The sequence below is a fragment of the Streptomyces coeruleofuscus genome (assembly GCF_039532725.1).
Lineage (GTDB): Bacteria > Actinomycetota > Actinomycetes > Streptomycetales > Streptomycetaceae > Streptomyces > Streptomyces coeruleofuscus.
The window spans coordinates 114,389-224,958 of the sequence record NZ_BAAASE010000013.1 but is presented as its reverse complement, the minus strand read 5'-3'; the positions used below and the strand labels follow the sequence as shown (position 1 = coordinate 224,958).

At 69.4% G+C, this 110,570-nt stretch carries 104 protein-coding genes, 4 tRNA genes, 2 pseudogenes and 1 riboswitch (1 of these 111 cut by a window edge); of the genes and pseudogenes, 45 read left to right on the top strand and 65 right to left on the bottom strand.

Going from position 1 to position 110,570, the window contains the following annotated elements; translation table 11 throughout:
• A partial coding sequence (locus ABFX81_RS37035) for a hypothetical protein (protein WP_346139286.1) occupies nt 1-184 on the bottom strand: 184 nt, incomplete at its 3' end.
• A gap of 193 nt (nt 185-377) precedes the next feature.
• Here ABFX81_RS37035 and ABFX81_RS37030 point away from each other — a divergent pair.
• On the top strand, nt 378-1,007 hold the full coding sequence (locus ABFX81_RS37030; RefSeq protein WP_346139285.1) for an NADH oxidase: 630 nt from the start codon (nt 378-380) through the stop codon (nt 1,005-1,007).
• Nucleotides 1,008-1,035: 28 nt separating this feature from the next.
• Here ABFX81_RS37030 and ABFX81_RS37025 read toward each other — a convergent pair whose 3' ends face one another.
• The 4 genes from ABFX81_RS37025 to ABFX81_RS37010 form a co-directional block, all read right to left on the bottom strand.
• Nucleotides 1,036-1,644, bottom strand: a complete 609-nt coding sequence (locus tag ABFX81_RS37025; RefSeq protein WP_086855323.1) for a response regulator — start codon at nt 1,642-1,644, stop codon at nt 1,036-1,038.
• Nucleotides 1,645-1,703: 59 nt separating this feature from the next.
• Nucleotides 1,704-2,825 carry a sensor histidine kinase gene (locus ABFX81_RS37020; RefSeq protein WP_346139284.1) on the bottom strand — a complete coding sequence of 374 codons (1,122 nt, stop codon included), beginning with the start codon at nt 2,823-2,825 and terminating at the stop codon, nt 1,704-1,706.
• A 269-nt stretch (nt 2,826-3,094) separates the two neighbouring features.
• Complete coding sequence (locus ABFX81_RS37015; protein ID WP_086855321.1) at nt 3,095-5,416, bottom strand: TOMM precursor leader peptide-binding protein; 2,322 nt, start codon at nt 5,414-5,416, stop codon at nt 3,095-3,097.
• On the bottom strand, nt 5,413-5,589 hold the full coding sequence (locus ABFX81_RS37010) for a hypothetical protein (protein ID WP_346139283.1): 177 nt from the start codon (nt 5,587-5,589) through the stop codon (nt 5,413-5,415). The genes ABFX81_RS37015 and ABFX81_RS37010 overlap by 4 nt, the downstream gene beginning before the upstream one ends.
• A 213-nt stretch (nt 5,590-5,802) precedes the next feature.
• Here ABFX81_RS37010 and ABFX81_RS37005 point away from each other — a divergent pair.
• Nucleotides 5,803-5,876: transfer RNA gene (locus ABFX81_RS37005), tRNA-Lys, on the top strand.
• A gap of 66 nt (nt 5,877-5,942) precedes the next feature.
• Here the strand turns inward: ABFX81_RS37005 and ABFX81_RS37000 are convergent.
• Entirely contained in the window at nt 5,943-7,208 is a 1,266-nt protein-coding gene (locus ABFX81_RS37000; protein ID WP_346139282.1) for a M6 family metalloprotease domain-containing protein, read from the bottom strand.
• 307 nt (nt 7,209-7,515) lie between these two features.
• Between ABFX81_RS37000 and ABFX81_RS36995 the strand changes: the two genes are divergently transcribed.
• On the top strand, nt 7,516-9,378 hold the full coding sequence (locus ABFX81_RS36995) for an EAL domain-containing protein (protein WP_086851272.1): 1,863 nt from the start codon (nt 7,516-7,518) through the stop codon (nt 9,376-9,378).
• Here the strand turns inward: ABFX81_RS36995 and ABFX81_RS36990 are convergent.
• From ABFX81_RS36990 to ABFX81_RS36975, 4 genes are all read right to left on the bottom strand, one after another.
• The gene (locus ABFX81_RS36990; protein ID WP_086851274.1) at nt 9,354-10,445 is read right to left on the bottom strand and encodes an MsnO8 family LLM class oxidoreductase; all 1,092 of its coding nucleotides are present in this window, start codon (nt 10,443-10,445) and stop codon (nt 9,354-9,356) included. The two genes, ABFX81_RS36995 and ABFX81_RS36990, sit on opposite strands and share 25 nt — an antisense overlap.
• 89 nt (nt 10,446-10,534) lie before the next feature.
• Nucleotides 10,535-10,804, bottom strand: coding sequence for a hypothetical protein (locus ABFX81_RS36985; protein ID WP_086851276.1), 270 nt, complete (start codon nt 10,802-10,804; stop codon nt 10,535-10,537).
• A gap of 221 nt (nt 10,805-11,025) precedes the next feature.
• Nucleotides 11,026-11,757 carry a maleate cis-trans isomerase family protein gene (locus ABFX81_RS36980; RefSeq protein WP_086851277.1) on the bottom strand — a complete coding sequence of 244 codons (732 nt, stop codon included), beginning with the start codon at nt 11,755-11,757 and terminating at the stop codon, nt 11,026-11,028.
• Nucleotides 11,754-12,569, bottom strand: a complete 816-nt coding sequence (locus tag ABFX81_RS36975) for a maleate cis-trans isomerase family protein (protein WP_086851279.1) — start codon at nt 12,567-12,569, stop codon at nt 11,754-11,756. Before ABFX81_RS36975 ends, ABFX81_RS36980 begins: the two co-directional genes overlap by 4 nt.
• Before the next feature lie 198 nt (nt 12,570-12,767).
• Between ABFX81_RS36975 and ABFX81_RS36970 the strand changes: the two genes are divergently transcribed.
• Complete coding sequence (locus tag ABFX81_RS36970) at nt 12,768-13,715, top strand: NAD(P)-dependent oxidoreductase (protein ID WP_086851281.1); 948 nt, start codon at nt 12,768-12,770, stop codon at nt 13,713-13,715.
• Between the two features lie 17 nt (nt 13,716-13,732).
• Entirely contained in the window at nt 13,733-15,142 is a 1,410-nt protein-coding gene (locus tag ABFX81_RS36965; RefSeq protein WP_086851283.1) for an amidase, read from the top strand.
• Here the strand turns inward: ABFX81_RS36965 and ABFX81_RS36960 are convergent.
• Nucleotides 15,123-15,617 carry a DUF3830 family protein gene (locus tag ABFX81_RS36960; protein ID WP_086851285.1) on the bottom strand — a complete coding sequence of 165 codons (495 nt, stop codon included), beginning with the start codon at nt 15,615-15,617 and terminating at the stop codon, nt 15,123-15,125. The two genes, ABFX81_RS36965 and ABFX81_RS36960, sit on opposite strands and share 20 nt — an antisense overlap.
• A gap of 107 nt (nt 15,618-15,724) precedes the next feature.
• On the opposite strand from ABFX81_RS36960, the gene ehuB reads away from it, so the two are divergent.
• The 6 genes from ehuB (at nt 15,725) to ABFX81_RS36930 (ending at nt 19,911) form a co-directional block, all read left to right on the top strand.
• Nucleotides 15,725-16,654 (top strand): ectoine/hydroxyectoine ABC transporter substrate-binding protein EhuB, encoded by a 930-nt coding sequence (ehuB, locus tag ABFX81_RS36955; protein ID WP_428837251.1) that lies wholly within the window; start codon nt 15,725-15,727, stop codon nt 16,652-16,654.
• Complete coding sequence (gene ehuC, locus ABFX81_RS36950) at nt 16,651-17,352, top strand: ectoine/hydroxyectoine ABC transporter permease subunit EhuC (RefSeq protein ID WP_086851287.1); 702 nt, start codon at nt 16,651-16,653, stop codon at nt 17,350-17,352. The genes ehuB and ehuC overlap by 4 nt, the downstream gene beginning before the upstream one ends.
• Complete coding sequence (gene ehuD, locus ABFX81_RS36945; RefSeq protein ID WP_086851289.1) at nt 17,349-17,999, top strand: ectoine/hydroxyectoine ABC transporter permease subunit EhuD; 651 nt, start codon at nt 17,349-17,351, stop codon at nt 17,997-17,999. Before ehuC ends, ehuD begins: the two co-directional genes overlap by 4 nt.
• Entirely contained in the window at nt 17,989-18,774 is a 786-nt protein-coding gene (ehuA, locus tag ABFX81_RS36940) for an ectoine/hydroxyectoine ABC transporter ATP-binding protein EhuA (protein WP_086851291.1), read from the top strand. Before ehuD ends, ehuA begins: the two co-directional genes overlap by 11 nt.
• A gap of 199 nt (nt 18,775-18,973) precedes the next feature.
• A complete protein-coding gene (locus ABFX81_RS36935; protein ID WP_086851294.1) occupies nt 18,974-19,735 on the top strand; it encodes an IclR family transcriptional regulator domain-containing protein in 762 nt (253 codons plus the stop codon).
• A gap of 102 nt (nt 19,736-19,837) precedes the next feature.
• A tRNA-Lys gene (locus tag ABFX81_RS36930) sits at nt 19,838-19,911 on the top strand.
• On the opposite strand, the gene ABFX81_RS36925 is transcribed toward ABFX81_RS36930, so the two are convergent.
• From ABFX81_RS36925 to ABFX81_RS36905, 5 genes are all read right to left on the bottom strand, one after another.
• Nucleotides 19,877-21,541, bottom strand: a complete 1,665-nt coding sequence (locus ABFX81_RS36925; protein ID WP_086851296.1) for an AMP-binding protein — start codon at nt 21,539-21,541, stop codon at nt 19,877-19,879. The two genes, ABFX81_RS36930 and ABFX81_RS36925, sit on opposite strands and share 35 nt — an antisense overlap.
• A gap of 50 nt (nt 21,542-21,591) precedes the next feature.
• Entirely contained in the window at nt 21,592-22,047 is a 456-nt protein-coding gene (locus ABFX81_RS36920; protein WP_086851297.1) for a DUF3592 domain-containing protein, read from the bottom strand.
• An 84-nt stretch (nt 22,048-22,131) separates the two neighbouring features.
• Nucleotides 22,132-22,737 (bottom strand): lytic polysaccharide monooxygenase, encoded by a 606-nt coding sequence (locus ABFX81_RS36915; RefSeq protein WP_086851299.1) that lies wholly within the window; start codon nt 22,735-22,737, stop codon nt 22,132-22,134.
• 101 nt (nt 22,738-22,838) lie between these two features.
• Nucleotides 22,839-23,972, bottom strand: coding sequence for an SPFH domain-containing protein (locus tag ABFX81_RS36910; RefSeq protein WP_086851302.1), 1,134 nt, complete (start codon nt 23,970-23,972; stop codon nt 22,839-22,841).
• 80 nt (nt 23,973-24,052) lie between these two features.
• The gene (locus ABFX81_RS36905) at nt 24,053-25,390 is read right to left on the bottom strand and encodes a peptidoglycan-binding protein (RefSeq protein ID WP_086851303.1); all 1,338 of its coding nucleotides are present in this window, start codon (nt 25,388-25,390) and stop codon (nt 24,053-24,055) included.
• Between the two features lie 199 nt (nt 25,391-25,589).
• Here ABFX81_RS36905 and ABFX81_RS36900 point away from each other — a divergent pair.
• The 5 genes from ABFX81_RS36900 to ABFX81_RS36880 all read left to right on the top strand — a co-directional run bounded on the left by ABFX81_RS36900 (nt 25,590) and on the right by ABFX81_RS36880 (nt 35,282).
• A tRNA-Lys gene (locus ABFX81_RS36900) sits at nt 25,590-25,663 on the top strand.
• A gap of 274 nt (nt 25,664-25,937) precedes the next feature.
• Nucleotides 25,938-26,651, top strand: a complete 714-nt coding sequence (locus ABFX81_RS36895) for a FadR/GntR family transcriptional regulator (protein ID WP_086851325.1) — start codon at nt 25,938-25,940, stop codon at nt 26,649-26,651.
• Between the two features lie 324 nt (nt 26,652-26,975).
• Complete coding sequence (locus ABFX81_RS36890) at nt 26,976-28,979, top strand: glycosyltransferase family 2 protein (RefSeq protein WP_086851305.1); 2,004 nt, start codon at nt 26,976-26,978, stop codon at nt 28,977-28,979.
• The gene (gene glxA / locus ABFX81_RS36885) at nt 28,976-30,916 is read left to right on the top strand and encodes a radical copper oxidase GlxA (RefSeq protein WP_086851307.1); all 1,941 of its coding nucleotides are present in this window, start codon (nt 28,976-28,978) and stop codon (nt 30,914-30,916) included. Before ABFX81_RS36890 ends, glxA begins: the two co-directional genes overlap by 4 nt.
• A gap of 160 nt (nt 30,917-31,076) precedes the next feature.
• Entirely contained in the window at nt 31,077-35,282 is a 4,206-nt protein-coding gene (locus ABFX81_RS36880; protein WP_086851308.1) for an nSTAND1 domain-containing NTPase, read from the top strand.
• Here ABFX81_RS36880 and ABFX81_RS36875 read toward each other — a convergent pair.
• From ABFX81_RS36875 to ABFX81_RS36850, 6 genes are all read right to left on the bottom strand, one after another.
• Nucleotides 35,279-36,313: a glycoside hydrolase family 6 protein gene (locus ABFX81_RS36875; protein ID WP_086851310.1), complete on the bottom strand. Its 1,035-nt coding sequence runs from the start codon at nt 36,311-36,313 to the stop codon at nt 35,279-35,281. The two genes, ABFX81_RS36880 and ABFX81_RS36875, sit on opposite strands and share 4 nt — an antisense overlap.
• 329 nt (nt 36,314-36,642) lie before the next feature.
• On the bottom strand, nt 36,643-37,320 hold the full coding sequence (locus tag ABFX81_RS36870) for a class F sortase (protein ID WP_086851312.1): 678 nt from the start codon (nt 37,318-37,320) through the stop codon (nt 36,643-36,645).
• A gap of 2 nt (nt 37,321-37,322) precedes the next feature.
• The gene (locus tag ABFX81_RS36865; protein WP_086851314.1) at nt 37,323-38,153 is read right to left on the bottom strand and encodes a hypothetical protein; all 831 of its coding nucleotides are present in this window, start codon (nt 38,151-38,153) and stop codon (nt 37,323-37,325) included.
• Between the two features lie 145 nt (nt 38,154-38,298).
• Nucleotides 38,299-39,078 (bottom strand): HAD-IIA family hydrolase, encoded by a 780-nt coding sequence (locus tag ABFX81_RS36860; protein ID WP_086851315.1) that lies wholly within the window; start codon nt 39,076-39,078, stop codon nt 38,299-38,301.
• A gap of 129 nt (nt 39,079-39,207) precedes the next feature.
• Nucleotides 39,208-39,981, bottom strand: a complete 774-nt coding sequence (locus tag ABFX81_RS36855) for an LPXTG cell wall anchor domain-containing protein (protein WP_086851316.1) — start codon at nt 39,979-39,981, stop codon at nt 39,208-39,210.
• Nucleotides 39,982-40,096: 115 nt separating this feature from the next.
• Nucleotides 40,097-40,315: a hypothetical protein gene (locus tag ABFX81_RS36850; RefSeq protein WP_086851319.1), complete on the bottom strand. Its 219-nt coding sequence runs from the start codon at nt 40,313-40,315 to the stop codon at nt 40,097-40,099.
• A 130-nt stretch (nt 40,316-40,445) separates the two neighbouring features.
• On the opposite strand from ABFX81_RS36850, the gene ABFX81_RS36845 reads away from it, so the two are divergent.
• Nucleotides 40,446-41,357 (top strand): TetR/AcrR family transcriptional regulator, encoded by a 912-nt coding sequence (locus tag ABFX81_RS36845; protein ID WP_346139280.1) that lies wholly within the window; start codon nt 40,446-40,448, stop codon nt 41,355-41,357.
• A 131-nt stretch (nt 41,358-41,488) separates the two neighbouring features.
• Here ABFX81_RS36845 and ABFX81_RS36840 read toward each other — a convergent pair whose 3' ends face one another.
• Nucleotides 41,489-42,727, bottom strand: coding sequence for an ROK family transcriptional regulator (locus ABFX81_RS36840; RefSeq protein ID WP_346139279.1), 1,239 nt, complete (start codon nt 42,725-42,727; stop codon nt 41,489-41,491).
• 113 nt (nt 42,728-42,840) lie between these two features.
• Between ABFX81_RS36840 and ABFX81_RS36835 the strand changes: the two genes are divergently transcribed.
• The 3 genes from ABFX81_RS36835 (at nt 42,841) to ABFX81_RS36825 (ending at nt 45,449) form a co-directional block, all read left to right on the top strand.
• Nucleotides 42,841-43,938, top strand: a complete 1,098-nt coding sequence (locus ABFX81_RS36835) for a Gfo/Idh/MocA family protein (RefSeq protein WP_346139278.1) — start codon at nt 42,841-42,843, stop codon at nt 43,936-43,938.
• A complete protein-coding gene (locus ABFX81_RS36830; protein ID WP_086854455.1) occupies nt 43,935-44,462 on the top strand; it encodes a heme-degrading domain-containing protein in 528 nt (175 codons plus the stop codon). The genes ABFX81_RS36835 and ABFX81_RS36830 overlap by 4 nt, the downstream gene beginning before the upstream one ends.
• A gap of 117 nt (nt 44,463-44,579) precedes the next feature.
• Nucleotides 44,580-45,449: a TIGR03620 family F420-dependent LLM class oxidoreductase gene (locus ABFX81_RS36825; protein WP_086854454.1), complete on the top strand. Its 870-nt coding sequence runs from the start codon at nt 44,580-44,582 to the stop codon at nt 45,447-45,449.
• A gap of 77 nt (nt 45,450-45,526) precedes the next feature.
• On the opposite strand, the gene ABFX81_RS36820 is transcribed toward ABFX81_RS36825, so the two are convergent.
• The 3 genes from ABFX81_RS36820 to ABFX81_RS36810 all read right to left on the bottom strand — a co-directional run bounded on the left by ABFX81_RS36820 (nt 45,527) and on the right by ABFX81_RS36810 (nt 47,644).
• Nucleotides 45,527-46,384, bottom strand: coding sequence for a fumarylacetoacetate hydrolase family protein (locus ABFX81_RS36820; RefSeq protein WP_086854457.1), 858 nt, complete (start codon nt 46,382-46,384; stop codon nt 45,527-45,529).
• A gap of 144 nt (nt 46,385-46,528) precedes the next feature.
• Nucleotides 46,529-47,236 carry a membrane protein insertase YidC gene (locus tag ABFX81_RS36815; protein ID WP_086854453.1) on the bottom strand — a complete coding sequence of 236 codons (708 nt, stop codon included), beginning with the start codon at nt 47,234-47,236 and terminating at the stop codon, nt 46,529-46,531.
• Nucleotides 47,237-47,332: 96 nt separating this feature from the next.
• On the bottom strand, nt 47,333-47,644 hold the full coding sequence (locus tag ABFX81_RS36810; protein ID WP_086854452.1) for a DUF6412 domain-containing protein: 312 nt from the start codon (nt 47,642-47,644) through the stop codon (nt 47,333-47,335).
• A 239-nt stretch (nt 47,645-47,883) separates the two neighbouring features.
• Here ABFX81_RS36810 and ABFX81_RS36805 point away from each other — a divergent pair, with 239 nt between their 5' ends.
• From ABFX81_RS36805 to ABFX81_RS36780, 6 genes are all read left to right on the top strand, one after another.
• The gene (locus ABFX81_RS36805; protein WP_346139277.1) at nt 47,884-49,359 is read left to right on the top strand and encodes a glycoside hydrolase; all 1,476 of its coding nucleotides are present in this window, start codon (nt 47,884-47,886) and stop codon (nt 49,357-49,359) included.
• 141 nt (nt 49,360-49,500) lie between these two features.
• A complete protein-coding gene (locus tag ABFX81_RS36800; RefSeq protein ID WP_346139276.1) occupies nt 49,501-50,517 on the top strand; it encodes an SEC-C domain-containing protein in 1,017 nt (338 codons plus the stop codon).
• Nucleotides 50,518-50,563: 46 nt separating this feature from the next.
• Entirely contained in the window at nt 50,564-50,986 is a 423-nt protein-coding gene (locus tag ABFX81_RS36795; protein WP_086855454.1) for a DNA mismatch endonuclease Vsr, read from the top strand.
• A 203-nt stretch (nt 50,987-51,189) separates the two neighbouring features.
• Complete coding sequence (locus tag ABFX81_RS36790; RefSeq protein WP_346139275.1) at nt 51,190-53,304, top strand: helix-turn-helix transcriptional regulator; 2,115 nt, start codon at nt 51,190-51,192, stop codon at nt 53,302-53,304.
• Nucleotides 53,301-54,278, top strand: coding sequence for a hypothetical protein (locus tag ABFX81_RS36785; RefSeq protein WP_086847304.1), 978 nt, complete (start codon nt 53,301-53,303; stop codon nt 54,276-54,278). Before ABFX81_RS36790 ends, ABFX81_RS36785 begins: the two co-directional genes overlap by 4 nt.
• Complete coding sequence (locus ABFX81_RS36780) at nt 54,278-55,246, top strand: DUF6339 family protein (protein WP_346139274.1); 969 nt, start codon at nt 54,278-54,280, stop codon at nt 55,244-55,246. The genes ABFX81_RS36785 and ABFX81_RS36780 overlap by 1 nt, the downstream gene beginning before the upstream one ends.
• Nucleotides 55,247-55,307: 61 nt before the next feature.
• On the opposite strand, the gene ABFX81_RS36775 is transcribed toward ABFX81_RS36780, so the two are convergent.
• The 6 genes from ABFX81_RS36775 to ABFX81_RS36750 form a co-directional block, all read right to left on the bottom strand.
• The gene (locus ABFX81_RS36775; protein ID WP_086847302.1) at nt 55,308-57,305 is read right to left on the bottom strand and encodes an ATP-binding protein; all 1,998 of its coding nucleotides are present in this window, start codon (nt 57,303-57,305) and stop codon (nt 55,308-55,310) included.
• 897 nt (nt 57,306-58,202) lie between these two features.
• Nucleotides 58,203-59,378 (bottom strand): DNA cytosine methyltransferase, encoded by a 1,176-nt coding sequence (locus ABFX81_RS36770; protein ID WP_086847316.1) that lies wholly within the window; start codon nt 59,376-59,378, stop codon nt 58,203-58,205.
• Between the two features lie 44 nt (nt 59,379-59,422).
• Complete coding sequence (locus tag ABFX81_RS36765) at nt 59,423-60,481, bottom strand: DNA cytosine methyltransferase (protein WP_086847314.1); 1,059 nt, start codon at nt 60,479-60,481, stop codon at nt 59,423-59,425.
• Between the two features lie 78 nt (nt 60,482-60,559).
• Nucleotides 60,560-63,538, bottom strand: coding sequence for a Z1 domain-containing protein (locus tag ABFX81_RS36760; protein WP_346139273.1), 2,979 nt, complete (start codon nt 63,536-63,538; stop codon nt 60,560-60,562).
• Between the two features lie 53 nt (nt 63,539-63,591).
• On the bottom strand, nt 63,592-64,608 hold the full coding sequence (locus ABFX81_RS36755) for a PD-(D/E)XK motif protein (RefSeq protein WP_086847298.1): 1,017 nt from the start codon (nt 64,606-64,608) through the stop codon (nt 63,592-63,594).
• On the bottom strand, nt 64,608-66,137 hold the full coding sequence (locus tag ABFX81_RS36750; protein ID WP_086847296.1) for an ATP-binding protein: 1,530 nt from the start codon (nt 66,135-66,137) through the stop codon (nt 64,608-64,610). The genes ABFX81_RS36755 and ABFX81_RS36750 overlap by 1 nt, the downstream gene beginning before the upstream one ends.
• Before the next feature lie 192 nt (nt 66,138-66,329).
• Here ABFX81_RS36750 and ABFX81_RS36745 point away from each other — a divergent pair, with 192 nt between their 5' ends.
• Nucleotides 66,330-66,992, top strand: coding sequence for an HAD-IA family hydrolase (locus ABFX81_RS36745; RefSeq protein WP_086847294.1), 663 nt, complete (start codon nt 66,330-66,332; stop codon nt 66,990-66,992).
• On the opposite strand, the gene ABFX81_RS36740 is transcribed toward ABFX81_RS36745, so the two are convergent.
• Nucleotides 66,973-68,247 carry an NsdA family TPR-like regulatory protein gene (locus ABFX81_RS36740; RefSeq protein WP_086847293.1) on the bottom strand — a complete coding sequence of 425 codons (1,275 nt, stop codon included), beginning with the start codon at nt 68,245-68,247 and terminating at the stop codon, nt 66,973-66,975. The two genes, ABFX81_RS36745 and ABFX81_RS36740, sit on opposite strands and share 20 nt — an antisense overlap.
• A gap of 733 nt (nt 68,248-68,980) precedes the next feature.
• On the opposite strand from ABFX81_RS36740, the gene ABFX81_RS36735 reads away from it, so the two are divergent.
• From ABFX81_RS36735 to tgmC, 3 genes are read left to right on the top strand one after another with little or no spacing between them, the layout of a single operon-like run.
• Nucleotides 68,981-69,214 carry a putative ATP-grasp-modified RiPP gene (locus tag ABFX81_RS36735; protein WP_086847310.1) on the top strand — a complete coding sequence of 78 codons (234 nt, stop codon included), beginning with the start codon at nt 68,981-68,983 and terminating at the stop codon, nt 69,212-69,214.
• 3 nt (nt 69,215-69,217) lie between these two features.
• Entirely contained in the window at nt 69,218-70,225 is a 1,008-nt protein-coding gene (tgmB, locus tag ABFX81_RS36730; protein WP_086847291.1) for an ATP-grasp ribosomal peptide maturase, read from the top strand.
• Nucleotides 70,203-71,399: an ATP-grasp peptide maturase system methyltransferase gene (gene tgmC / locus ABFX81_RS36725; RefSeq protein WP_086847290.1), complete on the top strand. Its 1,197-nt coding sequence runs from the start codon at nt 70,203-70,205 to the stop codon at nt 71,397-71,399. Before tgmB ends, tgmC begins: the two co-directional genes overlap by 23 nt.
• 233 nt (nt 71,400-71,632) lie before the next feature.
• Here the strand turns inward: tgmC and ABFX81_RS36720 are convergent, their stop codons facing one another.
• Nucleotides 71,633-72,508: a sigma-70 family RNA polymerase sigma factor gene (locus ABFX81_RS36720; protein WP_086847288.1), complete on the bottom strand. Its 876-nt coding sequence runs from the start codon at nt 72,506-72,508 to the stop codon at nt 71,633-71,635.
• An 86-nt stretch (nt 72,509-72,594) separates the two neighbouring features.
• Here ABFX81_RS36720 and ABFX81_RS36715 point away from each other — a divergent pair, with 86 nt between their 5' ends.
• Nucleotides 72,595-73,053 carry a carboxymuconolactone decarboxylase family protein gene (locus tag ABFX81_RS36715; RefSeq protein ID WP_086847286.1) on the top strand — a complete coding sequence of 153 codons (459 nt, stop codon included), beginning with the start codon at nt 72,595-72,597 and terminating at the stop codon, nt 73,051-73,053.
• 138 nt (nt 73,054-73,191) lie between these two features.
• On the opposite strand, the gene ABFX81_RS36710 is transcribed toward ABFX81_RS36715, so the two are convergent.
• The 6 genes from ABFX81_RS36710 to ABFX81_RS36685 all read right to left on the bottom strand — a co-directional run bounded on the left by ABFX81_RS36710 (nt 73,192) and on the right by ABFX81_RS36685 (nt 76,762).
• Nucleotides 73,192-73,668 (bottom strand): hypothetical protein, encoded by a 477-nt coding sequence (locus tag ABFX81_RS36710; protein WP_346139272.1) that lies wholly within the window; start codon nt 73,666-73,668, stop codon nt 73,192-73,194.
• A gap of 76 nt (nt 73,669-73,744) precedes the next feature.
• Nucleotides 73,745-74,155, bottom strand: coding sequence for a VOC family protein (locus ABFX81_RS36705; protein WP_086847282.1), 411 nt, complete (start codon nt 74,153-74,155; stop codon nt 73,745-73,747).
• 75 nt (nt 74,156-74,230) lie between these two features.
• Nucleotides 74,231-74,716: a MarR family transcriptional regulator gene (locus ABFX81_RS36700; RefSeq protein ID WP_086847280.1), complete on the bottom strand. Its 486-nt coding sequence runs from the start codon at nt 74,714-74,716 to the stop codon at nt 74,231-74,233.
• A gap of 67 nt (nt 74,717-74,783) precedes the next feature.
• Nucleotides 74,784-75,581, bottom strand: a complete 798-nt coding sequence (locus tag ABFX81_RS36695) for an alpha/beta fold hydrolase (protein ID WP_086847278.1) — start codon at nt 75,579-75,581, stop codon at nt 74,784-74,786.
• Between the two features lie 103 nt (nt 75,582-75,684).
• The gene (locus tag ABFX81_RS36690; RefSeq protein WP_346139271.1) at nt 75,685-76,182 is read right to left on the bottom strand and encodes a DUF2267 domain-containing protein; all 498 of its coding nucleotides are present in this window, start codon (nt 76,180-76,182) and stop codon (nt 75,685-75,687) included.
• A 157-nt stretch (nt 76,183-76,339) separates the two neighbouring features.
• Nucleotides 76,340-76,762 (bottom strand): Hsp20 family protein, encoded by a 423-nt coding sequence (locus tag ABFX81_RS36685; protein ID WP_086847276.1) that lies wholly within the window; start codon nt 76,760-76,762, stop codon nt 76,340-76,342.
• Nucleotides 76,763-76,984: 222 nt separating this feature from the next.
• Here ABFX81_RS36685 and ABFX81_RS36680 point away from each other — a divergent pair, with 222 nt between their 5' ends.
• Nucleotides 76,985-77,287, top strand: coding sequence for a hypothetical protein (locus ABFX81_RS36680; RefSeq protein ID WP_086847274.1), 303 nt, complete (start codon nt 76,985-76,987; stop codon nt 77,285-77,287).
• A 359-nt stretch (nt 77,288-77,646) separates the two neighbouring features.
• Nucleotides 77,647-79,107 carry an alginate lyase family protein gene (locus ABFX81_RS36675; protein ID WP_346139291.1) on the top strand — a complete coding sequence of 487 codons (1,461 nt, stop codon included), beginning with the start codon at nt 77,647-77,649 and terminating at the stop codon, nt 79,105-79,107.
• A gap of 274 nt (nt 79,108-79,381) precedes the next feature.
• On the opposite strand, the gene ABFX81_RS36670 is transcribed toward ABFX81_RS36675, so the two are convergent.
• Both ABFX81_RS36670 and ABFX81_RS36665 read right to left on the bottom strand, forming a co-directional pair.
• The gene (locus tag ABFX81_RS36670; protein ID WP_346139269.1) at nt 79,382-80,929 is read right to left on the bottom strand and encodes an MFS transporter; all 1,548 of its coding nucleotides are present in this window, start codon (nt 80,927-80,929) and stop codon (nt 79,382-79,384) included.
• Nucleotides 80,930-81,029: 100 nt separating this feature from the next.
• A complete protein-coding gene (locus ABFX81_RS36665; protein ID WP_428837250.1) occupies nt 81,030-82,370 on the bottom strand; it encodes a DUF445 domain-containing protein in 1,341 nt (446 codons plus the stop codon).
• 195 nt (nt 82,371-82,565) lie between these two features.
• On the opposite strand from ABFX81_RS36665, the gene ABFX81_RS36660 reads away from it, so the two are divergent.
• On the top strand, nt 82,566-83,900 hold the full coding sequence (locus ABFX81_RS36660; protein ID WP_086844142.1) for a GDSL-type esterase/lipase family protein: 1,335 nt from the start codon (nt 82,566-82,568) through the stop codon (nt 83,898-83,900).
• 44 nt (nt 83,901-83,944) lie between these two features.
• Here the strand turns inward: ABFX81_RS36660 and ABFX81_RS36655 are convergent.
• From ABFX81_RS36655 to ABFX81_RS36635, 5 genes and pseudogenes are all read right to left on the bottom strand, one after another.
• Nucleotides 83,945-84,637 (bottom strand): annotated as a pseudogene (locus tag ABFX81_RS36655) (DUF1707 SHOCT-like domain-containing protein); the annotation flags it as partial.
• A 33-nt stretch (nt 84,638-84,670) separates the two neighbouring features.
• Nucleotides 84,671-85,681, bottom strand: a complete 1,011-nt coding sequence (locus ABFX81_RS36650; protein ID WP_346139290.1) for an ABC transporter ATP-binding protein — start codon at nt 85,679-85,681, stop codon at nt 84,671-84,673.
• A gap of 10 nt (nt 85,682-85,691) precedes the next feature.
• Nucleotides 85,692-86,513 carry an ABC-2 family transporter protein gene (locus tag ABFX81_RS36645; protein ID WP_086844146.1) on the bottom strand — a complete coding sequence of 274 codons (822 nt, stop codon included), beginning with the start codon at nt 86,511-86,513 and terminating at the stop codon, nt 85,692-85,694.
• Nucleotides 86,506-87,306: an ABC-2 family transporter protein gene (locus tag ABFX81_RS36640; protein ID WP_086844192.1), complete on the bottom strand. Its 801-nt coding sequence runs from the start codon at nt 87,304-87,306 to the stop codon at nt 86,506-86,508. The genes ABFX81_RS36645 and ABFX81_RS36640 overlap by 8 nt, the downstream gene beginning before the upstream one ends.
• Before the next feature lie 143 nt (nt 87,307-87,449).
• A complete protein-coding gene (locus ABFX81_RS36635) occupies nt 87,450-87,881 on the bottom strand; it encodes a hypothetical protein (protein ID WP_086844148.1) in 432 nt (143 codons plus the stop codon).
• Between the two features lie 254 nt (nt 87,882-88,135).
• Here ABFX81_RS36635 and ABFX81_RS36630 point away from each other — a divergent pair, with 254 nt between their 5' ends.
• On the top strand, nt 88,136-90,544 hold the full coding sequence (locus ABFX81_RS36630) for a transglycosylase domain-containing protein (protein ID WP_086844150.1): 2,409 nt from the start codon (nt 88,136-88,138) through the stop codon (nt 90,542-90,544).
• 6 nt (nt 90,545-90,550) lie between these two features.
• On the opposite strand, the gene ABFX81_RS36625 is transcribed toward ABFX81_RS36630, so the two are convergent.
• From ABFX81_RS36625 to ABFX81_RS36615, 3 genes are all read right to left on the bottom strand, one after another.
• Complete coding sequence (locus tag ABFX81_RS36625) at nt 90,551-90,871, bottom strand: SMR family transporter (protein ID WP_086844152.1); 321 nt, start codon at nt 90,869-90,871, stop codon at nt 90,551-90,553.
• Nucleotides 90,872-90,903: 32 nt separating this feature from the next.
• Nucleotides 90,904-90,971: riboswitch (guanidine-III (ykkC-III) riboswitch) on the bottom strand.
• A gap of 56 nt (nt 90,972-91,027) precedes the next feature.
• A complete protein-coding gene (locus tag ABFX81_RS36620) occupies nt 91,028-91,384 on the bottom strand; it encodes a GroES family chaperonin (RefSeq protein WP_010040015.1) in 357 nt (118 codons plus the stop codon).
• 44 nt (nt 91,385-91,428) lie between these two features.
• On the bottom strand, nt 91,429-91,758 hold the full coding sequence (locus tag ABFX81_RS36615) for a DUF3618 domain-containing protein (protein WP_086844154.1): 330 nt from the start codon (nt 91,756-91,758) through the stop codon (nt 91,429-91,431).
• A 95-nt stretch (nt 91,759-91,853) separates the two neighbouring features.
• Between ABFX81_RS36615 and bcp the strand changes: the two genes are divergently transcribed.
• The 4 genes from bcp to ABFX81_RS36595 all read left to right on the top strand — a co-directional run bounded on the left by bcp (nt 91,854) and on the right by ABFX81_RS36595 (nt 93,721).
• Nucleotides 91,854-92,321 carry a thioredoxin-dependent thiol peroxidase gene (gene bcp / locus ABFX81_RS36610; protein ID WP_086844156.1) on the top strand — a complete coding sequence of 156 codons (468 nt, stop codon included), beginning with the start codon at nt 91,854-91,856 and terminating at the stop codon, nt 92,319-92,321.
• Nucleotides 92,322-92,467: 146 nt separating this feature from the next.
• Nucleotides 92,468-93,121 carry an HNH endonuclease gene (locus ABFX81_RS36605; protein ID WP_086844158.1) on the top strand — a complete coding sequence of 218 codons (654 nt, stop codon included), beginning with the start codon at nt 92,468-92,470 and terminating at the stop codon, nt 93,119-93,121.
• Nucleotides 93,118-93,618: an HNH endonuclease gene (locus tag ABFX81_RS36600; protein WP_346139268.1), complete on the top strand. Its 501-nt coding sequence runs from the start codon at nt 93,118-93,120 to the stop codon at nt 93,616-93,618. Before ABFX81_RS36605 ends, ABFX81_RS36600 begins: the two co-directional genes overlap by 4 nt.
• 19 nt (nt 93,619-93,637) lie before the next feature.
• Nucleotides 93,638-93,721 (top strand) — tRNA-Leu (locus ABFX81_RS36595).
• Nucleotides 93,722-93,770: 49 nt separating this feature from the next.
• Here ABFX81_RS36595 and rdgB read toward each other — a convergent pair.
• From rdgB to ABFX81_RS36575, 4 genes are all read right to left on the bottom strand, one after another.
• A complete protein-coding gene (gene rdgB / locus ABFX81_RS36590) occupies nt 93,771-94,373 on the bottom strand; it encodes an RdgB/HAM1 family non-canonical purine NTP pyrophosphatase (RefSeq protein ID WP_086844160.1) in 603 nt (200 codons plus the stop codon).
• Nucleotides 94,374-94,501: 128 nt separating this feature from the next.
• Complete coding sequence (locus ABFX81_RS36585) at nt 94,502-94,900, bottom strand: hypothetical protein (protein WP_086844162.1); 399 nt, start codon at nt 94,898-94,900, stop codon at nt 94,502-94,504.
• Nucleotides 94,901-95,042: 142 nt separating this feature from the next.
• Nucleotides 95,043-95,780 (bottom strand): ribonuclease PH, encoded by a 738-nt coding sequence (rph, locus tag ABFX81_RS36580; protein ID WP_020272543.1) that lies wholly within the window; start codon nt 95,778-95,780, stop codon nt 95,043-95,045.
• 113 nt (nt 95,781-95,893) lie between these two features.
• Nucleotides 95,894-96,127 carry a PTS sugar transporter subunit IIB gene (locus ABFX81_RS36575; RefSeq protein ID WP_020270294.1) on the bottom strand — a complete coding sequence of 78 codons (234 nt, stop codon included), beginning with the start codon at nt 96,125-96,127 and terminating at the stop codon, nt 95,894-95,896.
• A 164-nt stretch (nt 96,128-96,291) separates the two neighbouring features.
• Between ABFX81_RS36575 and ABFX81_RS42310 the strand changes: the two are divergent.
• Nucleotides 96,292-96,623, top strand: a pseudogene (locus tag ABFX81_RS42310) (PTS transporter subunit EIIC); the annotation flags it as partial.
• A 373-nt stretch (nt 96,624-96,996) separates the two neighbouring features.
• Nucleotides 96,997-98,259 (top strand): PTS transporter subunit EIIC, encoded by a 1,263-nt coding sequence (locus ABFX81_RS36565; protein WP_086844166.1) that lies wholly within the window; start codon nt 96,997-96,999, stop codon nt 98,257-98,259.
• Nucleotides 98,260-98,353: 94 nt separating this feature from the next.
• Here the strand turns inward: ABFX81_RS36565 and ABFX81_RS36560 are convergent, their stop codons facing one another.
• On the bottom strand, nt 98,354-99,106 hold the full coding sequence (locus tag ABFX81_RS36560) for an MBL fold metallo-hydrolase (protein WP_086844168.1): 753 nt from the start codon (nt 99,104-99,106) through the stop codon (nt 98,354-98,356).
• Between the two features lie 212 nt (nt 99,107-99,318).
• Between ABFX81_RS36560 and ABFX81_RS36555 the strand changes: the two genes are divergently transcribed.
• A complete protein-coding gene (locus tag ABFX81_RS36555; RefSeq protein ID WP_086844170.1) occupies nt 99,319-99,762 on the top strand; it encodes a type II toxin-antitoxin system PemK/MazF family toxin in 444 nt (147 codons plus the stop codon).
• Nucleotides 99,763-99,830: 68 nt separating this feature from the next.
• On the opposite strand, the gene ABFX81_RS36550 is transcribed toward ABFX81_RS36555, so the two are convergent.
• The 7 genes from ABFX81_RS36550 to clpS form a co-directional block, all read right to left on the bottom strand.
• The gene (locus tag ABFX81_RS36550) at nt 99,831-100,781 is read right to left on the bottom strand and encodes a cysteine synthase (protein ID WP_086844172.1); all 951 of its coding nucleotides are present in this window, start codon (nt 100,779-100,781) and stop codon (nt 99,831-99,833) included.
• 6 nt (nt 100,782-100,787) lie between these two features.
• Complete coding sequence (locus ABFX81_RS36545; protein WP_086844174.1) at nt 100,788-101,066, bottom strand: MoaD/ThiS family protein; 279 nt, start codon at nt 101,064-101,066, stop codon at nt 100,788-100,790.
• 114 nt (nt 101,067-101,180) lie between these two features.
• A complete protein-coding gene (locus tag ABFX81_RS36540) occupies nt 101,181-101,276 on the bottom strand; it encodes a putative leader peptide (RefSeq protein ID WP_020270288.1) in 96 nt (31 codons plus the stop codon).
• Between the two features lie 98 nt (nt 101,277-101,374).
• The gene (locus ABFX81_RS36535; RefSeq protein ID WP_086844176.1) at nt 101,375-101,797 is read right to left on the bottom strand and encodes a M67 family metallopeptidase; all 423 of its coding nucleotides are present in this window, start codon (nt 101,795-101,797) and stop codon (nt 101,375-101,377) included.
• A 153-nt stretch (nt 101,798-101,950) separates the two neighbouring features.
• Complete coding sequence (locus ABFX81_RS36530; RefSeq protein ID WP_086844178.1) at nt 101,951-103,375, bottom strand: amino acid permease; 1,425 nt, start codon at nt 103,373-103,375, stop codon at nt 101,951-101,953.
• Nucleotides 103,376-103,716: 341 nt separating this feature from the next.
• Nucleotides 103,717-104,325: a DUF2017 family protein gene (locus ABFX81_RS36525; RefSeq protein ID WP_086844180.1), complete on the bottom strand. Its 609-nt coding sequence runs from the start codon at nt 104,323-104,325 to the stop codon at nt 103,717-103,719.
• Nucleotides 104,326-104,356: 31 nt separating this feature from the next.
• Nucleotides 104,357-104,674, bottom strand: coding sequence for an ATP-dependent Clp protease adapter ClpS (gene clpS / locus ABFX81_RS36520; RefSeq protein WP_086844182.1), 318 nt, complete (start codon nt 104,672-104,674; stop codon nt 104,357-104,359).
• A 98-nt stretch (nt 104,675-104,772) separates the two neighbouring features.
• On the opposite strand from clpS, the gene ABFX81_RS36515 reads away from it, so the two are divergent.
• Complete coding sequence (locus ABFX81_RS36515; protein WP_086844184.1) at nt 104,773-106,119, top strand: nicotinate phosphoribosyltransferase; 1,347 nt, start codon at nt 104,773-104,775, stop codon at nt 106,117-106,119.
• A gap of 114 nt (nt 106,120-106,233) precedes the next feature.
• Nucleotides 106,234-106,824: an isochorismatase family protein gene (locus tag ABFX81_RS36510; RefSeq protein ID WP_086844186.1), complete on the top strand. Its 591-nt coding sequence runs from the start codon at nt 106,234-106,236 to the stop codon at nt 106,822-106,824.
• Between the two features lie 46 nt (nt 106,825-106,870).
• Here the strand turns inward: ABFX81_RS36510 and ABFX81_RS36505 are convergent, their stop codons facing one another.
• Complete coding sequence (locus tag ABFX81_RS36505; protein WP_086844188.1) at nt 106,871-107,215, bottom strand: hypothetical protein; 345 nt, start codon at nt 107,213-107,215, stop codon at nt 106,871-106,873.
• Nucleotides 107,216-107,349: 134 nt separating this feature from the next.
• Nucleotides 107,350-109,707 (bottom strand): immune inhibitor A domain-containing protein, encoded by a 2,358-nt coding sequence (locus ABFX81_RS36500; RefSeq protein ID WP_086844189.1) that lies wholly within the window; start codon nt 109,705-109,707, stop codon nt 107,350-107,352.
• Nucleotides 109,708-110,143: 436 nt separating this feature from the next.
• Between ABFX81_RS36500 and ABFX81_RS36495 the strand changes: the two genes are divergently transcribed.
• On the top strand, nt 110,144-110,428 hold the full coding sequence (locus tag ABFX81_RS36495) for a hypothetical protein (RefSeq protein WP_086844198.1): 285 nt from the start codon (nt 110,144-110,146) through the stop codon (nt 110,426-110,428).
• A gap of 45 nt (nt 110,429-110,473) precedes the next feature.
• On the opposite strand, the gene ABFX81_RS36490 is transcribed toward ABFX81_RS36495, so the two are convergent.
• Nucleotides 110,474-110,570, bottom strand: partial view of an RDD family protein gene (locus ABFX81_RS36490; protein ID WP_346139267.1) — the end only. 641 nt of this gene lie beyond the right edge of the window; the window shows 97 of its 738 coding nt (coding positions 642-738); the start codon falls outside the window, past its right edge; the stop codon is at nt 110,474-110,476.

Genomic DNA, 110,570 nt, shown 5'->3' with positions numbered 1-110,570 from the left:
TCTCGGCCGGGAAGTTCGGCAGCGTCGACAGGTCGTTGCCGAACGACGCGGTCTCCGAGGTGAAACGGTCACCGGTGAGCTGCATACCGTCACCCGAGTCCCCCGCGAACCTGATGATCACCCGGTCCACACGGCGCACGTCCTTGCGCCGGGCCTCGTTGCTCTCCGCTGTATGAACGGCCACCGGCCGCCCCCTTTCCTGGACAAACGCAGCGGGCTGGCTGTCGCTGAACGGTAGGAAGGGCCCCTTGTGACCGGCCAAAGCGACGCGGCGAAGGCGGTATGAGATCTTCATGTGTGAGCCATGAACTCATCGGTGTCGGCGGCTTTTTCGCTGCCGGATACTCGGGTGTCCATGCAGGGAAGGGATGCCCGCCATGCCGCAACCCATCGGTAGGCAGCCGCTCCACCTGTGGTCGCTGAGCGAGGACGTCATCGTGCGGGCCACCGGGGACGAAGTGGTGCTCACCGGCCGTTTTGGCTCGGAGCGGCTGTCCGACCCGGATCCGATCGTGCGTGAGGCGCTGCGGCGGATGGAACTCGGCCCGATGCTGCCCGCGAACGTCGGCACCGGTGACGGTGAGGGCAGCGTCTGCCTGGTCCTGCTGCCGACGCTCAGCCGGATCTCCCACATGACCGTACGCACGCTGGCCCTGGACGATCTCAAGGGGCCCCTGCTGTCGGTCTCCCCCGAGTCCCGTCAGGCGACGTTCTCGCCCGAGGAGTTGTCCGCGGCGGACGAGTTGCGGCTGCCGCGGGACGTCAAGGTGACGCTGGAGGACCAGGGCGTCGCCCTGGAGTCGGCGGCCTCGCTGCACCGGGTGGTGCTGCACCGGCCGGAGGCGGTGTGGGTCGTCGCGATGCTGGCCTGGCCGGTCACCCCGGACGCGGCCTCTCAGGCCCTGCCGCTGCACCCCGAGGTGACCGACGGCATCCTGCGCTACCTGGCGGCGGCGGGCATGGCGGAGCCGGTGGACGACGACAAGGACGACGACGCGCGGCTGTGACCGCCGGCCGGTGGCCGCGCCCGGGCTCTCACAGCAGCCAGCCCGACTCCCGTGCGATGCGTATCGCGTCGACCCGATTACGCGCGTTGAGCTTCGCGACGACGGCCGTCAGATAGTTGCGGACCGTGCCGGTGGTCAGGTGCAGCAGTCTGGCGATCTCGGGCGCCTCGGCTCCCTCGGCGGCGAGTTTGAGCACCTCGTTCTCGCGCTCGGTGAGCGGGTTCTCGGTCCCGCCCCAGGCGGCCACCGCGAGCTGCGGGTCGATGGCCCGCTGCCCGGCCGCGACCCGCCGTACCGCCTCCGCCAGTTGCTTGGGCGGCGCGTCCTTCAACAGGTACCCGGACACCTGGGCGGACAGCGCCCGGCGCAGGGTGCCGGGGCGGCCGAGGCTGGTGAGGATGAGCGTGCGGCACTCCGGCAGCCGTTCGCGCAGCCGGGCGGCCGCCGTCAGACCGTCGAGGCCCGGCAGGTCGATGTCGATGATGGCCACGTCAGGCCGGCACTTGAGCGCCGTGTCGACGATCTCGTCGCCCCGTTCCACCTCCGCCACCACGTCCAGATCGGATTCGAGGTTGAGCAGCGCGACGAGTGCGCCGCGAACCATGTTCATGTCCTCGGCCAGCAGTATCCGAATCACGGACCCCCCCGTAACAGCGAATGTGTCCGGATCCTACCAACGGGAGGGGTGACATTCGGCTATGCAGCCGATTCCTCGACCGTCAACTCCCCGTCAGCTACGGGGATTTGGGCGTTCCCGGGCTGTGCGGACACCTCGGCGACGAGGCGGAAGGTGCGGTCGTCGAGACGACCGGCCCGTATCGTGCCGCCGATGGCCCGCACTCTGGCCTCCAGGTTCGACAGGCCGCTTCCGCTGTCCGGAGAGGGGTCGCGGTACCCCGCCTGGACACCGTCGTTGACGACCGTCAGGCGAACCCTTTCTCCCGTGCGTACCGCCTCGATGGCGCAGTGTCCCGCGAGACTGTGCCGCAGCACGTTCGTCACGGCCTCCCTCAGGACGGCGGCGAGGACCGAATCGGAGCGCGGACTGACCTCGCCCAGGTCCACCCGGATGTCCACACCGATGTCGGCGGCGCCGAGCACGGACCGCGCCGAGTTGATCTCCCGCTCCAGGGACATGTCCTGAAAGCCACGGGCCACCCTGCGCACATCGGCCAGGGAGTCGCGCGCGACCGTCAGGACGTCCTCGATCTCCTCCATGGCCCGCTCGGGATGGCCGGGTATGAGGCGGTGGATGAGCTCGCTCTTGAGCGTGATCGTGGACAGGCTGAAGCCGAGCAGGTCGTGCAGGTCACGGGCGAAGCGCAGCCGCTCCTCGGTCACCGCCATGTGCGCCAGCTCGCCGCGTGCGGCGTGCACTTCCTTGACCAGCTCGCTCAGCCGCGACAGGCCGAAGGTGATCAGGCCGGTCAGCATGGTCGACTGGCACAGGTAGACGGTGTCGAGGACCGAGCGGTCCTCGATGAGGGACGGTACGAGCAGGCTGATCCCGGTGACGCCGTACAGGGACCAGCCGATGCGCGGCGGCAGCAGGAGCAGCAACGAACCGGCCAGGAAGCCCGCCATCGAGCCCCATTCGGCGCGGAAGACCAGCAGCGGCAGATAGGTGAGCAGCGCCTGGACGCCCAGCGTGAGACACCGGTTCCACAGGGGCGCCCGGTTGGCGCCGGGCGCGGAGTGTCTGAGTTGCAGTGCCGAGATCACGGCCTGGGCGCCGAGCGCGAACCACAGCTCGTTCTCCGAGAGGCCGGCGTCCAGGAGGTTGAGGGTGGTGACCAGCGTGAAGCTGAGGAGCGCCACCCACAGGATCATCCTGGCGACCCGAGGAGCGGGTACGTCCCGGCTGCGCGTCGACGGGGATGCCGCGCCGTCGTCCCCGTCTCCGCGATCGGCGATGTGTAACCGGTCCTGATGGTCCATCGTTCGCGGCCTCTTCTCGCAACTGTGTGCGCGGTTTTGGGGATGATAAGCGAAGGCCGTGACAATCATGCAAAGGACCACTGAGACCGCTCAAAGGCCGCTTGTTCGTGGCGCGTCGGGAAGAAGGCCTTACAGGGGGAAATGGGAGGTCAGACGAAGAGCGGCACCGGGTTGAGCTCCTCGTACGGCGTCGGGGCCGCGACCCGCCCCATCGCCACGGGCACGTCGTAGAGCCGCCCGGGGGCGAACCGCGCCCAGAAGTGACGCATCCCCGGCACCAGAACCTTCACGACCGGAACCTCCAAGTCCGGCCGGGTCTGGTCGAGCACCAGGAGTTCCATGCCCCGGTCGCGCAGCAACCGGGTGATGGCCGTGACGTCCTGGAGGAGGTCGGCGCGGGGCACGTAGGGCCAGGTCGCCGGGGTCCGTGCCGGGCACCGCGGATCCGGCGCCAGATAGGGCTGGTTGGCGAGCGTGGCGCTGCGCCACCAGCTCAGCGGCTCGGGGTCGGCGAGGGCGTACCCGGTGCCGTCCGGCCGCGCGTGGCACACGGCCGGCAGGAGCTGACCGAGCTCCGTCAGGGCCCGGCGCAGCGCCACCCGCGGGTCGAAGTGCGCGCCGAACCCGAAGATCACGTCCTCGGCGGGCTTGTCGGTACGCCGGGACAGCGCGGCCATCACCGGGATCCCCAGGTCCGAGGTGAGGTCGAGGACCCACAGCTCGCGGCCCAGCCGGCCGCACACCGCGCGGATCCGCTCGGCGTACGGCTCGGCGAACGCGTCGACGTCGACCGCCGCCTGACGGGTGCGGTTGTACCACCACAGGGCGACCGCGTCCCGCTCGACGACCTCCAGGAACCCCTGGACCAGGGCGTCCTCCCGGCTGCTGCCCGCCGCGCTGCCGTTGGAGTCGGCGTACAGGCCGTCCGGCGCCGTGCCGCCCGGCGCGAAGTAGAGCATCGAGGTGGGCAGCAGCCGGCGGGTGCCGGAGGTCAGGGACCACACGGGGGTCCACTCCGTCGGCCGGTCCTCGTCGAACGGCTCGGGGACGTACTGGAAGCTGGAGTGGCGGGCGTTCCAGCGCTCCCGGTCGCGGAACTGCCGCTCGTGGTAGAGCTGGCAGGCGTACGGGTGCACGGCCTCGTCCGCGAGCGCGCGGTAGGTGTCGCGCACGACGGGCTCGTCGCCGTGCCGGGTGCCGCTGTAGCGCTCCACCGCCTCGCACAGGGCGCTGACCCGCGCCTCCGTCTCGGTCAGCCCCTTCCCTCCACTGAGCGCCCGCAGTCCGGCGCGCAGTCCGGCGAGGGTGTGCGCGGCCACGGCGAGGTTGGGCCCGGACACGCAGGAGTCGAGGCCCTCCGGGGAGCGGGGGGCGGGCCGGATCTCCTTGATGATGCCGGTCACCGGGTCGACGAGGTGGCCGTGCCGGGCCAGCATCTGCTCGCAGGTGAGCGCCCGGTGCCCGCCGCCCGTCGCGGACGGCGCCTTGGGGCGCGACTCGGGGACGAAGGGCCGCGCGACCCGCTCGGCCACGATGCCGGGGTCGCCGCACACGGGGCACTGCGGCAGCCGGGCCACCCGGTGCGCCGAGGCCCGCATCCGGATCGTGTCGAAGGTGTGCACCTCGCCCTGCGAGCCGTTCCGGACCCCGGCCAGCCACTTGGCGGCCTCCAGGACGGCCATGCCGACGGCGATGGCCCGCCCCGCGGCGAGCGAGGCGACGGGCCTGGACAGGGGCCCCTCGATGCCGAGGGCGCGGCGCAGCGGGCCCTCGGTGCGCCGGTGCCCGGCGAGCCGGGTCACCAGGCAGTTCCAGCAGAACCCGCCGTCGGGCCGGAAGAACGGGCCGACCCAGGGCTCGGCCCCGCAGACCCGGGCGAGCAGCCAGGGCCTGCCCCGGTCCCGGTGTGCCGCGTCGACCTCGCGCAGTTCCGGCGACAGGTAGTCGTCGCACAGGACGAGCGAGAGGTCCGCGTCCGCGCCCTCGGGGGCGAGGTTGACCCCGTTGGCCCGGCAGGCGTCCCGCACCGTCCCGGGGTCGACTCCGCCCAGCACCTCCAGCCGCAGGGCCGCGCGCCCGAGCCGGGTCGCGGTCGCCGCGCCGTCGAGGCCCGCCAGGTCCCAGTAGGCCTCCGCGGCGCGGGCCGTGCCACCCGTCTCGACGGGTGGCACGGCCCGGGGGTGCAGACGCAGCAGGCCGGCGGTGGTGAGGTCGTTCAGGGAACTGAGGACGGACTCGGAGTCGAGTTCCCGGGCGGCTTCGCGCAGGACGTCGTCCAGCTCACGCGTTCCGTCGAGCAGCGGCACCAGGACCTCGGCGTGCTCGCCGCGCAGGGCGGTCACGCCGTGCCGCGACACCAGATAGGCGGCCTCCCCGGGGACGACGACCGGACGCAGGTGGAGTTTGAACCCGACTCTCGGTCTCTCGCCGTCCGCCGCCACAGCGGCCCGCTTCCCCCCGTGAGCGGTCATGCCGCGAGCTGTCCGGGGGCTGTGGAACCGGCCGCCTCCACCGCGGCGACCCAGCAGATGCCGGCCACGACGCCGCCCCGCGCCCAGCCGCCGTCCAGGTCCTCGATCACCAGGCGGGAGCGGTGCGCGGCCGGGGCGGTGGGCTCTTCGACGGACTCGAAACGGTGCTGCATTGAGACCCCCATGATGGTGCCTTTCGATGCCGATTCGGGTTCGTGCTCTGTCGCCCGTCATACTTCTGTGCGAAGAAAGATCCGAGACAGTGGAGATTTCATGGGCCCGGGGTGAACATCTCACACAGAGTCCCCACGTGATCACGCTGCCGGAGGTACGGCGGCCCGGTCCGGAGCACCCTTCGAGGTCCGCTAAACTGATCCGGTCAGCAGGCGCCGCTAGCTCAGTTGGTTAGAGCAGCTGACTCTTAATCAGCGGGTCCGGGGTTCGAGTCCCTGGCGGCGCACAGACGGCAAAGGCCCCTCGCGAGAGCGAGGGGCCTTCTGCGTGCTCGTGACGGGGCACGGTACCTTCAACGGCCCGCCGTGATCTTCACCGTCCAGGCCCCGGACCCCGTACGCCCCTCCACCTCCACCAGGACCCCCTCCCCCGGCACCGTGAAGCTCTCCCCGGGACCGATCGGCGCATCCGCGAGGGGCGGGTAGACGGAGTCCTCCCAGCAGGCCTCGGTTTCCGGATGGGCGTCGACCACCTCGATCGGACCGCCCCCGGACTGCGCCTCTCCCCGCACCCGGTACACGAGCACCCCCTGCCGGCAGGCGGCCACGTCGTTGCCCACCGGCCCGCGCGCCTCGAAGGCGAGCACACTGTCGCGGCCGGTACGCACCACCGCGAGCTTGGTGCCCCGTCCGAGACCGAAGGCCGGCGCCCCCGCCGCGCCCGCCGCCGGCACCCCGGGCCCGGCCGCCAGCGGCTCCAGGGTCAGCCGGGCGGGGCCGGCGTCCTGCACACACCGCACCTGCCGCTGCTCCAGCCAGCCCAGCTTCCACTTGTGCCAGCCGAACAGGTCGGGGGCCAGTCCGAACTGGCTGCCCATCAGGTCCCAGTCACCCACGTGCGTGTCCCAGTCGCCCTTGCCGTCCACGGGCCGGTGGTAGAGGTCGGGAAGGTCGAACACGTGACCGGTCTCATGGGCGAGAACGAGCCGGTCGGGCGGATGCTGTTCGAACACCGTGACGACCCGGCGCAGGTCGGTGCCGTCGGCCCGCATCGGACTCGTGAGGTTGACCACCTTGGTCGCGTCGGAGTCCACTCCGGGCGCGTCCGGGTCGGCGACGAAGTACACGACGTCGTAGCGGGAGAAGTCGACCCGCGGGTCGGCCGCGGAGAGCGCGTCCCGCAGGTACGCGGCCCGGTGCTCGGCGCTCCAGTCGCGCTGTATGGCGTACGCCGTGGACGGCTGCGGCATCTGGATCCAGTGCCCCAGGGAGTGCGGGCGCAGGGTGAAGCGCCCGTAGGAGGCGCGTTCGAAGAAACGGGTGGTGGCCGGGAAGTGGTCGGAGGTCAGCTCCTGCGGCGTGGTCAGCGGATGGGCGTCCGGGAAGGACAGGAAGACCATGACCGCGTCCAGGGCCCGGGCCGGGCGCGGATAGGCGGCGTTCCAGGTGTCCAGGCCCTCCGAGTGGTGGGCGTCGGTGCGGGTCAGGGCGCAGGGCGCGGCCGAGTCGGGCCCGGCGGCCGACGGGCCGGTGCCGAGGGAGGTCGCGGCGAGCGCCGACATGGTGGTGAACACGGCCGCGGTGCTGCGCAGTCGGGCGCGCGGGAACTGACGCGGCACGGATACCTCCGGGTACGGTTCGCGGGACACCGCACCCAGCCTGTGATGATTTGTCGTACTGCGTCCTGTTTGCCTGCACCAGTCGGGTGAAGAGGCCGAAAAAGCGCGGAAGCCGACACCCCGGAAACACTCACGGAACGTCACAACTGGTCGGGGGCCTGAAGAAGCCGTCCAGGCGTGAGCAGAAACGATCTGGCAGAAGCGCCGGTTGGTCGGGAACACTGGACACCGGCTGGAAGGCCCTGGGGCCAGCCTCTATGATCGGCACACTTTCCTGACCTTTCCTGCACGGACAGAGATCGAATACATGCGGGAGCGAGCGGTGAGCGGAACCTCCGAAGGGCCGGCGCCCGCGGCAGACCTCGACCGGCCGGTCGTCACAGAGAGTGAGATCGACACGCCTCCCCGTACCGAGCCCCCGGCGCGTCCGCCCTACCGCTCCGTCTTCACGGCCGCTCCGCTCGCCATGGCCGTCGTCGACCGCGAGGGGATGGTGGTCAGCGCCAACGACTCACTCGCCGCGCTGCTCGGCAGTGCCCCGGACGAGCTGGCCGGATCCGTCGCAGCCGACCTTGTCGACCTCACCTCCGACGCCCGCGCCTGGCACGCGTACCGCGAGGTGCTGCGCGGCCGGCAGTCCCGGCTGCGCTGCACGCGCCGTCTCAAGCACCCCGACGGGCACTCGCTGTGGGTGCAGGTGACGGTCGCCCCGCTGCCCGCCGAGGACCGGGCCGTCCTGATGTCCGTAGCCGACATCAGCTCCCGCCGCGAACTCCAGGCCCGGCTGCGGCACTTGCAGATGCACGACCCGGTGACCCGGCTACCCAACCGCACCCTGTTCTTCGAACGGCTGTCGGCGGCGCTGGAGGCGGAGTCGTACGAGCAGAGCGGCACCGGCCGGATCGGCCTGTGCTACCTGGACCTGGACGGCTTCAAGGCCATCAACGACACCCTCGGCCACCGCGTGGGCGACCGGCTGCTGGCCGCCGTCGCCGAGCGCCTGACGCGCTGCGCGGACGAGGCCGGCCACTCCAGGCCCAGTATCCCGCTGGTGGCCCGGCTCGGCGGTGACGAGTTCGCGGTGCTCGTCGAGGACTCCACCGGCACCGAGCAACTGGCCGAGCTGGCCGAGTCGGTGCTGGAGGCGGTCCAGGACCCGTTCGACATCTCCGGGCAGCGGCTGTCGGTCTCGGCGTCGATCGGCGTCGTCGAGCGGCACGCGGCCGGGACGACCCCCACCGCCCTGATGCAGGCGGCGGACACCACGCTCTACTGGGCGAAGGCCGACGGCAAGTCCCGCTGGACGCTGTTCGATCCGGAGCGCAACGCCCACCGCATGACCCGCCAGGCCCTCGCCTCCACGCTGCGGCCGGCCATCGACCGGGGCGAGTTCCGGCTGGAGTACCAGCCGCTGGTCGGCATGGAGGACGACCGGCTGCACGGGGTCGAGGCGCTCATCCGCTGGAATCATCCTCAGTTCGGCGTACTGACGCCGAATCGGTTCATCGGACTCGCCGAGGAGGACGGTTCGATCGTTCCGCTGGGCCGCTGGGTGCTGCGCACGGCCTGCGGACAGGCCCGCCGCTGGCAGCTGGACCACCCCGACGAGCCGCCGATCTTCGTGAGCGTGAACGTGGCGGTGCGTCAGGTCTGGGACTCCGACCTGGTGGCGGACGTGGCGGAGACCCTTGCCGAGACGGGTCTCGCGCCGCACCTGCTCCAGCTGGAGCTCACCGAGTCGGCGGTGATGGGCTCGGCCGGCCGGCCGCTCCAGGCCCTGAAGGCCCTCAGCGACATGGGCGTGCGCATCGCCATCGACGACTTCGGCACCGGCTACTCGAACCTGGCCTACCTCAGCCGCCTGCCGGTGTCCGTACTGAAGCTGGACGGCACCTTCGTCCGCGGCTTCCAGTACGACGACCGGGACAGCACGGCCACCCGCCCGAACCCGGCCGACGAGGTCGTGGTCGAGGCGATGATCCAGCTCGCCCACCGGCTCGGACTGACCGTCACGGCCGAATGCGTCGAGACCCCGGCCCAGGCGACCCGGCTGCGGCGCATCGGCTGCGACACGGGACAGGGCTGGCTCTACTCCCGTCCGGTGCCGCCGGATCGCATCTCCGAGCTGCTGGGCACGCCGGGTGTTCAGGCAGGGGTCGGCAACCCGTAGGCGTCGGCGATGAGTTCGTAGCTGCGGACGCGTACGTCGCCGCCGTGCGCGTTGGCCGTGATCATCAGCTCGTCCGCGCCGGTGCGCTTGGCGAGGTCGTCCAGGCCGGAGCGGACCTCGTCCGGGGTGCCGTGGATGACGTTGGCGTTCCAGGAGTCGACGAACTCACGCTCCATCGGGCTGAACTCGTAGGCCTCCGCCTCCTCGGGGCTGGGCACGAGGCCGGGGCGCCCGGTGCGCAGCCGGACCATGCTGAGCGCGGCGGCCAGGACCTGGCGGCGGGCCTCCCGCTCGTCGTCGGCGGCGAGCGCGGAGACGCCGATGAGGGCGTACGGCTCGTCGAGCACGGCGGACGGCTGGAAGGACTCCCGGTACAGGTCCAGGGCCGGGACGGTGTTCTGCGCCGAGAAGTGGTGCGCGAAGGCGAAGGGCAGTCCGAGGACACCGGCCAGGCGGGCGCTGAAGCCGGACGAGCCGAGCAGCCAGATGGGCGGGCGGTGCGGGGACTGGACGCCGCCGGGGGACGTGGCCTGGACCGGCCCCGGTACGGCGTGGATACGGCGGTAGGGATGCCCGTCGGGGAAGTCGTCGTCGAGGAACCGGGTCAGCTCGGCGAGCTGCTGGGGGAAGTCGTCGGCGCCCTCGTTGAGCCGCTCGGCGCGGCGCAGGGCGGCGGCCGTGGCACCGTCGGTTCCCGGCGCGCGGCCGAGGCCGAGGTCGATGCGGCCCGGGGCCATGGCCTCCAGCGTCCCGAACTGCTCGGCGATGACGAGCGGGGCGTGGTTGGGCAGCATCACACCGCCCGAGCCGAGGCGGATGCGGTCGGTGTGGGCGGCGAGGTGGGCCAGGATCACGGCCGGGGACGACGAGGCCACGCCCGGCATGGAGTGGTGCTCGGCGACCCAGTAACGGTGGAAGCCGCGGGCCTCCGCGAGGCGGGCCAGGTCGACGCTGGTGCGCAGCGCGTCGGAGGCGGTGCGGCCGGCCCCTACGGTGACCAGGTCCAGTACGGAGAGGGGGACGGGGGCGCTGCCCTGCGCTGCGCCGCGTATCTCGTCTGCCGCCACGGTGGGGTGCCTCCTGCTGTGGGCCGTGTGCTGTCGTTCCGGCTCTAACAGGGGACTGTCTCCGGTTATTCCCGGGAGGTGCCGCGGGGTCAGGCGGCCTGCTCCCAGTCGCCCTGCGCTCCGCCGTACGGGGGCCGCCGGGCGGCCTTCTCGCGGACGCGGAGCACGATCCACGCGAGGGCGGCTCCACAGGCGAGCCACCAGGGCAGGGACCACACGGCACCCCACCAGTCCGCCCGCGGATCGAGGACGGCGTCCACGGCGGCGGTGATCATCGCCGCCGCCAGGCTCCAGCACAGCAGGAGCCCGGACAGCCGGACAGCGCTTACAGGGGATCTGAACGGGCCCGTTTCGGCCATCGGGGAGTCCTTCACGGCACGACTGGCTGCGGACGTGGCCAGTGTGCACGGGGAGAACAACGGAAGGGGAACGCGCTTTCGGTCAACTCAAGAGCCCTGTGAGACGGCGGACTTGAGCATTCCTCACCTCCTGGCGGGCCGTTCACCCCCTATGCCCGGATCTGCCCCACCGAAGAGGTGGGACCGATTCCGGGCGTCGGTGGCGAGAACGGCACGCGCACTCACGCCTGGACGATCGGCTCCCTCGTGAACAGTGCCCCCAGTTCCGGCGCGTTCACACGGCGGTCCGCGAGGCGGAGGGCCTCCCAGACCGTGACCTGGTTGGCGGTGAGGACCGGCTTGCCGAGGTCCTTCTCCAGGGCCGGGATGTGGGCCGCCGTGTGCAGTGCCGTGTCGGGCAGGAGGAGGACATCGGCGTCGGGGTGGTCGGAGTGCCGGGCCATGGCCAGGAGTTCCGCCTCGCCCCACGTGCCGACCTCGGCGGCCGTGATGATGCCGGAGCTCTTCACCGAGACGACCTCGACGCCGTCCGCCCGCAGGAACTCGGCGAACAGCTGCGCCACGTCGTCCGGGTACGTCGCGCCGATCGCGACCCGGCGCGCCCCCAGCTCCCGTACCGCGTGCACGAACGCGAAGGACGTCGAGGAGGCCGGCATGCCGGCGGTCTGCGCCAGGGTGCGCACCTGCTCCTGCGCGCCGTCCCAGCCGTAGACGAAGCTGCCGCTGGTGCAGGCCCACACCACGGCGTCCGCGCCGGCGTGCCGCAGCTCCTGCACGCCCGCCGCGAGCCGGCCGGCGGAGCCCATCTCCAGCAGCGCGTCCACCCGGTGCGCGTCCTCACCGATGTCGGTGTGCACCAGGTCCACCCGGATGTCGCTGCCCAGCAACTGCTCGATGCGCGGATAGTCGTCCTCGGCCGAGTGGCCCGGGTAGAGAAATCCCAGTGCTGTCATGTCCAGCCTTCCTGCTGCTGCTCTTCTTCCGGCACGACGGGACCGGGGTCCACCCCCGGCGATCCGAGACCGGCACGCGCCTCCGGATTGATCAGCGCTTGATACGGTCCCACCGCACGGGTACCCAGTCGGCGCAGCGCCGCCCACATCGTCACTTGGTTGGCCGAGATCACCGGGATGCGCAGCTCGGCCTCCAGTTGGGGGATGACGTCGTAGGTGGGCAGGTTGGTACAGCTGATGAACAGGGCGTCGGCGTCGTCGCGTACGGCCTGCCGCGCCATGTCCACCACCTCCCGGTAGGGAACCTTCCAGATGTGGCGGGTCAGGCCCATGAAGGCACAGCCGGAGATCGTGACGCCCGCCTGGGCCACATAGGCCTCCAGCGACTGCGTCACCGACACCGTGTACGGCGTCACCAGCGCCACGCGCCGTACGTCCAGCTCCACCAGGGCTTCCAGCAGCCCGCCCGAGGTGGTGATCGCCGGGACGGCGCCCGCCCGGCTCATCGCCTCGCACATCGCGCGCTCGCCCATGACGCCGCCGACGAAGCTGCCCGACGTGCAGGCGTAGGCGATGACCTCGGGGGCGATCGCGTTGAGCGTGCCGACCGCCTCGCTCAGCGTCTGGTGTTCGCTGACCATGCGGGCGAGATCGAGGCTGACCTCGACGGGCACGAACGGTGTTCGTGTCATGTGCAGGGAGACCTCGTCCGGCACCCACCGCCACAGCTCGCGGTCGAGAGCGAAGTCGAAGGGGGCGACTACGCCGACCCCGCGCTGCGGGCTGGGCCCGCCGAGAAATGAGACGTCCATGGCAGGGCACCGGCCTCACACTGGGCAACGAGTCTGCAACGGATCGTGGGAACGCCCGTGTTGACGACGGTAGGTTCGGGTGCGAGCGTGGTCAATCCGCCCGGATCATTCCCTGGTCAACACCGTGTTAACTCGTCGTCACCGGCCGCCTCCCGAAGGCAGGCCGCCCCCGCCGCACGGCTGGAGAAACGGCTGCTCATGCCCACCCCCACCCTGCTCGTCCTGGACGCCGAGCCCCTTCCTCGCCTCGGGAGCCTCACCGGCCGCGCCCGTATCGAACACACCGACGCGGAGGGTCTCGCCGCACGCCTCCCGCGTGCGGACGTACTCCTGGTGTGGGATTTCACGTCGCGCGCCGTGCGGGACGCCTGGCCCGGCGAGGGTCCACGACCACGCTGGGTGCATACGGCGAGCGCCGGTGTGGACCATCTGATGTGCCCGGAACTCGCCGCCTCCGACACGGTGGTGACGAACGCGCGCGGCATCTTCGACCAGCCGATCGCCGAGTACGTCGCCGCGCTCGTGCTGGCGATGGCCAAGGACCTGCCGCGCACGCTAGAGCTGCAACGGGAGCGGACCTGGCGGCACCGCGAGTCGCACAAGGTCGCCGGAACCCGGGCCGTCGTCGTCGGCACCGGGCCGATCGGCCGGGCGATCGCCCGCACGCTGGGGGCGCTGGACATCACGACGGCGCTCGTGGGCCGCGCCGCGCGCACCGGCGTGCACGGCCCGGAGGATCTGGACCGGCTGCTGGCGCGCGCCGACTGGGTGATCGCGGCGGCACCGCTCACCGATCAGACGCACGGCATGTTCGACGCCCGCCGCTTCGGCGTGATGCAGCCGTCCGCCCGGTTCGTCAACGTCGGCCGCGGCCAGCTGGTCGTCGAGGACGCGCTCGCCGAGGCCCTGGCCAAGCGCTGGATCGCGGGCGCCGCCCTGGACGTCTTCGAGTCCGAGCCCCTGACCCCCGACAACCCGTTGTGGCAGGTCCCGGGCCTGATCGTGTCCCCGCACATGAGCGGCGACACCATCGGCTGGCGGGACGAGCTCGGCGCCCAGTTCGTTGAGCTGTACGAGTTGTGGGCCGCGGGAAAGCCGCTGGAGAACGTGGTCGACAAACAGCGCGGGTATGTACCCGGACACTGACGTTCCTTGGAGGGTGCATGACCGAGCTCACCGAGCTGACCGCCGTACGGCTCCTCGACGGCTACCGCAAGGGCGAGTGGAGCCCCGTGGAGGCGACCCGCGCGGCGCTGGAGCGGGCCGAGGCGATCCAGCCGGAGGTGAACGCCTTCGTCCGGCTGACCGCCGAGGACGCGCTGGCCCGGGCCCGGGAGTCGGAGGAGCGCTGGCGGCGCGGTGAGCCACGGGGGCTGCTGGACGGGGTGCCGGTCACGGTCAAGGACATCCTGCTGCTGCGCGGCGCGCCGACCCTGCGCGGTTCGAAGGCCGTGGATCCGGCGGGGCGCTGGGACGAGGACGCCCCGTCCGTGGCCCGGCTGCGGGAGCACGGGGCGGTCTTCATCGGCAAGACGACGACCCCCGAGTACGGCTGGAAGGGCGTGACGGACTCGCCGCTGAGCGGGGTGACGCGCAACCCGTACGACCCGTCGCGCACGGCCGGCGGGTCGAGCGGCGGCAGCGCGGCGGCCGTGGCGCTCGGCGCGGGACCGCTGTCACTGGGCACGGACGGCGGCGGCAGTGTCCGCATCCCGGCGTCGTTCTGCGGGATCTTCGCACTGAAGGCGACGTACGGGCGGGTGCCGCTCTACCCGGCGAGCGCGTTCGGCACGCTGGCGCACGTCGGGCCGATGACCCGGGACGCGGCGGACGCGGCGCTGATGATGGACGTCATCGGCCATCCGGACTCGCGTGACTGGTCGGCGCTCGCCCCACCGCCAGGTGCGTACACGGACGGCCTGACGGGCGGGGTGCACGGCCTGCGCGTGGCGTACTCGCCGTCGCTGGGCGGGCAGGTGGCGGTGCGTCCGGAGGTCGCGTCGGCGGTGCGGCACGCCGTGGAGCGGCTGGCGGAGCTCGGCGCCTACGTCACGGAGACCGACCCGGACCTCACCGAACCGGTGGAGGCCTTCCACACCCTGTGGTTCAGCGGGGCGGCCCGGGTGACCGAGCATCTGGGACCGAAGCAGCGGGAACTGCTGGACCCGGGCCTGCGCGAGATCTGCACACAGGGCGCCCGCTACTCGGCGCTGGACTATCTGGCCGCGGTGGACGTCCGGATGGACCTGGGGCGCCGGATGGGCCACTTCCACGACACGTACGACCTGCTCGTCACGCCGACCCTGCCGATCACGGCGTTCGAGGCGGGCGTCGAGGTACCGAAAGGATCCGGCCACCGGCGCTGGACGGGCTGGACGCCGTTCACGTACCCGTTCAACATGACGCAGCAGCCCGCGGCGAGCGTGCCGGTCGGCGCCGACGGGGACGGCCTGCCGATCGGTCTCCAGCTCGTGGCCGCCCGGCACCGGGACGATCTGGTGCTGCGGGCGGCCCACGCGCTGTACGAGTCCGGCGTGGCGTCCGCCGGCCGGCTCAGGCCCGCCGGAAGCTGAGCGTCTCCCCCGCCGCGCCCGACCTCCACAGGTCGTTGCACGCCTCGGCCATGGTGTCCAGGCCCTCGACGATCTGGCCCCAGACGATGCCGGGGACCCAGCCCACGTCGCCGTTCAGCAGCAGGTTGTTGCGCTCGTAGAACAGGGCCAGGTCGACGAGCGTGGTCCCGGCGCGGACCTCGCGGTCGTAGCCGTAGGCCTTGGTCCCCAACTCCGCGCCCGCGAAGGCGAAATAGCACAGGTCGCCCGGAATGGGAGTGACTGTCGGGTTTTCCAGGGGAGGTTCGGTTTCGGCGAATGGCGGGAAAAGGGCGTAGATCTCATTGCGTGCGTACTTCGCGTGGTAGACGTCACCGGCCAGCGGAAGGGCGTCCCAGACGGCCGCGCAGGTGATCGGCGCGCGGTCGTCCAGGAGCCTGGCCCGGCAGGTCACGTCGCGCTTGACCAGCGAGACTTCGATATATCGATCAGCCATGCCTCCATGGGAGTGCCCGCCGCCCCCGCGGTCAAGGGCGCACGGGGAGACGTGCGGGGCTTGAAAAGATCGGCATAACCCGGGTGCGGTCGGGTAGCCGCGCGCCCATGGCTCCACCACAGAGAAGCCCACTGAGAAGTCCGGAACCCATATCCCAGGCCGTATCCAGCCCCACACGCCGGTCGCTGCTCGCGGGGGTCGCGGCGCTCGGCGCGCTGGGCGCCGCCGGATGCAGTCGTGTGGCCACGGCGTCGAGTACCGAGGGGGGTGACCTGCTCGACCGGCTCCGGGCCGCGGGCGTCGTCCGCCTCGGCATCGCCGGTGAGATCCCGTTCGGATTCATCGACACGAACGGCGAGCTGACCGGTGAGGCACCGGAACTGGCCAAGGTGATCTTCAAGCGTCTCGGCGTCGACCGGGTGCAGCCCGTGCCGACCGAGTTCGGCTCGCTCATCCCGGGCCTGAACTCCCAGCAGTTCGACGTCGTCGCCGCCGGGATGTACGTCAACCCCGAGCGCTGCGAGCAGGTCATCTTCTCCGACCCCGACTACCAGATGCTCGACTCGTTCATCGTCCGCAAGGGCAACCCGAAGGGGCTGCGCAGCTACAAGGACGTCGTCGGGAAGAAGGCGAAGTTCGCCACCGGGACCGGATACGCCGAGATCCAGTACGCCGTCGAGGCGGGGTACAAGGAGAGCGACATCCTCATCGTCCCGGACCAGGTGGCGGGGCTGAACGCCGTCGAGGCGGGCCGCGTGGACGTGTTCGCGGGTACGGCGCTCACCGTACGCGAGGTGGTGAAGAAGTCCGCCAAGGCGGAGGCCACCGAGCCCTTCAAGCCGATCGTGGGCGGCAAGCCGCACGTCGACGGGGGCGCCTTCGCGTTCCGGCCGACCGAGACCAAGCTGCGCGACGCCTTCAACGTCGAGCTGCGCAAGCTCAAGAAGAGCGGCGAACTCTTCCGCATCCTCAAGCCGTTCGGTTTCACCGAGGCCGAGATGACGGATCTGACCGCGAAGGAGCTCTGCGGCGGATGACCTCGGGACTCTGGGAACTCGTACTGAAGGGCGTCTGGGTCACGATCCAGCTGCTCGTGTGCAGCGCGCTGCTGGCGGCTGCGGTGTCCTTCGTGGTCGGCGTCGCGCGCACCCACCGGCTGTGGATCGTCCGCTTCCTGGCGGGCTTCTACACCGAGGTGTTCCGCGGGACCTCGGCCCTGGTGATGATCTTCTGGGTGTTCTTCGTGCTGCCCCCGGCCTTCGGCTGGCAGCTGGTGCCGCTGTGGGCGGGCACGCTGGCGCTCGGCCTGACCTACGGGGCGTACGGCTCCGAGATCGTGCGCGGCGCGCTGACCGCGGTCGACCCGGCGCAGCGGGAGGGCGGGATCGCGCTCAGCTTCACGCCCTGGCAGCGGATGCGGCTGATCCTGCTGCCGCAGGCGGTGCCGGAGATGATCCCGCCGTTCTCCAACCTGCTCATCGAGCTGCTCAAGGGCACCGCCCTGGTGTCGGTCATGGGCATGGGCGACCTGGCGTTCAGCGGCAACCTGGTGCGTCTGGCGCTCCAGGAGAGCGCGGAGATCTACACGTACATCCTGCTCATCTACTTCGTGATCGCCTTCCTGCTCACCCGGGTCATGCGCGGGCTGGAGAAGAGGCTCAAGGCGGGTGTCGGGAAGAAGCCCGACAGCAAGACCCGGGCGCCTGAGCCGGTCGTGGTGGAGGCGGTCCGATGAACTGGGACTGGAGCGCGGTCTCCGACTTCATGCCGGACTTCTGGAAGGGTCTGCTGGTCACCCTTCAGATCCTGGTGATCGGTTCGCTGGTCTCGTTCGTGCTGGGCCTGGTGTGGGCGCTGCTGATGCGGTTGCCGACGCGCTGGGTGACCTGGCCGGTCGGCGTCGTCACGGAGTTCGTCCGCAACACCCCGCTGCTGGTGCAGCTGTTCTTCCTCTACTACGTGCTGCCCGAGTGGGGCCTGACCTTCTCGGCGCTCGCCACGGGCGTCTTCGCGATCGGGCTGCACTACTCGACGTACACGATGCAGGTCTACCGCGCCGGTATCGAGGCCGTGCCGGTCGGCCAGTGGGAGGCGGCGACGGCGCTGAACCTGCCGCTGCGCCGGACCTGGTCCGCGGTGATCCTGCCGCAGGCGGTGCGCCGGGTCGTCCCCGCGCTCGGCAACTACGTCATCGCGATGCTCAAGGACACGCCCATGCTGATGGCGATCTCCGTGCTGGAGATGCTCGGCCACGCGCGCCTGTTCTCGCAGGAGCACTTCCAGTTCACCGAGCCGCTGACGGTGATCGGCGTGGCCTTCATCGTCATTTCCTATCTGGCCTCCCTTCTCCTGCGAGCCCTGGAGCGACGCCTTGCCCACTGACACTCTCCCCAACCCCGAGAAGAACCCCGCCAGGAGCACCGGCGAGCTGATCAGGCTGGAGCAGGTCACCAAGCGGTTCGGGAGCAACACCGTCCTGGACCACCTGGACTTCTCCGTCGACGCCGGCAAGCACGTCACCCTGATCGGACCGTCCGGATCGGGCAAGACCACGATCCTGCGGCTGCTGATGACCCTGCTCAAGCCCGACGAGGGCACGATCACGGTCGACGGGCAGAAGCTGTTCCCGGCCTCCGACAAGGAGGTCCGGGAGGTCCGCAAGAAGATCGGGATGGTCTTCCAGCAGTTCAACCTGTTCCCGAACATGTCGGTGCTGCGGAACATCACCGAGGCACCGGTCACCGTCCTCGGCATGTCGAAGGACGAGGCCGTGGAGCGGGCCAAGGGCCTGCTGGAGATGGTGGGCCTGTCCGACAAGTGCGACGCGCACCCGGCGCAGCTGTCCGGCGGGCAGCAGCAGCGGGTGGCGATCGCCCGGGCGCTGGCGATGCGGCCGCAGGTGCTGCTCCTGGACGAGGTGACCTCCGCGCTCGACCCGGAGCTGGTCGCGGGCGTCCTGGACGTGCTGCGGGACATCGCCCGTTCCACGGACATCACGATGCTCTGCGTGACCCACGAGATGAACTTCGCCCGGGACATCTCCGACCAGGTACTGATGTTCGACTCCGGCCGGGTCATCGAGTCGGGCCCGCCGGAGAAGATCTTCAGCGAGCCGGAGAACGACCGCACGCGAGAGTTCCTCAGCGCAGTGCTCTGACTACACCGTGTGACCAGGCAGAACACCGGGCCCGGTGACTGGGGCATGCTTCTGGCATATGCCAGCGGGTCAATGCCCCAGTCCGGGGGCCCGGGAATCTTGTCAACCCCCGCTCTCCGCGGACCCTTTGCCGGTTATCGTGGAGGGGATTCGCTGTCCGGATTCACGGCCCAAACAGCAAGCGCAGGGGGAGACCACCGTGGCGCTGAAGCACGAGCCGCCGACCACCCCGTACCACTCGGCCCAGGAAGCCCTGCGCGTCCTGGAGACAGTGGCGCGGAGTTCCACCGGAGTCACCGACGCCGATCTCGCCCGGCACACCGGCATCGGACCGGAGCGGCTGACCGCGCTGCTGCGCATGCTGCGCCGTGAGGGCTACGTCGAGCAGATCGCCGACGGCGCGTACGTCACGGGCGAGACGCTGGCCCGCCTCGGCTCCGCCCAGCACCGCGAGCAGGCCCTGCGCGACAAGCTCCAGCACGCCCTCGACCGGCTGCGCGACTCGGTCGGCGCCGCCGTCTACATGAGCCGGTACGTCGACGGCGAGATCAGTGTCACCCAGTACGCCGACAGCCCGGCCACGCCCAAGGTCAACGAGTGGGTCGACTTCCGCTCCTCCGCCCACGCCACCGCGATCGGCAAGAGCCTGCTCACCCAGCTCGACCACGCCGGCCGCCGCGACCACCTCGCCCGGCACAAGATGGCCCGCCTCACCTCGCGCACCATCACCAGCGACCGGCTGCTGCTCTCCCGGCTGGAGTCCCAGCCACCCACGGTGCCCGTCCTGGACCTCCAGGAGTACGCGGTCGGCACGGTCTGCGCGGCCGTCCCCGTCACGGCCGGCTCCTCGGTCGGCTGCCTGGCCCTGTCCCTCCCGGTCGAGCAGGCCCACCGGCTGCGCCAGGCCGCGGACGCCCTCAACCGCAACGCGGCACCGGTCCTGCTGTCCATGGCGATCTAGCTCCTGCTCCGGGTGGTCCGAAGCACCCCGAAGGACCGGGTATTATTTTCCCCGTCGCCGCCGCGAGAACGCGCCATGCGGAACGCGGTCGGCGGGAGTCATGCGCCGCTAGCTCAGTTGGTTAGAGCAGCTGACTCTTAATCAGCGGGTCCGGGGTTCGAGTCCCTGGCGGCGCACCGGTGAAGGGCCTCTCGTGGGAGCGGGAGGCCCTTCGGCGTTTTCGAGATCCTCCCTGGTCAGCAGGCGGTACGCGCGCTCCCCGGGAGGTCGCCACCACACCGGGTCCGCGCACCTGAGGCCCTCCTTCCGTAACGCCGCCCGACGGATCTTGTTCGTGGCCGTCACCGGCATCCGCCCCACCACCCGCACGAACCGGGGCGCCATCTTCGTCCCCAGGTCGGGCTGGGCGAGCAGGAACCTCGCGAACGCCTCCGGATCGAAGGTCCCGGCGATCGTCGCCATCACCTGGTCCCCGGTCACCGGGTCCGGCACCGCGTACACCGCGACGGCGACGGCCCCCTCGTACCGGGCGAGGATGTTCTCCATCATCGCGGCCGCCAGGTTCTCCCCGTCGACGCGGAGGCGGTCGTCGGTGCGGCCGGCGAAGTAGAGGTGGCCGTCGGCGTCCCGGTAGAAGAGGTCGCCCGTCCAGTACCAGCCGTCCTTGCGCCGCTCCGCCTCCGCCGCCGGATTGCGCCAGTAACCCTCGAAGGGGCTTGGCCCCTGGTTGACCAGTTCGCCGATCGCCTCGTCCCCGTTGAGCAGCCGCCCCGCCGCGTCGAAGCGGGCCGGCGGGCACTCCTTGCGGCTCTCCGGGTCGAGGACGACGAGCCCGGGTGCGGCCCGGCCGACCGCGCCCGGCGGCGTCCCCGGCGACCACTGCACGGCCGCCCCGCCCTCGGACGAGCCGTATCCCTCCACCAGCCGCACCCCGAACCGCCGCTCGAAGGCCGCCGCGTCCACCGCGCCCGCCTCCGTGCCGAAGCCGAGGCGGAGGGGGTTGTCGCGGTCGTCGGGGCGGGGCTCGGTGGCCAGGACGTACTGGATCGCCCGGCCGACGTAGGTGAAGTACGTCGCCCCGTGGCGGCGTACGTCCGGCAGGAAACGGGACGCCGAGAAGCGCCGGCGCAGCGCGACGCCCGCCCCGGTGACGAGTGCGGGCGCCCAGCCGGCGATCACCGCGTTGCCGTGGAACATCGGCATGCAGAGGTAGTGCACGTCCTGGGGGCCCAGGGCGAACTGGCCGGCCAGGGAGCGCCCGGCGGCTGCCAGGCGGCCCTGGGAGCAGAGTGCGGCCTTGGGCGCGCCGGTCGAGCCGGAGGTGAAGTAGAGGAGGAAGCGGTCGTGCGGGGTGGCGCGGGAGGCGTCCGGGCGTGCGTCCTCGTAGGGGATCAGGAGGTCGGCGTACTCCTCCGTGTCCGTCACCAGCAGGCGCACCCCGGGCAGGTCCAGGCCCTTGAGCAGCGGCAGGTGGCGCCGCTCGGTGACCAGGATCCGGCACTCGGTGTGCAGGATGTCGCGGGCGAGTTCGGCGCCCCTGCGGGTGGGGTTCACGCCCGCGACCGCCGCCCCGGCCAGGGCCGCCGCGCCCAGCCACAGGGGGAACTCGGGGGTGTTGTCGAGGAGCACCCCGATGTGGGGCTCGGTGTCCGGCGGCAGCAGATCGGCGAGCAGGGCCGCCCGGGCCGCGGCTCCGGCCGCCACCTCGTGATGGGTCAGGACCCGTTCCTCGCACCACAGTCCTGGCCGGTGGTCGTCCCACCGGTCCCGTAAGAGCTCCGCGACCGTACGCCCTGTGGACTCCATGGGCCGCAAGGTAGCTGATGCTCTGTCAGATGTGGAGGGCTGTCATGGCGTCACACCACGGTGAACATGAGATGGGCGATGACCATGAACACCAGGCAGAAGACGATGACCACGCCCAGGAACACCGCCGCGCAGCCCGTGCCTGCCGCGAGCCTCCCCCGCGCCGGCGCGTGGGCCGTGGCGCGCTCGGGGCGGTCGGGCAGGTAGTGCACGGTGACCATGTCACCCTCCACGGTCGTCGCCGGGCCGTTCGCCTCGTCGAAGCGGATCACGCGAGCGTCGAACGTGGCGAACTCGTAGACGTGGTGCAAGGTGGTCCGCACACCGGTGTCACCGCCACCACTGGTCGTCGTGTACGCCCGCAGGCACCGCGCCTGGGACGTGTACCCGCTGCTCCAGGCCCTGCTCACATCCTGCGCGCGGCGGGCGATCCCAGTCAGGGCGAAGACCGCCAAGGCGATCATGAGTGCCGGTACGACGTAGAAGAATGCCTGGAATGCCGCCATGCTGCCCCCCGATTCCCGCACGGTCGTGATCGGCCGGCATGGGGAACCTACCCACGCCGGCCGTACCGCCGCCTCAGGAGAACCTCAGAACGTCACGTCCGAGCACGCGTAGAACGCATTGCCCGTGTCGGCGATCGTCCACACCGCCAGGATGACGTGGTGGCCGCTCAGCCCGGACGGCAGCCTGCCGCTGTGGGAGAGCGTGGACGGGGGCCGCTGGCCGTTGTACGGCACCGTGAAGAACGGCGTGAGGTTGAGGTCGGACCTGGCCAGGTTGTGGTTCCGGTTCCAGCCCGGCTTGGTGATGTAGTACTTGAAGTCGGTCGTGGCGTGCATGGCCGTGAACTGCCAGCGGAACGTGTAGGTCTGGCCACCCGTCACCCTGGTGGTGGGCCAGGCCCCGCCGGACGGCGTCCGGGGCGCGCTGAGCTGGCTGAACTGGCCGAGGCCGGCGTTGCATATCTGTCCGTCGGCCGGGCCGGAGGCCGGGAAGCCCTTCGGGCCCTCGACGCTCTGCGGTTCCCATTGGATCGGCCCGCAGTTGGTCACGGTGCCGTTCTGGCAGAGCTTCTGCCGGCTGACGGGGAGGTCGGTGTAGCCGTGGCCGCTGGCGCCGCCGGAGGAGAGTACGAGAGCTCCGGTCGTGGCCAGTCCCACCGCGGCTGCGGACAACTTGGTCCTTGTGCGCATGCTGCCGCTCCTGGAGAACGTGGGGGATGTTCAGTGAGCTGTGCAGGTAGGTCTAGACCAAGTCTGAGAGTAGGGACGTCAGTTGAACATGTCCATACCAATCACGGAGCTGTTTCTCCCCGGCCCGCGCAGAACGCCACCGTCAGGTCCTTCACCAGCGCCTTCCGCTCGTAGTCGTCGAGTTCGACCAGCCCCCGCATGGTCAGCCGGGTCACCGTGTCCTCCACCGAGTCCACGACCGAGGTGAGCACGCTCGCCCGGTTCCGGGCGTCCAGCGCGGCGATGCGGCGGCGGTGCATCGCGGCGGCGACCTCGGGGGCGTACTCCACCCGGACCGGCTGCACCGAGAACACCTCCAGGCCGACCGGTGCCGCGTCCGCCGCCACCAGCCGGGTCAGCGCCTCGGCCGCCGCGTCCGCGGAGCCCTTGGTCCCGCCGGGCATCTCCACCGGCACGCGGGCCAGGGCCGCCTCGACGCACTCGCGCAGATACGTCTCGTGGTCCTCGACCCCCAGCGTGGCCCGCGCGGTGTCCCGCACCCGCCACACCACCAGGACGACCACCCGCAGGGAGACCCCGTTCGCGTCGACGGCGGGGACCGGCTCGCTGCGCCAGTGCCGCAGCCGTACGTCCACCCGGCGGCGCAGCAGCAGCGGGTTGACCCACAGCAGACCCGAGCGCCGGACGGTCCCCCGGTAGCGGCCGAACAGATCCAGCACCCAGGCCCGGCCGGTCCGGCCCCGGGCCAGCCCGCCGAACCCGAACAGCCCGAGCGCCCCGGCCCCCGCGTACGCCGCCCACTGCGCGGGACCGAGCCCGGCCCCGGCGTGCGCGGGCAGCCGCAGCGCCTCCAGCACGAGCGGCGGCAGCAGCCCGGCCCACCACGAGGTGACCGCGCACCCGGCCGCCCCGCAGGCCCCGGCCAGTACACCCGCCGCCCCGGGCAGCACCCGCGCGGACCGCTCCACCAGGTCGGGGTCGGCCTGCGGCAGCGGGCGCGGCGCCAGGGTCGCCGGGCGTCCGAGGCGCGGCTGCTCCCCCGTGCCCCGTCTGCGGGCGACGACCGCCGGCTTCAGCGGTACCGGCGCCGGGTCGGGGTCGTCGCGGAACAGCAGGTGGACGGGGATCTCGGTGGTGGACTCGTTCTGGATGAGCCGGGCGGGCCTGACCGGTCCGTCGGCCAGACCGCCGGCCGGCCCGTCGGGCTCGGACGTGTGGGAAGTGGTCGTACTCATGGGTGCCTCCAGCCTCCGCGCCAGATGCGTCACAACGGGTGATCCCCGGTGCCGGGGTCGGGGCCCTCCGGGGAGGGCTTCTACGAGAAGAGCCGCCGCCAGGTCTCGGGTCCCGGGTAGCCGTCCGCCGCGCCGCCCCGCCAGCCCTGGGCACGCTGGAAGGCCTCGACGGCGCGCCGGTCCGCCTCGCCCCAGCGCGGCCCCGGCCCGACCCTGTAGAACCTGCCGAACCCCTTCCGCACCAGCTGCCTCCCCAGATGGGTGATGTACGTGTTGCTGGCGCCTGGCCGGAACATCGCCCGGCCCGGGTAACCGGGAACCCCGTGGGAGGAGGGCGGCGGCCCGACCGTCCCGGCCTTCACGTCCTCGCCCTTCCCCGTGGCCAGCAGCTCCCAGGTGCGCGGGCCGGGCAGGCCGTCCGCGTCGGCGCCCGTCCAGCCCTGGGCCAGCTGGAAGGCCCGGGTCGCCCGCCGGTCCGCGTCCGTCCAGCGCGGTCCCGGGCCCGAGGCGTAGGAGCCACCGGCCCCGCGCGCGACGAGCATGCGGCCGAGCAGCGTGACGTACTTGTTGTTCGCGCCGGGGCCGAAATACGCCGCCCCCGGGTAGGGCGCGGCGGCGGGTGCGCCCGGTTTCCCGTCGGCCGGTTCCTTGCCCGGCACGGTCCCCTGTTCCGTCCCCGGCTGCTCCGGCGTGACGCCCTTGTACCGGTAGGGGACGTACCGGTCGGAGTCGCTCCAGTAGGCGTACGGGGTGGACTGCCGGCGGGTGTGCGGGCGGGTCTGCTCATAGGCGATGTAGTAGGTGTGCGTGGAGTCGGTCCAGCCGCCGAAAATGACGACGTGCGATCCGCTCTCGGGGTCGGCCGCATTGTGGAACAGCAGAATGTCGCCCGGCTGGAGTTCCGCCTTGGAAATCCGCTCACCGAATTGGGCGAGACTGCCCGTCCATTCGTTCCCGGGCAGCTTCCAGGCCATGGAGACGTAGCCCGAGCAGTCCTGCCGGTAGCCGTCGGACCAGTAGTCGTTCATGTTGTACGGCACCTTCGCGGCGACCCACGTCCTGGCCCGGCTGATGATCTCCGTACGGGTGATGGCGGTGAGCTTGAGGGTGGCCGAGGGCTTGGCGGGGCGGCCGCCGGGGCCGTGCAGCGGGGCCTTGCGGCCCTGGGGGGTGTCTGGCTCATCACCTGCGGAAACTCCGGGTCGGTGGGGTGCGTGCGGGGCGGCCGCGGCCGGCACGGCGTGGCCCGCGCCGAGCGCCGCCGAGGCCACGGCGGCCAGGGCGAGGGCACGGTGTGCGGCCGGGTGGGCGGTGGTGCGGCCGACCCAGGAAGGCGGCAGGACGCGGCGCCAGTGGACGCATCCGGGGCAGTCGCAGTCGCTCGCGGGGTCGAATTCCTCGAATACCGGAGACTCCATGCGATTCCCCTCACACTTCCGGCGGAAAAGGCCGCGCCTGTACCCGTCCGGGCGCGCGCCGTCAGTTTCTCAACTGTCTTCCGCACGCGCATGCTGACGGTCCGAATGATGTACGCGGCGCCCTTGGCGGGGGCCGGCCGGGCCCGGGCGGGTGGTCAGGAGCACCTCCGGACGTCCTGTAGAGTTACGCCGTCAGCGCGCGCCGCTAGCTCAGTTGGTTAGAGCAGCTGACTCTTAATCAGCGGGTCCGGGGTTCGAGTCCCTGGCGGCGCACGATGCCGGTGGCGGCTTGGGTTCGCAGAAAGCGCGAACCCAAGCCGCCACCGTCTTTTCTGCGCGGCTTCGCCGCGCGCCGTGGGGGCTCCGCCACCCACACCCCCTTCTCCCGGGGTCACAGCAAGCGGGCACAGAAGCCCGGCTCGGCGCAGTCGCACCGACCGAAAGGCCCCTCGCGGAAGCGGGGGGCCTTTCGTATGCCTGCGCACAGCCCTGGTGCGGTCTGGCCGGAACCCGGCCCCTCGCGCGAATGGCCGGATACCCTCTCGCCATGGCAGCGCGTGACCTCCAAGAGCGGATCAAGAAGCTCATCATCGACCGCCGGCTGGCCTCCGGGGCCCCGCTGCCGACCGAGCCCGAGCTGATGGAGTACCTCGGCGCGAGCCGGAACTCGGTGCGGGAGGCGCTGAAGGCGCTCCAGGCGATGGGCATCGTGGAGATCCGGCACGGCTTCGGCACCTACGTCGGCCCGATGTCCCTGGCCCCGATGATCGAGGGACTCGCCTTCCGCACGGTCGCCGGGCACTACCGGGGCGAGGACTCCCTGCTCCAGCTGCTGGAGCTGCGGGAGGCGGTGGAGACCGGGCTGGTCTCCCGGCTCGCGGGGCGGATACCGGAAGCGGACCTCATTGAACTGGACGGGCTCGTCGACCGTATGGAAGAGCAGGCCGCGCGCGGAGCCGGTCTCGCCGAGACCGACCGTTCCTTCCACGCCACCCTCTACCGGGGGCTGGACAACGTGCTGCTGAGCGAGGTCCTGGAGGCGTTCTGGGACGCCTTCCACCGGGTCCGCACGGACCTGGGGGGTGTGCCGCAGGACCCGAAGGTGACCTGCCGGCAGCACCGGGAGATCCTCGACGCGGTCCGGTCCGGCGACTCGATGCGGGCGGAGGATGCCATAAGAGAGCACTTCGGGAACATCCGCGCCCGCCTGTCCACAACGGCTCCACAGGGCCCCCACACCCGCCACAATGAACGCGTATGACCGGTAAACACCGCGTTTCGCATCTTGCGATCATGATGAACACCGTAGAACCCTGGTTTTCTGGTTTTTCAAGATGCTGCTCATACGCGGCAGTTGGGGGGCAAAAGAACCGGTTGCGGGCCGGGCGGGGGTAGGGGCCCCGTTCCTGAAGCGATGCCGTGGGGGGCATCATGCAACCGGAAGGTCGCGTTGCCGTGTCTATAAGGTGTGGATGACGTGGTGGCAGCGACCCACCACTGATACGTCTGTGAAGGTCGAGGGGGACCTGCGGCAGGCGGTAGGAAGCTACGAAACACGCGGTGTCCGCGTGTGGGGGGATGACTCATGACGTCGAGGCCGACGGGCGCCCGGCAGCAGGACCACGACCCGTCCCAGACCACCCAGCTCAGGGTGCCGACGCATCGGATGAGCACCACGGGGACGTTCCGGCGGATCAAGAAGACGCTGCCGAGATACGACTACGAGCACTACAGCCGGCTCGCGGGTCCCCTCACCCAGCCCGATCCGACCAAGCCCTACAAGGTGCAGTACCGGTCGCTGATCTCGCAGGAACCGCACCGCATAAGAGTCGCGCTGATGCTGGCCGCGGCCCCGGTGCTGTCCGTGGTGCTGCTGGTGTGGCTGCTCCAGCCCGAGCACTGGACCGAGCGCGACTACCCGGCCTTCGACTGGCTGCCCGCGCTCGACGTGGTGATGCTGGTCGCGATCGGCCTGATCGAGTTCTTCCGCTGCATGAACGTGGTGTCGAACGCGCACGCCACGCTGGTCGCCCGCGACCCGATCCCGGTGGTGCCCGAGACCGGCACCAGAGTGGCCTTCCTCACCTCCTTCGTGCCCGGCAAGGAGCCGCTGGAGATGGTGACGAAGACGCTGGAGGCCGCGGTGAAGATCCGCCACCGGGGCCTCATGCACGTCTGGCTGCTCGACGAGGGCGACGACCCCGAGGTCAAGGCGGTCTGCGAGCGCCTCGGCGTGCACCACTTCTCCCGCAAGGGCGTCGCGAAGTGGAACCAGGCCAAGGGCCCGCACCGCGCCAAGACCAAGCACGGCAACTACAACGCCTGGCTGGAGGCGCACGGCGACGACTACGACTTCTTCGCCTCGGTCGACACCGACCACGTGCCGCTGCCCAACTACCTGGAGCGGATGCTCGGCTTCTTCCGCGACCCGGACGTCGGCTTCGTCATCGGCCCGCAGGTGTACGGCAACTACGACAATCCGATCACCAAGGCCGCCGAGTCGCAGCAGTTCCTCTTCCACGCGCTGATCCAGCGCGCGGGCAACCGCTACGGCTCCCCCATGTTCGTCGGCACCTCCAACGCCGTGCGCATCAAGGCGCTGAAGCAGATCGGCGGTCTGTACGACTCGATCACCGAGGACATGGCGACCGGCTTCGAGATGCACCGCCACAAGAACCCGGCGACGGGCAGGAAGTGGCGCTCGGTCTACACCCCGGACGTCCTCGCGGTCGGTGAGGGCCCCAGCGCCTGGACGGACTTCTTCACCCAGCAGATGCGCTGGTCGCGAGGGACGTACGAGACGATCCTCAAGCAGTACTGGAAGGGCTGGTACTCGCTGCCGCCGAGCAAGCTCTTCAACTACACGATGATGATCATCTTCTACCCGATGTCGGCCCTGAACTGGATCCTGGCGGCGCTGAGCTGCTGCCTGTTCCTGGGCCTGGGCGCCTCGGGGGTGAACATCGACCCGGCGGTCTGGCTGATGCTCTACGGCAACGCCTCCGCGCTCCAGATCGGCCTGTACGTCTGGAACCGCCGGCACAACGTCTCGCCGCACGAGCCGGAGGGCTCCGGCGGTGTGGCCGGCATGGTGATGTCCGCGCTGTCGGCGCCGCTGTACGCGAAGGCGCTGATCGACTCCGTGCTGCGGCGCAAGAGCAAGTTCGTGGTCACGCCCAAGGGCGACTCGGCGAGCCCGGACCGCTGGTTCGGCACGTTCCGCTACCACTGGTACTTCGTCGCGATCTTCGGTGGGTCGATCGCGGCCGGCTTCGTCTTCGGCCACTCGCACCCCGCGATGATCATCTGGGCGACGTTCGCGCTGCTGATCACCGCCTCGCCGGTCTTCGCCTGGCGCTGGCAGCTGCGGCAGGACGCGAAGAAGCCCGCCGCACCCGCCGTGGAGCAGCCGCAGGACCCTGCGGGGCCGAACCGGACGCAGCCGCTGCCCATCCCGCAGCAGCCCGCGGCCCACGCCCCGCAGCACAAGCCCAGTTGGGCCGCCACCCCTGGCGGAAACGGGGAGGTCGGGGGGACCGACCAGACCATGCAGATCGCCCTTGGTGGACTTGGGGGACGTAAAGAATGAACGACCGTGCAGGCCGCCGCCGGGCCCGTCGACTCGCGATCGGCACGGCGGTGGTACTCGCGCTGGCCGGGATGAACGGTCCGTGGCTCTACCGCTTCGGGACCGAGAAATACCACCAGTACAAAATCAACAAGCCGGAGTACAAGGCCGCGAACGGCAAGTGGGAGATCATCGAGTTTCCCGAGGAGTACCGGCAGAACACGATCCACGCGGCGCTGCTGCGCACCGGCAAGGTGCTGCTCGTCGCGGGGTCGGGCAACAACCAGGACAACTTCGACGCGAAGAAGTTCGACACCCGGATCTGGGACCCGGTCAAGGGCACCATCAAGAAGGTCCCCACGCCCAGCGACCTGTTCTGCACCGGCCACACGCAGCTCGCCAACGGCAACCTGCTGATCGCGGGCGGCACCAAGCGGTACGAGAAGCTCAAGGGTGACGTCACCAAGGCCGGCGGCCTGATGATCGTCCACAACGAGAACCCGGACAAGCCGATCACGCTGCCCGCTGGCACCAAGTTCACGGGCAAGGAGAACGGCAAGACCTTCGTCTCGAAGGACCCGGTGCTGGTGCCGCGCGCGAAGAAGGTCTTCGACAAGGCGACCGGCAGGTTCCTGCGCAACGACCCCGGTCTCGGCCGGATCTACGTCGAGGCACAGAAGCGGGGCAAGAAGTTCGAGACCGGCACGCAGGACAACTACCGCGTGCACGGCCTGAAGGGCGCCGACGCCAAGAACACCTACGGCATCGCGCAGAAGCTCGCCCTGGACAAGAAGGACTTCCAGGGCATCCGGGACGCCTTCGAGTTCGACCCGGTCGCCGAGAAGTACATCAAGGTCGACCCGATGAAGGAGGCCCGCTGGTACCCGACGCTCACCACCCTGAGCGACGGCAAGATCCTCAGCGTCTCCGGCCTCGACGACATCGGCCAGCTGGTCCCGGGCAAGAACGAGGTCTTCGACCCGAAGACCAAGAAGTGGACCTACACGGACACGGTCCGGCAGTTCCCGACCTACCCGGCGCTGTTCCTCATGCAGAACGGCAAGGTCTTCTACTCGGGCTCCAACGCGGGCTACGGGCCGGACAACGTGGGCCGCGAGCCGGGCGTGTGGGACGTGGACACCAACAAGTTCACGAAGATACCCGGCCTGAGCGACTCCAAGCTGATGGAGACGTCCGGCACGGTGCTGCTGCCGCCGGCGCAGGACGAGAAGTACATGGTGATCGGCGGCGGCGGCGTCGGCGAGTCCCAGCAGTCCAGCGAGAAGACGAGGATCGTCGACCTGAAGGACGACGACCCGCGCTTTGTGGACGGCCCGTCCCTGGACAAGGGCACCCGCTACCCGAACGCCTCGATCCTGCCCGACGACAGCGTGATGATCTCCGGCGGTTCCGAGGACTACCGGGGCCGCAGCGACTCCAACATCTTCGAGGCGCGCATCTACGACACGGAGAAGAACGACCTCAGGCGGGTCGCCGACCCGCTGGTGGGCCGCAACTACCACTCCGGGTCGATCCTGCTGCCCGACGGCCGCGTGATGTTCTTCGGCTCGGACTCGCTCTACGGCGACAAGGCCAACACCAAGCCGGGCAAGTTCGAGCAGCGCATCGAGATCTACACGCCGCCGTACCTCTACGGCAGCGGGGACCAGCCCTCGCTGTCCGGCGGGCCGCAGACCATCGAGCGCGGCGGGACGGGGACGTTCACCTCGTCGGACGCGGCGAAGGTCGAGAAGGTCCGGCTGATCCGCCCGAGCGCCGCCACGCACGTCACGGACGTCGACCAGCGCTCGATCGCGCTGGACTTCAAGGCGTCCGGCGACAAGCTGACGGTGACCATGCCGAAGAACCGGAACCTGGTCCAGGCGGGCTGGTACATGCTCTTCGTGACGGACGACCGGGGCACGCCGAGCAAGGCGCAGTGGGTCAAGGTGCCGTAGTCGTAGTGCTCGGCTGATCGGGGCGCTCTCCGGTGCGGAGGGCGCCCCTTCGCGTGCCCGGGCCTGACGAGAAACACGCTTGACCTGCACACGGCATCTGGTGTGCCCTCGGTACGACATCGGTAACGCGTGTGGTCAACGGTGGCGGGGGAAACGGGAGATGACCGAGTCGACCACGTCGGACCCGGTGGCCGAGGAGGTCCTGGCCGCTGCGACCGTCCAGGTCATGGGCGCGGACGGGCACATCGGCGGCCTGGGCGTGCTCATCGCGCCCACACTGGTGCTGACCTGCGCCCATGTCGTACTGGAGGCCTCGGGGCGGCCGGCCCGCCAGGACGAGCGCCCCGACGGCCCCGTCGGCGTCCGCCTGGTCCTCCGGGAGGGCGGGCCGGTGGACGCCGTCGTCCGCGACTGGGTGCCGGTACGCGCGAACGGCACCGGAGACGTGGCCGTACTGTCCCTGTCCCGCCCACTCCCGGAGGCCCGGCCCGTCCTGATGGTGGCGTCCCGGGACGTCTGGGACCACAAAGCCATCGTTTTCGGACTGCCGAGGGACGACACCGGCGGCGGCTGGCACACGGCCCGGCTGCGCGCCCGGACCGGCACCGGCCGGCTTCAGATGTCGCCGCTCGACGGGCAGTCGGACCCGGTCCAGCCCGGCTTCAGCGGCTCGGCCGTATGGGACGAGGACCTCGGTGCCGTGGTCGGCATCGTCGTCTCGATCTCCCCGGCGCACCGGGGGCAGGCCTTCTGCATCCCGACCCGCACGGTCCTCGACGAACTGCCGGATCTCGCCGAACTCCTCGCGCCCTCTTCCCCCTTCCCGGGCCTGCGCCCGTACACCGAGAAGGACAACGCGCACTTCTTCGGCCGGGACGAGGACGTCACCGCGGTCGTCGACCTGCTCTGCCCGCACGGGTCGCCGCCCGAGGGCTGCGTGACCCTGACCGGTCCGTCCGGCTCCGGCAAGTCCTCCCTCCTCATGGCGGGCGTCCTTCCCCGCCTGAAGGAGCAGGACGTGGAGGTCGTCACCCTGCGCGCGGAGGGCCGCCGACCGGACGCCGCGGCGATCCGGGAGACACTGCGGACCCACCGCTCGGCTCGCGGACTCGTGCTGGCAGTCGACCAGGCGGAGGCGCTGCTGCTGCGCCCGGAGGAGGAGCTGCGCGCCCTGGTGGACGCACTCCTCGACGCCTGCCGGCACCCCGGAGTCGCGGTCCTGGTCGCGCTGCGGACCGACTTCCAGGACGCGGCCCTGCGCCACCCGGAGCTGAGCCGGCTGGTCGGCGGGGCACCCGCGCAGCAACTGGGCCTGATGACCCGCGAGCAGCTCACCGAGGTGGTCCGGCTGCCGCTGCGGGCCTTCCCCGGCGTGGAGTACGACAGCGGACTGGCCGACCGGCTCATCGAGGACGCGGCGGGCCGGCCGGGTGCGCTGCCCCTGCTCGGGTTCGTCCTGACCACCCTGTGGGAACGGCAGGTCGGCGGCCGGCTCCGCCTCGACACCTACCGCGAGCTGGGCGGCCTCGGCGGGGTGCTGAGCAGCAGGGCGGACTCGGCGTGGCAGCGGGCGCTGCGGGGCGCGACGCCGGATTCGGCGACCGGGCTGCTCCGCGCGCTGATCCAGGTCCCGCCCGGCAGCGGCACGGCCCTGCGCGCCCGGCTCGCCCGCCGCGACGCGGGCGAGGAGCAGTGGGCCATCGCCCGCGCACTCGCCGAGGCCCGGGTCCTGGTCCTGGGCGCGGATCCCGAGCGGGGCGAGACGGTCGAGCTGGCCCACGAGGCCCTCATCGAACACTGGCAGCCGCTGGCCGAGCAGCTGGAGAACGACCGTACGTTCCTCACCTGGCGCGGCGAACTCCGCTACGACCGCGCCCGCTGGTGGCGGGCAGGACGGCCCGACGGACTGCTGCTGGAGGACCCGGCGCTGTCGGTGGCGGAGCGGTGGCTCGCCGAGCGGCGCGGCGAACTCACGGAGGACGACCGGGAGTTCATCGAGGCGGGTGCCGGGCTGAGGGACCGTAAGGCACACGAGGCCGCGAGGTCCGAGCGCAGGAAGCGGTATCTGCGCGTGCTGTGGGCGGTGGTCACGGTTCTGGCCGTGGTGGCGGCGGCGGTGGTGTCCGTGCTGTATCTGAACCTGCTGACGGAGCAGCGGCGGTTGGCTTCGGATCGGTTGGCGCAGCAGGCTGCGAGTATCGACGGCACGTCTCTGACCATTTCCTCGCTGTACGCGGTGGGGGCGTTTCGGGCGGAGGCCCGGCCTGACGCGCGCTCGGCGCTGCTCGCCCAGTACCTGCGGTCGCAGGACGTGGAGCGGGTGGTGATGGAGGGGCGCCATGACGTGCGGGATGTCGCGCTCACGGAGGACGGCGCGTACGCGTATGCCCTGTTGAGCAGCGGACAGTTCGTGAAGCTGGATCTGCGGGGCAAGGCCCGGCCCGAGCCCGTCCTGCACAACAGGGCGACGGACAACGCGCGTACGGCCGTCTCACCCGATGGGCGGATCGCGGCCCGGGCGAGCGACTGGGGCGTGATCTCCCTCCGTGTACCGGACCCCTCCGGCGGCACGCGGACCGTCGTCCTGCGCCAGAACGACGACCTGGAGAACAACCTGCGCGGCGTCCATGACCTGCGCTTCGACGGGGACGGCCGGCGGATCCTCGCCGCGATCCCCCGCGAGGGCGTGCTCGTGTGGACCACGGGCGACGGCCGCCGCACCGGCCGCACGCTCGTCCCGCCGAAGGGCTGGGACGCGGCGCAGGCCTGGTTCGGCGCGGACGGCACGGTGGTGGCGCGGATCGTGCCCGAGGACGCCGACGCGGACGACACACGGGGACGGTTGGTCTCCTGGGCCCTCGAGGACGGCTCCCTGCACCGTCCCTGGGGCGAGCAGGCCACGGCCTCCGCGACGGTCAGCGGCAACGGCAGCGTCCTGGTCACCTGCACGACCAAGGGTGTGCTCGAAGCGTGGCGGCTGGGTTCCTCACCTCAGCGCTTCCGGGACTGGAACAACAGCGGCTTCAACGGGCTGTGCCCGCTCAACACGCCTCGGCTGGACGCCTCGGGCCGCTACCTGGTCAACCCCACCGGGCGTATCGGGACCGACCTCGGGCGGATGCGGTTCCTCGTCGTCGACCTGGAAAAGGGCTGGCCGGCCACGTTCGACACCCCGGCCGCCGCTCCGGAGGACCAGAACATCACCGGCCGGGCGAACTCCCCGGCGGTCGCGCTCGCCGGTCCTCCCGGTGACCTGCGCGCGGCCGTCGCCGTGGGCGGCAGCATCGTCACCGTACGGGTCCGGCCGCCCACGTCGTTCGCCACCAACGCGCTGCTCAACCGCATCCGCACACCGGACGGACCGAGCGGCAGGATGGCGGTCGTCGACTCCAAGGGCACAGGACTCCAATTGTGGAACCTGGCCGACCACCGGCTCCTCGCGACCGCCCGGCCGTCCCGGCCGCTGGCCCGTATGTACGCGGCCTTCAGCCCGGACGGGCGACGGATGCTGACCATCGCCGAGGACCAGCGGACGGTCCTCGTCTGGCGGATCGACAGTGGTTCCCTCAGGGAGGAGCACGTCCTCGAGCTGCCCGCGCCTCCCGGCATCACGGCTTCCGGAGCGGACCCCCGAACGGGGCTCGTCCCGTCCTGGATCAACATGAGCTTCTCCGACGACGACCACGCCGTGATCTCCGGGCTGTCGTACGTCTCCCGCTGGAATCTCGACACCGGCAAGCCCGACGGCGAGGTCTACCGGCCTTCCGTCCAGGAGCGTGCGCAGCTCGCCAACGAGGCGGCCGGCACCTTCGCCACCGCCGTACCCGGCACACCGCAGGCGCTGGTGCGGACCGTGGGCGAAATCGGCAGCTGGGACTTCACCACCGGCGAGTTCACGAAGTGGATCAAGAAGGAGGAAGAGGACCGGTCGGTCCGGTCACTGGTCCTCTCCCCCGACGGGAAGCTGCTCGCCGTGCAGTACGCCGGCGGCCGGGTACGCCTGTGGGACGTACAGAAGAAGGCCTGGAAGCCGGACCTCACCTCCAACGGCGTCCACTACCTCGGCCGCTTCCTCGGCGACCGCCTCCTCCACACCACCACCGCCGCCGGTGAACAAGTCGTCTGGGACATCGAGGACCGCCAGGACACCTACCGCTACTACGTGGGCTACGGCTCGGTCCTCTCACCGAGCACCGACGGCAAGTCGCTCACGATCGTCGACGGCTCACGCACCTCCGTGGTCCCCCTCGATCCCGAGCGCTGGGCCGACCGGCTGTGCGCCCTCGCGCAACGGGAGCTGACCGAGGAGGAGAGGAAACGGGCGGTCGACCCCGACCGGGTCGACGACGTCTGCCCGGACTTCTAGGACCTGGCCTTCGCCAGCTTCAGCGCGTAGTCCGACCACCACTGACCCGCCTTGGGCCCGCCCTTGCACTCGCCGTCCGACTCCCCCGGCCGCTTGACCCACAGGTACGCGTCGACCAACGGGTCCGCCGTCTTCGTCGTCGGCGTCTCGCCCAGGGCGCGGCCCGGCGGGTTGCACCAGCGTTCGTCGGGGTTGCCCTGGGTGTAGGGGCCCTTGCCGTTGCGGCTGGTGTCGATGACGAAGTGCTTGCCTCCGACCTTGGCGGAGAGCTGCTTGCCGTAGGCGATGGAGTCTTCGGTGGAGTAGAAGTTGGAGACGTTGACGGAGAAGCCGTCGGCCTGTTCGATGCCGGCCCACTTCAGCGGCTCGAAGATCTGGTCGGGGTTCTGCCAGCCGGCGTTGCCCGCGTCCAGGTACACCTGCGTGTTCTTCAGGGACTTCAGCTTGGTGACGGCACCCTTGAGGAGGTCGTAGCGCTCCTCGTGGAACTGCTCCGGGGTGCAGCCGTCCACTAGGTGCAGCAGCGCGTCCGGTTCGAGGATGACGGTGGCGGAGCGGTCGTCGATGCCCGCCGCCACGCCGTCGAGCCACTTGCGGTAGGCGTTGCCGTCGGCGGCGCCGCCCTGCGAGTACTGGCCGCAGTCGCGGTGCGGGATGTTGTAGAGGACGAGCAGTGCCGTACGGCCTGCCTTGTCGGCGGCCTCGGTGAAGCCCTGGGTCTGCTCCCGCGGGTTGTCCGGGCCGATCCACTCGGCGACCGGCTGTTCGGCGATCTTGCGGATCTGCTCGGCGTCCTGCTTCTTGCCGGCTTTCTCCAGGGCGACGACCTGCTGTGCCGCCGTGCCGTCCGGATTGACCCAGAACGGGGCGGTCTCCTTGGGCTGCTGTGTGATCCCGGCACTCCCGTCGGCGCCCGCGTCCGATCCGTCCCCCCCGTCGGACGAACATCCTGTGACCAGCAGCGCCGCCCCCAGCACCACTGCGGACATCCGCCTCGCGGCAGACGCCCTTACCCCCCTGCTGCCGTACATCCACTCCCCCTTGGGTGCACCGTTCCAAGTCTCAATCCTGGCATACGTCCCGCGATCCCCACGAGGCGGAAGCCACCTGCACGGATCACGCAGAGCCACCGTATCGGGACTTGGCGTCATACAACCTCTAGGCCCGGGTGGCCCTTTGGTTCTAGAGTCTTCTCAGCAGGGCCCGGCCTCCGGCCAGAGTTTCACCCACCGTGGCTCCCGCGACCTCCCGCGCAGCTCGCCGGGTTACTCCCGCAGCCCGTGCGCGCGGTCGAGGACCAGCCCGGTCGGCGGCTTCAGGGGGAGCGGGTCGTCGACCGGGTTGGGGGCGCGCCCGGCCGTCAGAGGCCCGTTCCCGTCAGGTACGCCGACACCACCACGTTCGCCGTGTAGCTGCGGGTCGTACGGTCGAAGCTGCCGCCGCAGGTGACCAGCCGCAGCTCGGCCCGGCCCGATTCGCGGGGCCCGTAGGCCTGGTGGGCGTCGAAGTGGTCGCGGGTGAGGACCTGGACGGACTCGACGGTGAACTCCGCGACCTTGGCGTCGGCCCGGATCACCCGGATCGTCTGGCCCGGCCGCATGGCACTGACCTTGTAGAAGACGGCCGGCCGGGTGTCGGTGTCGACGTGACCCACCATCAGCGCGGTCCCCGGTGCCCCGGGGGCCACGCCGCCCGCGTACCAGCCGACCGCGCCCGGCTGGTCGTACGGCGGCGGATCGAGCGCGCCGCGCGCGTCCAGCCCCCGCGCCACCACGGGCGCCTGCACCCCGAGCCCGGGGATGTCGACGCGCTGCGGCAGCGCGTCGCTCAACGGGCGGTGCGCGGGCGGCAGTTTCACGTCGGGGGGCCGTCCGGCCGCCGCCATGTCGCCCGTGGTGGGCGCGGACATACCGTGCCGTACGTCGGTCACCTCGCGGCCCCACAGCCACAGCCCGAGCAGCAGCGCCACCCAGGCGACGCCGGCCAGCAGGCGGCCGGTGCCCGAGGAATGTCCCTTGATTCGCTCCTGGTCGGACATGGTCAGTCCGTTCCGCGGCTCCGGCGGACACCGCCCAGCGCGACGACCACCGCGGCCACTCCCGCGAGAATCAGGCCGGTCACCCCCTGCGCCGTACCGGGACCGGCCCCGCGGTCCTCGGCGGCGACGAGGTCCGCCGCGCCACCGCCGCCCGCCTGGACGGGGGCGACGGGTGAGGGGTACGCGCCCGGCCGCCGGGCGGCGGACCGCTGCTCGTCGCCCCCGGGCGCGGGCCGCTGCCCGCCGTCGCCGGACGCGGACGGCTGCCCACCGCCCTCGGGCATGGGCGGCTGGCCGACGGTCCCGGGTGCAGGTGGCTGCCCGACGGCCCCAGGTGCGGGCGGCTGACCGATCGCGCCGGGTGCGGGCGGCTGCCCGACGGTCCCGGACACGGACTCGGGCGGCCGGTCACCGGTCCAGGGCGCGGGCGGCTGTCCACCGGTCCCGGTCCCGGACACGGACGAATGCTCGCTCCCCGCCCCGGACGCGGATCGCCGCCGCTCACTCTCCCGGACGGTGAACGTGCCGGTCCGTTCGCTCTCCCCGCAGGTGACCTTCACGGAGTACGTCCCCGCGTCGAGCGTGGAGCGGACGCGGCTCTCGCCCACGAGTTCAACGTCGGTGACGGTGAGCCGCGCGTCCGCGACGAACGCCGCCGAGCGGGCGACGGCCGTCCTCTCCGCACAGTCGGTCACGCGGAGCGTGACGTCACTGCCGGGCGCGGGGGTCGCCGGGGTCACCGCGACGCCCCCTGCGTCCGCCGCGTACGCCGCCGGGGTGAGGGCGGCCGCGAACAGGACGCTCGTACAGACAGTGGCTCTCAGGGAACCCATCGTGAACCTCCAGACGTCTGGAGCCTCCCCCGCACGGTCGGCCCCCGCATCCTCAGGGGCGCGGGGGCTGCTCCGTACGGGTGGCGACGGGTTTGAGCTCCGGTCCTCCGCTGCCCCGGGCCCGGAGGTCCGCTGCCTCCCGGGCTCAGACCCGGTCGACGAGGTCCGCGATCGAGTCCACGACCTGCGACGGCCGGTACGGGAAGCCCTCGACCTGGTCGGGCCGGGTCAGGCCGGTGAGCACCAGGAACGTCTGCATCCCGGCCTCCATGCCCGCCAGCACGTCCGTGTCCATGCGGTCGCCGATCATCGCGCTGCTCTCGGAGTGCGCCCCGATGGCGTTCAGCCCGGTCCGCATCATCAGCGGGTTCGGCTTGCCCGCGAAGTACGGCTTCTTGCCGGTCGCCTGGGTGATGAGCGCGGCCACGGCGCCGGTCGCGGGCAGCGGGCCCTCGGTGGACGGGCCCGTCTCGTCGGGGTTGGTGCAGATGAAACGGGCGCCGTCCAGGATGAGCCGTACCGCCTTCGTCATGGCCTCGAAGGAGTACGTGCGGGTCTCGCCGAGGACGACGTAGTCCGGCTCGTGGTCGGTCAGGATGTAGCCGATGTCGTGCAGCGCGGTGGTCAGGCCGGCCTCGCCGATGACGTACGCCGAGCCGCCCGGCCGCTGGTCGTCCAGGAACTGGGCCGTGGCCAGGGCCGAGGTCCAGATGCTCTCGATCGGCACGTCCAGGCCCATGCGGCGCAGCCGGGCGTGCAGGTCGCGCGGGGTGTACATCGAGTTGTTGGTGAGGACCAGGAAGGGCTTCCCGGACTCGCGCAGCTTCTTGAGGAAGGCGTCGGCGCCGGGGATCGGTACACCCTCGTGGATGAGCACACCGTCCATGTCGGTGAGCCACGACTCGATGGGCTTGCGGTCTGCCATGTGCGGGATCTCCTGCCATACGCGGGCCGGCGTGCGCCTTGGGGCCAGGAGCCCAAGCCTAGACAGTGGCCGGATCTTGGGGAATGGCCTGCGTACGGCATCCCGACAGGCGGGACGGGTCCACGCGCCTCAGCGGCGCCGGCGCGCGAGGAGCAGTGCCCCGCCCCCGGCGAGCAGTACCGCCGCGGCGGCCGCGGCGACCTGTGCGCCGGATCCCGTACGGGCGAGTTCCTCGGCGAACGGGAAGCGGTCCTCGCGGGGCGGGACGGACTCGTCGGGCTCCGGCGGGGAGTCGGTGCCGCCGTCGGCCTCCGGCTCACCCCGGTCGACCGGGCCGTCGCCGTCGATCCCGAACCGGTAGTCGTTCGACTGCCCGACCCAGTCGCCGTCGTCGTCGTGCCGCTGCACCACGGCGGCCTTGGCGGTGACGTCGTTCGGCACGGCGTCCGAGGTGACCGCGAGCCGCACCTTCACGGTGACGGTCTTCCCCGGTCCGACGGTGAACCCGGCGAAGCGGTCCTCCTCGTCGGCGAACGCCCCGACGAGTTCGTCCTCCTCGGTCCTTTCGAACCGCACGGGGTGCGCCCGCGCCCCCTGGAAGAACTCCAGCCGGGACTGCGAGGGCTCCAGCGCCCGCTTGTCGTCGACGAGCACGACGACGGGGTGGATACCGGTGCACGGCCGGTCGGTCGTGTTGGTCAGGTCGAGGTACCAGGTCCCGAACCCGCCCCCGGCCGTGTAGGTGCCGGGCCCGCCGTGGATGCGGGTGGTGAGCGGGAAGGTGTGGTCGTCGGGCGCGGCACAGGCGGGCGCCGCGTCGTCCGCGTACGCCGGATGGGCCCCAGTGAGCAGGACGGCGGCTGCCGCCGTCAGGCAGAGGTGAGCGGGCGTGCAGGGTCGCATGGAGATGTGACATTGCCGGAAGGAGCCGCTCACGAGCCGACACCGCCGGAAACACCCCCGGACGGCGGCGCGAATTCGCCCGGCCGGCGGACATCCCGAGGGGCCGAGAGGATCCTCAGCGACGCCCGAGCGCCCTCGCACGCGAGTGGGCCCAGCCGGTCAGGAGGACACCGGCGACTGTGAGGACCGCGTAGGCCACCAGGGTGGAGAGGAAGCCGCCGGGGAGCCCGTCCAGCAACCCCCGGTCGCCGTTGTCGACGAGGAGCCGGACGAGTGCCTGGGCGCACACGACCATCATCACCATGCCGAGGACCCGGAGGACGTCGTACTTCATGGCCTTCCCTTCCGTGGGAGAGGTGTGACGTTGACGTTACGAACGTATCAATCGGCAGGCACGCGATCGGCCTTCCAGCAGCTCGATTTTCGCGTTACGTCACACTTTCTCGGCGCGCTATCGTGAAGGCGTGCGTGACGAAAAGAAGCGGACGTGCCCGGTGTGCGGCAAGCCCACGGCCCGTCCGGGCCGAGGCCGCCCGCCCGTGTACTGCTCCCGGAGCTGCCAGGCCCGGGCCTACCGCCGGCGCCGGCAGCCGCTGCCCGCCCAGGGCAACCCGCTCGCGACCCGGCCGACGGACGTCCGGGCACGGCAGCGGCGCCGGATCGCCGAGGCGGTGTGGCGTATCGCGGCCGAGCAGGGGCTGGACGCGGCGAGCATGCGCAGGATCGCGGCCGAGGCCAGGGTGTCGCTGCGGGTCGTGCAGTACCACTTCGACTCCAAGCACGCCCTGATGGTCGACGCGCTGCGGCTGCTGCACGAGGAGAACGAACGGCTGGCCCAGGGACGTATCCCGTACGACATGACGGAGCCGTGCGCGCTGCTGCGGGCGGTGCTGGACGAGTTCCTGCCGCTGGACGAGCAACGCGCCTTCGCGCTGCGCGTGTTCACGGCGTACTACGCGCGGAGCCTGACCGATCCCGTGCTCGCGGAGGTCTTCCTGGCCGCCGAGCAGCCGTTGGAGCGGCTCGTGGCGGACATCATCGGGGTGGGCGAGGCGGCGGGGAGCACCGCGCCGGGCATCGACCGGGTGTACGAGGCGGACCTGCTGGTGTCGGGAGCGGTCGGGCTGGGCCTGGACGTCCTGCACGGCCGCCGCTCACTCGCGGACGTGCGGACGGTACTGGAGTACCACCTGGGGCGGATCTTCCCGGACGCCATCCGCACACCCCGGCCGAATCCGGCCCCCGACCCGCGCCGGCCCGCCATCCCCACCACGAGTCCGGCCCCCAACCCGCGCCGGCCCCCCGTCCCCACCACGAATCCGGCTCCCGCCCCTCAGCCGTCCCCCCGCCCGAACACCGGCCCCAACACCAGCTGAGCCGCCCCCACCGCCACGACTCGCCCTCCACCCGGCGCGACCCGCACCGGCACGGCGCCCTCCCCCGTCCGCCTTGCCCGCGCCCCCAGCACCGCCCCGACCCCCGTCCCCACCACGACGGCTCCCGCCCCTCAGCCGTCCCCCCGCCCGAACACCGGCCCCAACACCAGCTGAGCCGCCCCCACCGCCACGACTCGCCCCCCACCCGGCGCGACCCGCACCGGCACGGCGCCCTCCCCCGTCCGCCGGGCCCGCGCCCCCAGCACCGCCCCGACCCCCCGCACGAACGCCTCCGGCGTCGCGGCCACCGTCCGGCCGCCCAGCAGGACAACGTCGATGTCGAGCAGCCCGACCAGGTTCGCCGCGCCCGCGCCCAGCACCCGCGCCGCCTCCTCGACATCGCCGCGCGCCACCGCACCGAGGCACAGCGCCTCCAGGCAGCCGCGGTCGCCGCAGGTGCACGGCGGGCCGTCCAGCTGGATCACCTGGTGGCCGAACTCCCCGGCCCCGGTCCGGGCTCCCCGGTGCACGCTCCCGCCGATCACCAGACCGGCCCCCAGCCCCGTACCGAGGTGCAGGTACGCGAAGGAGCCGCCCTCGCCCACGGCCGCCAGGCCCAGCGCCGCCGCGTTGGTGTCCTTGTCGACCACGACCGGCACACCGAGCCGCTCCGCCAGCGCCTCCCGCAGCGGAAAGCCGTCCCACTCGGGGAAACCGGTCACCCGGTGCAGCACACCCCGGACGTGGTCGAGCGGCCCGGGCAGCGCCACCCCCACCCCGAGCAGGGAACCGGCACGGGCGAGCAGCGGTCCGGCGGGCAGCGCCTCCGTCGCCGTGACGCGCACGGCCTCCGCCGCCTTCGCCCGCACGGCCTCCGCCACCGCATCCGCCCTCGTCGCGCGCACCGCATCCGTCACCGGCACCCGCACTGCATCCGCCCCCGTCGCGCGTACCGCATCCGCCACCCGCACGGCATCCGTCACCGCCGTCAGCACCGCCCCCGCACCCGCCCCCAGGTCCAGCGCGGCCCGCCGCTCCCCCACCACCGTCCCGCGCAGATCGACGAGCACGGCCCGGACCTCGTCCCGGTCCAGGTGGACGCCCACCGCATACGCCGCCTCGGGCACCAGCCGCAGCACCGTGCGCGGCTTGCCCCCGGTCGACGCGCGGCGCCCCGCCTCCGCCGCGAGACCGTCCTCCCGCAGCCGGGCGGTGATCTTGCTGACGGCCTGCGGGGTGAGGCCGGTCCGCTCGGCGAGTTCCAGCCGGCTGATGCCGTCGGACCCGGCCGTCCGCAGCAGGTCGAGCACCAGCGCGGCGTTGTGGCTGCGCAGGGCGAGCAGGTTCGCTCCGGCCCCTGCGCCAGTCATGCCGCCCACCCCGCCCACTCCACCCACTCCGCCCGTACGGTCGTCCGCCCTGTTCACGCCACCCATTGTCCCCGGCGCTTGCACTTTGGCAACAGCGTTGCCAAAGTGGTGGCATGACTGGCACACCCCTCGGCACCTCCGGCACCCCCGGCTCGCCGCTCCGCGTCGGCCTCGTCGGCTACGGCCTCGCCGGCTCCGTCTTCCACGCCCCGCTGATCGCCGCCACCGAGGGCCTCGTCCTCGACACGGTGGTCACCTCGAACCCCGAGCGGCAGCAGCAGGCCCGCGCCGAGTTCCCGGACGTGCGCCTCACCGCCGGCCCGGACGAGCTGTTCGACCGGGCCGGGGAGCTGGACCTGATCGTCGTGGCGTCCCCGAACAAGACGCACGTGCCGCTCGCGACCGCCGCGCTCGAGGCCGGCCTGCCGGTCGTGGTCGACAAGCCCGTCGCGGGCACGGCGGCCGAGGCCCGCGAGCTGGCCGCCCTCGCCGAGGAGCGCGGCCTGCTCCTCTCCGTCTTCCAGAACCGCCGCTGGGACAACGACTTCCTCACCCTGCACAAGCTGGTGACCGAGGGCGAGTTGGGCGACGTCTGGCGATTTGAATCACGCTTCGAGCGGTGGCGTCCGAAGCCGAAGGGCGGCTGGCGGGAGTCCGGCGACCCGGCAGAGATCGGAGGTCTGCTGTACGACCTCGGCAGCCATGTCGTCGACCAGGCGCTGGTCCTCTTCGGCCCGGCGGCCGCCGTGTACGCGGAGTCGGACATCCGCCGCCCGGGCGCCGAGACGGACGACGACACGTTCATCGCGATCACGCACACCAATGGCGTCCGCTCCCACCTCTACGCCTCCGCGACGACCGCCCAGCTCGGACCCCGCTTCCGCGTCCTGGGCTCCGCCGCGGGCTACGTCAAGTACGGCCTCGACCCCCAGGAGGCCGCCCTGCGCGACGGCCACCGCCCCGGCCCCGGCTGGGGCGTGGAGCCCGAGTCGCTGTGGGGCCGCGTGGGTTCCGGCGAGTCCCCGGTCACGGGAGGCGGCCGCCCCGAACCGACCCTCCCGGGCGACTACCCCGCCTACTATGCGGCCGTGGCGAAGGCCCTGCTGGAGGGCGCCCCGAACCCGGTGACCGCGCTGGAGGCGGCCGCCGCCCTGGACGTACTGGAGGCCGCCCGTCGTTCGGCCCGCGAGAAGGTGACGGTGACCCTGTGACCCACAAGAGCAACCCTTCGCACAGCCAGGAGCTGACCCCGAAGTTCCACCCGGAGCTCACCCCGAGCCTGGAGGAGCTGGAGCAGCAGGAACGCCGCCTGGTGTTCCGCCAGTTCACCCACGACGACGCCTGGGCGCTCGGCTCGCTCCTCGTCGGCATGGCCCGGGAGCGGCAGGCCCCGGTCGCGATCGACATCCACCGCGCCGGCCAGCAGCTCTTCCACGCGGCGCTCCCCGGCTCCGCACCCGACAACGACGCGTGGATCGAGCGCAAGCGCCGGGTGGTCGAGCGCTACGGCTCCGCCTCCTACCTGGTGGGCGCCCGCTTCCGCGCCAAGGGCACGACGTTCGAGGAGTCCTCGCGCCTCGACCCCGACACGTACGCGGCACACGGCGGTTCCTTCCCGATCACCGTCGAGGGCGTCGGCGTGATCGGCGCGGTGACGGTGTCCGGGCTGCCGCAGCTCCAGGACCACCGGTTCGTGGTGGAGGCGCTGGAGGAGTTCCTCGGCAAGGACCGCTAGCGACCGCCGGCGCGCCGAAATCACCCGCCCCGGCTCGGAATTACCGCCGGGCCCCTCCGGTTGGCACCTGCTGTACGCATGATCACGCACGGCGCCCGACCGGAGGGATCCCAACCGATGACCACCGCCCTGAAGGAAACCGTCGGCCGGTACGGCATCTGGAGCGTAGGCCTGCGCTCGGAGGACCCGGACCGGCGCGGCGAGCTCGCCGAGGCCGCCGCCGAACTGGAAGAGCTCGGCTACGGCGCCGTCTGGCTGGGCGGCAACAGCTCCGCCGCCAACGCCGCCCCGCTCATCGAGGCGACCTCGAAGCTCACCGTCGGCACCAGCATCCAGAGCATCTGGCAGCACGAGCCGGACGCCGCCGCCACGGCCTTCGGGGACCTGGAGTCGGCCCACCCCGGGCGTTTCCTGCTGGGCCTCGGAGTGAGCCACGCCAAGCGCGTGGAGCAGTACGCCCGCCCCTACTCGGCCCTCGTCGGCCACCTCGACGGACTGGACGCCGCGGGAGTGCCCGCGGACCGCCGCCTCCTGGCCGCCCTGGGCCCGAAGTCGCTCCGGCTGGCCCGCGACCGGGCGGCGGGCTCGATCCCGTACCTGGTCACCCCGGAGCACACCGCGCACGCCCGCGAGATCCTGGGCGAGGCCCCGCTGCTGGCCCCGGAGCTGGGCGTCATCCCGGAGACGGACCCGGCCCGCGCCCGCGCCCTGGCTCGCGAGTTCCTGGAGATCTACCTCCCGCTGCCGAACTACACCAACAACTTCCTCCGGCACGGCTTCACCGAGGACGACCTGTCGGACGGCGGCAGCGACCGCCTCGTCGACGCCCTGTTCGCCTGGGGCGACGACACGGCCATCCGCGCCAAGATCGACGCCTTCTTCGAGGCGGGAGCGGACCACCTCGCCCTCCAGGTCCTGGACGGCGAACCGCGCGACGCCCTCCCGAGGAAGGCGTGGCGCGACCTGGCGACCGTGCTGCTGGGCTGACCCCTCAGGGGCGCGGGGAACTGCGCGAACAACCACGACGAACCCGCAGTCGCGAACGCTCCGCAGCTCCCCGCCCCTCAGGCGTTTTTGAACTCCTGCCGCTGCCGCCCGAGCCCCTCGATCTCCAGCTCCACGACATCCCCGGCCCGCAGGAACGGCTTGGGCTCCGGCGCCCCCAGCGCCACTCCCGCCGGCGTCCCCGTGTTGATCACGTCCCCGGGGTACAGCGTCATGAACTGACTGAGGTACCGCACGACCTCCCCCACCGGGAAGATCTGCTCGGCCGTCGTGCCGTCCTGCTTCAACTCACCGTTGACCCACAGCCGCAGCGACAACCGCTGCGGATCCGGCACCTCGTCCGCCGTCACCAGCCACGGCCCCAGCGGGTTGAACGTCTCGCAGTTCTTCCCCTTGTCCCAGGTCCCGCCCCGCTCGATCTGGAACTCCCGCTCGGACACGTCGTGCGCCACCGCGTACCCGGCGACATGCGCGAGCCCTTCCTCCGCGGACCCCAGGTACCTGGCCGTGCGTCCGATGACGACGGCCAGCTCGACCTCCCAGTCGGTCCTGCGGGACGCGCGCGGCACGAGCACCGTGTCGTTCGGGCCGACCACCGTGTCCGGCGCCTTCATGAAGAGGACCGGCTCGGCGGGCGGCTCGGCACCCGTCTCGCGCGCATGGTCGTGGTAGTTCAGCCCGATACAGACGATCTTGCCGATCCGCCCCAGCGGCGGCCCGATCCGCAGCCCGGTGGCGTCCAGTGCGGGCAGCTCACCGGCATCGGCGGCGGCACGCACCCGACCGAGCGCCGCGTCGTCCGCGAGCAGCGCCCCGTCGATGTCCGGCACGACGCCCGACAGGTCCCTCAGGGTCCCGTCGGCGTCGAGCAGTGCGGGCCGCTCGGTCCCCGCCGTACCGACTCGCAGCAGCTTCATGATCATGTCTCCCTCGATCGCGGGCGCCCGCCCGAGGCCTGCGACCCGGATGCGGCGGGCCAGCCATCGGAGGACTGGTCGATCCTCCAAGCTGGGAGTGCGCTCCGCAATACCCAGTTCACGTACTGGACCCCGCCCGCCGCGTCACCGGTACAGCGCGGCCCGCTCGACGACACTCCACGTCGTACTGGTCACGACGTACAGCGCGGCGGCCAGCGGCACGACCGCCACGGTGACGAGCGTGAAGAAGGACATGAACGGCATCACCTTGGTCACCGCCCCGAGCCCCGCCACCTGCTCACCACCGGCCGGGAGCGCCGGGTTCGCGGCCATCATGCGCTTGCTGAGGCGGTAGCTGACCGCGGCGACGCCGGCGACGACCACGAACAGTCCCGCGTAGACGAGCCCGGCCCCATCTAGGAGACCACCCTGGAGCGCGTCCACCCACCGCTCCCCCAGCGGCGCGACGAACAGCTGGTGGTCGAGCAGCTCGTTGGCCCGCCCGCCGATCGTGTCGCTGGAGAACAGGTGGTAGAGCAGGAAGAACGCGGGCACCTGGAGCAGCCCGGGCAGGCAGCCGGCCAGCGGCGACACCTTCTCCTGGGCGTGCAGTTCCAGCACGGCCCGCTGGAGCTTCTCGGGGTTCTTCCCGTGCTTCCTCCGCAGCTCGGCGATCTTCGGCTGGAGCGCGGTCCGGGCCTTCTGGCCGCGCGCGGCGGCCCGGGACAGGGGGTGGACGAGGAGTCGTACGAGCGCGGTGAACAGCACGATCGCGGCGGCGGCCGCGGAAGCGCCGAACAGCGGCTGGAGCAGGTCGGCGAGTCGCTCGACCAGGTGGGCGAAGACGGACATGGGTGAGCCCTCCGGGGGTCTCGTCGTGCCGGGAGTGGGACTTGGCGGCATGACGACCCGCGCGGGGCCGGCTACGTGAACGTGCCTGGATGTGCCCTACGCGAAGGTCGCCCGGAGGGCGTGTCCGGGTGCCCGGGGCCGGGTGCGCCCCCGGGCGTCGGGATCGCGTTGGGGCAGGAAGGCCGTACGGAGGTCACGGTCGCGGATGGCCGTACGCACCCGGGTGCGCGGCACGGCGGGCGCGCAGCGCGAGGCGATCAGGGCGCAGACCGCGAGCGCGGCGGAAGCGGCGGCGGTCGCGGCGAGCGCGACGGTGGCGGAGAGGCTGCCGGTGTCCAGCAGCGCCACTTCCAGGACCAGGAGGAGCAGCACGAGAGCGGGACGCAGACCCGTCCAACCGCGGACCATCGGCTCCCCTCCTCCCGTACGTACGCGCGCTCGACTACCCGTTCTCTTCGCTCTGTTCGTTATACAGGATGGCTCCGACGGTCGCGTCCGAGACTTCGTACACGGGTTTTAGAAAGGTTCGTCGCAACTCTCGACAACCCACCCGCCACACCCGATGCTTCTCGTTGCCATGAACGGGCCAACCCGCGACGCCGGGCCGGGGGGACCGGCGCCTGCCCCGATTCCCCTACGGAGGAGCCGTGATACGACGCAGAACCCTGCTGACCGCAGCAGGCGGTACGTTCCTCGGCAGCGCCCTGGCGACAGGCACCGCGCACGCGGACGCCACCATCGCCGTCAACCCCTCGACGACGTACGGCACCTGGGAGGGCTGGGGCACCTCCCTCGCCTGGTGGGCCAACGTCTTCGGCGCCCGGGACGACTTCGCGGACCTCTTCTTCACCACCAAGTCGGTGACGTACAACGGCAGATCGCTCCCCGGCCTGGGCCTCAACATCGCCCGCTACAACCTCGGCGCGTGCAGCTGGAACAGCGTCGGCGGCGAGACGATGGCCGAATCGCCGAACATCCCGGCCTTCAAGCAGATCGAGGGCTTCTGGCAGGACTGGAACAACGAGGACCCCGCCTCCTCGGCCTGGAAGTGGTCGGCGGACGCCGACCAGCGCGCGATGCTGGTGAAGGCGACACAGCGCGGCGCGATCACGGAACTCTTCGCCAACTCCCCCATGTGGTGGATGTGCGGCAACCACAACCCCTCGGGCGCGGCGGGCGGCGGCAACAACCTCCAGACCTGGAACTACCGCCAGCACGCCTCCCACCTGGCGGCGACGGCCCTGTACGCGCGTGACAACTGGGGCGTGAACTTCGCGACGGTCGACCCCTTCAACGAGCCGGCCTCCACCTGGTGGACCGCGACCGGCACCCAGGAGGGCTGCCACATGGACCCCGCGGTCCAGGCGGCCGTACTCCCGTACATGCGCAGCGAGCTGGACAAACGAGGCCTCACGGGCATCCGCATCGCGGCCTCGGACGAGACGAACTACGACACGGCCCGCTCGACGTGGGCGTCCTTCAACTCGTCGACCAAGGCCCTGGTCTCCCAGGTCAACGTGCACGGCTACCAGGGCTCCGGCGGCCGCCGCGACCTCCTCTACACGGACGTGGTGACGACGTCCCGCAAGAAGCTGTGGAACTCCGAGACGGGCGACAGCGACGGCACGGGCCTGACCATGGCGTCGAACCTCTGCTACGACTTCCGCTGGCTGCACCCCACGGCATGGTGCTACTGGCAGGTCATGGACCCGTCGACGGGCTGGGCGCTGATCGCCTACGACGCGAACACCCTCCAGCCGACCACGGTCCAGACGAAGCACTACGTACTGGCCCAGTTCAGCCGCCACATCCGCCCCGGCATGACGATCATGGACACGGGCGTGAGCTACGCGGTGGCGGCGTACTCGGCGTCGACCCGCCGCCTCGTGATCGTCGCGGTGAACACCGCGGCGTCGGCCCAGACCCTCACCTTCGACCTCTCCCGCTTTTCGACGGTGACGGGCGGCACGAACGGCGCGGTGCCCCGCTGGAACACGGTGACGACGGGCGGCGGCGACCTCTACACCCCCCGCTCGGACATCCGCCTCAACGGCAAATCGGTCAGCGTCCCCTTCGCGGCGAAGTCGGTCCAAACGCTGCAAATAGACGGCGTGACCCTGTAAGCCGACGACACTCCGACGTCACGGCGGTGATTCGGGACGATTCGTAGAGCCGGGATGGCGAGCATGGGGAACCCGCGCAGGCCAGAGGTATGGCCCGCGCATCTCTCACGCTCGTCACCTCCCGGCAGTACGGTGTCCCCCATGCGCCCCGACACGCCTGCCGAAACCGTCGACCACACCGCCGAGGCGGCACGCCTGGAGCGGACCGCCGGCCTGTATCCCGAGGACTCCGAGGCCCTGCTGCTGCGCGCCGCGGCCCACCTGGAACTCGCCGGCGACCGCCCCACGGCGACGGCCCTCTACGACCGTCTGCTGTCCTCCACGGACGGCCTGGAGAACCCCCACCTGGTACGGGCGCTCAAGGCGTCGAACCTCTGGGAGTACGGCCACGAGGCCGAGGCCAGGGCGATCATCGAGGGCGTCCGGGTGGCGTCCCCGCGGGACCCGGCCCCCTGGGTGATCGTCGCCGAGGCCCTGGAGTCGCACGACGAGCTGGAAGCGGCGCACGACACGTTCACGGAGGCCGTACGCCTCCTCCTGACCGACGTCCCGCAACCCCCGCAGCCGACCCACCCCCTCCTCTTCGGCCGCCACAGGGTCCGCCGCATGCTGGGCAAGTCCCACGACGAGTGGGACGCGCTCGCGGACACGGTCCACTCCCTCCCGATCACCCTGGACGAACTCCACGACCCCAAGCGCGTCTGGTCCCTGGGCTCGGGAAACCCAGTGGAACTGGCAGCGGAGATCACCCGCCTCCGAGCCGAACTGGGCGCCTACCGCGAGGCCCTCTCCCGCCCCTTCCCGGTGGCGATCCTCCACTGGCCGGCGACGGAACTCTCGGAACTCCTCGAGGCGTATCCGACCCTGGCCGCGGAATACCCCTCCCACGAGACCCACCTCGCGACCATAGAGTCCGCCCTACGAGAACTCTCCTCCTCCGGCACCCCGAACCTCGGCATCGTCACCGGCACGGTCCCGTCCTACGAGGCCTTCGCAGCCTCGGAACTCTCCTCCCCGGGCGACGCGACCCTGCTCCCGCAGTACGCGACGACGCTGGCGGCCCGGGGGCGGGCGGTGGCTTGGCCGCCGCAGCAGGGGGCGGCTTGCTGGTGTGGATCGGGGCGGGCTTACGGCGAATGCCACGGCTCGGACGCATAGCCAGGCAGCAACGTACCGACTGAATGAAGGAAAGGCGCGGCCAGCGGTGGACACGACCCCTGAGACCCGTGCGCGGATGAGCCGGCAGAGAAGCCGGAACACCGAAGTCGAGATGGCGCTTCGCCGGGCTTTGCATGCGGCGGGGATGCGGTACAGAGTGCATCGCAAACCGCTGAAAGGAGTCCGGCGAGAAGCCGACATCCTGTTCGGGCGGGCCAAGGTCGCCGTCTTCGTGGACGGGTGCTTCTGGCACGGGTGCCCGGAGCACGCAACGTGGCCCAAGAGCAATGCAGAGTTCTGGCGGACGAAGATCGAGGGCAATCAACGACGGGACAGGGACACCGACGAGCGGCTGGCCTCGGCTGGATGGTTGGCGGTGCGGGTATGGGAGCACGAGGACCCGATGGAAGCCGCTATTCGTGTTCGGGATCTGGTGGTGGCGCGCCGGGCGCCAAGCGCCCGGCCGTAAGGGCCTGCCCTATGAGCTCCCATAGCCGCTCCAAAGTGAGGAATGGGAGCAGCGCGGCGCGTCAGCGGGTCTGATCGCGAGCCCGACCGTCGATGTCAGACCTTTTTTGACATCCCCTTCGCGCGTCAAAGGTGCCTGTTAGCCTGGGCGCACTTTGTGGAACCATCCCCGAGTGGCCCCAGTGTCAGGAGGCGCGACTCTCTATGCCCGAATTCCCTCCGCCCACCGAACGCGGCGAGGCTTTCGGCCCATGGCTGGCGCGTCAGCTGCGTCGAGCCGGCATGTCGCAAGCCGACTTGGCCACCCAGGTCGGCAAGACACGTGCCGCCGTTTCCGCGTGGATCAACGGTCGAGCGGAACCCCGTGAGGAGACCAAAGCCCGCATCGCGGAGATCCTCGGCACCAATCTCGCCGCCATCGTGACACGCACGGTCGATGTACCAACCGGCCGGCCGGTGCGCTGGCATCACCGACCCGCGCATGCCGACGGCGGCCGCGAGTACGGGAACGCCGCGGCGTTCGCCTTTGACGCCGACCTTTCGGTACTGGCGCGGGAGGCGACGCAGAATTCACTGGACGAGCGCTACGACGACCGTGCACCGGTGCGCGTGCACTACACGCTGCACGAGTTGGACGGGCCCCACCTCGACGCTTTCCTGGCCGCCCTGCGCTGGAACGAGCTCCTGCCCCATTACGAAGAGGCCTCCCAAGGCAACCAGAAGGTTTCCCGAAGTCTTCGCTCCGCCCTGGAAGACCTTTCACAGGAGCATCGGCTGCGAATTTTGCGCATCGACGACTACAACGCGGCGGGCCTGACCGGTCCGGAATACAGCGATGGACGATTCGCCGCGGTGGTCCGTCGCCAACTCGACAGCCACAAGGTCACCGGAGGACGAGCGGGCGGCTCCTACGGCCTGGGTAAGGCCACGTTGTGGGCGACAAGCCGCTTCGGCCTTGTGCTGATCAACTCGACGCTGTCGGAGCCGCATGAGGGACGCACCACCGGCCGCGTAATCGGACGCATGGATCTTCCCTGGCACGAGGTGGAGGGGGAGGCGTACGCAGGACCGGCCTGGCTCGGCGAACCGGACACCGACCCCGAACACGAGGGTGTCTCCAGGTCTTGGTGGGCCGACGATGAAACCGTGCACAGCCTGCACCTCGGTCGTTCGAGTGGCGAGCCCGGCACCTCGTTCCTGATCGTCGGCGCACACGACGCTTCGGGCGACACCGAGTCATTGCAGGATATGCACGACAAACTCGTACGCTCGCTCGCAGACGGCTTTTGGGCGGCGATGCTCGGCGGACGGTCCGCCGGCCCGCTACTGGAGGCCCGTGTCACGACGCTACGCAACGGCGAGGTCTATATTGCGGAACGCCACGTGGACCCGCACTTCCACCATCCGGCGCTCAGTCGAGCCCTTCAGGCCTACCTCGACGGGGACACAGTCGCCGAACTCACCTCTGCGGGGCAGGTAGTCCGTGCCGACGTCCCCCTGATCGTCACGCCTCTCAAGGGCCAAGGTCGCCAACGCGACAAGGGCCGCGAACACCGGGCCGCACTCCTGCTCACACCCGCCGACGAAAACGACGCACAGATCAATCGTGTGGTCTGCATGCGCGGCAACCGCATGACCATCACCGAGCAACGTCCGCGAGACCTGCCTCTGGGTATCCCGCCCTTCCAAGCCGTTCTGCTAGCCGGGTACGCGACCGGGCGGGACGGCGAGGACGTCGCGCTCGCCGAGGCTTTCCTGCGCGCCTCAGAACCACCCGAACACGATCGTTGGGACAGGACCGAGGAACTGACCACTGCCTACCAACGCGGAGCATTGGCGAGGTTGAAGGAGTTCCGGTCCTCCATCGACAAGACGATTCGCTTGCTCCTGGGCAAACGGGAGATCGCACGCAGTGAGGGCCCGGCTGTCCTGCGCGAACTACTCAAGCTCGACACGTCCACCGGTCCCGCCGGGCGCCGTGCCCAGTCGTTCCCCACCGTGCGGAATATCGAAGCCCGTATCGACGACCGAGGCGCCTGGCATGTCACCGTCCATCTGCGGTTGCCGGATGCCCCGGATCCATGGGTCCTGGCTCCCGTCGCCAAGTTCGATGTGCGTTCCGGAGGCCGGCCGTCCGTGGACTGGGAGTTGCTCGTCGGTTCCGAGTCGTGCCGTGCAGAGAACGGCACGGTCATTGTCGAACCCGGCGTTCGCACAGCGGTGTTCAGCGGCGTGACAGACCCGACGACGCATCCCGTCCGGGGGCGCTATGCCCGTTTGGCCGTGGATGTGCCCAAGGCCCGAGGAGGTGCGGCGTGAAGCCGGTTTTCCCGTACCCGACTCTCCTCGGCGACGTGGGATATGAGGTCTCCTCGGTCAGCATCGACGGCAAGCCGCTCCCGTACACCAACATATCGGCCGCGGAACGCGTTGTGGCCCTACACCAATCGGGCCGAGCCGACTGGGAGGAGGCCACCCTCGACCTGCGCGCCACCCTTCCGGAGGGCGAGTTGGGGAACGGTCCGTGGCAAGACGTGGTCTGCCTGGCGACTCTGACCGAGAAGGTGACCAACGCACGCACCACCGCACGTCTCCACCCGGCATCCGACGGCTCCCGGACCGGCTCGATCACCCTGTCGCGTGCTCTACACCTGCGGCGGGCGACGCTTTCCCTCCTGCTGATCGCCACAGTCGACGGCGTTGCGGGGCGGCTTGTGGGCTCCGCCGAGCATGACTGGTACGTCGATCTCCAGGAGGCCACGCCGGTTCGGCAACGTGAGATCGAGATCGTGGAAATCGACTTCCGCGACGGGCCTCACGAGGGATTGCGCCCCTACAAGGATTCATCGTGGATCGTCGAGACATCCGGTGATATGCCGATCGTCTATCTCAACACCACAGCGGTCGAGGGCCTTATGGAGGTGCTCGGCAGTCGCGGTGGCGGTCCGACGGAGAAGGTTCTTCGGGAGATGACTGCTTCGCAGGTCGCGCAGGACGCCTGGACGGCCATGTTCCACACCGCCGTCAGCGATCTCGACACCGACGAGGACGGGACCCCTGTGATGCCGACCGGTTGGCGCGAGTCGGTGTTGCGCCAAATGCTGCCCGACGTTCTACCAGGGCGGCAGCTCACGGATGCCCTGTACGAGATCAACGAACGCCGCACGAAGGGCTTCGGCTGGTCGGAGCTGCAGACCGGCATTCAGTACGCGGCGGGCCGCCGCGCGCAGATCTCCAAGAAACTGACCACTGCGGTGCGAACCGTCGACCGTACCGAGAGGAACACCGACTGATGCCGCGCGCTGTGCCCTTCGACGTCCCGCCGTTGCTTGGCCTGCTGACCGACGCGGCCGTGGCCAAGCACCTCAGTCGAGGCATGCAATCGGGCCAGGAAAACCCGCCCCAAGTGGCTCTTCGCAAGGCGAGCACTCCTCTCCCTGACGACGAGACTCGGTGGCGCACCGCTCCGGTCCGCGAACTCCTCGACGTGGCGATGACGCGATTCGACGACAACCGCACGGCCGCCGACGGCTGGCTCGCTCCACGTCTGCACGCCACACTCCGCATGACGCGCGCCGAGGCCGGCGATGGGAGGCTGTGGAATCATCTCGCGATGCTGGTCGCCCCTGACTACGTGGTCTGGCGACACAAGGGGGCCGAAATCGCGCAGAGTTCCCGCTTTTCCGGCCCTCACTACACCCAATGCTTCTCTCGCTTGTGGTGGGTCGCAGAGCTGTTCCGCGACGGCCCGGACTATCGGCCTGTCGAAATCGCCTGCAGTGTCCAGGACATCCTTAACACCACACTCCGCTTGGACGTTATCGATCACCGGCCCACGGCGCAGGCATTGCTGGCCGTCTTCAAAAGCTTGATCTCGTCCGGAGTCCCCCGTCCCGGCGACCACATCAACGCGGTCTCCTCGGCGGTCAACACCGCCGGCAGCACCCTCATCTACGACGTACTCGCCCCCGACAATCCGCCACTCGTCGAGGACCTACAGGATTGGATCGCCGACATGGCGGAAGCCCCGGCCGTGCACTGGGACCGTCTGCCCGAGGGTCCCAACGACGGCCGGGTGCCCCGCACCGCCATCGATGTCCTGGTTTCCTTTTTCGAGAAACTCCTGGTCGAGGCACCTGTTCGTCGTCGTGGCCGCGTGCCTACGCGCGAGGATGTGGGCGATTCCCCACAGCAGTCGGCCGTGCCGGCGCCCCGAGAGGGGGTGAGTTTGGCGAAGGATCTCCCTTCCTGGATGACGTAGCACACACAGCCCCCTCAAGAGACAGCATCGAGGCGTAGGGCGTAGTTCCAGGATCCCCGCTCTACGAATCAGACGGCTCGTCCTCACCTGTCTCGTTATCATTGCTGCCACCCGAGATAAGGGCCTGCATCCTCTCGTCCTCCGGGGCACGCGCATAGAGGATGTCGAAGTAGTCCTGCCACTGCTTCTTTGCCTTCTCCAGGAGACCGGCCCAGTCTGTGGCGTCCATGCCGTCTCGGCGTAGCCGGTCGAGCTTCCTCGCGAAGCCCGCTGGCCGTTCCAGTTTATCGGCCACCATGAGACCGGTGACCGACCTGAACTCGGAGCGTCGTACGTCGACAACGTCCCGTAGCGATTCGATATACCTCTCGAATCTGTACACATGGTCCCAATCAGCCGTCTTCCCTGGGCGCATAAATTCAAGCACAAGTAGCTGATCCCCAGACGACAGCACCAAATCTACTCGCGCATTCCAGGCTTCCTCCTTGTCGAGGGTCTCTTTCGAGATCTCCTCCATCAAATTCGACAGACCTCGCTCGACTCGGAACGTCTCCCACTCCGGAGAGATCATCCATGGATTCTGGGCGATGTAGTCACGAACAGCATTTTCAAGTCGCTTTTCGTTGATCCGCTCCTCAAGGCCGTTGATCAAGTTGAGTTGACTACGAACTCGCTCTGCGGCATGAAGGGCCGTCATGACCCGTGACTTCGCCAGGATTCCGACAAGCTCTTCGGCGTCAAGCTCGGCCGCGTTTGAAAGTTCGTTGATCAGTTCCCTGAGGCGGCCACCTTCCCATGCACTCAAGATTGCGTTGGCCAGATCATCGAACTGGGCGTCGGACAGGACGGAGACTCGCGCCACAGCCGTGAGCGCACGCTGTACGATCTTGGCTTCGTACGGCTCCAGCTTGTCCAAGCGGTTAGAGAAGGGCGCCATGCGTAGGTTCATGGCGCTGACTTTGGCTTCGGCCCGTCGATTTTGCCAGATTCGCAGTAGCGACTTGGTTCGTTCCTGTCCCCAGGCGAGCAGCGGGAGAGCCTGATCGGCTTCCCAGTTGATGCGTTGCCTTTCCGTGGAGATCAAATCCTTGTCCTGATCGTCTATGTAATCAGCCTGCACACGTCCAGAAAGATAGTTGATCGCATGCTGAGCACCGAAACCTCCACTCAAATTGAAGGTGAAAGGCCGTTGCGAAAGCTTGTGATGACTGAATATTGAGATGCCGGCCAAGTCCTCCTCTTGGATCGGATCGCTATAAAAAACAAAACGCCACCGAATCTCCGCCCCATTCGGGAGTGACTCGACTCCCCATCCATCTTCGATCTCCAATCCGGCGGGCCTCTGCTTGCCGTCATAATCCGACGGATAGTCGAACTCGATCCGCTCACTGTCCCCCTCTTCAGCGATAGGGGTTCCGTCGACAGTGACACTGAAGTCCTCTGCACGCTCCAGAAGCAGAAAGCGCCGCGCCATACTGACCCTGAATTGGTCGGAGTTGGGCGTCTTCTTCATAGTGAGCTGCTGCAGCCGTATTCGAGTACCGTGCTGAGGTTTCCTCTCCTCGTCCGGCCCCGAGTACTCCAACACTTCCACTTCCATGGGCGTGTTGTCGGCGTATTCAGCCCCCGATCCAGTCAGCTTCTCAACATCCAGCCTGAATACTGTCCGCTCACCAGTCTCCCTACTGACCGTCTCCACGTCGACAAGGTTCGCGATTCCGAAACCGGCAAACTTGCCGATACCTTTTCGGCCCATTACCGGCCGGCCACCGCTTGTCTTCTCCGCCTGTTGCTCGATACGGCGGTTGTAGCCGACCTTCAGGTAGCGATCCTGGCACTGAGCCAGAGTCATCCCGTCGCCATTATCACTGATCAGAATTTCGGAGCCGGCCCGAACGTTCATCGGTAGCGAGATTTCAACCTTTGTTGCATCCGCGTCCCAAGCGTTCGACACGAGTTCAGCGATGGCTGCGACAGGGGACTGATACATATCTATCCCGAGATGTTCAATCACTCTGCCGTGGAACTGAATGTGGAGCCGGGCCGTCTCAGGCGCCATGTGCGTGCCTCCCCTGTGTCGATGGGCTGGAAGTACAACGCTATAGCTAGTTGGGACGACCGGGTCGAACAAGTCCCGTGTGGGGAGCGGTTATTCGGTGAGGCGCCTGTCCAAAGCTGCCGTAGGGAAGACTGCGCGACCTGCCGCTGTGGTGAGGATCGGGGTGCCGCCTGCGGGTGGCGGGGACGCTGCAAGATGCTGCCAGGTAGCCCGGGCCTTTCGCCACAACTCGGGCAGCGCATGCGCGTTGACGGCGCCGCGGGACCGGCTCTGTCCGTGATCCCGAGGACGCCATTCTCCGCTGCGGTGCCGCCGGCGACTGTTCAGGGGAGGGGAGAACTCCAGCTGTAGTCGGTGCTCCAGAACGAGGCCGCAGACGCCATACCCGAGCTCGGTGGCAGCCGTCTGTTCGGTTTCCGGGATGGTCGCCAAGAGATCGGTCCAGCGCACCACGACAACCCTGTCCCAGACTTCGGGAGGGGCGGTGTTAGCCAAGTGGTGACTCTCGCCCACTGGAAGGTCCCTCAGGCGTCGGTCGGCTTCCAGCGTCTGACCTACGTAGCCAAGCCCCACTCCAGCGAGGAATACACCGTAAAGCGCAGGGCCGGTCGTCGCAGGTGAGCCGCCGAAGGGCATGGTCAACAACTCGCCCACTTGATGGGCGAACTGGAAGCGTCGCTCCTGCCATCGTGCCAGCCGCGGTGCATCCAACATCAGTGTGCGCAGCGACAGTCGCCAAGCGTGGTACGCGTCCTCGTACTGCTGATCAGCCACAGCGGGCAGTCTGCCGCATGGGCGTAGCGACTGGCCTCGTCAATTTCGAAGCAGGTCGGTCACACGTCCACCCCCCGGCGGTAGCCCTGCCCGGGAAACCGAAGCACTGCCTCTACACCGTGCTCAGGCAGCCCCTTCACGACTCCAACACAGCAGCCTTTCCCAGACATCGCTTCCGGGAGCGCCGAGACCCAGGGCTGCGCTGAGCACGTGCACCCCGAACCGCGGCGGCACGGCGTTACCGATCTGCTGAGCCTGCTCGTTACCACGCCACGGGTATCGGTACGGAAAGCTCTGCAGGACCCCGGCTTCCTCGTTGTTCAAGCGCCCCAGATCCGCCTCTTGGGCATCTGCACTGACGATCCGATTGCGCTTCCACTTGCCGGTGATCGTCGCTGCCGGCTCGTTCGATGCACGGCGTCCGCGGGCCTTCGGATCACCGCCACTGCCGTAGTTGGAAACGACGCAGAAAGGCATGAAACGACGGGGGGCTTCGTCCACCCGTTCGTACACGGCGTTGAAGGCCTCCTCCATGGAGATCCATGCCCCACGACCGCCGAAGAGGGTGTCGGCGGGTGCCGTGCCCTTGCGGTACTGCTGGTGTGTCGGCTCCGGGAGACGCGCGGGCGCATCGCCATAGCGAGCCACAAGCACGGCACGCCGGCGGGTCTGAGGGACTCCGTACTGCTCCGTATGGAAGACCTTCGCTTTGGTCTTGTAGCCGACGGCGCCGAGAACCTTCTCGTACTCATGCCAGACTTCGATGACGGCGGGGACCTGCTCCAGGACGACAACCTCGAACGGCTGAGGGTCTTCGCCACCATGGCGAGGACGCAGCATCGCCTCAAAGATCCAACGCAGCGGCTGCAGGACCAGCCCCGTGCGCTCGTCGTCAAGTTTGTCCAGCTCTCGCTGGATATCGTCCCAGGTTTCCCCCTTTTCGCCTGCCTTTTCCCGCTTGTACCAGGCGTGTATGCGGTGAATGAAGCCCGTAACGAGGTCGAACGCCTTGCGGCCGGAACCGCTGCCCGCGATGGAGAACGTCTGGCACGGCGGTCCGCCGGCCAGCACGTTGCAGTCCTCGAACTCCGGGTTGCCGGGACCGAAGAGGCGCACATCCCCATGGACGGTCGGCAGCCCCGCCGCGAGTCGTGTGGCCACGGCATCGTCGTCCCACTCGATACCAATTGAGGGGATGCCCAGCACTTCGGCCGCCACATCCAGGCCTCCGGGCCCCGCAAATAGGTCAATAATGCGGAAATCCCGACGATTTGGCTGGTCGGATGGCGTGCTGGTCATGGTGGGGAAGTCTATCGGCCTGCTGGGTAGGGGGAGTCGCATCGTCATCCCCCGGTCGCCCGCACGGTGCCGTCATCCCCTGTACGCAGGACTTTCGCGATCGACTCCCCCAACGCCTGTGCGAGAGGAGGCGGAGTGGCGTTGCCCACCTGCCGATACCGGGCGGTCTTCAAGCCTGCGATGTGCCAGTCCGGCGGGAAGCCCTGTAGCAGGGCCACCTGATCAACGGTAAGCGGTACGCGACCCCGCCGACCCGAGGCAGGGTTCCAGGAGAAGGCAGCGTCTGGAACCCGGTCGGCGACTGTCACGCCGTCGACGCCCATGCGTTCCCACTTCTGCTTGGCACCTGTCGGCCCCAAGTCCGCTCCACCACGATCCCAAGAACCACCGACGATGGTCGGGGCGACCACGTCGGCTTGGGCGGCCCACTTGGCGGCGTCCGTCCAGCCTCTGGCTCCCATCGAGTCCTGCAACGTCTCGCCTACGGTAGGCGCAGGCTCGGCCTCGGGCTTGGGCCACTCGAAGCGATCGATCAGGTCGCCTTTGAATGCCACCAACAGTCCGACCTCTCGGCTTTGTGGCACACCAAAGTCCTTGGCGTTCAGGACGTGCCAGCAGAACCGGTAACCGAGGTGCCCCAGCTCCTCACCGATAAGCTCGCGGATCGGTTGGTAGTCGCACTTTGTGATCAATTCCGACACGTTCTCAAGGAGAATCGCACGTGGCTGCACGCCATAGACAAGGTCGACCGCAGCCTTGAGTACGGACAGCTCCGCGTCATCCCCGCGCGTGCGTGCGACAGCCGCAGGAGACTTCACACGCGGCAGGCCGCCGGATAGCAGGTGAATGTCGTATACCTGCTGATCTTCGGCGGGATCGAAGTCGAGAAGATCTAACTCGCGCACATCCCAGTGTGGGCGATTGCTGCGGAGCGTCTCACACGCGATAGGGCAGCTCTCGATCAGCAGCACGGGGTCGAACCCGGCCTGTTCGAGGCCGAGCGCGAGACCTCCCGCACCCGCGCAAACCTCAAGCGAGGTAAGCCGGCCTGAAGGGTCGATGTTGCCGCGGTTGGCGGTGGCCGTCGTACTACCCCAGGTCATGTACTGCTGTCTCCCGTCGTCCCCCACATATCGGCCGTCCTCACGGCGACGGACCGATCTGCCCAATCAGCTTCCTTGTCACGGAGTGTCGATGATCGCTTGGCCTTCCTTGGCGGAATCGATGGTCGTGAAGCGGAGGAGGCGGCCGTCGGCGCGGCGCGCTGTGGCGGGAGCAACGAATGAAAAGGCCATGACGACCTTCTCCGTCGCCAGTCGGCCGTCGTCGGGGATGTCGGACCGATGCTTTCCTTCGACGACGGGGTAGACGATGACGGCGCCCCTTCGGGGAGCGACCAGGTTTTCGGTGGCAGGGTCGCCCGAATCAGCGAGGGCTCCGGCAATGCGCAGTGGAACTGCGCGGTGCTTGGGTTCGCTTATGGCACCGAAGAGCGGACCCCGTCGGCGTTCCCGGCCGAACCATGCGAAGGTGCGCCCAGTCGTGCCAAGCGTCAGCCGCTGGCCTCGCTTGGAGTGTTGCGGTGCGATCAGCAGCCAGTCGTCGACCTCTTGCGAGGCACCTGCGGTGATTGCATCGAGATACGCGAGGTTGGGTGCGAACTGGGAGGGAGCGCCCCAGCGCACCTCGTGAACGATGTCGAGAAGCTCCACCGGATCGAGCCGACCTACGAGCGCATCGAACCTGTGGGTGATAGCCGCACGGCCGCCTTCGGCGGGGAAGTGGTAGGCAAGCGAAGTGACCGTGGGAGGCAGTGTTTCGAGGACGGGCGTCCACAATTGAGTGTTGTGCCGAAGATCGACGGCTTTCGTCGGGTAGGCGGTGGGTTCCTGCCACTGCCCCGGTGAGTGGAGCTCGACGAGGCGCGCGTTGTACATCTTGTTGGGGCTGGTCGGCTTGAGCCAAGGCAAGTGCTGAGAAACCAAAGGCGGCACCTGAGCCGGTGTCATTTGCGGCTTTCCGTCGACCGTGGTGGCGTACTGCTTCAATTCGGCGCGGAAGTTCTCCTCATCCAGACAGATCGCCTCGAATGCTGCGTAGAGATCGATTTCCTTTGCTCCCATGGTCTCGGCCCGACCGAGGAATAGACGTACCAGGTCCCGGTAGCCTTCGCGGAAGCCAAACCACCGACCCATCTGCATCAGCGTGGACGCGTTGCCTGCCCGACGACGGAAGTATGAGACGGTGAGCCCCTCGACGGTGAAACCGCGAGCCAACTTCTGGCCTCCGATGAGGATCTTCCAGATGGAGCGCTTGTCGAAGTCGGCTTCGCCGGTCTCGATGTCCTTGTCACCGTTGACGACGATGATCGGGTTGTCATCCCCGCCGATACGGTTGACGGCCGGGCCCACGTAGCGGGCGAGGTCGCCATAAGACGGCGGGACGGCGTAGCCGTCGGCGCGGACGGCTGACACTGGAGCGATGTCACTATCGAAAAGGTCCCGGAGGCGCTCGTGGCCGCGTGGCCCCATATATCCGGCGTTCCACCACAACTGGGTGACCTTGCCCAGAAGTTCTCGGTGAACTTCCGTGCGGACGGATTCATGGATGAGCATGGTGTGGTGCTGGAAGTACCGATCGCCGAGGCCGCCTTGCTCCTCCCGGTACAGCTTCATGGCCGCCGTGAGTACGAACATGTCCATGGCCCGCTGAAGGCAGATGTCGTCTTCTCCTGCCTCGTCGTCCACCGTGATGTTGCGTACGTGGGCAAGTTCGTTGGAGTTGGCGACAGTTCGGTGCTCATCCGGGATCGGGGAGTCGAGGTCGTGGAAGTCGCGCGCTCCCATGTAGCCCTCCGGTCGGGGCAGGGAGACGATGAAGTCCTTGGGAAAGATGTCCTCGGCGTCACTCGGATCCACGAAGACGTTGGCGAATGGAGTAGCGGTGTAGCCGACGTACTGGGATCGCGGCAGCATTCGAAGAAGTTCGGAGATCTTCTGGTTGATTGCGGTGCGCTCGGCATCGGGCTTGGCAAGGTCCGAAGTGTTCACGGAGGCCTCGTCCGACTCGTCATCGATGATGAGGACGGGGATTTCGGCAAGCGGCGTCTTGATCTTCTTGAGATCCTTCACGAGCTTGCCGAGTACCGTCTTGTTCTTTTTGACTACCATGAGCCGCGCTGATGACCGGTGGAGGTTGTGCGGGTCGTACAGGGGCAGCGCCGGCTCTCGCTTCTCGAATTCGAGCGCCGTGATGCCCTGGAGCAGGCTTTTGTAATCGTCGTCCCTCGTGGTCAGGCGCACGATGTCGAACGCACCGAGGGCGGACGGCAGGGCGCCGAACGTCACGAACTTGCCCTGGCTCCACGCGGGGTCGTCAGCGTAGTCAGATTCGAACTCACTCGCCCCCCGCAGGATGTTCTCGCGGCCCACGAGTTCCATGTCCAGGCGTCGTTGGGTCTGGGCCCGGAGCATGTTGAGAGTGCCGCCGAGGACGATGATCAGTCGATAGCCCGCGTCGACCGCTTTGGCGATCACGCCGCTGAAGTTGGCGGTCTTGCCCGACTGTACATACCCGACGACCAGGCCCTTCGACTGGTACGCCGCTGATTGTGTTGGGTCGGCGAGGCGCTCGACCACGGCGTCAGTGGCTACGTCGAGCCCGGCGACGGCCTCCGGAGCCCACCCCTTCTGTTCCAGGTAGGAGCGGTACGACGGCCAATACCAGGGACGGCCTTGCTGCGACTGAGGCGTATACCAGGGAGTGAACTCGTCGGTGATGACAACCGGGGCTTCAACCCTGGAGACAGGAATGAGGTCGTCCAACAGCTTACGGGTTTCATCGGAAAGGCCGAGAAGTTCGTAGATGTCTGCCCGCCGTATCTCGGTGCGCTCCGGACTGTTCGACCACGTGGGGTGGGGCGCAAAGTCCCAATCGGTGAGCTTCTTGCGCCACAACTCGACCAGTTGATCCGTGGAGCGGGCCTTCTCCAACGCATCCCGCAGGACATCCTCGGTGGCCAGCTCCTCCGCTTCCGACGACAAATCCTCCGCTTGGTAGACAAGCGCTCTTACCAGCTTCTTCGGGCGGCTGGTGTGCATGTCCGAAAGAGCGGCGTTGTGCAGCTGCAAGAGGAGGTCGTCGGTCGAACGAATGGTCATGGTCTTCCTCAACGTGCCGAACAGTGGCCGGATGGTGGGCGGGAATGGACGGGTCAGGGAAGCGAGAGGCCCGAAAGGTCGACGATCGGAGGCTCCTCGGCCGGTGGCAGCCCCGTGACGTCGATGTCGTAGGCGACGTGGTCGATTCGTCCCAGAGTCTTGCCGGGCAGATTTGTGGCTGTGATCCGAGGCATGTCATCAGCTCGCAGCAGCAAGGGGTTGTCACGTGGAGTCCAACGCTCGTCATCCGGCTGGTCCGGGTCCCAGCCCGCGGATTCCAGGAGCCGGTCCAAACGTCGTCCGAGGGCAACATTCTCGGCGGCAGCGGCATCACGGGCGGCAGTGACCGAATCCTTCAAAGTGCGGCCTCCGGTTCCTCCTCGCGTCAGGCGCAGGGACGCGAACCACAACGTCCTACCGTGGGTCGGCGAGAGCTGCCCGAGGCCATGGATCGTGTGCTTGCGAAGTTCAGAGGCGGTCGTCTTGATCTCGAGGTCGGCTGCTCCCAGAGCGAAGTCGTGCTCTTCGCCTCTCGGTCCCACCCACATGTCGAGTGCCGCCCGCCATCCGACTGCTCGGGACATCCTGACCAGGACGGCGAGTTCGCCATGGAGACCCAGTCGCCTCTCCAGTGACAAGCCGCGCGGCCTTCCCAGCAGTGTGCTCCAGCCGTGCACCGTTTCGTCGAAGGCCTCGCTCAGATTCAGCCCGCCGGAGACGATGCGATCCGCGATGGCCAGCAAGAGGTCGTGAAAGTCGCGGAGCAGCTCCGGCTGGGGCGTGGTGAGGCGTGCCATGCGTCGACCGGCATGAGCCACCTGGTCAATGCGTACCGCCGGCAAGGGTGAACGGGGCGGACCGTGGCGGCCGAGCTCGACGTGGAGGGCGATGTCGCGCCCGCCGTCCACGATCTCGTACGAGACGAGTGGCTTGTCGGCGGCAGAAAGCCGATAGCTCGCGCCGAGACCGCGGCCGAGATAATGCTCCACCGTGGTCCATGGCAGCTCGATCGACGTGGATATCGGGACCTCGCCCGCAGCCTTCAGTGTCCTGTCCTGGCGTGGGCTCATCAGTCGGCCACTCGGTCGAGTTCCGCACGGGCAGCAGCAACGAGGACGGACTGCCACAACTCGATGTTGTCTTTCAGTCGGCTCCCCATCCGCTCGCGCTGGAAGGCATCCTGCATGAGGAGGTACATGAGGGACTTGACCATGGGCGCATCGTTGAGGGAGCCGCTGCGGCCACCGAGCAGGGCGGCACGGTAGCGTTGATTGAGCAGAAGCACATGGGATTCCTGGTCAATCTCGAAGAACTTTTCGTTGGACAGCTTCTGCCAGCGAAACTGCAGGGGCTCCTCCTGTGCGAGGACGGGCAGCTCCTCCTCGATCACCTGGCGAACCTGCGGATCGATACCGCGGCCAGGCGGAACAACGGCCTTGCGTTCCACACCGGCGCGCTTGCGGGCCTCCCGGTAAACCCGCTCGGCGTTTCCGAGGTACTCGGCGAATGTATTGCCCTGATCGTCTGCGGCGGTATCGAGCGCATCGACGAACTCCGGGGAGGCTTGCACTCCTTCCTTCTTGACCGTCAACCGGAAGACCTTGCCGTCGGGGTCGTCCGGCAGATCCACGGCCACGCGCGCCAGGGCTAGGTGCTGCTCGGGCTGGCGGAACTTGTTCCAGCCGCCGGCCTGGACGAGGCGATCGTTCCGGTAGAAGTAGAACCCTTCGCGCTCCACCACTGCGCCGAACGCCTTGTACTCGTCGAGCGAAGACCGCGGCGGCCAGATATGCGCTGCGAGTTCGACCGGTCCCACGGACGGGACGAGGGCGGTGAAGGTGCTCGGGTAGGCCGGGTCCCCGGAGACGGGATATCCGAATGGATCGAGCGACTCGACTCCGTAGTTCGAGTATTCGACCCCCGTGCGCACGTCCTGGATCGAAATAGTGATGTGGAAGTTGTCCCGTGCAAGGAAGCGGTGCAGATGAAGGCCCAGATGCAGACCCAGCTTGTTGACGGTCCGATGCAGGTAGCGATCTGTTTGGCCTCCACCACCATGATTGGGGAAGTCCTTCACCCCGTCCCAACGGACGATGGTGCCCTGGAAGGAGATAGGACGCCCCTGGTAGAAGTCGACGAAATCCTGAGCAAAGTACGGATCGATGATGTCGCACTCGAAGCCATGCTTCGCATGCTCCATGAGCCAACGACGACCTGCCGGCCTGGTTCGCTTGGTGCGGCTGACCACCGTGACCGAGTTGGCATGGCTGAGCGAGGCAGACTTCAGGCCTGTGCCGAACATGCCGAGTGACCTCTTGCTGTAACCACGGCGACCGCCGACAGTCATGGCCACGTCGAGTTCGTCCTCGTCCATGCCCTTACCGTCATCGACGATCACGAGGCTGACGAGCTCGTCCCCGTCACGCAGAAAGTGAATGACGACGTTCTCGGCTCCTGCATCGATGGAGTTGTCCACCAAGTCCGCGATGGCAGTCTCGAACCCATATCCCTGGCTGCTGAGCGCCTCCATGTAGCGTCCATCGGGAGGCAGGCGCTTGCTACCCGCCGTAGGGACCTCGAACTGCCACTCGCTGACCATGACCTGCCTTATCGGACCAGCACCCGTTTATACGTGCATCAGACGTCATCATGATGCGACGCCGACATAACCGTAGTCGACAGCTAGCGCCATGGTTTGGACTTGGACAACACTCTTCCCTGCCACACTTCGGATCAGCCTCGGCTTGGTGATCACGTACGAGGCTGGCAGCGCCGCGGTTACCCTGCCCCCATGATTCGTGCAGTGGTCTTCGACGTAGGTGAGTGCCTCGTGGACGAGACCCGGGAGTACGGCACTTGGGCCGACTGGCTGGGTGTGCCACGGCACACCTTCCACGCGATGTTCGGGGCCGTGATCGCCCAGGGCCGCGACTACCGGGAGACGTTCCAGGAGTTCCGGCCCGGGTTCGATCTCTATGAGGAGCGGGAGAAGCGGGCCGCTGCCGGGCAGCCGGAGAGCTTCGAGGAAGAGGATCTGTACGAGGACGTCCGGCCGGCTCTCCGGCAGCTCCGGGCCGACGGGCTGTGGCTCGGTATCGCCGGGAACCAAACCGTCCGCGCCGGGGGGATCTTGCGGGCGCTGTTCTCCGATGACGTCGACCTGATCGGCACGTCCGACGACTGGGGCGCCAGCAAGCCAGACCCCGAGTTCTTCAAGCGAGTCGCCGAAGCCGTGCCCTTCATGGTCGGCGAGATCCTGTATGTCGGTGACCGGTGCGACAACGACATCAGGCCCGCCGGGCAGGCGGGTATGCACACGGCGCTCGTGCATCGAGGACCGTGGGCCACCATTCAGTGGAACAGGACCGAGGCCCTGGAACTGCCGACCTTCCGTGTCGAAGGGCTGCTTGAACTGAGCGAACGAGTGCGCGAGTTCAACGCCTCAGCACGCTGAGTGTCGTAGACCAGTCGTACAGGCGGTCGTCGAGGTCGCGGACACAGCTCTCGTGCTGGTGGGGCGTGAGCGCACGACGGACTTCGCGTACGCGGTCCATGCCGGTGGCGTACCAGGTGAGTGCCAGCTGATCGAGCGCCTTGCCCGCGTAGTCGCAGGCCGCCTCGGGGTTGCCGGACGCCGCCTCGACGGCTGCCAGGTCGCCGTATACGACCGTGCGTTGCTTCTCCTCACCCAGGGTCATGGCTTCAAGTGCCTGGAGCAACGCGGCACGGGCCTGTGGGAGGTGGCCGGCGAGCAGTTGGGTGTTGCCCTTGAAGGCCGCGAGCCGCGCCGGGGAGAACCAGTCCATCCATTGCGGTGAGGGGTGCTCGTTACCGTGCTCGAGGGTGTCTTCGGCATGGCCGATCAGATGCAGGGCGGTGCGGGTGTTGCCGCACCTGGTCTCGCATTCGGCCTCCACGGCATCCAGCCACGCGAGGAACTCCGCGGAGGCAGGAGCGCGACGCGCGTAGGTGCGTGCCGCGATCATGCGTTCCCGGGCTCCTTCCTGGTCGCCCGCCCAACCCGGGATGAAGGCCATGTGCGCGATGATCGCCGAACCGAGCAACGGGTCGTCGGCTTCGCTCGCGGCTTGCAGGGCGAGGAGTAGCGTGTCGTGTGCCGTAGTCGACTCGGAGAGGTCGAAGAACTCTATCCGGCCCGCGAGGAGGTAGGTCTCCGCCAGTGCCGCGGCGATCGTGCGTCGGGTCGAGTCCGACGTCTCCGGCAACAGGGCGCAGCCGAGCGTCGCGTGCGCCAGGACGGCCGGGTGCAGTTTGGTCGGTGCGACCGACCAGTAGAGTCTCCGGTGGGAGCGTGTGACCGCCTCGAAGTCCGTTCCGGCGGTGGCCGGTTGCGATGCAGCCGTGACTCGACCTGGACCCATCGCCAGCCCCAAGGCGGCCGCGCCACCGGCGGCCAGCGTGCGCCGGACCGGGTCCGGTGTCGATCCCTCCGAACCCCACGGGGGCGTGAAGCCGAGAGACTCCATGTTCTGGCCGAGCAAGTGGACGAGTACACGCTGACAGTCCGGTTGCGGCCAGGGTGGGTTGTCCGACTCCCACCGGCGGACCTGGCGTACCCCGATGGACAGGCCGCGGATGCCCAGGTCCTTCGCGTGCTCGGTGAGGGCGTCGGCCAGGTCCTGTTGCGAGTTGAAGCCGGCGGCCACCCGAGCAGCCTTGAGTCGAACGTTGCCTGTGGGCCTTGGCACGGGGCCACCTCCTCCTGCTGACAACACACCAACCTTCCCACGAAGGTCCTCAGTGGGAAACCTTCTCCCTCTCAAGGGGCCATCCAGGCCCTTTGTAAGTCCTTTTGACGGCCCTTTGAAGTCCTCGAATCGGCGACTTGGGTCATGGACCCTGTTTGCCGTACCAACCGACGGACAGCAAGGGGAACACGCTGTGTACACACGGCAGGACACGGACATCTCGGAATGGCTGGCTCAGATGCATCCGGAGCCCGAGCGCGTACGGACGGAGTGGGCCGCACAGGGCGTCGCGCTGCTTCCGCTCGGCGAGCGGTTCGCGGCGGTGCGCATGGCGTCCGATGTCGTACATGCCGCTGTTCAGTCCGAGGATCAGGAACGAGTGGCGGCTGCGCTCGGCGAGTTACTGGGAGGGTCGATCATCTACGACCGTCGAGTGGCGGGTGGCACGTATTACGCACTCGTCGACTGGCATGCGGGTCTCGCGTGGGCCTACGACGGAATCGTGTCGTGCCTTGGTCGTGGCACCTACTTGGGAGTGCCGCGCATCGACCGGCAGCGGCCCCCGGGCACGTACTGGGTGGTCCCGCCGCGGTACGCCGGCGACTTGTGTCGACCATGCTCAGTCGTCGGCCTCGTCAAGACAGGCCATTCGCGGCTGACCATGGAGGCCGAGCGCTGTCCGCACGACATGGGTGAACTCAAGACGGCTGTCGCCGCTCAGCGCCCCTGGGCCATGCGACTGGTCACCGACCGGCTCCCCGTACGCCCGCCGTCGTACGCGACCGTCGTACTGGACGGAACCACCCAGACTGCGCGGTATACGGATGCCATGGGCCAGGTGATCGAGATGGGCAAGCACGGCACATCGAGGACGACCGGCACCGCGTCCATCTCCGGAGGAGGCGACGGCCAGAATCCGCAGCCCCAGACGCAGGACGACCACACCACCGACTACGAGTCGGACTGACCGATGACCTCTACTGTCCTGGTCGTCACCGCGTTGGAAGACGCCACAGCGGACCGTGTCATCGGGGCGCTGAACGAGCGCGAAGTGCCCGTCGTGCGCGTCGATCCCGCTGACATCGGGCCCGAGCTGGCCTTCGGATTCCGCATCGGCCCGGACACCCCAGTCTGGGGTGGGCGGCTGCGCACGTCGAGTCGCGAGGTGGAGGTGAGGGAGGTGACGGCGCTTTACTACCGCCGCCCCACCCCGTATACCACCCGTTTCCGGCATCTACCGCGGCAGCTACGGGACTTCACGGTCGCCGAGGCGAGGCACGGGCTCGGCGGTGTCCTGAACGGCCTGCAAGGGGTGCTGTACGTGAATCATCCGCACGCGGTGACCCGTGCGGACTTCAAGCCGGGCCAGTTGCAGAGATTCGCCGATCTCGGGCTGCGGGTTCCGCCCACTCTTGTCACCAATGAGGCGGAGACGGCCAGGAAGTTCGCCGCCGACCACGGGCGGGTCGTCTACAAGACGTTCCGTGGGCTGCCCCGCAGCGATGACGGCCACACCGGCGCGATCTGGACCCAACGCGTGGAGCCCGACACCTTCGACGACACACTGGCGATGACCGCGCACATGTTCCAGGCCGAGATTCCCAAAAACGGGGACGCACGGATCACCGTGATCGGCCGTCGGGTTTTCGCTCAGCGGATCACCGGGCCGGACGGAGCCCTCGACTGGCGTCGGGGTGACTGGGACCAGCTGGTACATGCCCCCATCGCCGTCCCTGCCGAGATCGAGGCCGCTTTGTACAAGTACCTGGACTCCTTCGGCCTGGTCTTCGGCTGCTTCGACTTCGCGCTCACCGGGGACGGGGACGATCCCGAAGACTGGTGGGCCATCGAGTGCAACCCGAACGGGCAGTGGGGCTGGCTCCCAGACGCCGCGGACATCGCCGAGGCGTTCGCCGACATTCTGAGCACCGGAGTACGGAAGGAGGCGGCAGATCATGGTGTTGCCCGCCGACCCTGAGACTGACGCGGTTCGCCTACGCGAAGCCATGGCGGACGCCCTCACCCAAGACGGTGGCCTGGCGGAACCGGACTGGCGAACGGCGGTGGAAGCAGTGCCGCGGCACCGGTTCCTGCCCGGTTTCTACCTGCCCGCCGACGAGCGTGACGGGGACGGACTGACGGTGTGGGAACCGGTCACGGCCGAGCTCAACTACGGGCGGTGGCTGGCGGCCGCGTACACCGACACCACGCTGATCACCCAATTCGACGGGGAGGAACCCGACTGGAAGGCCCCGGTCGTCCGGCGTGGTGGTGCGCCCACCTCGTCATCCACACTGCCGTCCCTGGTGGTGCGCATGTGGGCCGACGCCGAAGTGGCCGAGGGTCACACAGTGCTCGAGATCGGTACTGGGACCGGTTACTCGACCGCACTGGCCTGCGAGCGCCTCGACTCGGGGGATATCACCAGCATCGAGGTCGACGCCCGGCGGTTGGAGTCGGCAGCAGACGCGCTGTACGGCTGCGGTTACACCCCGACCCTCGCGGTGGCGGACGGGCTGTACGGGTACTGGCCCGAGGCTCGCTTCGACCGAATCGTGGCCGCCTGCTCCTTCCGTGCCGTACCGCCCGCCCTGCTAGCCCAGACCCGGCCAGGCGGAAAGATTCTGCTCACCCTGTCGGGGTGGCTTTACGGGTACGCCCGTGTCCTGCTGACCGTCGCAGACGACGGCACGGCGGAGGGGGCGCTGCTGCCGGGCACGGTCTCCTTCATGGCCGCCCGAACCCATGCCTCGCCGTCCTTCGGCAATCCTGCCCACTGGGCGGCCGGCCTGCCGGACGACCCCAGGACGGCCCGGCACGGTCCGGAGCGCCTCATGGCCGCGACGGAAGAGGCGTTCCATCTTCGGTTTCTCGCGCAATGCGCTGTTCCGGGCGCCCAGTTGGTCACCGTCGGAGAGGTCGTGCACTTGGTCGACGTCGTGAGTGGCTCCGCGGCCACTCTCACGTCTGGCGACGGTGTTTGGGATGTACGTGAGGGCGGCCCGGTGAGGTTGTGGGAACGCGTCGAGGGAGTTCTGGACGCCTTCGATGCCGCGGGCCGGCCGGGGCCTGAGACGTTCACGCTGCATGTGTGGGGAGGTGGGCAGTTCCTGCGGCACTCGGACATGCAGGTGGTGCTTGGTCTGAGCTGAGAGTCCTCGTCTCTTCCGGCCGCCGTCGTTGTCGTACGCCGGGACCCGTCAGTCCTCCACCCGGTCCGCCACCGGATCCAGTTCACCCCGCAGAACTCGTTGCCCCAGGGGCCGGCCATGACGACCCAGCCTCTGCCGTCCTGGAACTCGATCAGCGAGGTTTTCTCAGAGGCTGACGTCTCTGCGGGATCCGGCGTGGACCACTTCGAGCATGCGCGGCCTTCGCCAGGGAGTCACACCGGGTCCGGCAGGTCCATGAGCGTGAGTTTGGCCGGGTCGACCACGGCGGTCATCTCGGTGATGTGACCGTCGGCGACAGTGAAGGCCAGCAGGGCAAGCGGGGTGCCATCCTCGCTCCAGGAGATGACGCCAGGGCGGCCGTTGACGGTCGCCGCATGTCCTCGTGCCGCACTGCCGGCCAATCGCGCACGGGTGGCGACTTCGGTGGCCCCGAGCGTGACGAACGTGCCGTTCGGGGTGTGGACGGTGAACCTCACCTCGGGGTGGAGAACCCGCAGCAGCTGCTCGAACCGGCCGTCGCGGGCTGCGGCCAGGAAGGCTCGGACCACCTCGCGTTGCTGTCGTCCGGCGCTTGCCGGCTGCTGGGCGGCCTGTACCTTCCTGCGGGCGCGGCTGGCGAGCATTTTGGTCGCGTCGGCGGATTTCCCGAGAATGGTGCCGATCTCCGCGAAGGGCACGGCGAACACGTCGTGCAGCACGAACGCCAGTCGTTCGTCAGGGCGCAGCGAGTCGAGGACCGTGAGGAGCGCGAGGCCGACGGAGTCCCCGAGTGCCGCGAGGTCTTCCGGAGCGGGAGCGTCGTCGAGCGTCACGGTGAATTCGGGTAGCTGGTCGTCGAAGGAGACTTCTGGGCGCCTCCGGCCCGACCGCAGGACATCGAGGCTGATGCGGCCGACCACGGTGGTCAGCCAGCCGCCGAGGTTGTCGATGGTGTCGGTGTCCTGGCGGGAGAGACGCAACCACGCCTCTTGGACCACGTCTTCCGCATCGGCGTGTGATCCGAGCATGCGGTAGGCGACGGCGCGGAGCCGGTCACGGTGGGACTCGAAAGCATCGGCGATCGGGTCCGCGGGTTGGGCGCCGGCCATGTTGTTACCTCCGTGAAAGCTGCTCCGTCATAGGGATGACGCGCACAGGCGCCGCAACGTAACCCGATGAAGGAGAGCACTCCCACATGGAAAACCGGCTCAAGAACAGGAACACGAACAACCCCGAGGTGTGGACCGCGATCCAGCACCTCCAGAAGGCGATCGCCGCCGGGGGCGTCGACCCGAAGCTGCTCGCGCTGGTCCACCTGCGCACCAGCCAGATCAACAGCTGCTCGGCGTGCATCTACGCCAGTGTCGCGGGCGGAAAGAAGGCTGGTGACACCGACGAGCGGCTGCACAACGTCGCAGCGTGGCGCGAGGCGCCGTTCTACACCGATGCAGAGCGCGCGGCACTGGCGCTGACCGAGGCCGCCACCCGACTGCAGGACGGTGCGCCGGGCGTCACCGACGAGATCTGGGAAGAGGTCAACGCCCACTTCACCGAGGAGCAGATCGGCGCGATCAACCTGGAGATCGCGCTGACCAACTTCTTCAACCGGATCAACCGCACCATCAAGGAACCGGCCGGCAAGACCTGGGGCTGAGCCCGGCGCGGCTCTTACCCACTGAGGCTTCCCCAGCGAAACTGCGCGAGGTGTTGGACCGCGCAGACTGGAAATGACCTTCATTGAATAGGGGCCGTCGGTTAGTCGACGGCCCCTCACGAAATACCCAGCCGGCTACTACTCGTTGAACTCGCCAGTAGAGTCACAGGGAGAGCTCAACTGGTTCTCGAACGGACCAGTCGGGTACCGCCCCCAGCACATGACGAACGTATAGCTGCCACCGTTTCCGATGTTGTGGCCCTTACTGCCACATCCGGCGTCGCCGCCGTCGGACATCGTCATCACTCGCTGGTAGCCGTCAGTGGCGATATACGAGTTGTAGAAAACCGCACCGTACACACCCTTGCCATCCGCCAGGGTGTCGCAGAGCTTGAAGACGTCACCGTCGTCAGTGAAAGTCATGTAGCCGCGGATGGTTTCTACCCTCATGTTCGCGGCAAAGGCCGGACTCGCTGTCGCGAGGACCATCGCGGCGGCACCGGCAGCCCCCGCTACCGTGCGGGCGAACTTGGACTTGAGCATTATCCCCCCATGTACCGGACGTCCATTCGTGAGCCGAATAAAGACGTCGATCATCGTCGCGTAGCTTGCCATGAACTTGACAGCGCTGCAAAGTGGCGGCAGCCAGGCCGCAGGCCGCTTACCAGGCGTGGGGATATCGCTGGACCCGTCAGCCCTCCACCCGGTCGTCCACCCGGTCCTCCACCGGATCCAGTTCTCCCCGTTCGACACAGAACTCGTTGCCCTCGGGGTCGGCCATGACGACCCAGCCTCGGCCGTTCGGGAGGGTGCGGTCCGTCAGGATGCGGGCGCCGAGGGTCACGGCGCGTTCGACCTCCTCGGAGCGGGTGCGGCCCGTGGGCTGGAGGTCGAAGTGGATGCGGTTCTTGGTTGCCTTGCCCTCCTCGACGCTGACGAAGAGCAGGCCCGGGGCGCCGTCCGGCAACTCGATCAGTACCTCGGGGTCACCGGGCTTGTCCTCGTCGGAGATCGGATGACCGAGCAACTCGGACCAGAAGCGCGCCAGTTCGTAGGGCTCGCCCGTGCAGTCGAAGGTGATGTGACGGATGGCTGGGTTCAACGGTCGTCTCCCTGGAGCGGGTTGGGGCGCTGGTGCGCCACCGAAGGATGGGCGGGGAGACGGGGCCCTGTCGAACTATTTCCCGTCGTCGGGGAGGTTCCCGTTGCCGCCCAGGTTGGCGACGATCCTGCGCAGGACGTTGATCGTGACCACGAAGTCGGCGGGCTCGACGCCCTCGTGGGTCTGCTCGTGGACGCGGAGGTTGCGTTCACGGGCGCGGACGCGGCCGGCCTCACCCTCCTGGGTCAGGGTCATGCCGCCCGTCGCGTCCTCCGTGAGCCAGCCCCGGGCGATCAGGTCGTCGTAGACCTCGTCGAAGTCGGTGTTCAGGTCGTCGTAGGGGGTCAGGCGGTCGGTCAGGGTCGCGCGGGTCCATGAGCCGGGGGCGCCGGAGGCGTGGTTGAGGGTCCACCAGTGGGGCTGGGTGAGGTCCTCCACCGCCAGTTGGGCGCGGATGGCCCCCACCACCAGGCGGTAGGCCTGGCCCGTCCATGCTCCGATCGGCTGGGCGGCCAGCTCGTCGTGGGTGTACTCCTTGAGGTCCTTCGTGTGCGCGCTCACGCGTTCCCCTCCCGTGGTTGCCTGGACGCGATCAACGTAGGACCTCGAGTTTGGTTGAGGTCAAGGGTCAGGTGTTGAAGGCCCTGATCGCCTCGTAGAGGCGGTCCGGCTGGTCCAGGTGGACGTCGTGGGCCGCGTCGGGGATGCGGGCGTGCCGGGTGTGCGGGCGGTGGGTGAGCATCGTGGCCGGTTCGTCGGGGCGCATCGTGCCGTGTTCGCCCTGGATGAGGAGGGTGGGGCAGGTGATGCGGGACCACTCGGTCCAGTAGGCCGTGGTGGCCAGTTCGGCGACCGTATCGATGATCGTGGTGCGGTCCCACCGGGGATACCAGCCGTCTTCCCGCTTCTCCAGGCCCCTCGCCCAGGCCTCGTGGCCCAGGAAGGCCTCCGCCTCGTCGAGGGACTTGAAGGGGGTCGGCCAGCTGTCCAGCCAGGTCGCGATCTGTGCGGGGAGGTCCGGGGACGGGCCGGCCGGGCCCGCTTCGACCAGGATCAGGGACTTCACCAGGTGGGGGTGGGACGCGGCGAGGAGCAGGGCCGTGTGGCCGCCCAGGGACTGGCCCAGCAGGGTGACGGGGGCCAGGCCCAGTTCCTCGATCAGGGCTGCGGCGTCCCGGACATGGGCCGCGCGGGTCGTGGTCGCCGGGGTGCGGGTGCTGGCGCCGTGGCCTCGGGCGTCGTACGTCACCACGCGGTGGCCGTCGGCCGACAGCCGCGTGGCGAGCGTGTCCCACTCGCCCTGGTGGCCTGCCAGGCCGTGCAGGAGGAGGAAGGTGGCCGAGGGTTCCCCGGCGGGTTGGTGGTCCCTGTGGGCGAGGTGCGTGCCGTCGGGGGTGGTGAGGGTCGCCTTCCTCGTGCGGGTCAAGTGGTGGCTCCTGTCGGTGGCTTGGCGGTCTGCCGGGCGGCCACCTCCCGTCCGTCCGAGAGGTGGCCGTCGTACGCGGACCAGGAGCCTACGACGCCGATCCCTACGACGCCGGGCTCAGGTCCGCGCGGCCGAACAGGAGGGCGTAGCCGGCGGGGAGCTGGGCCAGGATGCGGGTCACCAGGTCGTCGCCGACCAGGGGCGGCAGCACGCTCAGGACCGAGCTGACGTCCCAGCGGGCCGTGGCGGGGGTCGCTCCCTCGATACGGGCCGCGACGGAGTCGACGAACTCCGCGGCGGTCAGCCGGCGCGTGGCCGGGATCTGGGAGGCGACCACCCTGGCGGCCTCCTCGGGCAGGGCACGGGCGAGGTCGACCCGTTCGTCGCCGATCACATGACCGCCGAGGGCGGACAGGACGATACGGGTGACCCGCTCCGCCTCCGACCTGGTGGGGTACTGGCCCGATTCCCGCACCGCTTCGATCAGTCGGGTCCAGGTGTTGTCGGCGCCTTGGGTGTCGTGGTTGCGCGGCGGGGCGGGGATCAGGGTCTTCGGGGCCGTGAGAGCAGTCGTCACACTGGGCACCGTCGTCACGCTCATGTGCGGGTCTTCCTCCGGATCGGGTCCTGCGTCGCGCCGCCGGACTCCGGATCCGGCGGCGCGGGGTGAGTGGGGGGCGGGGCTGTCCCGCGTGTGGGACGTCCTCGGGACAGCCCTGGTGGGTGCGTAGGTGCGTGGGTACGTGCCTGCCGTGCCGTCAGCCGCTGAGCTGCTTGGGCCTGTCGCCGCCCGTGATCTGGATGCGGCGCGGCTTGGCCTGCTCGGCCACCGGGATGCGCAGGGTCAGCACGCCGGCCTCGTACGAGGCGTCGATGCGCTCCGTGTCCAGCGTGTCGCCGAGGAAGAGCTGGCGGGTGAAGCCGCCGGTGGGTCGCTCGGCGACGAGCAGCTCCGCGCCCTCGGGGGCGGGGGACCTGCGCTCGGCTCGGACGTTCAGGACGTTGCGTTCGACGTCCAGCTCGATCGTCTCGGGGTCGATGCCGGGGAGGTCGAAGTGGACGAAGAAGTCGTCCCCGGAGCGGTAGGCATCCATCGCCATCGCCGACGGGCGGGTGGCGGGGCCGAAGACCTGCTGGGTGAGCCGGTCGAGTTCACGGAAGGGGTCCGTGCGCATGAGCATCACTGGTCACTCCTCTCTTCAGGCGCTGTCAGTGCGATGCCCTACGTTCTTCGCCTTCTTATATAACTCGGAGCCGGAAACTTGACAAGCCTCGACTCAGGTTCGCCTGCCGTCCGGTAAGGCGCCTCCGTACGCCCCGGCGCGTGCGCCCCCGGCCTCGGGAGCTAGCCTCAGTGATCGCGAGCGGGGCAGGAGCAGCAAGAGCAGGAGCAGGAGGCAGGTATGGCGAAGGTTCCGAGTGCGGTGATCGCGGCGAGCGGGCTCGTGGGCGGGTACGGCGTGGCCCGCTGGACCAGGCAGCGGCCGCTCGGCGGGGTCGTGCTCGCCGTCGCCGGAGTCGCGGCCGCGCGGCAGTGGCGGCAGCAGGCCGGCGGGGTGGCCGCGGGGGCGTTGTCGGCCGCGTATGTCGCCGCCTTCGCCGGGTCCCATCCGCTGGCCAAGAAGGTGGGTGCCTGGCCTGCCGTGTTCGGGGTGGCGGGGGCCGTGGGTCTGACGTCCTGGGTCGTCGCCGACCGGCGCGGTTGAGTCGGGCTGCGCTCCGGGCCTTCGGTGTCCGGGGCGTCCGCGCACAGCAGAGAACAACAGAGGACAGCACACAGCGAAGAACCCCGGCCCTGAAACTCAGGGCCGGGGTTCTTGTCTGGAGCGCCGGGCAGGCCTTGCACCTGCATCTCCCCACAGGAAGTGGGGCGTCTTTCCTTGGACCACCAACGCATCGTCCGTCTGACCGGAGTTCGGAGTTCCGGCGGCTGGACGCAGATCAACTATAGCGCAGTTTTTGTTATCGCCTTCGCCGTCCGGCCGTCTCCTCACCGTCCCCCGCAGGAACGCGACTTACGACGTCGAGGTACGCCAACGTGACACGAGAGATCAGCCGCCGGAGCATGTTGAGGGCCGCGGGCGCGGCAGCCGGAGCCGCCGGCATCGGCGTCGGCGCCGGTGTCGGTACGACCGCGCTCGCGAGTCCGGCCTTCGCCGCCGGCTCCGCCTTCGCTCACCCCGGGCTGCTGCACACCCGTACCGACCTGGACCGTATGGCGGCCAAGGTGAAGGCGGGCGCCAGACCCTATACGGCCGGGTTCGCCAAGCTCACCGCCAACCGGCACGCGCAGAGCGGCTGGCGGGCCAATCCGCAGGCCACGGTGTACCGGGGGACGGGTTCGCCACAGAACTACGCGGTCCTCTACAACGACATCCACGCCGCCTACCAGAACGCCCTGCGGTACCACGTCAGCGGCGAGACCGCGCATGCCGACACCGCGGTGGAGATCCTCAACGCCTGGTCGGGGAAGCTGACGTCGGTCCAGGGTTCCGCCGACCGGTTCCTGGCCGCGGGGCTGTACGGCTACCAGTTCGCCAACGCCGCCGAACTCGTACGGGACCACGGCGACTTCGCGCTCGGGCGGGCGCAGGAGCTGATGCGGAACGTCTTCCATCCGGTCAGCGACGGTTTCCTGCGCGATCACAACGGCGCCGTCATCACCAACTACTGGCCCAACTGGGACCTGACAGCCATCGCCTGTGTGCTCGCCACCGGCATCTTCTGTGACGACCGTGCCGTGGTCGACCGGGCCGTCGAGTACTTCAGGCACGGGGACGGCATGGGGTCCGTCAAGCACGCCATCCCCGTCGTCCACGACGACGGGCTCGCCGAGTGGGTCGAGGCCGGGCGGGACCAAGGCCACGCGCTGCTCGGCGTCGGGCTGATGGGCACGGTCTGCGAGATGGCGTGGAACCAGGGCATCGATCTCTACGGCTACGACGACAACCGCTTCCTCAAGGGGGCGCAGTACGTGGCGAAGTGGAGCCTGGGCGGGGATGTGCCGTACACGGCCAACACGCGGGAGAAGGGGGCGATCAACGGGTGGTCGGGGAGTGAGAGCGCGACGGAGGCCGCCGGCGTGGATCCGGCCATGACTCGTCCGATCTGGGCGATGATCGCGAACCACTACACCAAGCGGCGGGGGCTGTCGGCGTCGTACCTCACGCGTGCGGCGGCGAAGGCCGCGCCGGAAGGCGGGGGCGGCGACTACGGGCCCAACAGTGGGGGTTACGACCAGCTCGGCTTCGGGACTCTGGCCTTTACCCGGGATCGGGAGCGGGTGGAGGGGGCGGGTGCCGGGGCGGCGCCGAGTGCGGGTGCGTCCGGGGATGCCTCGGGCGGGGGCGCGCGTCCGCAGGGGGCCGTGAGTGCCTCGGCCTCGCCTGCCGCGGGGCGTGACCTGGCTGCCACCGGGGCCGGGGACATGGCCGGCTGGGCCGCCGCGGCGGGGGTTTCCGCTGTCGCGGGTGGGTTGCTGTTGCTGCGGCGGCGGGGCCGGGTGCGGCGGGGTGGGGCCGAGTAGCGTCCGGCACGTTGCGAGGGTGCCGGGCGTGCGGGCCGGGCACGGGCCGGGTCGCTCACAGGCGCTGGCGGGGTGCCGCTCTCTGTGGGACGGGTGCCGCCCCAAGCGGCACGACTGCCCGCAGCCAAGCGGCTGCGGCCGACCGCGGCTCGGGGCAACCGTGTCCGTCCGCAGCCTGCGGCAGCCACGGCGGCTCGCAGCCAGCGAGCCCTACACCGTCGCCGCCCACAGCTTGGGAGAGCCGCGGCCGCCCCCGGCCAGATGCGGTACGCCCCTACGTCGTCGCCGTCCTGGACCCCGTCGAGCCGGAGCCGGAACCGGAGGCATAGACGCCATCGCCCTTGCCTCGACCCGTCGAACCCGTCTGGTCCGACGCCGCCGTCAGAGGCGTGGCGATGTCCTCCAGCGAACGCCGTTCCGCGCGCACCGCGAGGATCGCCGCCGCCAGGCCGGCCAGGCACATCAGGGTCGCGCCGATCTGGAACGCGAGGACCGTGTCGCCGACCTTGCCCGTGCCGGTGAGGTCGGCGAAGAGGAGCGGGCCGCTGATGCCGCCGGCCGCCGTGCCGATGGCGTAGAAGAAGGCGATGGACATGGCGCGGGTCTCCATCGGGAAGACCTCGGAGACCGTCAGGTAGGCGCTGGACGCGCCCGCCGAGGCGAAGAAGAGGACCGCGCACCAGCATGCCGTCAGCGTGCTCGCGCTGAGGGAGCCCTGGTCGAAGAGCCAGGCCGTGCCGAAGAGGAGCAGGCCGGACAGCAGGTAGGTGCCGGAGATCATCACCCGGCGGCCGACCGTGTCGAAGAGCTTGCCCAGCAGCAGCGGGCCGCAGAAGTTGCCGAGTGCGATGACCGCGAAGTAGTAGCCGGTGCTGCCGCTCGGGACGTCGAAGAACGTCGTCAGGATCGCGCCGAAGCCGAAGGTGATGGCGTTGTAGAGGAATGCCTGGCCGATGAAGAGGGAGAAGCCGAGGACGGCGCGGCGGCGGTAGTCGGAGAAGACCGTGCGGCCGATCTCCAGGAACGTGACGCTGCGGCGCTGGTTGATGGTGATCTCGCCCTCCGGGCGCGGCAGCGGTTCGCCGTTCTCCTCCTCGACCTTCCGCTCGATCGAGGAGACGATGCGTTCCGCTTCGTCGTCGCGGCCGTGGATCAGGAGCCAGCGGGGGCTCTCCGGGACGTGCCGGCGGACCAGGAGGATGACCAGGGCCAGGACCGCGCCGAGGGCGAAGGTGAGGCGCCAGCCGACGTTCGCCGCGAAGATGTCCGTGTCCAGCGCGACGATCGACAGGAGGGACCCGAACACCGCGCCCAGCCAGAAGCTGCCGTTGATCATCAGGTCGACGCGGCCGCGGTACTCCTTGGGGATCAGTTCGTCGATCGCGGAGTTGATGGCCGCGTACTCGCCGCCGATGCCGAAGCCGGTGAGGAAGCGGAAGAGGAAGAACCACCAGGTGTCGAAGGCGATCGCGGTCAGGGCGGTGGCCCCGAGGTAGACCGCCAGGGTGATCATGAAGAGTTTTTTACGGCCCCACTTGTCGGTCAGCCGGCCCCAGAAGAGCGCGCCCGAGCAGGCTCCCGCCACGTAGAGGGCGGCCGCGAGGCCGGTGACCTCGCCGGAGGTGATGGGCAGGCCGCTGCCGGGCTCCGACAGACGGCTGGCGATGTTGCCTACGACGGTGACTTCGAGACCGTCGAGGATCCACACGGTGCCGAGTCCGATGACGATCGTCCAGTGCCAGCGCGACCACGGGAGGCGGTCGAGGCGAGCGGGGATGTCGGTGGTCACGGTTCGGCCGGTCCCGGCCTGTGCGGTGGTCATGGGCTCCCTCCTCATCGAGAAGAACCCGGTTCGAGTGCCCTGAGCGGAATCGCTTACGCCCTGACAACTGACGTCACCGGCGCGTCACATCCCCGGCCGCTCAGGCACCCAGCGCGTGCGACACCGTGTAGATCAGCAGGCCGGCGAGCGAGCCGACCACCGTGCCGTTGATCCGGATGAACTGGAGGTCGCGGCCGATGTTCGCCTCGATCTTCCTCGTGGTGTGCTCGGCGTCCCAGCTCGCCACCGTGTCCGTGATCAAGGAGGTGATCTCCTTGCGGTAGGTGGTGACGACGTACACGGCCGCGTCCTCCACCCACTGGTCGACCTTGTCCTGCACCTTGCGCTCGGCCGCCATCCGGGAGCCCAGCGACAGCAGGGAGGCCCGTACGCGCAGCCGCAGCTCGCTGCGCTCGTCCTCCGCCGCCGCGACGATCATGGATCGTACGGCCGTCCAGGCGCTGGCGATGAGGTCCTGCACCTCGCCGCGGCCCAGCACCTCGCCCTTGAGCCGCTCGATGCGGGCGCGGGTGTCGGTGTCGGACTGGAGGTCGGAGGCGAAGTCGGTGAGGAAGCGGTCGAGGGCGCCGCGCGCGGGGTGGGCGGGCATGTCGCGCATCTCGGTGGCGAAGCGCAGGAGTTCCTTGTAGACGCGCTCGCCGACCTTGCGGTCGACGAAGCGCGGCGTCCAGCCGGGGGCGCCGCCCTCCACGGCGTCCATCACCTCGTCGCGGTGCAGCACCAGCCAGTCGTGCGCGCGGGTGACGACCAGGTCGACGACCCGTTTGTGGCCGCCGTCGGCGACGACCTTCTCCAGCATCTTTCCGATGCCGGGTCCGATCTCCTGGGCGCCTGCGCGGCGGGTGATCGCCTCGCCGACCACGGCCTGGACGTCGGAGTCGCGCAGGACGGTCAGGGCGCCGCGCAGGGCGGTGGACAGCTCCGCCGTGACCCGGTCGGCGTGCTCGGGGACGGCGAGCCAGGCGCCGAGGCGGCTGCCGATGCCGACGGTGCGCAGCCGCTGCCGTACGACGTCCTCCGAGAGGAAGTTCTCACCGACGAACTCGCCGAGGGAGACGCCGAGCTGGTCCTTCTTGGTGGGGATGATCGCGGTGTGCGGGATGGGGATGCCGAGGGGGTGGCGGAAGAGGGCGGTGACGGCGAACCAGTCGGCGAGCGCGCCGACCATGCCCGCCTCGGCGGCCGCGGCGACGTAGGCCGCCCAGGGCCCGGCGCCGGAGTTCTGGGCCCACTTGGCGAGGACGTAGACCACGGCCACGAACAGCAGGAGCCCGGTGGCGGTGAGTTTCATGCGGCGAACGCCGCGCTGTTTCTCCTCGTCCGCCGGGCTGAAGGTCGTCATCGCACGGTTCGTGACGGCGCCCCGGGGGGCATGCTGACCCCGGACACCGTCCTTTTCTTCCACTTTCGTACGTTCCATCCGCTCCACCCGCTTGGTGATCCCGCACACATTGTCCCTTCCTGACCGACTCCTGGAACGGATCAGGAGTTCCCGGCGTCTGTCGGGAGGGGGAAATGCACGGGGGGTCCTGTGAGCTTCCCCCTGCCCATGACGCATCATGGGCACATCAGATCGGAGCCTGGGGCTCCCATCGCCCGAGGAGAACTACACAGCATGACCCGGGGTCGTGGTTACGCCCTTCTGGCCGGGCTGGTCGCAGCCATCGTGGCCCTTTCCACCGCCATATACGTCGGAGTGGCGTCCGACGACGGCACGCACAGCCGGACCGCCGTCACCGACAGCCGTCTTCCGAACAACTCCGCCGCCCCCGCCTCCACCGGCACCTGGGTCGGCACCTGGTCCACCTCCCCGGCCGCGGCCGAGCCCGGCACGGAGACGACCGGCATGGCGGACCGTTCGGTGCGCAACGTCGTCCACACCAGCGTCGGCGGTACGAGTGCCCGCGTGACGCTGTCCAATCTCTACGGCCAGTCGCCGCTGAGCATCACACAGGCCTCGATCGCGATCGCCGCCGGCAGCGGTACGCCCGCGGCGCTCTCGGACACGATGCGGCAGCTGACCTTCAACGGCGGGCCGACGGTCGTCATCCCGCCCGGCCGCCAGGTGATGAGCGACGCCGTGCGCATCGTCGTCCCGCCCGACGCGGACGTCCTGATCACCACGTACACGCCGACCAGCTCCGGCCCGGTGACGTACCACCCTCGCGCCCGGCAGATCTCCTACGTCGCCCAGGGCGACCACACGGCTGACGCGACGGGCGCGCCGTACACCGAGCAGAGCCTGTACTGGCGTTACCTGACCGCGCTGGACGTGCTGAGCAACGAGGCCGACGGGACGGTCGTCGTCCTCGGCGACTCGCTCACCGACGGGATCACCTCCACCGTCGGCGCCAACAACAGGTGGACCGACGTCCTGTCCGACAGGCTACGCGCGGAGATCGGCGCCGGGCGGGACCTGCCGCGCTACAGCGTCGTCAACCAGGGCATCAGCGGGAACCGGGTCCTCACGGACGGGCTGGGCAGGCCGGCGGACAACCCCAGCGGGCTGAACCGCTTCGCGCGGGATGTGCTGGAGCGGACGAACGCCAAGGTCGTCGTCATCGACCTCGGGGTCAACGACATCCTGCGCAATCCGCGGCTCGCCGATCCGAACGCGATTCTCGGCGGCTTGCGCACGATGGTCGGGCAGGCGCATGCGCGGGGGCTGAAGGTCGTGGGGGCGACGCTGATGCCGTTCGGCGGGCACCGGGGGTACTCGGACGCGCGGGAAGCCGTGCGGCAGCAGATCAACGCGGAGATCCGTGCGGGGCGGGTCTTCGACGCGGTGGTCGACTTCGACCAGGCGCTGCGTGATCCTTATGACCCGCGGCGGCTGCGGGCCGACTACGACTCCGGGGATCATCTGCATCCCAGCGACAAGGGATATGCGCGGATGGCCGAGGTGTTTGATCTCGAGAGCCTGAAGGGGTCGGCGCCGGCGAAGCTGTAGGGCTGAGGTGGGCTGCTGCGTACCCGGCCCGCAGGCGGCGGCTAGCCGTCCAGCTGGCGTCGGTCCGCCCGGCGGTCCAGCCTCTCCTGGCGGCGTTCCTCGCGGAGCCGCTGCTTCTCCGCCCGGGTCGGCTTTCGCTGGACGCCGACGCCGCCCCAGAAGGCGAAGCCGGTGATGACGACGCGCGGGGCGCCGGGGGCACCCGGGACGCCCTCCTCCTGGTGGTCGAAGCCGCCCATGACGCCGATGCCGCGGACGACGACCTCGACGCCGGGCGGGACGATGACGTCGATCCCGCCCATGATCGCGATCGCGTTGATCTCGACCTCGCGGTCGGCGAAGTTCGCCTCGCGCAGGTCGATCTCCCCGCCGCCCCAGAAGGCCAGGCAGGTGAACCGCCGGGGCATCGTCCAGTGCCCCTTGCGCTGGAAGCCGGACATCACGGCGACGGCCCACGTCGAGGTTCCCTCACCACCGACGATCCGCCGGGACAGGTCCGGGCCGGCGGCGGGGTCCTTGGTCAGTGACACGGAGGGCGCCGTGAGACCCGGGGCCGGCAGGTCCCGGGTGATCGGCGCCAGTTCCCCGTACGTCCGCGCCTGGTACGTCGCGTCCAGCCGCTCCTCGAACTCCGCCATGTCGAGACGGCCCTCCGCGAGGGCGTCCCGCAGGATCTCGGCGACCCGTTCACGGTCGGCGTCGGAGGCGCGGAGGTCCGGGACTGAGTCGTCGGTCATATACAGCAGCCTACGAGTTACCCGTCCCGGGCACTATGCGGTCGCGCGCTCTGCGTACATCTTCGCGATGACCGCCTCGATGTCCGGCTCCCGCACCGACAGGTCCACCAGCGGGTACTCCGCCGCGATCCGCGCGACGAGCGGCGCCGCCGACTCCGCCGCCGGGAACGCCAGCCACTGCCGCGGACCGTCCACCCTCACGACCCGGGCGGGTGCCGGGGCGTCGATCGGCGGCAGTTCCCGCTCCAGGTCCACCACCAGGATCCGCTCGCTCTCCCCCGCCTCGTGCAGCCCGGCGAGCGGGCCGTCGTACATCAGGCGCCCGTGGTCGATGACCATCACCCGCTTGCACAACTGCTCGATGTCCTGGAGGTCGTGCGTGGTGAGCAGCACCGTCGTGCCGCGCTCGGCGTTCAACTCCCGCAGGAACTCCCGCACCTTGGACTTCGACACGACGTCGAGGCCGATGGTCGGCTCGTCGAGGTACAGCACCTCCGGGTCGTGCAGCAGTGCCGCCGCGATGTCGCCGCGCATGCGCTGCCCGAGCGAGAGCTGCCGTACCGGCACGTCCAGCAGGTCGCCCAGGTCGAGGAGTTCGACCAGACGGTCGAGGTTCTCGCGGTAACGGGCGTCCGGGATCCGGTACATGCGGTGCATCAGCCGGTACGAGTCGACCAGCGGGAGGTCCCACCACAGCGTCGTACGCTGCCCGAAGACCACGCCGATGCGGTGCGCGAGCCGCATGCGGTCGCGGGAGGGATCGATGCCGGCGACCCGGAGCCGGCCGGCGCTCGGTGTGAGGATGCCGGTCAGCATCTTGATCGTGGTCGACTTGCCGGCGCCGTTCGGGCCGATGTAGCCGACCATCTCGCCGCGTTCCACGCGGAAGGAGATCGAGTCGACGGCCCTCACCTGCCGCCGCTCCCGTTTCATGAAGCCGGTCTTCTTGCGCACGTCGAAGACCTTCTCGACGCCGTCGAGTTCGATGAACCCGCTGTCCGCCCCGGCCGGCCCGTCGTCCACTCCGGTCAGCCCGCTGTCCACGCCGGTCACCTCAACTCCCTGTACTCCGGTAGGAACGAAGCCCCACCCGCCACGCCGTCCCCGCCAGCGCACAGCAGGCCACCGCCACCAGCGGCGACGCGAAGGCCGTCCACTGAGGCAGCTCGATCGGGTACGGCCGGCCCAGCACATAGGCGGCGGGGACCCAGTTGACGAAGGCCAGCGGCAGCATGAAGGTCACGCCGCGCACCAGGTCCTTCCCGAACACGGTCGGCGGATACTGGAGCAGCGTGGTCCCGCCGTACGTGAACGCGTTCTGCACCTCCGCGGCGTCCTGGGCGAAGATCTGGAAGGCCGCGCCCGCCACGAACACCGCCGAGAAGATCGCCGCGCCGCTGACCACCATCACCGGCACCAGCAGAGCCTTCGGCGCACTCCAGTCGACGTCGACCGAGACCAGCGCCCAGCCCAGTACCACCGCGCCCTGGGTGATCCGGCCCAGGCGGCGCAGCGCGAAGCGGTCCGCGCCGACCTGGGCGAGCACCGGCGCGGGACGCACGAGCAGGATGTCGAACGAGCCGTCGCGCATCCGGGCACCCAGGACGTCCATCGAGCCCAGCACCAGGTCGGCGATCCCGAACGCCGTCACCGACAGCCCGTACAGGAAGGCGATCTCGGGCAGTGACCAGCCGCCGAGCGAGTCGACCTGCGAGAACATCAGCAGGATCCCCACGAAGTCCAGGCCGGTCACCATCAGGTTGCCGAAGACCGTGACGACGAAGGAGGTGCGGTAGGTCATGCTCGACCGCACCCACATCCCGGCGATCAGCCGGTAGGCCCGCAGCCCCTCCAGCAGGACGCTCCGCTCACCCACCCTGCACCACCACCCGCCGCGTCGCGGCCGACTGCAACAGCCGTCCGGCCGCCAGCAGCGCCACCGCCCACGCCGCCTGGAAGACGAAGGCCCCGAGCGGGTCGGTCTCGCCCATCAGCACGTCCGCCGGCATCTGGATCTGCGCCGCCCACGGCAGCACCCGCACGATGTCGCCGAACACGCCCGGGAAGGCGCTCAGCGGCAGCACCATGCCCGAGAAGAAGATCCCCGTGATCATCAGCACCTGGTTGACGCCCATGCCGTCCATGAGCCAGAACACGCTCAGGGCCGCCAGGTAGCGGATCGCGAAGCTGACGACCGTCGCCAGCAGGAGCGTGACCGCGAAGGCCGCCCAGGGGACGACCGACGTCGGCAGCGCCATGGGGAAGAAGACCGCGCCGAACGCGAACGGGATGACGCCCCGCCCCAGCATCTGGAACAGCGCCCGCCCCACGTCGCCCGCCAGCCACCACAGCTGGAGATCGGCCGGACGGTACAGGTCGACGGCGATCTCGCCGGTGCGGATGCGCTCCATCAGGTCCTTCTCGGCTCCGCCGCCCTGGATGGCCAGCGTCGCGTAGAGGCACTGCCCCAGCCACACATAGGTCACGGCCTGCGCCTGGTCGTACCCTCCCAGGTGCGGCCGCTCCTCCCAGAGCGCCAGGTAGGTGTAGACGAGGATGAGGCCGAAGACCGTGTTGGTGAACACCCCGGCCACCGTGGCCGCCCGATACGTCGCGTACCGCCTGAAGCCCCCCGCCGCGACCGCCGCGTACAACCGCGCCGAGCCCACCACCACAGCCCTCCTCGCCGCACGGCACCGAAGCGCAGGAGCCTAGTGGAGCGGCGATCACGCGTGCCACGGGTTTTCCCGCCCCCCGGGAAACGCCGTGGGGCGCCCCGGGCCGTGCCCGGAGCGCCCCGCGGAGGGTTCGATCACGCGTCGGTCTGTGCCCAGCCGCTGCACTTCTCCCAGATGATCCCGGCGGCGGGGGTGTCCGGATTTCCCTTCCAGTCGCCGATGCACGCCTTGATGGTGATCGGCGTGCCCTCCTTGATGTCCAGGTTGAGCGTGCGAGTGGAGTCGACGCCGCCGCGGTTCCAGTAGTAGTACGTGTTGGACTCGCCGCCGATGGAGATGATCCCGATGGTCGAGTGGCCGTCCTTGGCGAGGTCGGTGATGGTGAAGATCTCGCCGTAGGTCTGGATGTGGGCCTTGCCACCCGAGTCCGCGTGGGGCGTGACGTTCCAGTCGGCGCCGGCCCAGACGGTACGATCCAGTCCGTCCGCGTGGGCCGAGGTGCCCGTGGCCAGGGCGAGCAGTGTGGCGGCGGTGCCGGCCAGGGCTGAGCGTGCGAGCAGTCGCATCGTCGGTCGTGTCCCCCTTCAGGCGAATCTCGCGCAGGCAAGATCGCCAATCGAACAGGCGTGCAGGATAACGCAGTTCTCCTGCACCCGCCCGGGTGTTCGCCGCGCGGGGCCCGCCTCGCCACACGGCTCACGACACGGCCCTCGGTCAGGGAACTGATCGCCGGATGGGACAGTCTTCATCACAGGGGCGCAAGAGCGAGCAGAGACGTACGGGATCGACGTACGACGCGAAACAGGAGTCCGTGCACGACATGAGTGACGAGCCTCAGCCGCAGCAGCCGACACCGGGCTGGGCACCGACAGAGCCGCAGGCGGACGGCGACCCGAACCCGCCGGAGGCCCGGCCGGCCGGGAAACCGAAGCGGACCGGCTGGCGCCGGATCATCCCGACCTGGCGCATGACGCTCGGCGCCTTCATCGTCGTCACCCTGCTGCTGATCGGCGGCTTCTTCCTCGGCTACTCACTGGTGAAGATCCCGCCGGCCAACGCGCTCGCCACGAAGCAGGCCAACGTGTACCTCTACGCGGACGGTTCCGCGATCGCCCGCGACGGCGAGATCAACCGGGAGAACGTCTCGCTCCCGCAGATCTCCAAGGACGCCCAGCACGCGATCCTGGCCGCGGAGGACCGCGACTTCTACACCGAGTCCGCCGTCGACCCCAAGGCCATGGTCCGCGCCGCCTGGAACACGGCCCTCGGCAAGGGCAAGCAGTCCGGCTCCACGATCACCCAGCAGTACGTGAAGAACTACTACCTGCGCCAGGAACAGACCGTCACGCGCAAGGCCAAGGAGTTCTTCATCGCGATCAAGCTGGACCGCGAGCAGAGCAAGGACCACATCCTCGAGGGCTACCTCAACACCAGCTACTTCGGCCGCAACGCCTACGGCATCCAGGCCGCCGCCCAGGCCTACTACGGCATGGACGCCAAGGACCTCGACCCGGCCCGCGGCGCCTACCTCGCCGCACTCGTCAACGCCCCCAGCCAGTACGACGTCGTCGCCCACCCCGAGAACCGCAAGGCCGCCGAGTCCCGCTGGAACTACGTCCTGGACGGCATGGTCAAGAAGGGCTGGCTCAGCGAGTCGAAGCGGGCCGGCATGAAGTTCCCGATGCCGAAGGAGTCCACCCTCTCCACCGGCATGTCCGGGCAGCGCGGCTACATCGTCCGGACCGTCAAGGACTACCTCACCCAGAACAAGATCATCGACGAGAACCAGCTCGACGCCGGCGGCTACCGCATCACCACGACGCTCCAGAAGCCCAGGCAGGACGCCTTCGTGAAGGCCGTCAACGACAAGCTGATGGACAAGCTGGACAAGAAGAACAACAAGGTCGACACCTACGTCCGCGCGGGCGGCGCCGCCGTCGACCCCAAGACCGGCAAGGTCGTGGCGATGTACAACGGCGTCGACTACGTCAAGCAGTACACCCCGAACGCCACCCGCAGGGACTTCCAGGTCGGCTCCACCTTCAAGCCGTTCGTGTTCACCTCGGCCGTCGAGAACGACTCGCAGACCCAGGACGGCCGCCCGATCACCCCGTACACGATCTACGACGGCACCAACAAGCGCCCGGTCCAGGGCTGGACCGGCGACCCGTACGCCCCGGAGAACGAGGACCAGGTCTCCTACGGCGACGTCACCGTCACCGAGGCCACCGACAAGTCCGTGAACTCGGTGTACGCGCAGATGGCCGCCGACGTCGGCCCCCAGAAGGTCAAGCAGACCGCCATCGACCTCGGCGTCCCCGAGGCCACCCCCGACCTCGCCGACGGCCCCGCCATCGCGCTCGGCACGGCCACCGCCAGCGTCCTCGACATGGCGGAGGCGTACGCCACGCTCGCCAACCACGGCCGGCACGGCACGTACACGATGGTCGAGAAGGTCACCAAGGAAGGCACTCCGATCGAGCTGCCCGAGCGGCGCACCCGGCAGGCCGTGAGCCGCGAGGCCGCCGACACCACCACCTCGGTCCTGCGCAGCGTCGTCCAGAACGGCACGGCCTCCGCCGCGCAGGCCGCGGGCCGCCCCGCCGCGGGCAAGACCGGCACCGCCGAGGAGGACACCGCGGCCTGGTTCGCGGGCTACACCCCCGACCTCGCCACCGTCGTCTCCGTCATGGGCCAGGACCCGGTCACCGCCGCCCACAAGTCGCTGTACGGCGCGATGGGCCAGGACCGCATCAACGGCGGCGGGGCACCGGCCGAGATCTGGGCCCAGTTCACCCGGGACGCCCTGAAGGGCAAGCCGGTCACCGACTTCGACCTCAGGCTCGCTCCGGGCGCCGACGTCCCGCAGGCCCCCGGCACCGAGGCCCCGGCCGACCCGACCACGGGCGGCACCACCGACGGCGGCAGCACGTCCACCGGCGGCCAGGACACCGGCACCGAGACGCCCGGCCAGAGCCCGAGCGCCCCCGAGGGCCAGACCCAGGGCCAGACCGACGGCGGCACCGGCGACGGCGGCACGGGCGGCGAGTCCCCGCCCGGCGGCGGCACCGCGGACGGCGGGACCGGCGACGGCGGCACCGCCACCGACGGCGGCACCACCGACGGCGGCACGACGGAGGGCGGCGGCGACGAGACCGACGGCGGCACGACGGGCGGGCCGACGGGCCCCGGCTGGGGCGTGGTCCCGCAGGGCTCGCGCCGCGAGTAGGTCGGGTCAGTGACCGGAGGTCGTCTTCAGCCCCACCACGGCGACCAGCAGCAGGCACACGAAGAAGATCCGGGCGGCGGTGGCCGGCTCCCCCAGCACGACCATGCCGAACACCGCCGCACCGGCCGCCCCGATGCCCACCCACACGCCGTAGGCGGTACCGATGGGCAGGGTCTTGGCCGCATGCGACAGCAACAGCATGCTGGCGACGATGCCGGCACCGGTGAGAACGCTGGGGAGCGGGCGCGTGAAACCGTCGGTGTACTTCATACCGACGGACCACCCGACTTCGAGCAGACCGGCGACGACGAGCAGAACCCAGGCCATGACGGCACCTCCGGGAATCGGGCTGACGGTGCGGTGCGTCGTCTTTGCCTTCATCCCGGTACGGCGCGTCTCGTCGGGGATCCCTCCAACGTAGCAAAGCGACGGCGAAGGGGCCGGTGACTCCCGTCACCGGCCCCTTCGCCGTCGCTGCCCGGACTACAGATAGAGGCCCGTCGAGTCCTCCGAGCCCTCGAACCGGTCCGCGGCCACGGCGTGCAGATCACGCTCGCGCATGAGCACGTACGCGATACCGCGCACCTCGACCTCGGCACGGTCCTCCGGGTCGAACAGAACCCGGTCGCCCGGCTCCACGGTCCGTACGTTCTGCCCCACCGCGACGACCTCGGCCCAGGCCAGCCGCCGGCCGACCGCCGCCGTGGCGGGGATCAGGATGCCGCCGCCGGAACGCCGCTCGCCCTCACTGGTGTCCTGCCGCACGAGTACGCGGTCGTGCAGCATCCGGATGGGCAGCTTGTCGGGATGGGTGCTGTGCTCGTTTCTCTTGGCGCTCACGCCCTGAAACCTACCTGTCTTCCCCGCGAACGTAAGCGGTCGGGTCAGCCCTTGCGCCGCCGCATGCTGACGGCGAGCAGCCCGACCACACCGACGACGACGAGCGCGACGGGCACGACCCGCTCCAGCCGCGGCGCCCCGTCCTCGTCCACGAACCGCGCCCGCACATCGGTGACGGCCCGGTTGACCTCCACATAGGCCCGCCCGAGGGTGTGATCGATGTTGGACGCCACCTTGGCCTTCGCGTCCCCGACGATCGTCTTCGGGTGCACCCGCACCCCGATCTCGTCGAGGGTCTCGGCCAGGGTCTCGCGGCGGCGCCTGATGTCCGCCTCGATCTGCGCCGGGGTCCTGGTGTCCGCCGTGTCCGCCACCGTGTCGCCTCCGAAGTCGGTGTGAAGCCTGTGCGGGACAGTCTGTCAGCTCCACGGCTCGTCCCACTGTCAGGACCCCCGGTTACGCTGGTCCGATGAGCGAGCGACTCCAGCCGGGGGACGTGGCCCCCGCCTTCACCCTGCCAGACGCCGACGGCACCGAGGTGTCCCTGTCGGACCACAAGGGCCGCAAGGTCATCGTGTACTTCTACCCGGCCGCCCTCACCCCCGGCTGCACCAAGCAGGCCTGCGACTTCACGGACAACCTGGAGCTGCTGGCCGGCGCGGGCTACGAGGTGATCGGCATCTCCCCCGACAAGCCCGAGAAGCTGGCCAAGTTCCGCGACAAGGAGTCCCTCAAGGTCACGCTGCTGGCCGACCCGGACAAGCAGGTCCTGGAGTCGTACGGCGCCTTCGGCGAGAAGAAGAACTACGGCAAGACCTACATGGGCGTCATCCGCTCCACGATCGTCGTGGACGAGGAGGGCAAGGTCGAGCACGCGCTGTACAACGTCCGGGCGACGGGGCACGTGGCGAAGATCATCAAGGATCTGGGGATCTGAGGCCTCTCTGCTTCCTGGAACGGCTCGTACCGGATAGGTCCGGTACGAGCCGTTCCGCATTTCGGGCGTGACGGTCCGATAAGCGGTTCGTTACTCCGTGCGAGATCACGAACAGGTGGTCGGGGACAGAGTGACGGAGGGGCTCGATGGGGGCGAGTGCGTACACCAGGGAGCGACTGGAGGAAGCGGCCCGGGGAGCGCGGACGTTGTCGGAGGCGTTGGTGCGGTTGGGGGTGGATCCGAAGAGTTCGACTCGGCGGTATGTGCACGAGCGGATGAAGAAGCTCGGGGTGGACGTGTCGCACTTCGAACGGGAGGGGGTGAAGTGGACGAGAGACGTCCTTGAGCGGGCGGTCGCGGTGTCGACGAACGTGTGCGAGGTGCTGGGGCATCTCGGGCTGGAGGTGGTGGGCGGGCATCACACGCACATCAGCCGCCGGATCAAGGCGTATGGGATCGACACGTCGCACTTCCAGATGCCGACGAGGCGTGGGAAGCCCTGGCGCCCGCGGACCCCGGAGGCCTACCTCGTCGAGCAGCCGGCCGATCGCGCCCGGCGTGTTCCGAGCGACCGCCTCAAGTGGGCGATGACGGTTTCCGGAGTAGCGGAGCGGTGCGCCCTCTGCGGCATGGAGGCGGTCTGGCGGGGCCATCCACTCCCCCTGGAGGTCGACCACATCAACGGCCGCTGGAGGGACAACCGGATCGAGAACCTTCGGTTCCTGTGCCCCAACTGCCATGCGACGACCGACAATTACCGAGGGCGTGGCAAACGACGCGCGCGCGGGCATGCCTCATGAGCAGCCGCCGGGCACGGCCCACCCCCGAGGAACTGCGTGTCGCGGTCGCCGAGTCCGTCTCGATCGCAGAGGTGCTTCGCCGCCTGGGCCGCCAGGGCAGTGGCACCCAGCGCGCGCATCTGCTCCGGTGGATCGCCGAGGACCAACTCACCACCGAGCACTTTCTGGGACAGGCACATCAGCGCGGGAAATCCCGTCCAGCTCTGGCCAGACGTCCTGAGGACATTCTGGTCAAGCACGACGGCGCGCGTCGGACCCGCACGGTTGTGCTGCGTCGGGCGCTCCATGAGATGGGCATACCCGAAGAGTGCGCGGACTGCGGGATCGGCCCCGAGTGGCTCGGCAAGCCCATGACGCTGGAGGTGGATCACATCAACGGTGACTGGAGCGACGACCGGCCGGAGAACCTGCGGTTGTTGTGTCCCAACTGCCATGCGGTGACCAGCACCTGGTGCCGAGGCGGCAGCAGGCGTTCCCCCCAGCCTCGCCCCGCATGACCGGTACCATGACCTGGACGCGGCCGTGGCGGAATTGGCCTACGCGCAACACTTAGGATGTTGTGGGAGAAATCCCTTGAGGGTTCGAGTCCCTCCGGCCGCACACCTTCGAATCGATGGCCCACCCGGCGCAAGCCAGGTGGGCCTCGTCATCAGCCCAACAGCTCCCGCACCACCGGCACCAACGCCCGAAACGCCTCCCCCCGATGGCTGATCGCGTTCTTCTCCTGCGGAGTCAGTTCCGCGCAGGTCCGCGACTCCCCCTCCGGCTGGAGGATCGGGTCGTAGCCGAAGCCCCCCGAACCTGTCGGCTCATGGCGCAGTACGCCCCGTAGCTGCCCCTCGACCACCCGCTCCGTGCCGTCCGGCAGGGCCAGCGCCGCCGCGCAGGCGAAGTGGGCGCCGCGGTGTTCGTCGGCGATGTCCGAGAGCTGGGCGAGGAGCAGGTCGAGGTTGGCCTTGTCGTCGCCGTGGCGGCCGGACCAGCGGGCGGAGAAGATGCCGGGGGCGCCGTTGAGGACGTCGACGCAGAGGCCGGAGTCGTCGGCGACCGCGGGCAGGCCCGTCGCCCGGGCCAGGGCGTGGGCCTTCAGCAGCGCGTTCTCCGCGAAGGTGACGCCCGTTTCCTTGACGTCGGGGATGTCCGGGTAGGCGTCGGCACCGACGAGCTCGTGGGGCAGCCCGGCTTCGGCGAGGATCGCGCGAAGTTCGGTGATCTTTCCGGCGTTGCGAGTGGCGAGGATCAAGCGCGTCATGGCCCCAGTATTGCCGGAGCCGCGCCCAGTCAGGGGCGCGGGGAACTGCGCGACCGGCCACGACGGACCCGCGGTCACACCACCACCGAAACCCGGCAGACGAGTGGCCCGGCCCAGCCGGCGCAGCGTTACGGCGTGCAGACCTTCGTCAGTTCGCCCGCCGCGTCCGTGACCGGGCTGATGTCGGGCGTCTCGTCGCCGTTCTTGATCGCCGTACGGACGTTGCCGACGGCCTGGTTGAGGTCGTCGACTGCCTTGCTGACGTCGGCGTTGTCGGACTTGTCGCCGATCTTGTCGAGGTTCTTGTCGATGGAGTCGAGGGACTCGTCGAGCTGCGTCGGGTCGTTCGCGGCGTTGTCCACGGCCTGCTGGAGTTCCGTGACGCTGTCGGCGATGGCGTCGGCGGTCTGGACGCAGTCCAGCGCCTTGTCGACGGCGGCGCAGCCGGTGGTGAGTCCGGCGGTCAGCGCGACGGCCGCCAGGGTGGCGGCGACGGCTGCGGTGCGGCGTCGGCGGCTCGCGGCCATGGAGCGGTCCCTCTCGTCGGTCGGGCCGGGCGGCCCGTGTGGCTGGCCGAGCGCACAGGGATGAGCCGTGCGCCCGTACTCCTTCAGACGCGAGTGTGCTCGGCGCGGTTGCCCGTGCCGAGCACCTGTCTTGGCGCGCCCTTTACTTTTCGAGGACGGTATCAAGCGCCGTGCGCTGGTGGGCGGCGAGTTCCGTGCAGCCGGCGACGGCGAGGTCGAGGAGGGCGTTGAGTTCGTCGCGGGCGAAGGGTTCGGCCTCGGCGGTGCCCTGGACCTCGACGAAGCGGCCGTCGCCGGTGCAGACGACGTTCATGTCGGTGTCGGCCTTGACGTCCTCCTCGTAGCAGAGGTCGAGGAGGGGGACGCCGCCGACGATGCCGACGGAGACGGCGCTGACGGTGCCGGTGAGGGGTTGGCGGCCGGCCTTGATGAGCTTCTTGCGCTGGGCCCAGGCGACGGCGTCGGCCAGCGCCACGTAGGCGCCGGTGATGGCGGCCGTGCGCGTGCCGCCGTCGGCTTGGAGGACGTCGCAGTCGAGGACGATGGTGTTCTCGCCGAGGGCCTTGTAGTCGATGACGGCGCGGAGCGAGCGGCCGATGAGGCGGCTGATCTCGTGGGTGCGGCCGCCGATGCGGCCCTTGACGGACTCGCGGTCGCCGCGGGTGTTGGTGGAGCGGGGCAGCATGGAGTACTCGGCGGTGACCCAGCCTTCACCGCTGCCCTTGCGCCAGCGCGGGACGCCTTCGGTGACGGAGGCGGTGCAGAAGACCTTGGTGTCGCCGAAGGAGACGAGGACGGAGCCTTCGGCGTGCTTGCTCCAGCCGCGTTCGATGGTGATCGGGCGGAGTTGCTGGGGGGTGCGGCCGTCGATTCGAGACATGCCGCTGAGCCTATCCGTACATACGGAAGGGGCCCCTCCCGCGGTGGGTAGGGGCCCTCACGACTGGCTTCGGGGGTCCGTCAGGGGGTGAAGCCCGGGACGATCCCCGCGCTTCACATCAGGTCTTCGATCTCCGCGGCGATGGGGTCGGCGTCGGTGCCGATGACGACCTGGATGGCGGTGCCCATCTTGACGACGCCGTGGGCGCCGGCGGCCTTCAGGGCGGCCTCGTCGACCTTGGCGGGGTCCACGACCTCGGTCCGCAGGCGGGTGATGCAGCCTTCGACCTCTTCGATGTTGTCGATGCCGCCGAGCCCGGCAACGATCTTCTCAGCCTTGGTGGCCATGTTCGTTCTCCCTGATCCGAACCGCTTTGTCGCAGTAACCCACAGTTGGCCCAACTTTGCGAGCGGTCATGTCGTGTGTGCCGAAGGATGGCGTCACGTCAGTGTGCGACCGTCCGTTCGACTGGTCTACACCACGAGCCTGCCTCTCGACAAAGGGACCGGGAATGAGTGCCGACAGCCCCGTCGTCGCCGAGGCTGCCGCGAGTCCTGCCCGCGCTCGCTGGAACCGGCTGTTCCAGGGGCTTCGGAAGATGGGGCGCAAGCTTCAGTTGCCGATCGCGGTGCTGCCTGCGGCGGGCATTCTCAACCGGCTGGGGCAGCCTGATGTGTTCGGGGACGACGGGCTGGCTGGACGAACGTGTCGAAGGTGATGGTGGAGGCGGGCGGGGCGCTGCCGGACGGTTCGCTGGGGCTGCCGCTGCTGTTCTGTGTGGGCGTTGCGATCGGGATGGCGAGGAAGTCGGACGGTTCGACGGCGCTGGCGGCGGTGCCGGGTTCAGCTTCTCGGCGGGGCTGATCGACTACGTCATCAACTGGGATCTGGCGACCCGGCCGTGGCTGATCGTCCCGGTCGGTCTGTGCTTCGCGGTCCTCTACTACGTGATCTTCCGGTTCGCGATCACGAAGTTCGACCTGAGGACTCCGGGGCGCGAGCCCGAGGAGGAAGTCGAGGACAGCGCCAAGGCGTGATCGTCGGGGCGGGCGGAATTGGCGGGTTCCGCTCGTTCGGCCTACCGTGCTACAACTGGTCTACACCACTCAGTGGTGGAGGTCGCGCGGTGCCCTTTGAACCGCGTTCCCCTTTTGAGACGCCGCCGTCCCCCGTCGAACTCTTCCCTGGGCGGCGCCGTGCCCCATGGAGGAAGTTCATGTCCACAACCACAGCCGCGCCCGCGAGCCCCAAGAAGGGGTCCGCGGTGATGGCGGTCCTGCAGCGCATCGGCCGCAGCCTCATGCTGCCCGTCGCCGTGCTGCCGGCCGCCGCGCTCCTGGTCCGCCTCGGCAACGCCGACATGCTCGGGCGGGAGTCGTTCCCGGAGTTCATCACCAAGATCGCGAGCTTCATGAGCGCGGGCGGCAACGCGATCCTCGACAACATGGCGCTGCTGTTCGCCGTGGGCATCGCGATCGGCTTCGCGAAGAAGTCGGACGGCTCGACCGCTCTCGCCGCCGTCGTCGGTTACCTGGTCTTCAAGAACGTGCTGGCCACGTTCACCGACCCGAACCTGCCCCAGGTGGCGACGGCCGTCGACGGCAAGGTCGTCATGACGGACGCGCCGGTGGACGCCAAGGTGCTCGGCGGTGTGGTGATGGGCCTCGTCGTCGCCCTGCTCTACCAGCGCTTCTACCGCACCAAGCTGCCCGACTGGGCGGGCTTCTTCGGCGGTCGCCGCCTGGTCCCGATCCTCGCCGCCTTCGCGGGCCTGGTCATCGGCATCGTCTTCGGTTACATATGGCCGGTCCTCGGTACGGCCCTGCACAACCTCGGCGAGTGGCTGGTGGGCTCCGGAGCCGTCGGCGCGGGCATCTTCGGTGTCGCCAACCGCGCGCTGATCCCGATCGGCATGCACCACCTGCTGAACTCCTTCCCCTGGCTCCAGGCCGGCACCTACGAGGGCAAGAGCGGTGACATCGCCCGGTTCCTGGCGGGCGACCCGAGCGCCGGGCAGTTCATGACCGGCTTCTTCCCGATCATGATGTTCGCCCTGCCGGCCGCCTGCCTGGCGATCGTGCACTGCGCCCGGCCCGAACGCCGCAAGGTCGTCGGCGGCATGATGTTCTCCCTGGCCCTGACCTCGTTCGTCACGGGCGTCACCGAGCCGATCGAGTTCACCTTCATGTTCATCGCCCCGGTGCTGTACGCGATCCACGCGGTGCTCACCGGTGTCTCGATGGCGCTGACCTGGGCCCTGGGGATGAAGGACGGCTTCGGCTTCTCGGCCGGCGCGGTGGACTTCTTCCTGAACCTGGGCATCGCGACCAACCCCTGGGGCCTGGCCCTGGTGGGCCTGTGCTTCGCGGCGGTCTACTACGTGGTCTTCCGCTTCGCGATCACCAAGTTCAACCTGCCGACGCCGGGCCGCGAGTCCGACGAGGAACTCGCGGAACTCCAGAAGGCGGAGGCGAAGTAGGACCTGCCCCGCGCGACAGGTCCCGCACACGCCGAAGGCCCCGGAACCGCTTCGGTTCCGGGGCCTCGTCGTGCTCGGGTGCGGGACAGCCCCGTCAGACCTCGTACGTCTGCCGCGGCGCCGCGAGGTCCACGGGACCGTCGTAGACCGCGCGGGCGTCGGCCAGGTTGACCTGGGGGTCCGTCCACGGCGGGATGTGCGTGAGGACCAGGCGCCGGGCGCCCGCCCGGGCCGCCGTCTCGCCCGCCTCGCGGCCGTTGAGGTGCAGGTCGGGGATGTTCTCCTTGCCGTGCGTGAACGCCGCCTCGCACAGGAACAGGTCGGCGTCCCGGGCGAGTTCGTCCAGGGCGGGGCTCAGGCCCGTGTCGCCGGAGTACGTCAGGACCTTGCCGTCGTGTTCGACGCGGATGCCGTACGCCTCCACGGGGTGGGCCACGCGCTCGGTGTGCACCGTGAACGGGCCGATCTCGAAGGTGGACGGCTTGACCGTGTGGAAGTCGAAGACCTCGCTCATGGAGGAGGCTGAGGGAGTGTCCGCGTAGGCGGTGGTCAGCCGGTGTTCCGTGCCTTCCGGTCCGAAGACGGGGAGCGGATCGCAGCGGCCGCCGTCGTGGCGGTAGTAGCGCGCGACGAAGTACGCGCACATGTCGATGCAGTGGTCGGCGTGCAGGTGGCTGAGGAAGATCGCGTCGAGGTCGTAGAGACCGCAGTGGCGCTGCAACTCGCCCAGGGCACCGTTGCCCATGTCGAGAAGCAGCCGGAAGCCGTCGGCCTCGACGAGGTAGCTCGAGCAGGCCGATTCCGCGGACGGGAACGACCCCGAGCAGCCGACGACGGTGAGCTTCATGAAGCAGAAACCTCCGCTGGCGGGATAAGTCTGAGAGGGGCGTCGGGGGTCGTGCGGTGCGTCGAGCGTAAGGCGCAAAACCTCCGGTCGCTCCTCCGCCAAGGGCCGTTGTGGGCGAACTCACCTGTGGTGTCACCGGTTCGGCTGGCAGGGCGCGGCGTGATCCTTGTGAGGGGGGCGCGTGGGAGGGACGGCGCCGGTACCGTCTCAGTATGGACACGTCCTGGTGGCTGGCGCTCGCCGCGGTGGTACTGCTCGCGCTCGTCGCCACGCTCGTCGACGGCTGGGGTCGGCGGTCGTCGGCGCGGCGGGGCCGGACGGCGGCTGCCACCGCCACGGTGGCGGGGCTGCCGCGGCCGGCGGAGATCTGGTGGGCGGACGTCCCCTACGAGGACGAGGCGCTCACGAAGGACCGCCCCTGCCTGGTGCTGGCGGTGCGCGGGGAACGGGCGACCGTCGCGAAGATCACCACCCGCTTCCGGCACGAGCGCACCGGCGTGATCCCCCTCCCCCCGGGCTCGGTCGGCGACACCCAGGGCCGCGCGAGCTTCCTGGAGACGGACGAACTGAGGGAGGTCCCGGTGTGGGGCTTCCGCCGCCGGGTCGGAGTGGTGGACCCGGCGCTGTGGGACCAGGTCCGGTACCTGGCCGGCTGAGAGCCGGGCTCAACACAGAAGGGCCGGAGTTCTCGCTCCAGCCCTTCTCTGGGTGATCCGCCGTCGGGTTACGCCCAGAGTTGCCCCTGGAGCGTCTCGATGGCCTCCTCCGTCGTGGTCGCCGTGTAGACGCCCGTCGACAGGTACTTCCAGCCGCCGTCGGCGACGACGAAGACGATGTCGGCCGGCTCGCCGGCCTTGACGGCCTTCTTGCCCACGCCGAGCGCGGCGTGCAGCGCGGCGCCCGTGGAGACGCCGGCGAAGATGCCCTCCTGCTGGAGCAGCTCGCGGGTGCGGGTCACCGCGTCCGCCGAGCCGACCGAGAAGCGGCTGGTGAGGACCGACGCGTCGTACAGCTCGGGGACGAAGCCCTCGTCGAGGTTGCGCAGGCCGTAGACCAGGTCGTCGTAGCGCGGTTCGGCCGCGACGATCTGGACGTCCGGCTTGTTCTCGCGCAGGAAACGGCCCACACCCATGAGCGTGCCGGTGGTGCCGAGGCCCGCCACGAAGTGAGTGACGGAGGGCAGGTCCGCGAGGATCTCGGGGCCCGTCGTCGCGTAGTGGGCGCCCGCGTTGTCCGGGTTGCCGTACTGGTAGAGCATCACCCAGTCCGGGTGCTCGGCCGAGAGCTCCTTGGCCACGCGCACGGCGGTGTTGGAACCGCCGGCGGCCGGGGAGGAGATGATCTCGGCGCCCCACATGGCCAGCAGGTCGCGCCGTTCCTGCGAGGTGTTCTCCGGCATCACGCAGACGATGCGGTAACCCTTGAGCTTCGCCGCCATGGCCAGGGAGATGCCGGTGTTGCCCGACGTGGGCTCGAGGATCGTGCAGCCCGGGGTCAGGCGGCCGTCCTTCTCCGCCTGCTCGATCATGTGCAGGGCCGGGCGGTCCTTGACCGACCCGGTCGGGTTGCGGTCCTCCAGCTTCGCCCAGATCCGGACGTCGGCGGACGGCGACAGCCGCGGCAGGCGCACCAGGGGGGTGTTGCCGACCGCGGCCAGGGGTGAGTCGTATCGCATCGGTGATCAGACCATGCCGCCGGCCACGGCCGGCAGGATCGTGACGTTGTCGCCGTCCGTCAGCTTGGTGTTGATGCCGTCGAGGAAGCGCACGTCCTCGTCGTTCAGGTAGACGTTGACGAAGCGGCGCAGCTGGTCGCCGTCCACGATGCGGGCCTGGATACCGGCGTGCCGCGTCTCGAGGTCGGTGAAGAGCTCGGCGAGGGTGTCTCCCTTGCCCTCCACTGCCTTCTGACCGTCGGTGTAGGTGCGGAGGATGGTCGGGATGCGGACCTCGATGGCCATGGCTCAGGGCTCCTGTCGGGAGTAGTCAGTCGGGCGCGCGGCAGCGCAGAAACGGCGGGGTGGTGCGTGTGTGCAGCGCCGCGGCTCACGGCCGTACGGCGGCAGGGGTCGGCGTCAACAGATGGCGCTGGCGAGCCTGCACAGGTCGACGTGCAGCCGCGCCACGAGCAGCATGCCCGGCGTCTTGTCGCTCACGTCGTGGAAAACCATGCGCTCATCGTATCGATTCCCGGTCCGGGTTCTGGAATGTGATCCCACATCGCGGACGTTTTGAGGCCGGGGAGTGAGACCGCACTGTTCAGGCCCGCTCAGTACGCCTCGACGATCTCGACCTCTTCCTCCGTGACCTCGCCCTCCACGATCCGGAACGAGCGGAACTGGAACTCGCCGGCCCCGTCGGTGTCGGCCGTGGAGACGAGGACGTAGTGCGCGCCCGGCTCGTTCGCGTACGAGATGTCGGTGCGGGAGGGGTAGGCCTCGGTCGCCGTGTGGGAGTGGTAGATCACCACCGGCTCCTCGTCACGGTCGTCCATCTCGCGGTAGAGCTTGAGCAGGTCGCCGGAGTCGAACTCGTAGAACGTGGGCGACATGGCCGCGTTGAGCATCGGGATGAAGCGCTCGGGGCGGTCCGAGCCCGCCGGTCCCGCCACGACGCCGCACGCCTCGTCGGGGTGGTCCTTGCGCGCGTGGGCGACGATCTGGTCGACGAGGGCCTGGGTGATGGTCAGCATGTTCGTCAGGATAAGCAGAAGGGCCGTTCCGTACCGATGGATGGTACGGAACGGCCCACATGCCGGACGCCCTGAGCGGCAGCCGCGGGGGGTGCCACGAGTACTCCCTGCGGCTGGGCGTCCTGGCTGGTTCGTAGCCGGTCTGTCCGGAACTCAGCCGACCTTCTCGAACTCCGCGTCGCGGCGCTCGGCGATCTGCGGGTTGCGGCTCTTGAGCACCGCCCAGCCGACGCCCAGGGCGACGGCCCAGCCGGCCGCGACGTACAGGCAGACCCGCGCGTCCTTGTCGTACGCGATCATGCAGGTCACGCCGATGAGGAAGAGGAGCGCGACCCAGCTGAACAGCGCCCCGCCGGGGGCGGGGAAGGACGAGGCGCGCAGCCGGCCCGCGTCGACCGCGGCGCGGTAGCGGATGTGGCTGACGAGGATCATCATCCAGGTCCAGATGCCGGCCGCGGTGGCGACGGAGGTGACGTAGAGGAACGCCTTCTCCGGGACGACGTAGTTCAGGACGACGCCGATGCCCATGAGCGCCACGGAGACCGTGATGCCGACGGCGGGCGTCTTGCGGGCGTTGAGCTTGCCGAAGGCCTGCGGTGCCTCGCTGTTGGAGGCCAGGTCGCGCAGCATCCGGCCGGTCGAGTACATGCCCGAGTTGCAGGACGACAGGGCCGCGGTGAGCACCACGAAGTTGACGATGCCCGCGGCGAGCGGGATGCCGATCTTGCCGAAGGCGTGGACGAACGGGCTCTCGCCCGCGGAGAACTCGGTCCACTTGACCACGGAGAGGATCACCAGCAGGGCGCCGACGTAGAAGACGATGATGCGCCAGGGCAGGGTGTTGATGGCCTTGGGCAGGGTCTTCTCGGGGTTCTCGGACTCGCCCGCGGTGACGCCGACGAGCTCGACGGCGAGGTAGGCGAACATGACGCCCTGGAGCGTCATCAGGCTGGAGCCGATGCCGTTCGGGAAGAAGCCGTCGTGCGACCAGAGGTTGGAGACGGTGGCGGTGTCACCGGCGTCGGAGAAGCCGAGGGTGAGCACGCCGAGACCGATGACGATCATGCCGATGATGGCCGTGACCTTGATCATCGAGAACCAGAACTCGACCTCGCCGAAGATCTTGACGGAGATCAGGTTGACGCCGAAGAGCACCACGAGGAACACCAGGGCGCTGACCCACTGCGGGATCTCCGGGAACCAGAAGTGGATGTAGATCGCGGCGGCCGTGAGTTCGGCCATGCCGGTGACCACCCACATGAGCCAGTACGTCCAGCCCGTGACGAACCCGAAGAACGGGCCGAGGAATTCGCGGGCGTACTCGGCGAAGGAGCCGGAGACGGGCCGGTAGAGGAGCAGTTCGCCCAGCGCCCGCATGATGAAGAAGATGACGACGCCCGCGAGGGCGTACATGAGGATGATGCTGGGGCCGGCCTTGGCGATGTTCGCTCCGGCACCCATGAACAGGCCGACGCCGATGGCGCCGCCGATCGCGATCATCTGGACCTGGCGACTGCCGAGTCCGCGCTCGTACCCCTCTTCAGGGACGTTTTCCGTGTCGACCTGCGCAGAGGTCATGTGTGGTGCGCCTTTCTCCATGCCGACCCGGACCTTCGTCGGCCTCGGATCGGGTCTCGATCCCCCCGGATGAATGGAGCGGTGCCTGGCCGGCGGTTACCGGCTCGGTGGCGCACCCGGCCGAACATTCGGGTGGTGTTGGCCGGGCGGTCGTGAAGATTTATCACGGCCGCAATACTGATCACAGAGGCGCGATGTGGCGCACCACACAGGGAAACCGGACAAAGCGCACCCGAAAGAGGCCATAGGAGGCGGGTGCGGTGACGGGATCGTTATCCGGATTTGAGTGTCCTCTGAGCGAACACGAAGCGGTCATCCGGCGGTCACAGAACCTGCACGGATCAGGGCATAAGGGTTCCGACCAGCGTCTCCTGGAGTCCACCCAGCCACAGGTAGGCCATCACCATCGGCTTGCGCGGGTCCTCGTCCGGGAGGCGGTAGAGGAGGTCGGTGTCCTCCTCGTCGGTGATGTCCAGCCGCGAGCCGATCGCCAGCCGCAGGTCGTTCAGGGCCGACAGCCACCGCTGGGACTCGTCCACCGACAGCTTCAGCACCGCGCCGCCCTCGCCGGCCGAGGCCGAGGAGAGCGCGTCCAGGGAGCGGATCACCGCGAGGGCGTTGTCCCGCTTGCCGGCCCGCAGGTCGTTCTCGGTGTAGCGGCGGAACTCGGCGGAGTACGCCCGCCGCTCCTCGGCGTCCCGGGGCGAGGCGGGCTGCTCGGGATCGCTGTAGGCGTCCGGGAAGAGGCGCTTGAGCACCGGGTCGGCGGGCGGCTCGCTCGGGCCGTCCGCGAACAGCTCGGCGAGCGGGTCGTCGGAGGCGTCCTCGGCGGGGCCGGGGCCGATGAGCTCCAGGAGCTGGACGGCCAGCGACCGGATGATGGAGATCTCGACGTCGTCGAGGGCGACGGCCGCGCCGCCGCCGGGAAGCGGTTCGAAGGTTCCGGGCATGAACGCCTTTTCGCTGCTGGGCGGGGGCTGGCTACTTGCGGTCCTGCTGGAGGGTGGCCCACAGGCCGTAGCCGTGCATGGCCTGCACGTCGCGTTCCATCTCCTCGCGGCTGCCGCTGGAGACGACCGCCCGGCCCTTGTGGTGGACGTCGAGCATGAGCTTGGTGGCCTTGTCCTTGGAGTAGCCGAAGTACGTCTGGAAGACGTACGTCACATAGCTCATGAGGTTGACCGGGTCGTTGTGGACGATGGTGACCCAGGGGAGGTCCGGCTCCGGTACGGCGAAAACCTCCTCCGCCGACTCGGTCCGTTCGATCTCCAGGGGCGCGGGTGACGTCACACAGCCCATGCTGCCACCCGAGGGGGGTACTCGCACAAATGGGCCTGGAAGCCGGGGGTCTTGATACAAATCGTCAAACTGACGAAATGGGAGTACGATCTCACGCCATGGACACAGCGGACCTTGGGCTGCCGGTGGATGTTCCCTCGACGGCGCTCTTCACGGACCAGTACGAGCTGACGATGCTGCGGGCCGCCCTGGAGGCGGGCACGGCAGAGCGGCGGAGCGTCTTCGAGGTCTTCACCCGGCGCCTGCCGAACGGGCGCCGCTACGGCGTCGTGGGAGGCACCGGGCGGGTGCTGGACGCGGTGGAGAACTTCCGCTTCGACGCGGGCGTCCTCGACTTCCTGCGGGAGCGCGAGATCGCCGACGGGGAGACCCTGGAGTGGCTCGCCGGCTACCGCTTCAGCGGGGACATCTGGGGCTACCCCGAGGGTGAGGTGTACTTCCCGGGCTCGCCGATCATGCGGGTCGAGGGCACCTTCGCCGAGTGTGTGCTGCTGGAGACCGTGATCCTGTCGATCCTCAACCACGACTCGGCGATCGCCGCGGCCGCCTCGCGCATGTCGTCGGCCGCCGGGGACCGGCCGCTGATCGAGATGGGCGCCCGGCGCACGCACGAGCTGGCGGCGGTGGCGGCGTCCCGGGCCGCGTACGTGGGCGGATTCGCGACCACCTCGGACCTGGCCGCCGGGTTCCGCTACGGCATCCCCACCGTCGGCACCTCCGCCCACGCCTTCACCCTGCTGCACGACAGCGAGCGGGACGCCTTCCAGGCCCAGGTGAACACGCTGGGGCGGGGCACGACGCTACTGGTGGACACCTACGACGTCGCCGAGGCGGTCCGTACGGCCGTCGAGGTCGCCGGGACCGGGCTCGGGGCGGTGCGGATCGACTCCGGCGACCTGCTGCTGGTGGCGCACCGGGTGCGGCAGCAGTTGGACGAGCTGGGCGCGACCGACACGAAGATCATCGTGACCTCGGACCTGGACGAGTACGCGATCGCGTCGCTGGCGGTGGCGCCCGTGGACGCGTACGGCGTCGGCACACAGCTGGTGACCGGGTCCGGGCACCCGACGTCCTCCATGGTCTACAAGCTGGTCGCGCGGGCCGAGTCCGCGGAGCCGAACGCGCCGCTGGTGCCGGTGGCGAAGAAGTCGACCGGCGGCAAGACGTCCGTGGGCGGACGCAAGTGGGCCGCGCGGCGGCTGGACGCGTACGGGGTCGCCGAGGCCGAGGTGATCGGCACCGGGCCGGTGCCGGCGGATCTGGCCGACCGGCAGCTGCTCGTGGAGCTGGTCAAGGGCGGCGAGGTCGTCGCCCGGGAGCCGCTGGACGCGGCGCGGGACCGGCACGCGGCGGCGCGAGCGGGGCTCCCGATGTCGGCCACGCAGCTCTCGCGCGGGGAGCCCGTCATTCCGACGGAGTACGCGCACGGAGCCTCGGGTAGCTAATTGCGGTGTGCCGCGATGCGCCGAGCCTGCCCCCTCCCGTCTCCTCCTCCATGTCAATAGGCTCGGAAGTTCACCGGCCGGGCTTGCCGACCTCATAGCCGAAGGACACCGACCATGCGCCGCGCCTTGATCGTCGTAGACGTGCAGAACGACTTCTGCGAGGGGGGCAGCCTCGCGGTGGCCGGCGGTGCCGATGTGGCTGCCGCCGTCACCGAGCTGATCGGCCAGGCGGCCGGGTCCGGCTACCAGCACGTCGTCGCCACCCGCGACCACCACATCGCCCCCGGCGGTCACTTCTCGACCAACCCCGACTACGTCCGCTCCTGGCCCGCGCACTGCGTCGCCGGCACGGAGGGCGTCGGCTTCCACCCGAACTTCGCCCCCGCCGTCGCGTCCGGCTCCATCGACGCCGTCTTCGACAAGGGCGCGTACGCGGCGGCGTACAGCGGCTTCGAGGGCACGGACGAGAACGGCGCGAAACTCGCCGACTGGCTCCGCTCCCGGGAGGTCACCGAGGTCGACGTGGTCGGCATCGCCACGGACCACTGCGTGCGCGCCACGGCGCTGGACGCCGCGAAGGAGGGCTTCCGCACCCACGTCCTGCTCGACCTCACGGCAGGCGTGGCCCAGGAGACCACCGAGCGGGCCCTGGAGGAGATGCGCGAGGCGGGCGTGGAGCTCTCGGGCAAGCCGGTCGTCCAGTGACCCGGTGGCCCGGTAGCCCGTCCCGGTAGCCCGCAGCGCCTGAGGATCAGGTCTGGGCCGTCGGGCGGCGCAGGAGGGCTCTGATCGGGCGCCACAGTTCCAGGGCGAGGTCAGGGCCTGCCACGACACCGTTGTCAGGGGCCGTGCGCCATATCAGGCCGTCGGGGTGGTGCAGGACGGCTGTGATCTCGTCGGGGGACGGCGGGGCGGCGTTGCCCCGCAGGTAGACCGAGCGCATGCCGAGGTTGCGGAGCCTGGTCAGGGCTCGGGCGCGGTTCGCCGCGTGGACGAGTACGCGGACGGCGCCGGGGCCGTCGGCGGCGGGGCTGGGCAGGTTCAGTGCCACCACCACGGTGCCGTTCGGCAGCTTGCAGAAGCCTCCTGCGGCCATGCGGTCATACCCCCGTGTCGGTCGGTGTGTCGGTCGGTGTCAATAAGAGAACCACAGGACGCACCTAAACACGGATCGGCGGTGACCCGCCAGGGGGTCACCGCCGATCATGCTCTGACCTGGGAAAACTCGTTTTACTTCGCTGCGGGGCCTACTTCGAGCTCGATCGTCGAGCCGTCCTTGGCCTCCTTGATGATCTTGATCTTGGTGTTGGTGTCAGTGATCTTGACGCCGCCGGTCTTGTTCGTCTCGTCGTAGTAGGTGTTCACCCGGTCGTTGAAGACCGACACCCCCTTCGACGACGGGATGCGCGTCGCGACGTCCGCGTTGTGCAGCTCGATGCCGTCCGTGCGGTACAGGCTGAACGGCGAGTCGTAGGACTGGATGCGGTTGCGCATCAGCGTGCCGTCGGTCCACTTCATCGCCTTCGGGTGCGAGTCGACCGGCAGCAGCAGACCCGTGCCCGGGTGGACGCTGGTGTTGTTGTCCTGCTGGGAGGTGTCCCACTTCCAGATCAACAGACCGTTCTGGTACGGGTAGTGCTCCACCCAGTCCGGACGGGTCTTGGTGAAGCCGAAGTTGTACGGGCCGACCTCGAGGGTCTTGTCGTACGACACGTACTGGCGGTTCTCCGCGATGTAGTACTGCGCGTAGTCCTTGGTGAAGGACGCGCCCATGCGCGAGAAGCCGCCCGCCTTCCAGGCCGCGTCCGCGGACTCGGCGTCGTCGGAGAAGACCGGGGCACCGTCGGCGGTCACCGTGATGCGGTCGGCCGCGAAGCCCTTCTGGGCCACGCCGCCGTCGGTCTGGTAGCGGAAGCGCAGGTCGATCTTCTTGCCCGCGTAGGCGTCCAGCGGGAACGCCAGCTTCTTGTACGCGCCGGACGTGCCGGTCAGGACCGGCTTGTCGCTGCCGTCGCGCGGGAGCGGCTGGCCGTCCACCGTGCCGTCGAGCGGGGTCCAGTTGGCGCCGCCGTCGGTCGACACCTCGGTGTAGAGGTAGTCGTAGTTGGCCTCGATGTCGTACCAGCCGTCGAGGGTCAGGGACGCCGACTTCTTGCCGGTGAGGTCGACCGAACGGGCCAGCGTGTTCTTGAGGTTGTCGCCGCTGCCGCTCCACCACTGGTTCGCGCCCTGCGCGGGGGCCACGATCTCGGTGGTGACCTTCTTCTTGGGCAGCGCGACCACGAGGGCCTGCTTGTGCTTCGTGTTGTACTCGGCGAGACCCAGCTTGTGCCACGAGTTCGTCGCGGCCTTCGCGGTGTCGTACTTGAGCCAGCCCAGCTGGAGCTTGTCCCAGGCGGTCATGTCGCCGGGCAGGTCACCGATCTCGTTCTTGCCGGTGCCCAGCCAGGAGCCGGAGGACATCAGGGTCCAGAAGCCGGTGGAGTTGTCGCCGCCGCCGGTGGTGTCGTAGTGGTCCGGCAGGCCGAGGTCGTGGCCGTACTCGTGGGCGTAGACGCCGAGTCCGCCGTTCTCCGGCTGCACGGTGTAGTCGCCGACCCAGATGCCGGTGTCGCCGATCTTCGCGCCGCCGAGCTTGTTGTCCGCGGGGCCGGTGGCGCCGGCGTCGGTGCCGAAGGCGTACCAGCGGTGGGCCCAGATCGCGTCCTCGCCCTGCGCGCCGCCGCCCGCGGACTCGTCCTCACCGGCGTGCACGACCTGGAAGTGGTCGATGTAGCCGTCCGACTCGTTGAAGTCGCCGTCGCCGTCGAAGTCGTAGCGGTCCCACTGGTCGTACTGCTTGACGTCCGCCTTGATCTCGGCGTCGGTCTTCCCAGCCGCCTTCTGCTGGGAGACCCACGCGTTCAGACCGTCGCTGACGACGTTCCACACGCTCGGGCAGTTGGTGTCGCCGCACGCGTTGTTGCCGTAACGGGCCTCGTTGTAGGGGACCTTGACCCAGTCGGAGACCTCGCCCTCGACCGAGTAGCGGCCGGAGGACTGCTTCTCGTAGTACTTCTTCACCGACTCGGTCTTCTTGCCGGTGCCGAAGTAGAGGTCCTGGAAGTACTCCCGGTCGTAGTCCGCCCGCCAGGCCGTGGAGTTGTCCTTCTTGCGGTCCGGCTTGGCTATCTGGTTGTGCAGCGGGCCGGGCGTGCCGCCGAACTCGCTGGTCTTGTCGCCGAACTCGACCAGGATGGTGAAGATCTTGTCGGTCTTCTCGCGGCCGAGCTCGACGTACTTGCTGTCGCCCTTCTTGCTCTTGAGCTGGACGACCTTCGAGCCGTCACGGTTCTTGACCGTGTTCTTGCCGGATATGACCTGCTTCAGGGCCTCTTGGCGCTGGGCCTCCTGGGTCTTGCTCAGCGGGCCGTCGAGGTCGTGCTCGCCGTGGTGGCGATCCGCCGGGTCGTGCCGGTCCACGGTGGTGGACCTGGGAGCCGAGGTGTCGTCGGCCTGGGCCACACCGTATGCGGAGACGGTGGCCGTGGCCGCCGCGAGCGCGACGCCGATGGCCGCCGCTCTGAACGTCCAGGGTCTACTGGTCACTTGAGTTCCTCCCCCGCGTTCGTGCGCGCGGAGGAAGGGGTCTGGTGTCGAAGGGGTCCGCGCGCGCGTGGTCAACGCGTGTAGTCAAGTGACGACATTTGACTAGAGGTTGAGAAGAAAAGACAGATCTTGACTTGAGCAGGTCAAGTGCATTATGCGGAGTCGATGTTCGTTTAACGGACAATCAAGCTGGTTCCGGGCCGGCGAAGTCCGCCGCCCCGCAGGCACGTGCCACCGTCCGGTGGGCGCGCGCATATGTCCACTACGTGGACGCCATGACTCCGTGCGCCCCCTGTGCTCCGGCCCTGTTGATTAGGTCACGCTTACCGTTCGTTCCACTCGGGCACCCTGCCGATTAGAGTCGATTGGCGGAACGCCCGGAAGCTGGCGGAATGCCAGGCCGACACCCCCGTGGACCCCCACTTTCGAGGACATGATGGCCATGCCCCGTCCGACTGCCGCACAGCTCGCCTACGGTTCCTGCACCGTGATCTTCTCGACCCTCGCCATGCTGCTGCTGTCACAGACGAGTTCGGCCGTGGGGATCGCGATCGTCGCCGTCGCGGCGCTCGCCCTCGGGCTGCTGGTCGCCATGACGGTGCCGCTGTCCGGGAAGCGCCCGGCGGCGGTGGAACAGCCCGCGCACGAGGAACCCGTGCGGGCGTCGGTTCCCGCGCCGGCCCCGACTCCGGAACCGGTACGCGAGCGGGCGGTCTCCTGACCGCCCGCTGCCCCTTTTCTCACCTCCAGTTGAGGCGTCCGTGCCTCAATCGGTGCTGACCACGACCGTCTGGGCGGCCTTGTCGTGCAGGCCCTGCTTGTAGGGCCGGTCGAAGAAGCTCCAGCCGCCCGAGATCGCCGTC

Coding starts and splice junctions, on each gene's coding strand:
- ABFX81_RS37030 (WP_346139285.1), top strand. CDS start 378: ATGCCGCAACCCATCGGTAGGCAGCCGCTCCACCTGTGGTCGCTGAGC.
- ehuC (WP_086851287.1), top strand. CDS start 16,651: ATGACCTCGGGACTCTGGGAACTCGTACTGAAGGGCGTCTGGGTCACG.
- ABFX81_RS36560 (WP_086844168.1), bottom strand. CDS start 99,106: ATGAAGCTCACCGTCGTCGGCTGCTCGGGGTCGTTCCCGTCCGCGGAA.
- ABFX81_RS36660 (WP_086844142.1), top strand. CDS start 82,566: ATGACCCGGGGTCGTGGTTACGCCCTTCTGGCCGGGCTGGTCGCAGCC.
- ABFX81_RS36690 (WP_346139271.1), bottom strand. CDS start 76,182: ATGAGCGTGACGACGGTGCCCAGTGTGACGACTGCTCTCACGGCCCCG.
- ABFX81_RS36665 (WP_428837250.1), bottom strand. CDS start 82,370: ATGGAACGTACGAAAGTGGAAGAAAAGGACGGTGTCCGGGGTCAGCAT.
- ABFX81_RS36530 (WP_086844178.1), bottom strand. CDS start 103,375: ATGACCTCTGCGCAGGTCGACACGGAAAACGTCCCTGAAGAGGGGTAC.
- glxA (WP_086851307.1), top strand. CDS start 28,976: ATGAACGACCGTGCAGGCCGCCGCCGGGCCCGTCGACTCGCGATCGGC.
- ABFX81_RS36575 (WP_020270294.1), bottom strand. CDS start 96,127: ATGGCCACCAAGGCTGAGAAGATCGTTGCCGGGCTCGGCGGCATCGAC.
- ABFX81_RS36720 (WP_086847288.1), bottom strand. CDS start 72,508: ATGGCCGGCGCCCAACCCGCGGACCCGATCGCCGATGCTTTCGAGTCC.
- ABFX81_RS36515 (WP_086844184.1), top strand. CDS start 104,773: ATGGACACAGCGGACCTTGGGCTGCCGGTGGATGTTCCCTCGACGGCG.
- ABFX81_RS36750 (WP_086847296.1), bottom strand. CDS start 66,137: ATGGTCAGCGAGTGGCAGTTCGAGGTCCCTACGGCGGGTAGCAAGCGC.
- ABFX81_RS36605 (WP_086844158.1), top strand. CDS start 92,468: ATGGGGGCGAGTGCGTACACCAGGGAGCGACTGGAGGAAGCGGCCCGG.
- ABFX81_RS36810 (WP_086854452.1), bottom strand. CDS start 47,644: ATGGTCCGCGGTTGGACGGGTCTGCGTCCCGCTCTCGTGCTGCTCCTC.
- ABFX81_RS36815 (WP_086854453.1), bottom strand. CDS start 47,236: ATGTCCGTCTTCGCCCACCTGGTCGAGCGACTCGCCGACCTGCTCCAG.
- ABFX81_RS36960 (WP_086851285.1), bottom strand. CDS start 15,617: ATGGCTGATCGATATATCGAAGTCTCGCTGGTCAAGCGCGACGTGACC.
- ABFX81_RS36800 (WP_346139276.1), top strand. CDS start 49,501: ATGCGCCCCGACACGCCTGCCGAAACCGTCGACCACACCGCCGAGGCG.
- ABFX81_RS36760 (WP_346139273.1), bottom strand. CDS start 63,538: ATGACCATTCGTTCGACCGACGACCTCCTCTTGCAGCTGCACAACGCC.
- ABFX81_RS36535 (WP_086844176.1), bottom strand. CDS start 101,797: ATGCTGACCATCACCCAGGCCCTCGTCGACCAGATCGTCGCCCACGCG.
- ABFX81_RS36910 (WP_086851302.1), bottom strand. CDS start 23,972: ATGAGTACGACCACTTCCCACACGTCCGAGCCCGACGGGCCGGCCGGC.
- rph (WP_020272543.1), bottom strand. CDS start 95,780: ATGTCTCGAATCGACGGCCGCACCCCCCAGCAACTCCGCCCGATCACC.
- ABFX81_RS37010 (WP_346139283.1), bottom strand. CDS start 5,589: ATGCAGCACCGTTTCGAGTCCGTCGAAGAGCCCACCGCCCCGGCCGCG.
- ABFX81_RS36920 (WP_086851297.1), bottom strand. CDS start 22,047: ATGGCGGCATTCCAGGCATTCTTCTACGTCGTACCGGCACTCATGATC.
- ABFX81_RS36670 (WP_346139269.1), bottom strand. CDS start 80,929: ATGACCACCGCACAGGCCGGGACCGGCCGAACCGTGACCACCGACATC.
- bcp (WP_086844156.1), top strand. CDS start 91,854: ATGAGCGAGCGACTCCAGCCGGGGGACGTGGCCCCCGCCTTCACCCTG.
- ABFX81_RS36755 (WP_086847298.1), bottom strand. CDS start 64,608: ATGAGCCCACGCCAGGACAGGACACTGAAGGCTGCGGGCGAGGTCCCG.
- ABFX81_RS36985 (WP_086851276.1), bottom strand. CDS start 10,804: ATGGCCGAAACGGGCCCGTTCAGATCCCCTGTAAGCGCTGTCCGGCTG.
- ABFX81_RS36995 (WP_086851272.1), top strand. CDS start 7,516: ATGCGGGAGCGAGCGGTGAGCGGAACCTCCGAAGGGCCGGCGCCCGCG.
- ABFX81_RS36870 (WP_086851312.1), bottom strand. CDS start 37,320: ATGTCCGACCAGGAGCGAATCAAGGGACATTCCTCGGGCACCGGCCGC.
- rdgB (WP_086844160.1), bottom strand. CDS start 94,373: ATGACGCGCTTGATCCTCGCCACTCGCAACGCCGGAAAGATCACCGAA.
- ABFX81_RS36625 (WP_086844152.1), bottom strand. CDS start 90,871: ATGGCCTGGGTTCTGCTCGTCGTCGCCGGTCTGCTCGAAGTCGGGTGG.
- ABFX81_RS36875 (WP_086851310.1), bottom strand. CDS start 36,313: ATGTACGGCAGCAGGGGGGTAAGGGCGTCTGCCGCGAGGCGGATGTCC.
- ABFX81_RS36585 (WP_086844162.1), bottom strand. CDS start 94,900: ATGGCCGCGAGCCGCCGACGCCGCACCGCAGCCGTCGCCGCCACCCTG.
- ABFX81_RS36780 (WP_346139274.1), top strand. CDS start 54,278: ATGCCGCGCGCTGTGCCCTTCGACGTCCCGCCGTTGCTTGGCCTGCTG.
- ABFX81_RS36630 (WP_086844150.1), top strand. CDS start 88,136: ATGAGTGACGAGCCTCAGCCGCAGCAGCCGACACCGGGCTGGGCACCG.
- ABFX81_RS36925 (WP_086851296.1), bottom strand. CDS start 21,541: ATGGAGTCCACAGGGCGTACGGTCGCGGAGCTCTTACGGGACCGGTGG.
- tgmB (WP_086847291.1), top strand. CDS start 69,218: ATGACCTCTACTGTCCTGGTCGTCACCGCGTTGGAAGACGCCACAGCG.
- ABFX81_RS36565 (WP_086844166.1), top strand. CDS start 96,997: ATGTCCACAACCACAGCCGCGCCCGCGAGCCCCAAGAAGGGGTCCGCG.
- ABFX81_RS36865 (WP_086851314.1), bottom strand. CDS start 38,153: ATGGGTTCCCTGAGAGCCACTGTCTGTACGAGCGTCCTGTTCGCGGCC.
- ABFX81_RS36850 (WP_086851319.1), bottom strand. CDS start 40,315: ATGAAGTACGACGTCCTCCGGGTCCTCGGCATGGTGATGATGGTCGTG.
- ABFX81_RS36890 (WP_086851305.1), top strand. CDS start 26,976: ATGACGTCGAGGCCGACGGGCGCCCGGCAGCAGGACCACGACCCGTCC.
- ABFX81_RS36715 (WP_086847286.1), top strand. CDS start 72,595: ATGGAAAACCGGCTCAAGAACAGGAACACGAACAACCCCGAGGTGTGG.
- ABFX81_RS36510 (WP_086844186.1), top strand. CDS start 106,234: ATGCGCCGCGCCTTGATCGTCGTAGACGTGCAGAACGACTTCTGCGAG.
- ABFX81_RS36555 (WP_086844170.1), top strand. CDS start 99,319: ATGGACACGTCCTGGTGGCTGGCGCTCGCCGCGGTGGTACTGCTCGCG.
- ABFX81_RS36840 (WP_346139279.1), bottom strand. CDS start 42,727: ATGACTGGCGCAGGGGCCGGAGCGAACCTGCTCGCCCTGCGCAGCCAC.
- ABFX81_RS36905 (WP_086851303.1), bottom strand. CDS start 25,390: ATGGAGTCTCCGGTATTCGAGGAATTCGACCCCGCGAGCGACTGCGAC.
- ABFX81_RS36770 (WP_086847316.1), bottom strand. CDS start 59,378: ATGACCAGCACGCCATCCGACCAGCCAAATCGTCGGGATTTCCGCATT.
- ABFX81_RS37015 (WP_086855321.1), bottom strand. CDS start 5,416: ATGACCGCTCACGGGGGGAAGCGGGCCGCTGTGGCGGCGGACGGCGAG.
- ABFX81_RS36775 (WP_086847302.1), bottom strand. CDS start 57,305: ATGGCGCCTGAGACGGCCCGGCTCCACATTCAGTTCCACGGCAGAGTG.
- ehuD (WP_086851289.1), top strand. CDS start 17,349: ATGAACTGGGACTGGAGCGCGGTCTCCGACTTCATGCCGGACTTCTGG.
- ABFX81_RS36600 (WP_346139268.1), top strand. CDS start 93,118: ATGAGCAGCCGCCGGGCACGGCCCACCCCCGAGGAACTGCGTGTCGCG.
- ABFX81_RS36975 (WP_086851279.1), bottom strand. CDS start 12,569: ATGGACGTCTCATTTCTCGGCGGGCCCAGCCCGCAGCGCGGGGTCGGC.
- ABFX81_RS36965 (WP_086851283.1), top strand. CDS start 13,733: ATGACCGAGCTCACCGAGCTGACCGCCGTACGGCTCCTCGACGGCTAC.
- clpS (WP_086844182.1), bottom strand. CDS start 104,674: ATGGGCTGTGTGACGTCACCCGCGCCCCTGGAGATCGAACGGACCGAG.
- ABFX81_RS36675 (WP_346139291.1), top strand. CDS start 77,647: ATGTTGAGGGCCGCGGGCGCGGCAGCCGGAGCCGCCGGCATCGGCGTC.
- ABFX81_RS36895 (WP_086851325.1), top strand. CDS start 25,938: ATGGCAGCGCGTGACCTCCAAGAGCGGATCAAGAAGCTCATCATCGAC.
- ABFX81_RS36915 (WP_086851299.1), bottom strand. CDS start 22,737: ATGCGCACAAGGACCAAGTTGTCCGCAGCCGCGGTGGGACTGGCCACG.
- ABFX81_RS36790 (WP_346139275.1), top strand. CDS start 51,190: ATGCCCGAATTCCCTCCGCCCACCGAACGCGGCGAGGCTTTCGGCCCA.
- ABFX81_RS36970 (WP_086851281.1), top strand. CDS start 12,768: ATGCCCACCCCCACCCTGCTCGTCCTGGACGCCGAGCCCCTTCCTCGC.
- ABFX81_RS36835 (WP_346139278.1), top strand. CDS start 42,841: ATGACTGGCACACCCCTCGGCACCTCCGGCACCCCCGGCTCGCCGCTC.
- ABFX81_RS36685 (WP_086847276.1), bottom strand. CDS start 76,762: ATGCTCATGCGCACGGACCCCTTCCGTGAACTCGACCGGCTCACCCAG.
- tgmC (WP_086847290.1), top strand. CDS start 70,203: ATGGTGTTGCCCGCCGACCCTGAGACTGACGCGGTTCGCCTACGCGAA.
- ABFX81_RS36855 (WP_086851316.1), bottom strand. CDS start 39,981: ATGCGACCCTGCACGCCCGCTCACCTCTGCCTGACGGCGGCAGCCGCC.
- ABFX81_RS36545 (WP_086844174.1), bottom strand. CDS start 101,066: ATGGCCATCGAGGTCCGCATCCCGACCATCCTCCGCACCTACACCGAC.
- ABFX81_RS36550 (WP_086844172.1), bottom strand. CDS start 100,781: ATGCGATACGACTCACCCCTGGCCGCGGTCGGCAACACCCCCCTGGTG.
- ABFX81_RS36680 (WP_086847274.1), top strand. CDS start 76,985: ATGGCGAAGGTTCCGAGTGCGGTGATCGCGGCGAGCGGGCTCGTGGGC.
- ABFX81_RS36765 (WP_086847314.1), bottom strand. CDS start 60,481: ATGACCTGGGGTAGTACGACGGCCACCGCCAACCGCGGCAACATCGAC.
- ABFX81_RS36735 (WP_086847310.1), top strand. CDS start 68,981: ATGCGACTGGTCACCGACCGGCTCCCCGTACGCCCGCCGTCGTACGCG.
- ABFX81_RS36820 (WP_086854457.1), bottom strand. CDS start 46,384: ATGAAGCTGCTGCGAGTCGGTACGGCGGGGACCGAGCGGCCCGCACTG.
- ABFX81_RS36525 (WP_086844180.1), bottom strand. CDS start 104,325: ATGCCCGGAACCTTCGAACCGCTTCCCGGCGGCGGCGCGGCCGTCGCC.
- ehuB (WP_428837251.1), top strand. CDS start 15,725: ATGGCTCCACCACAGAGAAGCCCACTGAGAAGTCCGGAACCCATATCC.
- ABFX81_RS36980 (WP_086851277.1), bottom strand. CDS start 11,757: ATGACAGCACTGGGATTTCTCTACCCGGGCCACTCGGCCGAGGACGAC.
- ABFX81_RS36505 (WP_086844188.1), bottom strand. CDS start 107,215: ATGGCCGCAGGAGGCTTCTGCAAGCTGCCGAACGGCACCGTGGTGGTG.
- ABFX81_RS36860 (WP_086851315.1), bottom strand. CDS start 39,078: ATGGCAGACCGCAAGCCCATCGAGTCGTGGCTCACCGACATGGACGGT.
- ABFX81_RS36495 (WP_086844198.1), top strand. CDS start 110,144: ATGGCCATGCCCCGTCCGACTGCCGCACAGCTCGCCTACGGTTCCTGC.
- ABFX81_RS36710 (WP_346139272.1), bottom strand. CDS start 73,668: ATGGCAAGCTACGCGACGATGATCGACGTCTTTATTCGGCTCACGAAT.
- ABFX81_RS36635 (WP_086844148.1), bottom strand. CDS start 87,881: ATGCGACTGCTCGCACGCTCAGCCCTGGCCGGCACCGCCGCCACACTG.
- ABFX81_RS36540 (WP_020270288.1), bottom strand. CDS start 101,276: ATGGTTTTCCACGACGTGAGCGACAAGACGCCGGGCATGCTGCTCGTG.
- ABFX81_RS36880 (WP_086851308.1), top strand. CDS start 31,077: ATGACCGAGTCGACCACGTCGGACCCGGTGGCCGAGGAGGTCCTGGCC.
- ABFX81_RS36825 (WP_086854454.1), top strand. CDS start 44,580: ATGACCACCGCCCTGAAGGAAACCGTCGGCCGGTACGGCATCTGGAGC.
- ABFX81_RS36745 (WP_086847294.1), top strand. CDS start 66,330: ATGATTCGTGCAGTGGTCTTCGACGTAGGTGAGTGCCTCGTGGACGAG.